Origin of the sequence: Aeromonas sp. 75A, assembly GCF_051919425.1 — a bacterium.
Taxonomy (GTDB): Bacteria; Pseudomonadota; Gammaproteobacteria; order Enterobacterales; family Aeromonadaceae; genus Aeromonas; species Aeromonas veronii.
Genome location: NZ_JBQBES010000002.1, coordinates 1,337,672 through 1,448,739 on the forward strand (window position 1 = coordinate 1,337,672; position 111,068 = coordinate 1,448,739).

Here is a 111,068-nt window from a genome sequence, read left to right on the forward strand (position 1 = left end):
GCGGGTCGCCAGCTTGTCACCGTAGCAGCCGTTGTCCTTGCCGCTCTCCAGCAGTTCCCTGAGCATGCGGGCGGAGTAGGTGAGCTCGGGGTTGAGCAGCTTCTCGCGATGCATCGCCAGCGTCTCGCGATAGCGGTTGCGGCCGCAGCAGCGATCCAGCAGATCGGCCACCTGAGCCAGCTCGTCGAACAGATTGAGGCCGTACTCTTTGAGGCCAATGGCATTGCCCTGCTCATCTTCCAGCGTCAGGCCGGGACGACGTCCTTCCAGCACCACCTTGTTCTGGTTGCGGCGGTTGCGGGCAATCTCCTCGTCACTCAGCACCGGAGAGGGACGCAGCAGGCACCAGACCAGGAACAGGTCGAAGAAGCGGATCTGGTCGGCATCGATGCCGAGCGGGGTGAAAGGGTTGACGTCCACGGTGCGCAGCTCGATGTATTCGATGCCGCGCTGATCCAGCGCATCCGAGGGCTTCTCGCCGCTGCGCGGGGTGCGCTTGGGGCGGATCGGGGCGTAGAGCTCATTCTCCAGCTGCAACACGTTGTCGTTGAGCTGACGATACTCCCCATCCACCTTGACCCCGATCTTGGCAAAGTCGGGATTGTGGGTGTTGATGGCGCGGCGCAGGCTGCTGACATAGGCAGGCAGATTGTCGTGGCTGATCTTGAGCCCAGCTTGGGCGCTGTTGGTATAGCCAAGATCGGAGAGACGCAGCGCGGTGGCGTAAGGCAGATAGAGGGTGCCCTTGCCGGTCTTCTCGAACGGCAGGTTGCTCTTGCGCCCTTTGAGGAAGGATTCGCAGATGGCCGGGGAGGCGCCAAACAGATAGGGCACCAGCCAGCCGAAGCGGTAGACGTTGCGAATAAGCCCCATGTACTTGTCGGAGATAAAGCGCTGGCTGCAGCACCCTTCGCACACCAGATCCTGCCACTCGCTCCAGAAGCTGTCGGGCATGGAGAAGTTGAAGTGCACCCCGGCGATCACCTGCATCAGGCTGCCGTAGCGGTTCTTCAAGCCCTGACGGTAGAGGGTCTTCATCTTGCCGATGTTGGAGCTGCCGTACTGAGCCAGTCGGATGCTCTCTTCCCCGCCGACGAAGCAGGGCATGGAGAGCGGCCAAATCCGCTCGTCACCCAGATGCTGAATCACATGGTGATGGATGTCGCCGAGCTGCTCCATCAGGCTGTCGATGGAGTCGGTGGCCGGGGTGATGAACTCCAGCAGACTCTCCGAGTAGTCGGTGGTGATATTGGGATGGGTCAGGGCCGAGCCCAGCGCCCGGGGATGGTCACTCTGGGCGAGTCGGCCATCCGGCGTGATGCGCAGGCATTCACGTTCGATCCCGCGCCGGATCCCCTTGAGCGCGGTGAGGCGCTCCGGTGATCCCAACGCATTCAGCAACTCGGTGAGCGACAAGCTTGTTGTAGTCATATTCACAGCTCATGTGAGGCCGCCCCATCCGGGGCGGCTCTTGATTTTTATAAAGCGTCAGTTACGGCAACTGCAGCGGATAGATGGGAAGATGAAGCTCCTTCAGGGGTTTTTCAAGCTTTTGCTTGTCTCCCACCACCACGATCACCATGTCGGCCGGATTGAGCCAACGGGCAGCACTGGCCTTCAGCGCCTCGGGCGACACCGTTTTGATCAGGTTGTTCTGGGCCTGCACATAGTCCGGTTTCAGGTCATACATCACCATCTGCAGCAGGAAGCCCGCCTTCTGGCCCAAGGTCTCGTAAGAGAGGGCATCCTGCTGGGAGACAGCGCTGCGCATATAGGCCAGCTCGACCGGGGTCGGGCCGCTCTTGCGGTAGTTGTCCATCTCCTTGAGGAACTGGCGGATGGCATCGACGGTTGCATCGGCCCGCACATTGGCGCCGGTGGCGAAGGTGCCTACCTCGCGGTTGGCAGAGAAACCCGAGCTGGCGCCATAGGTGTAACCCTTGTCTTCCCGCAGGTTGAGGTTGATGCGGCTGTTGAAGTTGCCACCCAGATTGAAGTTCATCAGCCCGGCGGTGAAGTAATCCCCCGTGGTATCGAACGGCATGGCGCGACGACCGATGCGGATCACCGACTGGGGCGCCCCCGGTTTGTCGACCAGATAGATGCCCGGCTTGGCCTGCTCCCCCTTGAGCTTGAGATCCCCCAGAGTCGGCGTGGCCCCCTTCCACTCGGTCAGGAAGCCAAGTTGCTCCTCGATCTGCTTCTGGCCCACATCACCGACCACCACCACTTTGGCGTTGGTGGGGTTGTAGTAGGCCTGATAGAAGTGCTTCACGTCCGCCAGCGTCAGCTTGGCCACATCGGCCGCGACCCCGTCGGTAGGTTGACCGAGGCGGTTTTGCTTGCCGTAAACCAGCTCGCGGAACGCCTGCCCGGCCAGCCACTCGGGCTGTTGCTGGGCCTGTTGCATCCCTTGCAGCAGCTGCGCCTTGACCCGCTCGAAGTCCGCCTCCCGCATGCCCGGGCGCTCCAGCACCTCGCGCACCAGCGCCAGCGTCTGGGGCAACTTGTCCGCCAGCGAGCTGACGGTGATGAGGTTGTTGTACTGGGCGCTGGAGACATCGATGGAAGATCCCAGCTTTTGCAGCTCGTCGCTCAGCTGAGCCTCGGTCAGGCGCACCGTGCCCTGCCCCATCATGGCGGCAGTCAGATTGGCCAACCCAAGTTGCCCCTTATCTTCGGCACGAATGCCGCCCGGCAGGGCAATCATGATGGAGACGGCGGGGATCTCGTCACTCCTGGTGCCGATGATCTCGATGTTCTTGTCGAGCTTGCCGTGCCAGATGGCGGGCACCTTGACGCTCACCGCCTCGCTCGCCTTGGGCTGCACGCTGCGATCGAAATTGTCTTTTACCGGTCGTTCGGCCAGCGCCTCATCATGCTTGCTGTAATCCGGCAGCTCGCGCTTGGCGGGGGTAAAGTTCGGGGTGGCAACCTGCCACTCTGTCTTGCCCTTGGGCACCACGCTCAGCACCACCGCAGGCTTGCCCGCGATGAACTTGTCGTAGGCGGCCTTCACCTGCTCCGGTGTCACCTTGCCGATGGCATCCAGCGTCTTGAACACATAGTTGGGATCCTGGGCAAACACCTGACCCATGGCGAGCTGGCTCACCTTGCCGGAGACGCTATCCAGCCCCCAGATGGCAGAGGCGCGGTACTTGGCGATCGCCTTCTCCAGATCTTCCGGCTTGAGGCCGCGCTGGGCGAACTCGCCGATCACCTTGTCCACCTCCCCCTTGAGGGTCTTGAGGCTGCCATCCTGCGACGGATTGGGATAGGCGTAGACCGTCAGGGTACAGGCCAACTCTTCGCAGTAGTGAGACGCCCCCACATCGATCGCCTTGCCGGTTTTCACCAGCGACTGGTAGAGCATGGAGCTGGCGGAACCGCCCAGCACGTCGGCAAACATGTCGAGCGCAGGCTCCTGCGGGTCACCAAGGGATACGGTGGGGTAGCTGATATAGAGCAGCGGCAGGTGCACCTTGTCCTGCAGCGTCACGTAACGGGTCTCGGGCAGGGTCACCGGCTTTGGCGTCGGCTCGGCCACGTCCGGGCCGCGCGGGATGGAGCCGAAGTACTTCTCGATCCATTCGAGGGCCTGCTTGCTGTCAAAGTCGCCGCCCAGAGTCAGGGTGGCGTTGTTGGGGCCATACCAGCGCAGGAAGAACTGCTTGAGGTCGTTCACATCGACCCGGTCGAGATCTTCCACGTAACCGATAGGCTGCCAGGAGTAGGGGTGAGTACGCGGATAGAGCGCCTCCCCCACCTTCTCGCTCACCAGCCCGTACGGCTGGTTATCGACCCGCTGGGCCCGCTCGTTCTTGACGGTGGCGCGCTGGATCTCGAACTTCTTCTGGCTCACCGCATCGAGCAGGAAGCCCATCCGATCTGCCTCCAGCCAGAGCACTTTTTCCAGCTGGTTGGCAGGCACGGTCTCGTAGTAGTTGGTGCGATCCTTGTTGGTGGTGCCGTTCATGTCGCCACCGGCCTCGTTGATGATCCGCATATGCTCCTGATCACCGACGTGTTTCGAGCCCTGGAACATCATGTGCTCGAAGAAATGGGCGAAACCGGACTTGCCGACCGTCTCGCGGGATGAGCCGACGTGATAGGTCACATCGAGGTGCACCAGCGGATCAGAGCGATCGGGGGCCAGGATCACGGTCAGGCCGTTGTCCAGCTTGTACATCTGGTAGGGGATGGCGAGCTTGCCCTCCTCCTTGCCCTGTTCGGCGATCAGGGTCGGTGCCGCCAGCACCGGCAGGGTGAAGCCCAGCAGAATCGTTAATGGTATGACTTTGTTCACGGTAACCTCGTGAGTGACAAAAACAGGCTAGAAAATGTGACTGGCCAGCAGAAAAACCAGGGCATAACGGAACAATTTGCCGAGCCCGATCAAAATGAGAGAGCGCCAGAAGGAGAGGCGCAGCCAACCGGCCAACAGACAGAGACCATCACCGACCACCGGCGTCCAGGCAAGCAGCAGACACCAGTGACCATGTTGTTTGAGCCAGCCTAAGGCTTTTTGTTCCCCACGGCCTTGAAAATCTTCCGGTTTTTTCTTGAAGGTGGCGAGCCAGCCGAGCCACCAGGTAGTCATGGAGCCGAGGGTATTGCCCAGCGTCGCCCACAGCAGCAGGCTCGCCATGCTCCACTCCCCCTTGGCCGCCATGGCCCCCAGCAGCACTTCGGAGCTGCCGGGCAGCAGGGTGGCGGAGGTAAACGCGCTTAAAAAGAGCCACCCCAGCCCCATCTCGGTAATGCCATTCATCCGAGCAGGCCATCGGCCGCAGGCATCCGCAGCAGCAGCTTGCCGCGCACATGGCCCCCTTCGATAGCCTGATGGGCCAGCGCCCCCTCGGCCAAGGGGAATTCACCGGCGAGGGTGACCTTCACCTCCCCCTGACGCAGCAGCATCAACATCTGACCCAGCTGCTTCTGGTCGGGGTGCACCAGCATTCCAACCACCTCGATACCCGCCGCAGCCCCTGCATCCTTGATCAACTGGGCAGTGATGGTGGGCACAGTCACCAGGCGGCCACCCGGCTTGACGCAGGCGAGCGCCGCCTTGCCGCTCTCACCGCCTACCAGATCCAGCACCAGATCGACCTGGCCGACCTCTGCCACCACCCGTGCTGGCCAGTTCGCGTCGTGGTAATCCACCATCCAGCGCGCCCCCAGAGCATGGAGGAAGCCATGGTTGTCGGGGCTGGCGGTAGCCACCACCTCGGCGCCATATGCGCTGGCAAACTGCACCGCCAGATGGCCGACACCACCGGCACCGGCGAGGATCAATACCCGCTGACCGCTCTGGAGGCCGCCGTGCTCAAGCAGCCCCTGCCAGGCGGTGAGACCGGCCAGTGGCAGCGCCGCCCCCTGCTGCAGGCTCACTCCGTCGAGCTTGACCAGCGCGCTCTCGCTTGCCACCACAGACTCCCCGTAGCCACCGGCAGTGAGGGGAAAACCGACCATGCCGCACACCCAATCCCCCTCGACCAGCGAGGTCACACCGGGGCCCAGCTTCTCCACCACGCCGGAGATGTCATAACCCGGCGTCCAAGGCAGCTTGTCCTTGTTCTGGGCCGCCGCCCAGCCAAGACCGGCGCGGGTTTTGGCATCGATGGGGTTCACCCCCGCAAAGCAGATGCGCACCCGCACTTCGCCATCGGCTGGCACCTTATCGAGGGAAGGGTTGAGCTTGAGTACCGAGGGGTCACCGAATGCGGTAATCTGTAGTTGCGTCATTGCACAATCCATCCTGTTGATTGATCAAGGGTCAACAGAATAACAGCGAGGACACCATGGCTCGAATGTTTCTTATTCCTCTGTTGCTGGCACTGGGGTGGTGGGCGTTTCTGCTCTACTTCCGCATCCCGCTCAAACAGGGGGCCAAGGGGTTTTACTGGATCATCGGCATCGGTGGCGGACTGGCCGCCTTCCTCAGCCTGATGATAGTGCTGACTCACTGAGAGCCACAGCCACTCGATAACGAAAAAGGCCACCGAGTTTCGGTGGCCTTCTCACTATCCGGGTTGCTGCTCCAGCGCCGGATTGAGGTAGTAGTGGCGATTGCTCCCCTGCCCCAGCACCCCTTGCGACAGCAGATGGTGGAACACCCGATCCACCTCCTCCAGCGAGAGTGACAAAGCCTGCGCCACCGAGCGCTTGCTGCACTTGAGCTCACCACTCATCAGCGCACCGCGCACCTGCGCCAGCACTTCGGGGGCGGGCTCGGGGGGCATGATGGGCTCGGGCTGGGCAGCCATCGCCAACGCTGCCTGCGCCTCTCTGCGAGCTTGCTCCTGCTGCCAGCGCCACATCCGGCGAAAGCGGTTCTCCTCGCCGATCAGACTGACGAAAAAGGCACCGAACACGTCGAGCAACACCGAGAGGAAGCAGACCAGCAGGAACTGCACCTGACTGATGCTCATCCCCACCCCGTCCGCCAGACTGCTCATCAGCCCCAACATGGAGGATTGTTCGTTGACCGGCTTGGCATCGCGCTGCTGACGCAGCTCATCCTGCTGCAAACGCAGCTTGGTGTTGGCGTGCTGCAACGAGGAGACGCCGCTAGAGATACGCTCCAGCTCGATGTATTTGCGGGCCGCCTCCTCGTTGAGCTGGATCTGCCGCTCGATGCTGGCGATCTGCTCGTCGAAACGGGCCAGTTCCCGTTCGTGGCGTGCCTGTTGGCTCAGTACCGTGTTGGTGGCGCTGTTGATGCCACCAATACTGCCGCCGATGGAGATGGCCGCCAGCACGCTGTAAAACAACAGCGACCAGAAAGCGCCACTTAAATCCCGCCGCGCCTTGCGCTCGCCGTACTCGTACCAGACGTAAAACTTGCCCAGCTCGAAGATGATGGCCAAGCCGCCGAACAGCCACTTCATCAGCGGATTGTCATCGATGGAGAGGAACAGCAGCAGGGAGAAGATAATGGAGGCCAGAATAGCCAACCCGGTGAAACTGTATACCGTCGTCAGAGCAAACCACCCCTTGGGGTAGCGCAATGTAGAGGAGTCCTGTGTGGTCATGATGAAGGGGGGGCTGTGCAGGAAAAGTTGGCTGCCGATTATAGTCGCCAGACTCGCCCAGAGAAGGGCAAATGACTGAATTTCTTCAGATTGGCAACCAGCTGCCCAGAGTGCGACCAAAACGGACAAATCGGCAGCAGAAAAGCGATACAATCCCTCCCTGACTTGATCATGTGGTGAGATGGGGAACAGTTCCGCCCGGGTTCAGCTCCGGTCTGTACACTCATCCACCGTTGCAATTATCCGAGGCCATCATGAACAGTAAGACCACTTTGCTACTCTCCCTTCTTCTGGTTACCGGCAGCGCCGCAGCGACACAGCAATATCAAGAGAGCAGTGGCTCCGAATTCTCCGTCGATGAGCTTAAATTCAACCTGGACTGGGATGACAAGCAGTTCGGCTGGACCCAGAACGACTGTCTCGACTTGGGGGTCGGCGAAACCGCCCCGGCCGACTGCAGGGCGGTCAAATTCAATCTGGAAGATGAAGAGAACCGCAACCAGCCACCGCAAACCAACCAGCTCCCTGCCAACTCGCAGAGTGGCCAATAACGACAGGAGTACCCTTGCGATGACCCAAGCCAAACACAACCCCGTTATCCAGCGTGGCGCCCTGATGCTCTCCCTGCTGATGGTACATGGCATCGCGGTTGCGGCGCCGCCAAGCAAAAATGGCGATGGCATCAAGATCTCCGGTGATGACATCAAGATCAATCTCGACTGGGATGACAAAGAGTACGACTGGTGGCAGAACAACTGCCTGGATCTTGGCATTGGCGACAGCCGGATCAAACTCAACTGCGACAAGATGGATGGCAAGTACCGGGATCACTACAACCGCAGCATCCACAGCGGCAATAACCCCGGGCAAGGTCACGACAAACAGAAGGATAAAAACAAGGGCAACGGCAAGAAGAACTGAACGCCCTCTCCTGATGCAGCAGGGGCCTGGCGCCCCTGTGCTGATTGTTTACCAATAATTCTCCGCACTGATATTGCCCGGCGCCCGCCGCAGATTCTTGGCCAACCCCAGCGCCAGCAAGGTCTGCTGGGTCTCTTTCACCATCTCCGGATTGCCGCAGATCAGCACCTGACTCAGCTCGGGTGAGAACTCCAACCCCACTCGATCCTGCAACTGACCATTGGCAATCGCCGCCGGGATCCGCCCTGCCATTGCATCGGGCCAGGGCTCGCGGCTGACAAAGGGGACATAGCGAAAGCGCTCGCCATATTGCTCGGCAAAGCTGGCGATCAAATCCTGATAGCTCAGCTCCTCGCCTTTGCGCACCCCGTGCACCAGCACCAGATTCTCGAAACGGTTGAAGGCCTCACCCTCGGCCAACATGGAGAGGAAGGGGCCGATGGCAGTGCCGGTCGAGAGCAGCCAGAGATCGCGCCCGGCGGGCACCTCATCCAGCGTCAGAAAGCCGGTGGCCTGGGATTGTACCAGCAGGGTGTCACCTGCTTGCAGCGAGCCGAGCGAGGGGGTCAGCTCACCGCTCGGGATCTCGACCAAATAGAACTCGTGATATGGCGCAGAGGGAGGATTGACGAAGGAGTAGGCGCGCTGAATGCGGCGATCTCCCTGCTCGAGGGCCAGCTTGGTGAATTGGCCTGCCTTGTAGGGAGCCAGCTCGGCCGCTACCCGCAGGGAGAACAGAGTGGGTGTCCATTCGATGCGTTCGATGACGCGGCCTTCTACCCAAGCCATAGGGATCTCCTCCAGTGGAACAGACCTTCACTCTACCCTCGGGCCGGAAAATAAAAAACCCGCGCAAAAGCGCGGGTTTTTTCTGCAAAAGCGAATCGCTATTACAGGGCAACAACCTGGATCTGTACGGTTGCTTTAACGTCAGCGTGCAGCTGAACAGCAACTTCGTAGTCACCGGTGTTACGCAGAACGTTGCCCATGCGGACTTCGCTCTTGGCAACGGCTACGCCAGCAGCAGTGATGGCTTCAGCCACGTCACGGGTACCGATGGAACCGAACAGCTTGCCTTCGTCGCCAGACTTGGAAGCGATAACCACGGTAGCCAGTTCGGCCAGCTTGGCAGCACGCTCTTCAGCAGCAGCTTTGTTGGCAGCCAGTTTGGCTTCCAGCTCAGCGCGACGAGCACCGAAAGCTTCGATGTTGGCCTTGGTGGCCATAACAGCTTTGCCTTGCGGGATCAGGTAGTTACGGGCATAACCAGATTTCACGGAAACTTGGTCACCCAGACCGCCCAGTTTGGCGATTTTGTCGAGCAGGATAACTTGCATTACCTTTCCTCTATAAATTTCGTTGAGTTAGGCTTAAGTGCCGGGCCGATTCTTACTTGTTGTGCAGATCGGTGTACGGCAGCAGAGCCAGGTAACGAGCACGCTTGATGGCGCGTGCCAGCTGACGCTGATACTTGGCGCGGGTACCGGTGATACGGCTCGGTACGATCTTGCCAGATTCAGTGATGTAGTTTTTCAGAGTAACGATATCTTTGTAGTCGATCTCGGTAACGTTCTCGGCGGTGAAGCGGCAGAACTTACGACGACGGAAATAACGTGCCATGGCCTTTATCCTCTAGTCAGTGATCCAGAATTACTCTTCGGAAGCAGCTTCAGTAGCTTCTTCGCGGCGCTCGTCGTCACGACGGGTGAAGCGCTCTTCTTTGGCCTTGGCCATCGGAGAAACTTCAGTCACGGCGTGCTTGGTGCGCATGATCATGTTGCGGATAACGGCATCGTTGAAGCGGAAGTTGGTTTCCAGCTCATCGATAACGGCTTGCTCTGCTTCTACGTTCATCAGAACGTAGTGGGCTTTGTGCAGTTTGTCGATCGGGTAAGCCAGCTGACGACGGCCCCAATCTTCCAGGCGATGAATGGTACCACCGGAGGTGGTGATGGCGCCGGTATAACGCTCGATCATGCCGGGAACTTGCTCGCTCTGGTCCGGATGAACCATGAAGACGATTTCGTAATGACGCATTTTAGCTCCTTACGGATTAATTCAGCCTCCGCCCAGGTGCAGCCAGACCTCGGAGGCAAGGAACATAAAGGTGTTTAGTCGCTGCTTTTCTAGGGCGGCGTATTGTACGAAATCACATCCCTCACTGCAACTGACTGCCTTAAATGTTTTTCCCGATGGAAATCATCAGAAACAACAATTGATAACAATTATCATTTAGATCTATTCTCTCTCCATATCCTTATGGAGGGTGATGCCATGCAACCCGCACTGACGACTACGATTCCAGCCCGCAAATTCAAACTGACCCTGCTCGGGCCTGCCTTTATCGCCGCCATCGGCTATATCGACCCGGGCAACTTCGCCACCAATATTCAGGCGGGCTCTACCTTTGGCTACCAACTGCTCTGGGTAGTGGTATGGGCAAACTTGATGGCCATGCTGGTGCAAACACTCTCGGCCAAACTCGGTATCGTCACCGGCAAGAATCTGGCGGAACACATCCGCGACCGACTGCCAAAACCGGCGGTCTGGGCCTACTGGGTGCAGGCAGAGATCATCGCCATGGCCACCGATCTCGCCGAATTTATCGGCGCCGCAGTCGGCTTCAAGCTGCTGCTTGGCGTGACCTTGCTTGAAGGAGCCTGTATCACCGCCGTAGTGACCTGGGGGATCCTGATGTTGCAATCCCGTGGCCAGAAACCGCTGGAGTTCGTGGTCGGTGGCCTGTTGCTGTTTGTCGCGGCGGCCTACATCGTCGAGCTGATCTTCTCCCGCCCTCATCTGCCCAGCCTGCTGGAGGGCGCCCTCTTCCCCGGTCTGCCCAACAGCGATGCCGTCTATCTGGCCGCCGGTGTGCTCGGTGCCACCGTGATGCCCCACGTTATCTATCTGCACTCGGCACTGACCCAGCACACGCAAGATCAGGGCTCGGTCAGCCAGCGGCTGCACACCACCCGAGTCGATGTGGCGATTGCCATGACCATCGCCGGTTTCGTCAATCTGGCGATGATGGCGATGGCGGCCGCCGCGTTCCACAGCTCGGGCCACCAGCAGGTAGCGGAGCTGGAATCCGCCTACCAGACCCTCACTCCGCTGCTGGGTCAGGCTGCCGCCACCCTGTTTGGCCTCTCGCTGGTCGCCTCCGGCATCAGCTCTACCGTGGTGGGCACCCTGGCCGGGCAAGTGGTGATGCAGGGCTTTGTCCGCTTTACCATCCCGCTCTGGCTGCGACGCGCCATCACCATGGCTCCCGCCTTCGTGGTAATCGCCATCGGGCTCAACACCACCGAAATTCTGGTGTTGAGTCAGGTGATCCTGAGCTTTGGCATCGCGCTGGCCCTGATCCCGCTGTTGATGCTGACCGGCGATCGGGCGCTGATGGGGCAGCATCGCAACCATCCGGTCACACAAGCCATCGGCCGCCTTATCGTTGCGCTGGTGATCGGGCTCAACGCCTATCTGCTGGTCGCCATGATCTAGCGAACCGTCAAACCGAGAAGAGGGGCTCATTAACTCTGGTTAATGAGCCTCTTCGCACTTTGGCGTATGCTGCCGCTTTCTCTTCTCATTTATCGTTGCGGGAGCCTTGCCATGGAACACACCCGAGCCAGCTTCGTACTGGGCCATCATCAGGAGCAGGCCAGCGTGGTCTGCTGCCAGCGTGGCGACACCACGCTGCTGGTCACCGACCTCACCCCCTTTCATCCCCAGAGCCACCTCTGGCCCGATCAGCCGGGGGATGTGGGCCATGTTCGCTGGGAAGGGGGCGAAGCCGCCATTGGCCCTTGCCGAATGGGGGCCATCAGCCCGGATGGCGAGCTGTTCGTCGATACTGCCATTCCGGTCAAACGGGGGGCTGAGGGGTGGCGTTTCGTGGTGGTCCATCCGCTGACCGGTGACCATGCGCTGACCGTTGGCAGCCAGGTCGAATTGCAAGTGGATAGCGCTGCCCGCCACGCGTTGAGTCAGGGCCATAGTGGCTGCCATCTGGCGGCACTAGCCCTCAACAGGGTACTCATCCCCTACTGGCGCAAGGAGGTAAGCGAGCGCGATGCACTGGGCCAGCCCGACTTCGATCGTCTTGCTATTCAAAGCTCGCGGGTCGAGCCTTGCGGTTCGCGGGAGCAGTACCGCATCGGCAAGAGCCTACGCAAGAAAGGGGTCAACAGCGAGGCGCTGCTGGCAGATCTGGCGCTGATTGAAGAGAAGGCCAACCAGCAGCTGGCCGATTGGATCGCAGCCGGGAGCGAAATCCGCCGCAGCCGCGCTGGCGAGGCGATCATCGATTCCCGTTACTGGCACTGCATGCTGGAAGGCCAGGAGGTGACCATTCCCTGTGGTGGCACCCATGTCGCCTCGCTCGCCGAGTTGGGGGAGCTCAAAGTACAGCTCACTCAAGTGGAAGAGGGCTTTGCCATGCTGACACGGGTCACGCCAACCGGCGCCTGAGTCGCTGACTTGACCACTCAGGGCTCACGCCCAAATTGGCAATAGAGAAGTATCGCAAAGAGGGCGCATCATCATGCCCCTCAACGCCAGTCATGACGGACCGATGCTTCTCTTTTAACCACACCCTGATTAGAATGCGCCTCCCACAGGAGGCACATCCCCATGAGTAATACTCAACTTCGCACCACCCCTGATCGACTTCGTTATCTGGTTCTCTACGAAGGCATAGGGCTGGCACTGGTCGCACCGCTGATCAGTCAGCTGTTCGGTCAGGGCGTCGCCGAAGTCGGTTCGCTGGCCATCTTCTTCTCCATCGTCGCCACTGCCTGGACCTACGGTTGGAATCTGTTGTTCGACAAGGGGTTGCTCAAACTGTGCAGGCGCACCAACAAACGACCACTGGACCGCTTCCTGCACGCGTTTGGCTATGAGGCGAGCTTTATGATGCTCTCCCTCCCCTGCGTCATGTTCTGGCTCGATTTGGGAGTCTGGGACGCCCTGATGCTGGATCTCGGCTTCGTTGCCTTCTATCTCGTCTACATCATGGTCTTTACCTGGGCCTATGAGCGGATCTGGCCGCTGCCATCCAACCCGCAGACGGCATAAGGCCTCAGCCGCAACGAGGCCGACAGAAGAAACCAAAAAGGCAGGAAAAGCCAGGGAGCACTAAAACCGGAAGGATGGGAAAGCCCCATAAAAACAATGCCAGTCAGCTCGCTGACTGGCATTGGACAAAACAGACTTTCGGACTTACTTGACGGCGTCTTTCAGAGCCTTGCCAGCCACGAATGAAGGCACGTTGGCAGCAGCAATCTGGATCTCTTTACCAGTTTGCGGGTTACGACCGGTGCGGCCTGCGCGGTGGGTGACCTTGAAGGTGCCAAAACCGACCAGTTGCACAGCATCGCCTTCTTTCAAGCTCTGGGTAATACCATTGATGATCTCTTCCAGAGCCACTTTGGCCTGAGCTTTGCTCAGATCTGCTTTGGCGGCAATCGCATCGACAAGTTGAGCTTTGTTCATAACATTTCCTTTATGATCGGGCATTTAGCGCTGGGTCACTCTATGCAAAAAAAAACGCACAGGCAAAGCCTTTATCGAGCCGAACGCGTCAAACGCTGGGGTTTTCATCAAGATCTGCGGAAATAGTCACATTCCACACGCGAAAAACCGTGGGCAGGCCTGAAACCTGCTAGCACGCAGACACGATCCGCTGACTATTTCTTCACCACTTAACATTATCCCCCCATGGCTATTGACGCTTGCCCAGATTTTCCCTAGTTATAGGTTGTGTCACTGCTCAAACGGCTCGGAATACCGAACAATCGGCCAGCCTTTGCCCCACGGAGGGATAGGGATTATGTTGACGAAACTGGAACAGACCAAGCAGGCGCTGGCAGGCAAGCATAAGGCTATCGACGACTGGCTGGATGCAAGGCAAGCGTTGCTGGTTGGATACATGCAGCTGGCAGGCCTCACTCCGGCGCGGACCAAACAACGCAGCCTGCCCAAAACAGAAGAGCTGCATCAGTTTTGCGACCGCCTGGTCGACTATGTCAGTGCAGGCCATTTCGAGATCTACCACCACGTCGTCACCGCCTTCGAGCAAGCCAGCGGCGAAACACTGGAGCTGGCCAAGCGCATCTATCCCCATATTCGTAACAGCACTGAATTCGCCCTCGAGTTCAACGACAAATACAGTGATGCCGACGAGGCCCAATTGCTGCTACTGGATGATGATCTCAACGAGTTGGGGCCGGTTCTGGAAGAGCGGTTCAAACAGGAGGACCGCCTGGTCAAGGCGCTTCATGTGGTGGAATCCTTGAGTACCCAGCAAGCGTGAATGCCATTTTCGGAGCAAGTTCAAGATACTGGCAACCAAGGTGGATTACACTCAGAGCAATGACCCTAGCGTCCACACTTATTGCATACAGGAGATGAGCATGTCTGAGCGCCGCCGTTTTGCACGGATCCTCTACTTGACCATGGCAGAACTCACCCAGGGGGAACAGAAGTGGCAGACCCAGCTTGTCGACGTCTCCTTGCAGGGAGCCCTGCTGATCCGCCCCGACGACTGGGAGAGCCGTGACAACAAGGAGTACCAGCTCAGCTTTATCCTGAGCGGTAGCGATATCGAGATCAAAATGCAGGTCGAGCTGACCCACGAAGCCAGCAAAAAACTGGGGTTCTACTGCCACCACATCGATATCGACAGCGCCACCCACCTCAAGCGGATGATCGAGCTCAACGTCGGCGACGAAGAGCTGCTCCACCGCGAGCTGGAACAACTGCTGAGCGAACATCTGGAACATAGCCAGCCCTGATGGCAGGTTCCAGCCCATAAAAAAGAGCGCCGAGGCGCTCTTTTTCCGTTGTGCTGTTGTCTCGATTGCAATGCTGAGAGATTACAGCGCCTCGAGTGCCTCAGACAGCTTCTTGACCGGCACCACTTCCATCCCTTCGATGGGATGCTTGGGGGCATTGGCGTGCGGCACGATGGCACGGCGGAAACCGTGCTTGGCCGCCTCCTGCAACCGCTCCTGGCCAGACGGCACCGGGCGAATTTCACCGGAAAGACCCACTTCGCCGAACACCACCAGATCCTTGGGCAGTGCCTGATCCCGGAAGCTGGAGACCATCGCCAGCAGCAGCGCCAGATCCGCACTGGTCTCCTCGACCTTGACCCCGCCAACCACGTTGATGAAGACATCCTGATCCGCCATCTGCAACCCGCCGTGACGGTGCAGCACCGCCAGCAACATGGCGAGCCGGTTGTGATCCATCCCCACCGCCACCCTGCGCGGGTTGGAGAGCTGGGAGTAGTCCACCAGCGCCTGCAGCTCCACCAGCAGCGGCCGGGTGCCCTCCCAGATAACCATGACGATGGAACCGGGCGCCTGCTCCTGCCCTCGGCTGAGGAAGATAGCGGAGGGGTTACTCACCTCGCGCATCCCCTGCTCGGTCATGGCAAAAACCCCCAGCTCGTTGACCGCGCCGAAGCGGTTCTTGTGGGAGCGCAGAGTCCGAAAACGGGAGTCATGGCCACCATCAAGCAGCACAGAGCAGTCGATGCAGTGTTCCAGCACCTTGGGGCCCGCCAGACTGCCATCCTTGGTCACATGGCCCACCATGAAGATGGCCACATGATTCTGCTTGGCATAGCGGGTCAGCAGCGCCGCCGCTTCGCGCACCTGCGAGACAGAACCGGGGGACGATTGCACATCCGCCACATGCATCACCTGAATGGAGTCAATCACCATGATTTGCGGCTGCTCCTGCTGGGCAATCAGGCAGATCTGCTCGACGCTGGTCTCGGAGAGCATCCGCAGCTTGTCGGTGGGCAGCCCAAGGCGGTTGGCCCGCATCGCCACCTGCTGGAGCGACTCCTCGCCGGTGACATAGAGGGTTTTCATCCGTTCAGCGAGACCACACATGGTCTGCAGCAGCAGGGTCGACTTGCCCGCCCCCGGGTTGCCGCCGATCAGAATGGCCGAGCCGGGCACCACACCGCCACCAAGCACCCGATCCAGCTCCTTGAAACCTGAGGTAAAACGGGGAATTTCGGTGGTGGCAATCTCTGCCAGTGTCTGTACCTGACTGCCGACCGCGCCGGCATAACCGGTGTAACGGGCACTCTTGCCAGCTGGGCTCACCGAGCCGAGGCGCACCTCGGTGATGGTATTCCACTCCTTGCACTCGCTGCATTGACCTTGCCAGCGTGTGAAGTCGGCACCACATTCGGAACAAACATAAGCAGTTTTATTTTTGGCCATTGATAACTCGGGGACAGGATGAATTCCTGCTTGATATACTTGTTTGCGACCGACAGATCAAACCCAGAATCGGAAAAGTGACTTTCCGTGGCAGGAACAAATGGATTCAGAACACCAGCAACATCTGATTGAACAACTCGTCCCCTTGCTGCGGGAGAAAGATTTCGAGGAGATCTTCAACCGCATGACTCAGGAGGAAAACAGCAACAGCCGTTTTCTGATCAAGATGGAGCTCAAGCGCAAGTGCTCCCCCTGCCGCAGGGTCATCGACATGCGCGATGAGCTGGAGGATGAGTGCCTGGTACATGAGTTCGACGGCATCACTCACTTCATGCCCGCCGATGCGATTGCCCTGTTCCAGTCCCAGTGCTATCTCTACCGCGATATCTATACCCTCGGTGTCTACGAGGCGCTGCAACAGTGGCAAAAACAGCACCACAACGCCCGCGTGGATGGTCAGCTGTCTCCGCCGGCCAGCCCCTTCCGGCAATATGATGTCAACACCATCGCCTTTGCCAGCTACTACGGCCGCCGCCAGGAGCGGATGCACTTCAGCTCACCGGTGCTGATCAAGTTTCAGGACGGAGAGAAGCTGTTCGCCAAGAGTTCAGATCTCTCGCTGGGTGGCATGCGGGTCTCGGTTCCCTATCTGCCGAACTATCACACCGGCGCCCAGGTGGAGGTCTTCTTTACCGGACTGGAGCGGGACACCCCTAATCCGGTGCTGCACCAGCCGGTCGGCTATCAGATCCTTGGCGAAGAGAGCAAAGAGGGGAAATACTGGCTGCGACTGGTGCGCTCCGGCGAACAGCCAGCCTTTGATGCCTTCCTCAGCGACTTTATCGACGCCAACAAAATCCGCTATCGGGTCAGCGTCGACTATCTGCTCTCCGCCGCCATCATCAAGGGGTATGAGCAGTTCTATCTGCCGCGAATGACCGGCATGCCGCTCTTCTTCGGCACCGGCGACAGCCCCAATCTCGAGATAGCCCTGCGTACGGAAAACAACCAGCACCTGCTGGAGTATTGGCGCGATGAGAAAAACCGCGATGCCCTCGCGGGCCTTTTCAGCGTGGAGCGGATGAAACGGCTCTGCCCGGCCCCCGGCACCACCACCGAGACCATCATCTACTGCTTTACCCACACGGTGCGCAGCCACATCTACTTCTTCTCCGCCACCGCCGAGGAACTGCGCCAGAGTGGCCTCACCGCCCTCTTCTTCCAGGTGGGCTCACGCCGGCCCAGCTGGCGTGTCTACAAGTTCACGCTGGAGGCATGCGATCTGGTCGAGGCGGATGTGGGGCAACTGCAGGGGCAGGACAACCCGCAGTTGCAAGATATCTTGCTGCTCGAGCGGCTCAAACAGATCGGCTACTGCGGTCTGCTGCAGGAGATCGGCCTGGAGTCCCAGCGGGAAGAGTTCCATCAGGAAGGCGTCAGCAACAACGCCAACGAGCTGCAACGCTTTGGTCACGAGCAGGGGGTTGCCCCGTTCGAGATCGAGACCCTGCACTATGTTCAACTGCGCAAGGAGTCGCGCTACATCCACAAAACCGCGGTCGCCATCCATCACAACGGCAAATCCTGGATCGGCTGGACCCGCGACATCTCGACTCACGGCCTGCAAATCGAGCTGGAAGATGCCTTTATCGGCGAGAAGAACGATGTGGTAACCATCGCCCTGCCCCGCTTGCAGGAGCTCTCCAAGAGCATGGATCTGCAGCGCCTCTCCTACCGGCTTGTCAGCCTCAACATGACCCGCACCGTGCTGCACCTCTGCATCGAAGGGGATTCGGATCGCCATACCGGCCGCCAGTTCTTCAGCCTGCTGATCGAGAGCAACCAGAACAAGCTCAAGGCGGCGCAGGAGCAGCGCCGCTATCGCGGGCTGGCGCGGGCACTGCGCAACATCTATACCCACCACTTGTTCAACTCGCCGGTCTATGTCAACAAGCTGAAAGGCGCCCCCAAACCGGCCTCCATCGGCAAATCCCTGCAACCGCGCAGTCTGCAGCGGTTGCTGCAAGCCTGTGCCGAGCTGCCGGAGCAGGAGAACCTCTATCCGCTGTTTCAGGGGGAGCTGCTCAAGGAGCTGCTGATGAACCCGCTGCGCGCCATCGAGCGGGAGGACAAACCGAGAGAAGACGAGGTCTATATCGCCAGCATCCAGACCAAGGCCGGCCTGCCCATCTTCAGCAGCCGACTGGCCAGCAGCTTTGCCAACCTCAAAGAGAAGCGTCAGTTCATCGAGCTGGCGCAGCAACAGGGGGAGTTCTACTCGGTGCTGGTCGGCATCTCCCGTACCGGACGGCCCGACACCAACTTCATCGCCAACGAGTTGGACTACATCGCCAAGTTCGCCATCCACAAGGCGCGCAAGCTGGAAGAGGAGCTCTGGAGCGTGGTGGGGGTAGGAGAACTGACCGATACCACCCAGGCCACCCTGTTCCGCTTTGGCATCACGCCGCCGCTGAACTGAAGATCCCGGAACATACAGAAATGAAACAGGGCGCTCGATGCGCCCTGTTTTTTTGTCATGCCGCCTGCGGGTTGAGCAGCCAGTCAAGGATCTGGGGGAAGTGATCCTCCTGCGCCTGCGGGGCGGTCAGCATATTGATGTGGTCATAATCGAGGTGGTTGCCGTTATCCCGCCCCAATCGGGTGTGACGCGTGGCCGATCCCATCTCGTCGCTGAAACGGCGCACATCGGTCGGGTGACCCAGCACCTTGTCCGCTTTGGCCGAAATCATCCAGAGCGGTGGCCAGTTGACCCGTGCCGCCGCCTCGTCATAGGCAAAACCGTCGTGAGGATCCAGCCAGGGGCCGCACTTGACCCAGGGGATGGTCTCCTGCAGATAGCGCAGCGGCTCGTCGTCAGCACCGATCTTCAGAGTGCGAGCCGCCAGAAAACCACGGCGGCGAGCCAGCCAGGGAGCCAGCCGATTCCAGATCAGATCCACCTTCAGCCAACGCTCGGGATTGTGCACCGACACGCCGCGCTTGGTGCCAAAAAACAGTAGACTGGCCACCTGCTCCGCCAGCTCGGGGAAGCGCACCAGGGTCGAGGCCATGATGACACCGCCCCAGGAGTGGGCCACCCAGTGCACCTTGAAGCCATGATGGCGCTCGGCAATCCAGCGCTGCAGGGCGGGCAGATCCTCGGTGATCAGCTCATGCTGCCCGTGCTCCGCCTGCTCGGCGATGGCAGGAGTGCTGAGCCCCCGCCCCCGCAAATCAGCCACATAGACCTGATAGCCGTGACGGGCCAGAAAGCAGGCCAGCCCCTTGCCAGATTCGGTATAGAAGATCCGCCCGTTCTCGATGGCGCCATGCACCATCAGGATCGGCTCTCCATGCACGGCGACCCGGGGTTTGATGTGGCGCACATGCAATTGATGGCCACCACAGGGGATAAACAGAGACTGCTGCGACAATTCCATTTTTATTGGTTTCCTCCTTGAAACACTGTCAGCGCTGGTCCCAACGTTGCTCGCTGCAGGCCCGCGCCGCCAGCAGGCAGATCACCCCCTCCAGATCGTGATGATTGAGGGTGGCCGCCGCCTGCGCCCGCACCAGTGGTTTGGCGTGAATGGCAATGCCAAGGCCCGCGACCCCCATCATTTTGAGATCGTTGGCACCATCGCCGATGGCCACGGTCTGGTCGGCAGCAATGCCGTACTCCTGAGCAAGCTGCTGCAACACCTCGGCCTTGACGCTGGCATCAACGATGCGCCCGCTCACCTTGCCGCTCAGCTGGCCCCCCTCCACCGCCAGCTCGTTGGCGAAGATGGCATCGAGCCCCAGATCGCGCTGCAACTGGCCAGCAAAACGGGTAAAACCACCGGAGGCGATGGCCACCTTCCAACCCGCCCCTTTGAGGGTATCGACCATCAGCTGCAAGCCCGGCATCCAGGGCATCCATGCCGCCACCTCGTCGAGGATGGCGACCGGCGCCCCAGCCAGCAGGGCCACCCGATTGCGCAGGCTGTCGGAAAACTCCAGCTTGCCCTGCATGGCTGCGGCCGTTACTGCCGCCACCTGCTCGCCAACCCCGGCAAGGCGGGCAATCTCGTCTATACACTCGATGCGGATCGCGGTGGAGTCCATGTCCATCACCAGCAGGCCGGGCTCGTTCAGGGTCGGTAGCGCGGGCAGATGGCAGAGATCGATCTCCCACTCACCGCTCTTGAGCTCGGCCACCAACTCGGAAGAGAAGCGATCGCAGCCAAGCAGCAGCAACGGCACGCCCGCCACCTCGGTGGGAGGATAGAGGGTGGCCGCCAACCCCTGTGCAGCCAACAAAGGTGACAGACACGCCAGATGGGAGGCGCCCAGCCCCTTGCCAAATAGCACCAACCAGCCGCCAGCCTGCGGAGTCTCTGTCGGTTGCAACGCATCTGCGCTGAGCTGCCAACAGGGTGAGCCGGACAACAACGCGGGCCAATCGGATAACAGAGGGGGGAGCCGGGACAACAACATAAGGGATACGCCTTCCTTGGTGATCAGGGGGTTAACAATGCTGGCCCAGAGTAGCGTATTGCTTTTTGTACAGGCAAGCGCCAAGATCCCGCCACTCCTTGTTACCATGAGGTCTCACGCTTGCAGCGTCATCTTCCCATCAAACGTGTTCTCAGCCTGGGTGCCGGTATCCTGCTCGGATGCTGGGTGCTCGGTGTGCTTATTCATATGCAGGGTGAAAGCCAGGCCTCGCTGCACAGCGAAGCGCGCAACCGGGCGCAGGCGCTGGTCGCCTATGCCGCCCGAGACATGAAACGCTGGATCAAGGAGGAGAAGAGCAGCGAGCTGGAGCGGCTGGCGCGGGATCTGGCAGCCGAGCCGGAGATCCTCGATGCCACCCTCTACGACGGACGCGGCATTCCCCTCGCCCAGTCTGAGCAGGCGGTGCCGCTGGAAAGCCTGCTGCCCATCGGCAGCGATAACAAGTCGCTGCCGGAGCAGGGCAAAGGACGGATCCAGTTCGTGCAGGAGATCCGGGATGGCGAGCAGACCATCGGCTTCCTGCGCATAACCCTGGAAGAGCAGCAGATGCTGGCAGACAAGGATACCCGGCTCAAGGTGGTGCAGGAGAAACAACGCCTGATGCTGCTGGTCGCCCTGCTGGCCGGGGTGCTCATCTCCTACGGCGTGCGCCGTAACTACATGCGGGTACGCAAGCACAAGAAAAAGAGTACGCCCCCCTCGCCACCTCCGGAAAACTGATGGCGCAACCAGAGAGCAGATACAAAAACGGCGGCCAGAAGGCCGCCGTTTCTTATTCGCGAAGGAATTACTTGTCGCCCAGCAGGACGGAATCCAGTGCGATTTCGATCATGTCGTTGAAGGTCAGCTGACGCTCTTCAGAGGTGGTCTGCTCACCGGTACGGATATGGTCGGAGACGGTGCAGATGGTCAGCGCCTTGGCACCGTACTCTGCGGCCACGCCGTAGATACCGGCGGCTTCCATCTCGACACCCAGGATGCCGTATTTTTCCATGACGTCGAACATGGAGGGGTCCGGAGTGTAGAACAGGTCGGCGGAGAAGATGTTACCGACGCGCACGGCAACGCCCTTGTTCTTGGCGGCCTGCACGGCATTGGCAACCAGGTCGAAGTCGGCGATGGCAGCGAAGTCGTGATCCTTGAAGCGCAGACGGTTTACTTTGGAGTCGGTGCAAGCCCCCATACCGATCACCACGTCACGCAGTTTCACGTCTTCACGCACAGCGCCACAGGAGCCCACGCGGATCAGGGTCTTCACACCGTAATCGGTGATCAGCTCTTTTGCGTAGATGGAGCAGGACGGGATACCCATGCCGTGACCCATGACGGAGATACGACGGCCCTTGTAGGTACCGGTAAAGCCGAACATGTTGCGCACGTCGCAGATCTGCTCGACGTTCTCCAGGAAAGTTTCAGCGATGTACTTGGCGCGCAGGGGGTCGCCCGGCATCAGCACGGTATCAGCAAAGGCGCCATCTTTCGCATTGATATGAGGAGTTGCCATTCTCTTGATTCCTTCACACAGGTTGAGTTTTATTGTTTTATAAATTGCCCGCCGCCGAAGTGGCGGGCGGGTAAATTACAGGAAGCTGGTACCGTATGCCAGTTTCGGCAGACCGTGGTAAGCCGCGATGCTCTGGCCGATATCGGCAAAGGTCTCGCGACGACCAACGGAGCCGGCCTTGACCGGCTTGCCGAAGAACAGCACCGGAATGTATTCGCGGGTGTGGTCGGTACCACCCCAGGTCGGGTCGCAGCCGTGGTCGGCAGTCAGCACCACCACGTCGCCATCTTGCAGCAGCTCAAACAGCTCCGGCAGGCGGGAATCGAAATACTCCAGCGCACCGGCATAACCGGCAACGTCACGGCGGTGGCCGTAGGAGGAGTCGAAGTCGACGAAGTTGGTGAAGACGATGGTGTTGTCACCGGCCGCTTTCACCTCTTCCAGCGTGCGATCCCACAGCTCGGTCAGACCGGTCCCTTTCACCTGCTTGGTGATGCCCTGCTGGGCATAGATGTCGGCGATCTTGCCGATGGAGACCACCTGACCACCCGCATCTTTCATGTAATCCAGCACAGTCGGCGCCGGCGGCAGCACTGAGTAGTCGTGACGGTTGCCGGTACGCTTGAAGTTGCCCTTGCCAGTACCCACGAACGGACGCGCAATCACGCGGCCGATGTTGTAGGGCTCCAGCAGCTCTCGCACGATGTGGCACAGCTCATAGAGCTTCTCGAGGCCATAGGTCTCTTCGTGGCAGGCAATCTGGAATACGGAGTCGGCAGAGGTGTAGAGGATCGGCTTGCCGGTGCGCATATGCTCTTCGCCCAGATCGTCCAGCACTTGGGTACCGGAGGCGTGGCAGTTGCCCAGATAGCCAGGCAGACCAGCCTTCTCGACGATGGCGTCCAGCAGCTCCTGCGGGAAGCTGTTGTGGTGATCCTTGAAGTAGCCCCACTCGAACAGCACGGGCACACCGGCGATCTCCCAGTGACCGGACGGGGTGTCCTTGCCGGAGGAGAGCTCCTGCGCAAAGCCGTAGGCACCGACCACCTCGATATCTTTCTTCAGCCCTTCCGGGAAGTAGCCGGAGGCCTGCTCGCAAGCGTGGCCCAGACCCAGCTTGTTGAGGTTGGGCAGATTGAGGGCGCCACGGCCTTCAATTTCACCTGCCGCACACGCCTTGGCGATATGGCCAAGGGTGTTGGCGCCCACATCTCCGAACTTGTCGGCGTCGGCAGCTGCGCCAATACCGAAAGAGTCCATCATCAGAATAAAGGTACGTTTCATGGGTCTTCCCCTTGTTACAAATCGGCCAGGGTGATACGGCGGTACACTTCAGGCAGTGCCTCCGGCCGCTCGCCACCAATCCGGACAGCCGCCTGCACCATGCTGGCAGCCTGAGCATATTGCTCTTCAGTCTGAGCGTGGATCATCGCGATCGGCTTGTCAGCATCGACGCTTTGACCCAGGCGGATAAAGTCGGTCAGACCGACCGCATAATCAAGTTTGTCACCGGCAGCGCGGCGACCACCGCCCATCGCCACCACGGCCAGACCCAGCTCGCGGGTATCCATAGCGGTCACGAAGCCGCTGTTGGCCGCAAAGACCGGGCGCACGATGGCGGCTTTGGGCAGGTAAGCGTCGTAACGCTCCATGAAATCGGCCGGGCCACCGAGACCAGTCACCATGCGACCGAAGATCTCGGCCGCCTTGCCGTTATCCAGCACCGTCTGCAGCTTGGTGCGGGCATCGCGCTCGTCGCTGGCCAGACCGGCGGAGATCAGCATCTCAGCGCACAGCGCCATGGTCACTTCGTGGATGCGCGGGTTGCGGTATTCACCGGTCAGGTAGCGCACCGCTTCACGTACTTCCACCGCGTTACCGGCGCTGGAGGCCAGCACCTGGTTCATATCGGTCAAGAGCGCAGAGGTGCGGCAACCGGCACCGTTGGCCACGGCCACAATGCTCTTGGCCAGCTCTTCAGACGCTTCGAAGGTCGGCATAAAGGCGCCGGAGCCCACTTTCACATCCATCACCAGCGCTTCGAGCCCGGAGGCGAGCTTCTTGGAGAGGATGGAGCCGGTGATCATCGCGATGGATTCAACGGTGGCGGTGATGTCACGTACTGCATAGATACGCTTGTCAGCGGGGGCAAGATCGCCGGTCTGACCGATGATGGCGACACCCGCCTCTTTCACCACTTTCAGGAAACGGTCGTTGTCGACCGAGGTCTGGTAGCCGGGAATGGCGTCCAGCTTGTCGAGGGTACCGCCGGTGTGGCCCAGGCCACGGCCGGAGATCATCGGCACGAAACCGCCGCAGGCAGCGACCATCGGGCCAAGCATCAGGGAGACAACATCACCCACACCGCCGGTGGAGTGTTTGTCAACAATCGGGCCACCCAGATTGAGGTGATCCCAGGTCAATACCATGCCGGAGTCGCGCATAGCGCAGGTCAGGGCAACCCGCTCATCCATGGTCATGTCTTTGAAGTAGACCGCCATCGCCAGCGCGGCAATCTGCCCCTCGCCGATGGTGTTATTGGTAATGCCCTGAACGAAGAATTGAATTTCTTGGGTACTGAGCGCTTCACCGTTGCGCTTCTTGCGAATAATTTCTTGAGGCAAAAACATCTTTCATTCCCTCCGCCATTGCTGGCGTTACACAAGCCTGAATCCTTGCCCGCACACCGCATGGTGGGGGCTAACAGGGCGGACAGCAGTCCGCCCTCTCATCAACCTATTAGTAACCGCTGGTGTTGGCTGGCTTGTCGCCATGCCCCAGAGTGGCCAGCAGACTGGCCAGCAGGCTGGATGCACCAAAGCGGAAGGTACGGGCGGACACCCAGTCGTTGCCGAGGATCTCTTCGGCCATAGCCAGGTACTGACCGGCAACGGCTGCGTCTTTAACGCCACCAGCTGGCTTGAAGCCGACTTTCGGATTCTTGGCCTTGATCACTTCCATCATGATGCGTGCCGCTTCTGGGGTCGCATTGACCGGCACCTTGCCGGTGGAGGTCTTGATGAAGTCGGCACCGGCATCGATACAGATTTCGGAAGCGCGACGGATCAGCGCCTCTTCTTTCAGCTCGCCGGTTTCGATGATCACTTTCAGCAGCACGTTGGCACCGCAGGCCTCTTTACAGGCTTTGACCAGATCAAAACCGATCTGTTCATTACCAGCCATGAAGGCGCGGTACGGGAACACCACGTCCACTTCGTCAGCACCGTAGGCGACAGCTGCACGGGTTTCGGCCACGGCGATCTCGATGTCGTCGTTGCCGTGCGGGAAGTTGGTCACGGTCGCAATGCGCACATCGGCAGCGCCGATCTCACGCAGTGTCTTGCGAGCGATAGGGATAAAACGGGGGTAGATGCAGACAGCGGCGGTCAGGCCAGCCGGTGACTTGGCCTTATGGCACAGGTCGATCACCTTCTGATCGGTATCGTCGTCGTTCAGGGTGGTCAGGTCCATCAGGTTCAGGGCGCGCTGAGCGGCCACTTTCAGATCAGTCATTCTGTTCTCCAAAGTCTCGATTTAATCCAGATAACCGGGCACCACCATACCATCCAGCGATGGATGCACAGGCAGTAATCCCCAGCTATACGGGAATGGAATTACAGTGCGAAGGCACCGGCACTATCGGGATGCTATTCAAAACACCCTGCAGGCACTGCGACTGTAAATAAGGCAAGAGCCCTGTCACTTTCTTACAAAAGTGCGGACTTGGTTCCATGAAGACTTGAGAAAGGCCGACAACATCTGACCCGACTTCCCAATCAATTCCATTTGACCGCCAACACCCGATTTCATCGAGTATTAGTCATTGCCAGCACCCTGCTGGCAACGCCTATTTCAGCCGAGATACCCCCTGTTTGCAAGCCGGATTTGCCAATTTCAGAGGTACCTCACATCTGGCAAATCCAGGTCTAAAAAAGCCTTACGAAAAGAAACGAGTCAGGATCCAGGAGTAGGCCAATCCCCCCAGATAGACCCCGACGATCCCCATTACCCCGGACAAAACGGGAGGCGCCGGGATCGGCAATTTGAGGAAAGAAAACAACAAACCAACTATAAAGCCGGCCACCATCGCCAGTAGCACTTCATTCATATAACCTCCGATTTGACTCATTTTATTATTAGTTTAGATAGGAAAACGGTTGTCACCGCTCCATACGCGAACGCCACGGCAGATGCCGTGGCGTTCGTGTTTATACCCTGTCAGTCAGGCGGCGATTACATGCCGGACAGTGCCAGGAAGAAGCCTGCGATAGTGGCAGACATCAGGTTGGACAGAGAGCCAGCCAGTACGGCTTTCAGACCAAAGCGTGCAATGGTGCCGCGGCGGTTCGGCGCCATGGACCCCAGACCACCCAGCAGGATGGCAACAGAGGAGAGGTTGGCAAAACCACACAGCGCGAAGGAGATGATCGCCTTGGTGTGATCGGACATGGCCACACCGTTGATCAGCACTTCGTCTTTCAGGTACGGAGCAAAGTTCAGGTAAGCCACGAACTCGTTCACTACCAGCTTCTGACCGATGAAGGAACCGGCAACCACTGCTTCATTCCAGGGCACACCGATCAGGAAGGCCAGCGGGGAGAAGATCCAGCCCAGCAGCAGTTCCAGAGAGAGTTGCGGATAACCGAACCAGCCACCCACACCGGAGAAGATACCGTTGATCATGGCGATCAGACCGATGAAGGCCAGCAGCATGGCGCCGACGTTCAGGGCCAGTTGCATACCGGCAGAGGCGCCAGCAGCAGCAGCGTCAATGACGTTGGCAGGCTTGTCATCCAGCTCGGCATCGGCAGAGCTTTCGTCGTAGTTCGGGGTCTCGGTCTCGGGAACCAGCAGCTTGGCGAACAGCAAACCACCCGGTGCAGCCATGAAGGAGGCAGCAATCAGGTACTCCATCTTCACGCCCATGGAGGCGTAACCAGCCAGTACGGAACCGGCAACGGAAGCCAGACCACCACACATGACGGCGAACAGCTCGGAGTCAGTCATCTTGGCGATGTAGGGACGAACCACCAGCGGCGCTTCGGTCTGACCGACGAAGATGTTGGCAGTTGCAGACAGGGATTCGGTGCGGGAAGTACCCAGTACTTTCTGCAGACCGCCGCCCAGCAACTTGATGACCATCTGCATGATGCCCAGGTAGTAGAGCACTGCAATCAGGGAAGAGAAGAAGATGATGACCGGCAGAACACGGAAGGCAAAGACAAAGCCGCCGCCACCGAACACTTCAAACATCTTGTTGCTGACCAGACCGCCAAACAGGAAGTCGATCCCGTTCTGGCCGTAGCTGATCACGCTGGATACCGCGTCGGACACGCCGACCAGGATATCGCGACCAACCGGAACATAGAGAACAAACGCCCCCAGACCGGCTTGAATTGCGAACGCACCGACAACGGTACGGACGTTGATTGCCTTGCGATTGCTGGAGAACAGCACCGCGATAAGGACGAGCGTCGCCATCCCTACCAGACCCATGAACAAATTCATTATTATCTTCCTCTAGTAGCACCTGGCTTGTTAGCGAGTTGTTATCAAACCCAACTAATCAAGGGGAGCGCATTATACTAATTAAAGTCCGATAAAATAGAATGCTGGTCACATTTTATCGTTATCAAAATGTCCAAGTGTCACAAAATTAGACAGCAAACGATTTTTACGCTCATTTTTTTTCCTGACAACTAAATCAGGTGTTGCGAAATTGTTTCATGGCTATTGGTCGTGATGGAAAATATGTCGGGCAGTTTCAAATAACACCTTGGCAACATCTGCTGATGATTCCTCCCGCAATGTCATCAATATTTCCGCTATTTTCGGCAGCGCTTCCGGGGTATTCCGGGTGCCTTGCTCACCTTGTAAGGGCATATCGGGCGAATCGGTTTCCAGCACCAGAGCCTCGAGCGGCATAGCCCGAAATACCTCTCGCGTCTTGTTCGCCCGTTCAAAACTGATCACCCCGCCCACCCCGAGTCGAAAGCCCAGTTGCCAGAAGGCCTCCGCCTGCTGCAACGAACCGCTGAAAGCATGGATCACCCCGCCACGTGGCGGCTTGAAGCGGCGCAACAGCTTGGCCACAGTGTCATTGGCGCGCACCGAGTGGATCATAAGGGGAAGCCCGACATCGGCAGCCAGCCGGATCTGAGCCTCAAACAGCGCAAGCTGCCCCTCCTGCGGCACGTGAGAACGGAGGTCCAGCCCACACTCGCCTATGGCCACCAGCCCTGCAGGCTGGCTCATTACCAGCGTTCGCAGCCGCTCCATCACCCCCTCCCGCTGTTCATCGGCATACCAGGGATGAATGCCCAGACCGTAAAAGAGGCCGTCATGCTGATCTGCCAGTGCCATCACACGAGTCCAGTTATCCTCTGCGATGGCAGGAATGATATACTCCGTCACCCCTAATGCCCGACAACGGGCCAGCAGTGCCTCCCTGTCCTGGTCGAACACCGGAAAGTCGAGATGGCAATGGGTATCTATCAGCTGCATATCACTCACACCTGTTTGCGGTATTTAATGGGTCATTGAACATGATAAACAACAAAAACAACGGCTTTACCCTGATTGAACTGGTGTTGGTGATCATAGTGCTGGGGATCCTGGCCGTCACCGCCCTGCCCCGCTTTATCAATATCAAGGATGATGCCCTGAAAAGCACTGTCTCGGCGACCGCAGGCAGCTTTGCCAGTGCAGTTCAGCTGGCTCATGCTGGCTGGGCGGTGAAAGTGCAGGGACAAGACCTCGCACTGTATAACTTCAGTGGGATGGGCAATAAAGATTTGGATATCAACCACTACGGCTGGCCTGTGGGGACAAAAGAGGATCAGGGTAATCAAGGTGTTGATATTGTTTTCCCCGGAGGCACAAGTGACCAGATATCGGTCAGTAGCCCGGATGACTGCAAACTACTTTTCACTGGATTACTTGATACCAATCAAACCGTTCCTGACCTAGCAGACAAAAATACGGACACAGACTACACCTCTGAGATCATTGCTGCAGATGACCAAATTGACGGGGGGCTACGTCACGATAACTGCCGTTATATTCTTCGCGATTCTATCGGCCGCTTCCCGGATCACCCCAACGGCCTCGGCTTCGAGTACAACAGTGTTACCGGTGCCGTGACCCGCAATTTTGATTGAGCTCAGCCTCTTCTGCGCAATCTCGCTTTTTGCTTGAATCATCATCATAACGAACCGGCGTGCAGCAGCGCCGGTTTTCCTGAGTGAGCCCCCACTCCTCGCACCACGCGTCATAACGGGCCAGCCAACGCAGCAATATCCCCTTCATCGTCACACCTCCGCCAACGGATTCGGTTCAAAAACCATCCTAATCAGAGTCGGCAAGGTGAGCAAGCCATCCCCACTATGGCGGTCGGGCGAGATAAAAAAGAGCCGGTCAGCATGGCTGACCGGCTCTTTTAACATATCCTGAAGAGGTTATCCGATGAGCGACAGCTCATCAGCCTCACAGACTCTTCAGCTTCTCTTCCGGCAGGGCCAGCTCGTCGTTGTGGTTAACGCCGATCCCGCGCTCCAGCACATGACGGGCGATGGCGTGCGCCTCTTCCAGCGAGTGCATGCTGTAGGTGCCGCACTGATACTCGTTCAGCTCGGGGATCTTGGCCTGATCCTGCACGGTCAACACGTCGCTCATGGCCGCCTGCCAGGCTGCGCCAACACGGGCTTCGTCCGGCGCGCCGATCAGGCTCATGTAGAAACCAGTACGGCAACCCATGGGAGAGATATCGATGATCTCCACGCCGTTGCCGTTCAGGTGATCACGCATAAAACCGGCGAACAGATGCTCCAGAGTATGGATACCGCGCTCGGAGAGGATCTCCTGGTTCGGTACACAGAAACGCAGGTCGAACACGGTAATGGTGTCCTTGTTCGGGGTCTGCATGGTCTTGGCCACACGCACCGCTGGCGCTTCCATACGGGTGTGGTCAACGGTAAAACTGTCCAATAACGGCATTTCTGACTCCTGATTTGGTTACCAGAACCAGCCCCCGCGGGAGAGCTGACCCTTGCATTGACGGTACTGGGCGCCGTAGCGCTGGGCGCGAGCCTCTACCTTGCGAGAGGTCTTCATCAACCACCCCTTGCTGCGATAGCTGCCACGCCGGTAGCCACCCCACCCTTCGTGATAGTTGAGGTACTGGCCATAGGCATCCCACTTGGAGATGCCATTGAGCCGCTGGGCTTTGTTAGTGTACCAACCCATAAAATCGATGGCGTCGGCAAAATCATCGCGGTCACTCCAGCTGTTGCCGGTTTCCCGCTGGTAATCCGCCCAGGTTTCATCTTTGACCTGAGCATAACCATAAGCCGAACTGGCCCGCCCGGTCGGGATGAAGAGGAAATACTGCATCGGCGGCTGGGCATCATGTACGTACGAGGACTCCTGATACATCATGGCCATCACCACATGGATCGGCGTCCCCCACTTCTCGTTCATCTTGAGCGCGGCTTTATGCCACTCCGGCTTCTCGCGAAAGATCTGGCACAGATTCTCCGGCTGAGCAGGTGGACGGGTACTGCAAGCACTCAGGCCCGCCAACAGGCTGGCGACCACCACGAAGCGCAGCCACCTCATCAAATGAGGCAGCACTTCGCACCTCTGGTCAGGTAAAGAGATAGCCAAGGTCAGATCGCGTCTTCGTTCTCTTCGCCGGTACGGATACGAATGACACGCTCCACCTCGCAGACGAAGATCTTGCCATCACCAATCTTGCCGGTGCGGGCGGTGTTCTGGATCGCTTCCAGACAGGCATCGAGATCCTCGTCCTGCACCACCAGCTCCACCTTCACTTTCGGCAGGAAGTCGACCATATATTCGGCTCCGCGATAGAGCTCGGTATGGCCCTTCTGGCGGCCGAAGCCTTTGACTTCGGATACGGTCATGCCGTTGATGCCGATCTCGGCCAGGGCCTCGCGCACATCGTCCAGCTTGAACGGTTTGATGATGGCTTCAATCTTCTTCATGGTGACTCCTTACCAGTTCTGTTTGCCGAACCCGGATGTAATGGGGTAACGGCGATCCTTACCAAAGTTGCGAGCCGTAATGCGGGGCCCGACCGCCGCCTGACGGCGCTTGTATTCGTTGAGATCCACCAGGCGGATCACCTTGCGCACCACCGCTTCCTCAAAGCCTTCGGCCACCATGTCGGCCACGGACGCATCCTCTTCCACGTAACGCTTGAGGATGGCATCAAGGATGTCGTACGGGGGCAGGCTGTCCTGATCCACCTGATCCGGCGCCAGCTCCGCTGAAGGAGGACGGTCGATAACCCGCTGCGGGATCACATAGTCAACCGAGTTGCGATATTCGCACAACTTGAATACCAGCGTCTTGGGCACATCTTTCAGCACGTCGAAGCCACCGGCCATGTCACCGTACAGCGTGGCATAACCGACCGCCATCTCGCTCTTGTTACCGGTGGTCAGCACGATACGACGACGCTTGTTAGAGAGCGCCATCAGCAGCACGCCGCGGCAGCGGGCCTGCAGGTTCTCTTCGGTAGTATCACGGGCAGTGCCTTCAAACAGCGGCGCCAGCTGGGCCATAAACCCTTCGAACATCGGCTCGATGGAGATGATGTTGAACTCAACCCCCATCCGCTCGGCCTGCTCCTTGGCATCCTCCACGCTCATCTGGGCGGTGTAGCGGAACGGCATCATCACTGCCTGCACCTTGTCGGCACCGATGGCATCGGCCGCAATGGCCAGCGTCAGCGCCGAGTCGATGCCGCCGGATAGACCCAGCACAGCACCGTGGAAACCGTTCTTGGTAACGTAGTCGCGCACTGCCAGCACCAGCGCCTGATAGGTCTCGGCCAACGGCTCCAGCGGCGCAGCGGGTTCCCGCTCCTTCAGCGGCTGGCCATCGGCAAAACGTACCAGCGCCAGCTCTTCGGCAAACGGGGCCAGCTTGTGCGTCAGCTCGCCCTGGCTGCTGAACACCTTGGAGCAGCCGTCGAAAATCAGCTCATCCTGACCGCAGACCTGATTGAGGTAGACCAGCGGCAGACCGGTCTGATCGCAGCGCTCGGCCATCAGCTCGCGGCGGATCCAGGGTTTCTCCTGATCGTATGGCGACGCATTGATGGTGAGCAGCAGCTCGGCCCCCGCCGCCTTGGCGGCCTGCGCCGGACCTGGCTGCCACAAATCTTCGCAGATGAGCAGGCCCAGCTGGTGACCACGGAACGGCACCACGCAGGTCTCGGTTGCAGCGGTGAAGTAGCGCTTCTCATCGAACACGCCGTAGTTGGGCAAATCCTGCTTGAAGTAACGGGCAATCAGCTGGCCCTGCTCATAGAGGGAAGCCGCGTTGTAGAGCGCCTCTCCTTCGCACCAAGGGTGACCCACCAAAATAGCACAGTTGCCCTGCCATTCGGCAACACGAGCCAACGCGGCTTCGACCCGGATCATCAGATCGGCGCGCAGCAGCAGATCTTCCGGTGGATAGCCGGTCAGGGCCAGCTCGGAGCAGACCAGCAGATCGGCACCTTGCTGCTCGGCCTGAGCTGCCGCAGCGAGCACTTTGTCAGTGTTATCTTCGATGGCGCCTACCGTCAGATTCAACTGGGCAAGCATCAGAGAGAGGGCTTTTGCCATGGCGATGCATCTTGAATTCGAAAATGATGGGGAATGATAAAGAAAAGGGGGGCAATCTGCCAGTTCAAGACAGGCGTAACCGTGTGACAGCAACCAGCGGGAAGGATAAGCTGTACATAGTCACGGAACGACAGGCCTTCGCAGATATGAAAAACGCCGGATTTACCCTGATGGAGTTGATGATAGCCATTGCGCTGGGCGTCATTCTGTTGGGGATTGGTATTCCTTCTTTGGGCTCTCTGCTTAAAGACAGCACGGCTAACTATGAAAGCGAGCGGTTGATTAAGCTCCTGCGCTTTGCCCGCACCCAAGCTATCAGTGACCAGCAAACCGTCACCGCATGCCTAATAAACAACAATAACGAGTGTGTTGAACAGGATCCGGTTCAATTATTGGTTTTCATCGATGATGACGGTAATGCCGAGCTGGACGAAGGGGAAGTAGAACTCGCACGCACACCAGCTTTTACTCCAGATACCACCATCAGTTCAACCAGACCCCGAGTCTTGTTTGCCGCTGATGGAACCAGCCTAGGTACCAATATGACCGTAAGGGTCTGCATCAGCGAAGAACCCAGAGTTGATGTTGTAATCGCAGCATCAGGTCGCAGCAGTAAATCCGAAACCACCAGCATTTGCCCTTGACCACTATCTTGGCTGCAGTTTCTCTTGCCGTTGCGCAGCCTCAAGATTGAATGGCTGTTCGGTTGGCTGACACTCGATAACTCTCTTCACCATCAGGAGTTGCCCATTCAGTTCAAACCCTTTCTTTTGAAAGACGATTTCAGCACTCTGGCTATCCTTTATCGTTCCCTGAATAACGACATAGGTATCATTTGCCAACTCGACATAGCATTTTCTATCCACGACAGCATAGACATTGGCCGCATTTGACAACGCCATCAGCCAGAGGATCATTTTCATTGTGGCTCATCCTCATACAGGTATATTTTCTTGGGCGTCATATCCATTTCAGCCTCCTCCGCACCTTCCGAACACTCCCCCTCGCCGGTACAGCGCTCAGGAACCCCTTCTCCTTCGTCTTTGAGAATCACCTCTTCACCTGGGGCTCCGCCAATAATCCGGATCTTTGAATCATCACCAGCATGGATCACCAGATCATCGGCCACCTTGTTATTGACTTCCACATAGCGTTCCGGGATTTCATTACCATCCTGATCCACCACATATTTGAAAGAGGTACCGTAATGCATGTCGACCATATACTGCCGCATCGCGCCTATCGACTGGATCGTACACTCCTCGAATGACTGAACCTGCGGTAAAAAAGAGGTAAAATAGAGCTTGCCTTGCAGCACAACCCCAGACCCCATCGACTTCTCTCCTGACTCGGCTAGCCAATATTTCCAACCCAATTTACTGGTAATGGCAGCTCTCAAACTAAGCAGGTCATTGGTGTCCGTGACACCAGCCAGAGGATCAACCGATACGTCATACAAGTCCGTCATCGTGATAGGGGCTGGAGCAGCAGTGTTATAACTCTTGGTAACTACCCCGTAGTCACGCAACATAAAATAGGCGTTTTGCACGGTAGACTCGGACGATGGGCGGTTTCGATCACCAGAACCAATCAGCACTGCATCGAATGGCCTATCTTTGAACGAGAAATAATCTTCGCCACTAATTACCGTCTTGGTCACTTGCTTGTTGATAGTACGTACCAATACAGGCTGAGTGAAAAAGCGGCGGTCATTAGCCTGTACATCATCAGACCCAAGACTGGCAAACTTGAAAACACTCCAGGAGCTAGTACTGGTTGAAGGCATATCCAGGCGCCAGATATTGCCGCCTGTATCACCAGCATAAATTCGGTCAGTTTTCCCATCACCATCACTGTCTAGAGTGGAAACTGACCCAGGCATGCTATCAACCATCGCAGTCACCTGCTTGTTGGTACTGGAGCCAGCTCCAGGTGTTGCGCTGAACACAAGAGCACCACTATCGGCATCGACCATGTAGACGCCCATACCCTTGCTGTCAGAGCTACCTATCCCGACTTTACTCTTATTGGCATCGTAACCACCGGAAAAAACCATCACCAATCGCTTGTTGCTCGGAGGAGCATCCCAAGGAATATAAGCCACCTCCGGTACTGACCAGGTTTCCCCCAGTAATGAGAAGCCCGCAGTCTGACTATTGATCGTCCATTTCAAGCTGGGGGCATCTGGGTTGGTAATATCAAGTGCATAGTAGCTACTACCACCCCCTCGCAAACCGAAAAGCAGCCAGACAAAGTCTCCCTCTGATGCCTTGATAACACCATTCCTATTGGCATCCTTAATCAACGCAACCGGTGAAGCATCAACACCGTAGATATGATCGCCAGACTCGGCATTGAGACGTAGAGCTTCTTGCCTGGGCAACAGCTCATAGGGGATCATGGCCCAGCTTTCATCAACCGTACTACCGAGATCTTTGAACATATGCAGGAAACCAGCATTGGTTCCCATCAGGATCCGCAAGTCAGGGGTACAGGTGCTCTGGCCTGAAGCAATGGAGCAACCATAATTGACCACCAATGGACGAGAGTGCAGGGGGTCTCCCACTATGTATGGCCGAATGGTGGTACTGGCATCATAATCTTCATCGTCCACATCGACACCTTTTGTCCAGTCGATCTGTCCGTCAAGTTCGGTGGCACTGGCCAACCGCATGTAACTAGCCAAGTTGTCGGCAGAGCCTGCGATCGACACCAAATTGGCTTTGTTAAAAGCATCCAATCGCTTGGGCGATGCAACCGTATTGATCACATAAAGATTGCGATTGGTCTTCTCTGCCAGCATGGCCTGCACGCCGCCCTTGGCAACCAGATTGCCATCCCGTTCCGATGACCAATAGGTCTGAGCCTGATCCAGAATGGAACCATCTACCTTGATGGCGGGCAAACCGTTAACATCTGCCACATACCCATCACCAGACAAAACTAGCTTCTTCAGGTTACCCTTCCAGCGCGGCCCTGTATCAGGCTCGAACATGGCGTAATAGATATTATTGAGGCTGCGAGTCCGGTCAAAGTTGTTAGTGGTAATAGCTGGCGACACCAGAGAGGTGTTTATCCGCAAAATGGCTAACAGGGAAGATCGCAACGCCTGAGTGAGCGCTTCAGCACTGACCGCAGGGTAATATTGACCGCCTCCACGTCTCGCCGTTTCTGCCAGCAGATTGCCCGCCCCAGAGATCGCGTCATCACCAAACCCCACGGTAAACGTGGTAACAGTCTGCTTGCCGGGCGATGAAGTATTTACATCCTTGTTCTTCATGTAGCCAGCCATCGCTGCCAGATAGCTCTTGGAAGTGCCGGAACCATATCCCACTGTTGAGCCGTAGGCAGCCCGTTCATCTGGGCTTAGCGAATCCGTCAACGCTTTTACTGCACTATCAGCAGCCGTATCGCTGGTCGGAGCACCATCAGTGACATAGATGACATAGCCATTATTTGAACATTTGTCATAAGGCGAGGTGTAAGTACCTTCCGGATCTTCAGCAAGCTTGTCCCGCGTACCACCTTGCTTGCCATAGAGCACGGATTGCCCTCCGTAGAAACGGTAGGCTTCATAGAGGGTTTCACATAATGGCGTATTGGTCGTAGCCGACAGGTCTTCCACAGTATTGAGCAAGTCCTGTTCGGCAGTAATGGTGCCGACAATATCGTCGTTACTGAGGATGCGACGCACCACTCTGCCACCATTGGTGCTGGTACTATTGTTGGTATTGAAGATGGCCAAGCCGAAATCAACCCCAGGAGTGGAGGAGATCACCGACTTGACTGCATCCTTGGCGATACGTAAGCGCGATTCAACGGCATAACCCGTCGGCCCGTAATACCAGCGGATATAGTTGGCAGTGTAGAGAGTTACACTGGTATTGCTACCCGATGTGGCATTATTCGCATTAGCTGTGTAATACCACTCGCCGCGAGTGTTGCTGGTTTTGTCGACCGGATAACCATCGCCGACCGCCCCCACCACCAGCGTTCCGTTGAAAGGATTGGCAGGATTGCGGTTCTGAATATCCTGCTTGCAGTCGACAATGGTGATGTCATCTTCGTACTTGCCAGAGATGGTCTCCCAATCCCCCTGACGAGGTAATCCATTGCGATAACTTGAATAGACATACATCCAGACTTGGGACTGAAAATAACCGACCGTGCTTAGGGGGGTCTTTGATGAGGCGCAAGCATTGATGCTGTCGCGAAAACGCCGAGAACTATTGATGGCGGGCACAGAACCATCGGTCGAATAATAGATATAATTAAGCGAGTTACTGGTATCAGGATCTCGGTTCAGCGCTGGGTAGACAGTGGCAGGATTATACTTTTCCCGCTCCAGCTCCATGGTTTCGGCCATACTGCCAGAGTTGTCGAAGATAATCAGCACCTTGGGCCGATAATCTCCCGCTTTCGAGAAGTCATAGATGAACAGTTCGGTATCATCCGAGTAAGCATCGCTGGCGACAGCTGGCACACTAAGTGCACACAGGGCCATCAGCCACAGTTTTCCATGATGTAACATCGCTGTCGCTCCTATTCAGCCGTCTTTAACAATGGCTGTTCGACTCCAACCGTCCACGTCATAGGACGCCCCTGTTTTCCGTACGTTTGGCTTGCCTCTAGCTCTACATAACGGCAGGCTGGTATGACGTTCTTGCTGGTCGCGTCAAATCGGCGCTTGCACACTGTTTCACTTCTATATTGCATGGTGGCGTTACCCATAGAGCCACTCACTGTTGACGTTGCCGTCGAAACAGAAGGCATCTGAGCAATCTGGGTAGCAAGCCCTGCTTGCTGCATGGCGCCACCTATGATGCCCTCTACTCTGTGTTCGACTTGCTGTAACGCTGCCGCCGCTCCACTAGCACGTAAATCCATGCCCCCAGATTGCATCAACACCACGGCAATCAAAGTCAAAGGGGCCAGAATCACCAGCGCCACGATCAATGCCACGCCACGTGAATGCTTCACTACCCACCTCCCGCCATCACCATGGGATTACGCAGTACCACAGTACTTTCCAGCAACAAGCGTCGAAACCCATCCCCATTGCCAGCCACGCTGATATCTCCCAGTTGATAGACATTGTTGTTGGTATAGCGACTGGATGCCTGCAGCGAGCGCACAAGCAAAAAAACACGGACTGCGATGACCCGCCCCTCGCCCCACTCTTGCGAGGTGACTGCATCTATGGAGGAGAACTTGTCTACACGCCCATCTGGCACATTGCTTGTATCGACCCCAAACAACAGCACCATGCGTTCAATACCATCAACCAAAGCCCCAGATATCAACCTAGAACCGCCATCAGCAGTGAGGATACGCTTGCGCAGTTCAAAACCCCCACGACCATTAGGCGAGAGGTAATAGACATGATGCTGGTACTCCCAAATCTGACGCATCGGCATGGCAGCCTCGGAAGGCGCAGCCTCATTACCTCTGAATAAATGAGCCTGTTGAGTATTGGTGGCCATATAGAAACGATTGGCATCCAGTCCTCCTGTCACCGGATTGCCAATCAGGCGCTTGATACTGATAACATCCGAGCCGGCAACGCGAGTAGAGGATGAGATACAGGCAAAACCACTCATGGTGCCTGCAGCACTGATATGAGTAACCCACAGCGGGCGTACTGGAAAAAGGTTGGAGGGTAGACTCCCTTCATTTCTCTCATCCAGACAGTCATTTGTCACGGCAGCATCAGCAGACAAAGTGAGCTCATCACCCGCAATCAGAGCCCCCCCCGTGAAATCCCCCCAAAACCCGGCCCAGCGTAAATCCTGAGTGATGAGACGCATGGCAATTCGACCATTTTCGAGCAGCTCACTCTGATCGAAGGACTCATTGGTGGTAGCGCGTGAGGCCACAAAAATACTCATCACCCCACCGAGCAGAAAAACACCAATCACCATTGCGATGAGCCATTCAACCAGCGTAAACCCATGATGTTTCATAGCGTCGTCATCAGAACAAACTGACGCCTCGTTAAATCAACACCTGCAATTCCACATGCCGTCGTAATCGTTGACGCAACGCCATTTGCCCCATCATGAGATGATTCACGTCCAGCCCAAAAAATTGAGACCGTCAATGCATTACTGGCTCCCTTGATAATACAGCCGGTGGGATTTTGTAATGTTGCGCCGGCCCCCGAAGCAGCACTTCCCATTAATGACTGTCGCCAATAATAAAGATCGAGATCCCGTAACTGAGCATCGCTACAGCTGCTCATAGTGCCATTTTCATTAGCACAGGATGGCAATGATGAAGTTCCGGCGCTGACAATCCAGGTATTGTTAGCTTGCGACTCCCAGGCTCCACGGTTGACTCTGAGCCTCTCGACCATATCGTTAGCCAACCAGCTGGCAATTGTTCGTTGTCGGGCTTCATATCCGGAAAACTTCGACTGAGCCTGCATAGCAACCAGTCCCAGCAAGCCAAATGACAACACAACTGCAGCTATCATCACCTCCAACAGGCTAAATCCCTTCTCATGTGATGAGACATGAATGGCCATGGCTATTCCCAACAACTATTGCTAGCTGCACCAGAAGCACTTTTGACGCCCAACTGATTAATGGAAAACACCGTGCAATCGGTATCTTTGGCTTGGGCTGTCGTCGCGCCAGCACTGGCTGACAAGGTGTAGGTGTTGCCTGATACGGCAATGGATAATTGATACAGACCATTCTCAGATGCACTACTGATACCAAGAGCAGCAGCAGAGGATGCATACTGATTGAAATCCATAAAATAGGTTTCTTGCCGATTGGCTGCATTGAGCAGCATGGCCTTGGCTTCGACACGATGACTGGTCAGCACATATTGCTGATAGGCGGGATAAGCGATGGTGCCAAGAATCGCCACGATGGCGATGACAATCATCAACTCAATAAGAGAAAAGCCACGAAAGTATCCAATCATATCCCATCCTTGGTGACAGACTGCTTCATAAGTTTAACGCCGAGCCTGTCTTATGAACAAACCCGGCGTCATTATCAACACACTTTATTCTTAAGCCTTCCTGGCTGCACTCAAATTATTCTAAGTTCGGGAGGAACCTCAAAGACTACGTTCTCTTCACGGCCAGGATGCTCGGCGACCACCTTGCCACCCAGCTCCCGCAGGCGGGCAATCACGTTTTGCACCAGCACCTCGGGTGCAGAAGCACCAGCGGTGACGCCGATCGCCTTCACGCCTTCCAGCCAGCTCGCCTCAATCATCGACGCATCGTCGATAAGATAGGCTCTGGCGCCCACCTTCTCGGCCAGCTCGCGCAGACGGTTGGAGTTGGAGGAGTTGCGAGACCCCACCACCAGCATAGCGTCCACCAGCCCAGCCATCTCCCGCACCGCATCCTGACGGTTCTGGGTGGCGTAGCAGATATCGTCCTTGCGCGGCCCCTGGATCTTGGGAAAGTGCTTGCGCAGCGCATCGATCACGTCAGAGGTCTCATCCACGCTCAGGGTGGTCTGGGTAACGAAGCAGAGATCATCCGGATTCTTCACCTGGAGCTTGGCCACATCTTCCGGTGTCTCCACCAGATACATGCCGCCTTCGCGATTCTCGTATTGCCCCATGGTCCCGATCACCTCGGGGTGGCCAGCATGACCGATAAGCACAGCTTCGGAGCCCTTGCGACTGGCGCGATGGACTTCCATGTGAACCTTGGTCACCAGCGGACAGGTGGCATCAAATACCTTGAGGGCGCGGGACTTGGCCATCTCACGCACTGTTTTGGCCACGCCGTGAGCAGAGAAGATGACGATGCTGTCATCCGGCACCTCGTCCAGCTCCTCGACGAAGACAGCGCCCGCATCTTTCAACTTGTTCACCACATACCGGTTATGCACCACTTCGTGGCGGACATAGATGGGGGCACCGAACTTCTCCAGCGCGCTCTCGACAATACTGATGGCGCGATCGACACCGGCGCAAAAACCGCGAGGGTTAGCGAGCAGAATATCCATTAATGCACCTTCTCCTCATCATCAACGCCCAGGATCTCCACCTCGAAGGTGACGGTATGACCGGCCAGCGGGTGGTTGAAATCGACCGTGACCGACATCCCGGCTACCGCCCGGATAATGCCCGGCAGCTCGCTGCCATTGGGCTGATCGAACAGGATGATGGTGCCGACTTTTGGCTCCACATCGGCGCCAAATTTGGCACGGTCGAGATGGTAGATGTTGTCGGGGTTGGAGAGGCCAAAGGCCTCTTCCGGCGCCAGAGTAAAACTCTTGCTCTCCCCTTCGCTCAGCCCCAACAGGCATTGCTCGAAGGTGGGGGTCAGGCTGCCATCGCCCATCCGCAGGCGGGCCGGTTTGCCGTGCAGCGCCGTGCTGTCGGCAACCGAGCCATCTTCCAGCTTGATGGAGAAGTGGAACAGCACGCTGCTGTTAGCGGTGATCTGCTGGCTCATGCCTGCTCCTTTTTCTCACCACGGAAACCGTCCAGCACAATCATGGCGGCCCCGATAAAGATAAAGCTGTCGGCCAGATTGAATGCCGGCCAATGCGCACGCTGCCAGTAGAAGTCGAGAAAATCGACCACATGGCCCAGCACCAGTCGATCAAAGACGTTGCCGAGGGCGCCGCCGATGATGAGTGAATAGGCGATACCGCTCCAACGCTGGGCCACCGACTGCTTGCGTAGCCAGTGGATCAGCAATCCACAAATGGCAAAAGCCAGCACCGCGAAGAACCAGCGCTGCCAGCCCCCCTGATCAGCCAGAAAGCTGAATGCGGCGCCCTTGTTGTAGACGTGAACCAGATTGAAGAAGGGGGTGATCTCCACCCCCGGGTAACCAAATGGCAGCAACTTGACCACGGCGAGCTTGCTCGCTTGGTCCAGTACAAAGGCCAGCACTGCCAGCCACAGCCAACGCAGGCCGCTTTTATGTTGAGTCATGTTCATCAGGCAAATTGACGAGTTTCGCCGTCACCCTCAACGTTGGTCACACAGCGACCACAGATCTCTTCGTGACCCGCGATGGTGCCCACATCTTCCACATGGTGCCAGCAGCGGTCGCACTTGGCGGCGGCAGACTGGGCCACGCTCAGCCACAGGTCATCACGCTCGGTCGCCACAGAGCCTTCCGGCGCAGAGTCAGCCACGACCACCTTGGCCTTGGAGGTGAGCAGCACGAAGCGCAGCTCATCAGCCAGGGCGTTCAGGCGTGCAGCCAGCTCCGGCTTGGCGAACAGGGTCAGTTCGGCCTGTAGGGAACCGCCGATACGCTTCTCGCCACGGGCCACTTCCAGCGCCTTGTTCACTTCACCACGCACGGTGAGGATCTCGGCCCAGAAATCGTCGTTGAGAGATTCACCCGCTTCCAGACCGAACAGGCCGTCGTACCACTCCTCGGTGAAGACGAACTCGCCGCGCTCGCCCGGCAGCAGAGCCCAGATCTCGTCGGCGGTGAAGCTCATGATCGGCGCCATCCAGCGCACCATGGCTTCGGCAATGTGATACAGGGCGGTCTGGCAGGAGCGACGGGCCAGGCTGTCAGCCTTGGCGGTGTACTGACGATCCTTGATCACATCCAGATAGAAGGAGCCCATCTCGATGGAGCAGAACTGCATCAGCTTCTGGGTTACACCGTGGAAGTTGTACTCGTCGAATGCCGCCATGATCTCGGCCTGTACCGCTTTGGCACGACCCACAGCCCAACGATCCACCACTACCATGTCGGCAGGTGCCACCATGTCGGTCGCCGGATTGAAGCCGTTCAGGTTGGCCAGCAGGAAGCGGGCAGTGTTGCGAATACGACGATAAGCATCGGCAGAGCGCTTGAGGATCTCGTCGGAGACAGTCATCTCGCCGGTGTAGTCAGTGCTCGCTACCCACAGACGCAGGATGTCGGCACCCAGCTTGTTCATCACGTCCTGCGGGCTCACCACGTTGCCGATGGACTTGGACATCTTGCGACCCTGACCATCCACGGTGAAGCCGTGAGTCAGCACCTGGTTGTACGGAGCCTTGTCTTTCATGGCCACGCCGATCATCAGGGAGGACATGAACCAGCCGCGGTGCTGGTCAGAACCTTCCAGATACATGTCGGCCGGCTTGCCATTGAACTCGGGACGGGCATCAACCACGGAAGCGTGGGTAGAACCGGAGTCGAACCAGACGTCCAGAGTGTCAGGCACCTTGTCATACATGTCGGCATCGGCACCCAGCAGCTCGGCCTTGTCCAGATCCCACCATGCCTGAATGCCGGACTGCTCGACACGCTTGGCTACTTCATGCATCAGGCGCACAGATTCCGGGTGCAGTTCCTGGGTCTCTTTGTGGACGAACAGGGAGATAGGCACACCCCAGGTGCGCTGACGGGAGATACACCAGTCAGGACGGTTCTCGACCATCGCCTGAATGCGGTTTTTACCCCAAGCCGGTACCCAGCCGCTCTGGCCTTGCTGGGCAATACCGTCCTTCTCGATGCGCTCGATCTCCTCCAGTGCGCGCTTGCGCAGACCCTTCTGCTCCATGCTGATGAACCACTGCGGGGTGGCACGGAAGATGATCGGGGTCTTGTGACGCCAGCAGTGCGGATAGGAGTGGTTGAACACCTTGTGGTGCAGCAGGGCGCCGCGCTCGGTCAGCACTTCGATCACGGAGGCATTGGCCTTGAACACATGCTGGCCGGCAAACAGTTCGGTATCCGGCAGGTAAACACCGTTGCTGCCAACCGGGTTGGCCACTTCCAAACCGTACTTCTGGCCGACCACGAAGTCTTCCTGACCGTGGCCAGGGGCGGTGTGAACGGCACCGGTACCGGCATCCAGGGTGACGTGGTCACCCAGTACCACAGGCACGTCGAAGCTGTAGAAGGGGTGGTTGAAGCGCAGCAACTCGAGCGCGGCCCCCTTGGCATAGCCCAGATTGTGGAATTTCTCGATACCGGCGCGATCCATGACGTCCTTGACCAGCTCTGCGGCCAGGATCAGACGCTCGGGGTGCTCACCTTCAACCTGCACCAGTGCGTAATCCAGATCAGCGTGCATGGCGATGGCGCGGTTGGCTGGCAGGGTCCACGGAGTGGTGGTCCAGATCACCGCAGAGATCGGGCCCTTGCCAGTGTGGCCTTCGGCGCAGTCAAACTTGGCGGCAACGGATGCCTCATCGACAGCTTTGAAGCGCACATCGATGGAGGGGGAGTTCTTGTCGTAGTACTCCACCTCGGCTTCAGCCAGCGCGGAGCCGCAATCGGTACACCAGTGCACCGGCTTGGAGCCTTTGTGCAAGTGGCCGTTTTCAACGATCTTGGCCATGGAGCGGATGATGTTGGCTTCGGTGCCAAAATCCATGGTCAGGTAGGGGTGTTCCCAGTCACCCAGCACACCCAGACGGATGAAGTCGGTCTTCTGCGCTTCGATCTGGGTCTTGGCGTATTTGCGGCACTCGGCGCGGAATTCGGCAGCGGAAACCTTCTCGCCCGGCTTGCCGACCATGCCTTCCACTTTCAGTTCGATAGGCAGACCGTGGCAATCCCAACCCGGCACATAGGGTGAATCGAAACCGGAGAGGCCCTTGGACTTGATGATGATGTCTTTGAGGATCTTGTTGACCGAGTGACCGATGTGAATGTTGCCGTTCGCATAGGGGGGGCCATCATGCAGAATGAAAGAAGGCTTGCCCGCTTTGGCGCGGCGAATAGCGCCGTAGAGATCCTGATCGTACCAACGTTTCAGCATGTTGGGTTCGCGCTTGGCCAGATCGCCACGCATCGGAAACTCGGTTTCCGGAAGATTCAGGGTGTGTTTATAGTCGCTCATCAGTCCTGGGTTCCCTTCTTTTCTAAAAGAGTGCTGGGTAAATTGAATTGTGGCAGCCCGAACCAGGCTCGGGCCGCCAGGGCATCTCGTTCGATCTGCTCTTTCAAGGCAGTGAAAGAGGCAAACTTCTGCTCTTCGCGCAGCTTGTGGCGAAGCAGCACCTTGACCTGTTGACCATATAGATCACCAGAAAAATCAAATAGATGTACTTCCAATCTGGCTTGTGTACCGCTCAAGGTCGGCCGTACACCCACATTGGCTACACCGGGGAAGGTCTTGCCGGAACATATCACTTCCACCGCAAACACGCCACCGACCGGGATCACCTGGCGCTTGAGGGCCAGATTAGCGGTGGGAAAACCTATGGTGCGCCCCAACTTGTCGCCGTGGGCCACCCGGCCGCTGATGGTATAGGGACGGCCAAGCATCAGCTCCACCTCCGCCATCCGGCCCGCCTTGAGTGCTTCGCGCACCAGGGTGCTGCTGACCCGCTGCCGTTCGAGCTGGAAGCTCTGGGTACTGATCACCTCGAAGCCGAAGCGATGGCCCGCCTCCTCCAGCAGGTGGAAATCCCCTTCCCGCCCCTTGCCGAAGCGAAAATCATCGCCGACCACCAGATAGCGCACTCCGAGCTTCTCCACCAGCAACTGCTCGATGAATGTCGAGGCCGCCTGCTCGGCAAAGCGGTAGCTGAAGCGCACACAGAGCATGCGGTCGATATGCAGCCCCTGCAGCGCTTCGTACTTTTCCCGCAACCGGCTCAGCCGGGCGGGCGCAGCTGTGCCGGCAAACAGCTCCAGCGGCTGCGGCTCAAACAGCATGACGCAGGCGGGCAATCCCAGCTGGGCCGCTTTCTCCTTGAGACGTGCCAATACCGCATGGTGACCCTGATGAACCCCATCAAAGTTGCCAATGGTTAATACACATCCCCGGTGACGGGGCTTGAGATTGTGAATGCCGCGAATAAGCTCCATCAGTGCCTTGTGCGTTGCTGCCATGGAAATCGGCGGATTATATATCAGGCAGCAGGCAGGGTCAGCCCTCATAGCCTGATTTCAACTATCCGTGCCCAATCACGCCCCCTGCGGCGCCATGAGGCACTATCCCCATGGCGCCGCAGGATCACGGCTACTGCTGCCCAGATTTAAGGTGACGCGGCCGAATGCCCAGCAGCAGCAACACCACGGCATAGACCGCAGCCCCCAGCGACAGCAGCATGGTCAGCTGCAAACTGGCCTTACCCATGCTCCATGCGCCCCACTGGGCCAGATCCGGCGACAGATAGGCGAGCACGCCGCCCATCAGCACGCTGGCGACCAGCAGCTTGAGGCAGAATACGCCAGTATGGCGGGAGGGACGATAGACGCTCTGCTGGTACAACCCCTTGAACAGCAAGGCCGCATTCAGAGTGCCCGAGCAGGCGGTCGAGAGCGCCAGCCCCACGTAACCGAGCGGGTAGATGAAGATGAGGTTGCAGACCATGTTGGCAATCATCGACATCACCCCGATCCGCACAGGCGTCTTGGTGTCCTGACGGGCGTAATAACCGGGTGCCAGCACCTTGATCAACATCAGGGAGAGCAGACCGGTAGTGGAAGCCAGCAGGCTGGCGCTCGACATGGCCACTTCATGCAGGCCAAATTCGCCGCGCATGAACAGCACTCGCAAAATGGGCTCGCGCATGACCGCAATGCCTATCATGGCGGGCAGACCGAGCAGCATCACCATCCGCACCCCCCAATCCATGGTGCGGGAGAAGTCGGCCGGATCGGCATCCACATGCTTCTTCGCCAGCGCAGGCAGGATCACGGTACTGATGGCTACCGCAAACAGCCCGAGGGGGAACTCCAGCAGGCGATCCGAGTAGTAGAGGTAGCTGATGGCACCGGTCGCCAGGAAGGAGGCGAGCATGGTGTTGACCAGCAGGTTGATCTGACTGACCGATACCCCGAACAGGGCCGGGATCATCAGGGTGCGGATCTTCACCACCCCCGGGTGATTCCATCCCCACTTGGGCCATACCAGCATGTTGATTTGGCGCAAAAAGGGGTACTGGAACAGAAACTGCACCAAACCGCCCAAAAAGACACCAATCGCCAGCGAGATCTCAGGTTTGTCCATCAGCGGCGCAATCCACCAGGCCGCCGCAATCATGGTGATGTTGAGAAACACCGGCGTGAACGACGAGACTGCAAAGCGGCCGAAGGTGTTGAGGATAGCCCCCGCCATGGCGGTAAAGGTGATGAACCAGAGGTAAGGGAAGGTGATTTTGAGCATCAGACTGGCGAGCTCGAACTTCTCGGCCGCAGGGCCGCCATGCAGCCAGTCCCAGAACCAGCCCCAGCCAAACAGCGCGGTCAGCACACCCGACCCCAGCACCCCGAGCAGGGTGACCACAGTCACTATCCCCCCCAGTGTGCCCGCTACCGCCGCCAGCAATTCACGCACTTCCCCCTCGTCGCCATTTTTCTTGTACTCCGTCATCACGGGAACAAAGGCCTGGTTGAAGGCACCTTCGGCGAACAGGCGACGCAGAAAGTTGGGAATGCGATTGGCAAAAAAGAAGACGTCGGCGGCCACCCCGGCACCGAGCAGATTTGCGATAACCACATCGCGAACCAAGCCCATTACTCGGGATGCCAGCGTCATTCCGGACACTATCATGCCGGATTTGATCAATTTCTTACTCAAGACGAGGCCTCTGGAACTGTCAGAATGAAAAGAATGCTGCTAGAATCGGCCGACAGTTTAACCGTCTCCCTACTGACACACCACCGGGAGGCGGTGTTTATTTGCACAAATCATTTGACAATATGTGGTTGGAAGGGCATATTTCCGGGCCTTTTCAATACACTCGCTAAGACAGTTTTAGGAGTTTTACCTTGGCTAACATCAAATCTGCTAAGAAGCGCGCTCTTCAGTCAGAAAAACGCCGTCAGCACAACGCCAGCCGTCGTTCCATGACCCGTACCTACCTGAAGAAAGTCATCGCTGCTATCGCCTCTGGCGACAAAGCTGCTGCGACTGCCGCTTTCGCTGTTGCTCAGCCGATCATGGATCGTATGGCGACCAAAGGCCTGATCCACAAGAACAAAGCTGCTCGTCACAAGAGCCGCCTGTCTGCCCAGATCAAAGCTATGGCTTAATCAGCGTCTGCTGATCAAAGCTGAAAAAACCGGCCTTAGTGCCGGTTTTTTATTTATCTGCGCTGCAATAAAGTCGATGCAGCAAACTGATCATTTCACGCACCTCATGGCTGCGCAGCGAATAGTAGACCGTCTGAGCCTCTTTGCGTGTCGTCACCAGCTCATCCCGCCGCAACAGCGCAAGATGCTGTGACAAGGCCGACTGACTCAATCCCAATCGCTCGTTGAGCTCCCCCACCGACAGTTCACGCTCCAGCAACTGGCACAGAATAAACAGCCGCCGTTCGTTGGCCAGCGCCTTGAGCAAGGCCACCGCTTTACTCGCATTGGCTTCCATCTCTTCAAGTTGCATCACATCTCTCCTCTACCACTCATCGCCGATGATACGTGGTGACGGGCCGTTTTAAAACGACAGGGTGGCCGGCTGGATGGCGGAGAAGTTCTCCTGGCCGGAAAAGAGAAAGGTAAAATCGCTCTCGCAGACCCGCTTCACCGCCGGATGCTGGATCATCCGCTCGGCGAAGATGACGTAATACTCCTCCATCAGATCCTGGGTTTCCCCGATCAGCATCACCCCCTCCCCCTCGAGGATCTCCTCCCGATAGATAGTCGGGGCCATGAAAATCCCCTGATTGAAGAAGCCAAACGCCTTCATCAAGGCGGCATCATCAAACTCGCCAAGAATGCTGGGGGAAACACCTTGCTGTTCGAACCACTGGGTCAGCTGACGCCCCATGGCGGTACGACGACCGGGGATCAGCAGCTTGCGCTCCTCCAGACAGGCTGGAAAGGGCTTTTCGGGCAATGGAGCCTTGCAGAAGAAGCTGACGCCACAGCCGCCCAACCGTTTGGAGAGCAGGCCCGCATGCTGGCTGGAGTCCACCGGACAGTCGGAGAGGATCATATCGAGCTTGTGCTCGCTCAGCTGCTCCAGCAGCAGTTCGTGGGTCGATTCGAAACAACGCAGATGGATGGAACCATCATTGGGGATGACGGAGAGCAGCACGCGGCTGGCAAGGCGCTTGGAGAGGGCATCGGCGATGCCGACGTCGAACAGGATCTGGCTCTCCTTGCGGTAGTTGACGATATCGAGCATCTCGTAGGAGAGGCTGAACATCTTGTCGGCATAGCGAAACACCAGCTGGCCCAGCTCGGTCGCCTCAAGAGAGCGCCCCTTGCGTTTGAGCAGCTTGCCCCCGAGGCGCTGCTCCAGCAGCTTGATCTGACCGGTGACGGTTTGCGGGGTCAAAAAAAGGGCTTCCGCTGCCTGGGTAACGGAGCCCTTCTTCTGAGTCATCCAGAAATAGTAGAGATGGTTGTAGTTAAGGTGTGACATCCGATGGGGTTCCCGCTTGACGCGGACTCCGGTAGCAGCTGAGTTCAACCGCCAGAATGTCATACATGTCGCTGACCGAGTCAACCTTGTTCGCGCCAAACTGCTCCATCAGACTGGCCTTGAGGCGTGCCTTGTCCGGCATCCGGTCAGCGCAATAACGCTTGTTGGAACGCTTGACCATCTCGCCAGCCCGGCTGCTCAGCGCCCGCTCGGAGAAGGTCTCGCCGAAACGAGCCTTAGCCTGCTTGTCCCCCAACATCAGAGCACTCTCCACCACCCCGTTGAGATAGGCCGAACAGCTGGCCGAACCAGCCTCCTGTCGACACTCTTCAAACCCGCCAGCTAATCCCATAGGACTGACCAAGAAGAGCAGTAACCATGCCTGTTTTCTCATAAACCCTCCGCATTCTGGTCCCCATCACTCTTGGGGAGTGACAATCGCAAGGCCAGATAGCCAACCAGCGCTGCAATGCTGGATCCAACGAGGATCCCGAGGCGCGAGTAGCTGCCGTAATCCAGCCCACCATGCTCAAAGGCCAGTGACGCGATAAACATCGACATGGTGAATCCGATACCACAGAGGATGCTGACCGCAAAAATCTGCTTGAAGTTGACCCCGGGCGGCAACTGGGCGATACCCAGTTTGACCGACAGCCAGCTGATGGTAAACACCCCGAGCGGCTTGCCGATAAACAGTCCCAGCATGATGCCCATGGGCACCGGATTCAACAGGGAGGAGAGACCTATCCCCTCAAGGGATACCCCTGCGTTGGCAAAGGCAAACAGCGGCAGGATCAGATAGGCGCTCCAGGGATGTAACGAGTGCTCAAGATGCTTGAGTGGCGACTCATAACGCTTCCCCTTGAGCGGGATCATAAATCCGACCACCACACCGGCCAACGTCGCGTGAACGCCCGACTTGAGTACAGCAACCCAGAGCACCAGACCAACCAGCATGTAGAGGCTGATCCTGTCCTCGCCACGACGGTTCATCCAGAACAGGGTAAAGGTAGCCAGAAGGCCGATCGCCAGCGCCTCAAGCGACAACTGCTGGGTATAGAAGAGTGCGATGATGATGATGACGCCGAGGTCATCCATGATGGCCAGCGCCAGCAGGAATACCTTGAGGCTCACCGGCACCCGCTTGCCGAGCAGCGCCATCACCCCGAGGGCAAAGGCGATGTCGGTCGCAGCCGGGATCGCCCAGCCAGCACGCGCCACTTCGTCCGAATAGTTGAAAAAGGCGTAGATCAAGGCTGGAGCCAGCATGCCGCCCACCGCCGCAATAGCCGGAAAAGTCGCTTGCACCCGAGAGGAGAGCGCCCCCTCCAACATTTCACGCTTCACTTCCAGACCAACCAGCAGGAAGAAAATCGCCATAAAGCCATCGTTGATCCAGAGCAGCAGTGGCTTGTTGATGTCGAGAGCCGCGATGCGCACCTGCACCGGCGTGTCGAGAAACGCCTGATACCCGCCAGCCAGCGCGGTATTGGCTAAAATCATTGCCAGCATGGCAGCCATGATCAGAATAATTCCGGAGGCGGCCTCCAGCTTCAGGAACTTTTTGATTACGTCACTCATGGTTAAATTTTCCACCGTATTGCTTTGGTTTGAGTCTATCCCTTGCAACAACCAATGGAAAATCGTTTCTTGCTGCTCAATACAACGAAAAAACCGAAAGCAAAATAGAACATACCTGCTATAAGCAGGTTTTTCCTCGTCTCTGGCTACCGTCTTATTAATCAATAAAATGAATTTTCAATTATTTAACTGCATAAAAAAGGCGCCCTGAGGCGCCTTGCTATCAGATGGCGACGGGCGCCTTGATGCCGGGATGGGGGTCATAACCCTCGATCTCGAAATCCTCGAACTTGTAATCGAAGATGGAGTCAGGTTTGCGCTTGATCAGCAGGGTCGGCAGCGGGCGCGGCTCGCGGGAGAGCTGCAGAGCTGTCTGCTCCATGTGGTTGGAGTAGAGATGCACATCACCGCCAGTCCAGACAAAGTCACCCACTTCCAGATTGCACTGCTGGGCCATCATGTGGGTCAGCAGGGCGTAGCTGGCGATGTTGAACGGCAGGCCGAGGAACACATCACAACTGCGCTGGTAGAGCTGGCAGGAGAGCTTGCCGTCCGCCACATAGAACTGGAAGAAGGCGTGGCAGGGAGCCAGCGCCATCTTGTCCAGCTCGCCCACGTTCCAGGCGGAGACGATGATGCGGCGCGAATCCGGGTTGTGCTTGATGTCATCCACCGCCTTCTGGATCTGGTCGATGACAGACCCGTCAGCGGCAGGCCAGGAGCGCCACTGCGCGCCGTAAACCGGCCCCAGATCGCCATTCTCGTCGGCCCACTCATCCCAGATGCTGACGCCATTTTCCTTCAGATAAGCGGTATTGGTATCGCCATTGAGGAACCAGAGCAGCTCGTGAATGATCGAGCGCAGGTGGCACTTCTTGGTGGTCACCAGCGGGAAACCCTCCGCCAGATTGAAGCGCATCTGATGGCCGAACAGGGAGATGGTACCGGTGCCGGTACGGTCAGACTTGACGGTCCCCTCATCGAGGATTTTCTGCATCAGGTCGAGATAAGCTCGCATTATTTCGCCTCCTTCACGGCATTACCGAACAACTGCGGACGCTTGTAGGCGGCCCAGATCATCAGGGCACCGGCGATAATCATCGGGGTGGAGAGGATCTGGCCCATGCTGATCTCCTGGAAATAGAGACCAAGCTGGCTGTCCGGCTGGCGCACAAACTCCACCAGGAAGCGGAACAGGCCGTAGAACAGCAGGAACATGCCGGAGATGGCACCGCGCGGCGGATTCTTGCGCCAGAAGAGATTGAGGATGATGAACAGCACCACCCCTTCCAGTGCGAACTGGTAAAGCTGGGAGGGATGACGCGGCTCGGGGCCGGCCTCCGGGAAGATGATGGCCCAGGGTACATCGGTGACCCGGCCCCACAGCTCGCCGTTGAGGAAGTTGCCGATCCGGCCGACGCCGAGACCGAACGGAATGAGCGGTGCCACAAAGTCAGCCACGGTGAAGAAGTGGCGCTTGGTCTTGTGGGCAAACCAGATCATCGCGGTGATCACCCCGATCAGACCACCGTGGAACGACATACCGCCGGTCCAGATCTTGAACAGGTAGGTGGGATCCGCGAGGAAGAGATCGAAGTTGTAGAACAGCACGTAACCGACACGGCCACCGAGGATCACCCCGAGGAAGCCGTAAAACAGCAGATCCGACACCTCGTTGCGGGTCCAGCCGCTGTTCGGCGCATCGGCGCGACGGCCGGCAAGCCACATGGCAAACGCGAAACCGAACAGGTACATGAGACCATACCAGCGTACCGATAGTGGTCCCAAACTGAATGCTACGGGATCAATCTGCGAGAAAACCCAATATCCATCGTGCTGCATATGCGGCCCCAGTCAAAATAAAAGCCGCATTTTCCGATCATTCGTCAGCAGGGACAAGGCATGATTATCAATCACTCTGTTTCGATTTATGACCGGCTCGCAGCAAACCGCCCAAACCATGCTCCTCCAGATAGCGGGCAAACAGGCCGCGCAGTACGTGGGGGTTGTCATGTTTGAGGCCATCGGCCATCAGTTCGGTCAACTCGCTCAGGGTGGATTGACGCAGCACGTACTTGATCCGGGCGATGTTGTGGGTGTTCATACTGAAGCGGCGATAGCCCATGGCAAGCAGCAACAGTACACCGACCGGATCACCGGCCAGCTCGCCACAGACCGACACCGGCTTCTGGTAGCGGTGGGAAGCATCAACCAGCTGTTGCAGGGCGCGGATCACCGCAGGATGGAAGGCATCATAGATGTTGGCAACCCGGGAATTGTTGCGATCCACCGCCAGCAGGTACTGGGTAAGGTCATTGCTGCCCACAGACCAGAAGTCGATGAGCGGCGCCATCTCCGGCAAGATAAAGAGGGCTGAGGGCACCTCGATCATCACCCCGAGGCTGGGGTAGCGGATCACTGCATCGCGGCTCGCCGCCTCTTCCGACACTTCCCGCCATGCCTGATCCAGCAGACGACGGGAGGCTTTGATTTCGCTGACGCTGCTGATCATCGGCAGCATGATGGCCAGATTGTCCAGCCCTTCACTGGCCCGCAGCATCGCCTTGAGCTGCACCAGAAACAGTTCGGGGTGATCCAGGGTGATCCGGATCCCACGCCAGCCAAGGAAGGGGTTTTCCTCGACGATGGGGAAATAGGGCAACGGCTTGTCGCCGCCCACATCCAGCGTCCGCATACAGACCGGCCGGTTGCGGTAGGTCTCCAGAATGCCGCGATAACGGGCTGTCTGCTCCCACTCTGAGGGGAAACTCTCCTGCAGCATAAAGGGGATCTCGGTGCGATAGAGACCGACCCCGTCCGCCAGCTGATTGAGGGAGATCTCGGTATCGGCACTGAGACCGGCGTTGAGCAGCAGGGAGACCTTGGTGCCGTCGGCCGTCTCGGATGGCAAGTTGTCGACACTGCGCACCAAGGTATCGAGCGCCCGCTCTTCGCTCAGCAGCTGACGATACTCGGTCAGAATCACCTGATTGGGTTCGATGAAGAGATCGCCGCTGTAACCATCGACAACCAGCATGCGACCGCCGATGTCGCCGAGGGGCAGATCGACCCCCATGATGGCGGCGACCCCCATGGCGCGGGCCAGAATGGCGGCGTGGGAGTTGGTCCCCCCCTTGAGCGAGACCACCCCGGTCAGATACTCGCGGGGCACTTCCGCCAGAATGGTGGCGGTCACTTCATCGGCAACCAGCACCACCGGCTCGCCGATGGAGATATGTTCCGGTTCATTCTGCACCAGTCGGCTGATCAGCCGCTGGGCAATATCCTTCACGTCGGTGGAGCGCTCCTGCAGGTAGGGATCCTTCATCCCTTTGAACTGCTCGATCAAGCGATCACTGATCAGCTTGACCGCAGATACCGCAGTCCAGTGCTCCTTGCTCACCTTGTTGCGAATGGGCTTGATATAGCCGGGATCGTTCAGCAGATGGAGGTAGATATCGAAAATCGCCACCGAATCCTGGCTGTAGCTCTCGCGAAAACGCAGCGCCAGACTCTCCAGATCGTGGCGCACCTCCTCAACCGCCAGCTCCAGCCGCGCCAGCTGGCTGGCATGGTCTTCATCCTTGCGCGGGGTAATGGACGAGAGCGCCTTGCGGGGCCGCCACACCCAGGCCTTGGCCATGGCGATGCCGCTGGCACCGGCAATACCGCGCAGCGGCTTGCTCCAGTCGGTCTTCTGCAACCACCCCTTGGCCTGCGCCTGGGCAATCCGCGCCGCCAGCTGGGCCGCCAGGGTGACCATGAAGGACTCTTCCCCCTCATCGAAGCGGCGACTCTCTTTCTGCTGCACCACCAGAATGCCGACCACCTGACGCTGATGCATGATGGGAGCGCCGAGGAAGGAGCGGAACGCCTCTTCGGCCACATCGGGCAGGAATTTGAAACTGGGGTGCGCGGGGGCATCAGCCAGGTTGATCAGCTCTTCCCGCTGACCCACCAGACCAACGATACCCTGCTCGTAGGGCAGGGTCACCTTGCCGACCGCGGACGGTGCCAAGCCGTCGGTAGCCGCCAGGCGATAGCGGCGCACCTCGGGTTCCGAGACATACACGGAGCAGCAGTCCACTGCCATGGCGTGCCGGGTCTGGCTCACCAATGCCTGCAAGGCCTGCTCGAGGGTATTGGCCTCGGCCATGCTCTCGACGATACGTCTCAGTTCCGTTAACAACTAATCTGTGCTCCTTAACGGGCGCGGTTGCGCCGCCCATCCTTCTTGTTGACCTGCACTGCCGGCACTGGCATCGCCAGCGGGGCAAACTCTTTCATGACCCGGCGGTAAACCTCCCGCTTGAACGAGACGACCTGACGCACCGGATACCAGAAGCTGACCCAACGCCAGTCGTCAAATTCGGGATGGCCATGACAGCCGAACTGGATCCTCGACTCCTTGCCCGAATTCAGCTGTAACAGGAACCATTTTTGTTTTTGGCCAATACAGACCGGTGAACTGTCCCAGCGGACAAGACGTTTGGGTAAACGGTACTTTAGCCAGTTACGACTGGTGGCCATGATGGTCACATCTTCGGGCTTGAGGCCAATCTCCTCATACAGCTCTCGATACATGGCCTGCTCTGGCGTTTCACCATCATCAACCCCCCCCTGCGGAAACTGCCAGGAGTGCTGCCCATAGCGTTTAGCCCACAACACTTGTCCTTCACGGTTACAGATCACGATACCGACATTGGGACGAAATCCGTCGCCATCAATCACGTGATCACCTTATAAAGGCTGAATCTATAAGGAGATTGTTCCACATTCACTCCGTGGCAGCAAACAAGGAGTGAATCCCCTGTTTCATGAATAACTTTCAATTTCAAACATACTTATAAACAAATCCAAGGATCCGCTCCCCCAAGTTGCCCACCCAGGCTGTGCATAAAGCTGTTAGCAAACGGGTATATACAGTACTTTTTAACTGTACGCGAAAAGTGCCTCTCCGTATCACCACGCGACATAAAACATAAAAAATCATTATTTTTTATCAGCTTGAGATAAGACAACTGGATCTAGATCCATGTTCCCCCAAGAGCCAGATCCATGATCCGGATTGTGAACAAGTTCAACTGCTCAAAGATCCACCGCGGCGAAATTATCCACAGGAGTGGCACAATATCTACCCCGTTTACCCTGTAAAAATGGGGTGGCATTCACAATTTTTTGTAACATATCAGCGACTCCACCCACTTTCATCCACTTATCCAAGATTTCTGTGGATAACTGTGTGTAACATCATGCACAAACCCTTGGACAACTATTTAGAGGTCAAACCAGACCTGGCTTACTGCTCGATAAAACAGACAAAATCCTTTAAAATCATCATGATGAACTAATAGCCCCCAAATTCTCTGCATTTGATCTTATCCACTCAGGATCGGTTATAAAAACAGCGATCCTTCTCGGGATCCTCCCCTGTTAGAATATGGCGAGCAAGATGGAGCCAACTATGCCAAGCAATCCCCAATCCGAGCAGGAGTTATTGAGCCGCGCCTATGCCATGGCCGGCTTCACGCTGGCGCAGCTGGCCGCCGAGGCTGGTGTTGCGGTGCCCAAAGACCTGCGCCGTGACAAGGGGTGGGTCGGTCAGTTGATCGAGCTGCAACTGGGAGCCAGCGCAGGGAGCAAGCCGGAGCAGGACTTCCCGGAGCTGGGGATCGAACTCAAGACGATCCCCGTAGATCCTCAAGGCAAACCGCTGGAGACCACCTTCGTCTGCGTCGCCCCGCTGATCGGCGTCAGCGGCCAGCGCTGGGAGGAGTCCAACGTACGCAACAAGCTCTCCCGGGTGCTCTGGATCCCGGTGGAAGGCAGTCGGGAGATCCCGGTTGGCGAGCGGCGAGTCGGCATGCCGCTGATGTGGAGCCCGAATGAAGAGGAAGATCGGCTACTGCGTCAGGACTGGGAGGAGCTAATGGACATGATAGTGCTGGGAGAAGTGGAGCAGATCAGCGCACGCCACGGCCAGGTGATGCAACTGCGGCCCAAGGCGGCCAACAACAAGGCGCTGACTCGCGCCATCGGCCGCGATGGTCAACCCATCATGACCCTGCCCCGCGGCTTCTATCTCAAGATCGACTTTACCCACAGTTTGCTGCAACGCTATTTTGCCTTGCCGACTTGATCTGCCTTATCAACATCTTTGTCATATGGTGGTATAAAAATAGACAGGAGCCATTTTTAACTCACAGACAAGGAGGCGTCATGCCACTGATCAAACAGTTTTTAAAGTCCAAGCCCGAGGTCAAGGTGACCTTTGCCGTAGAGAAAGAGGCAGCAGCAGGGGCGGAACAGGTGATGCTGATCGGCGAGTTCACCCAGTGGCAACCGGTCGAGCTGAAGCGCATGAAGAGCGGCGAGTTCAAAGCCACCCTCAATCTGCCGACCGACGGCCCGGGTTACTTCGAATATTGCTACCAGCTCATCACCCCGGCAGGGGAAACCCTCTACGAGAATGACTGGGCAGCGGATGACTATGTGCCAGGCCCCTTCGGGCGAGACAACTCGGTAGTTCGGGTCATCCAGTAACGGCTCCCAGATAGCCAATAGACGGATACAAAAAAGGCTCGCCATTGGCGAGCCTTTTCACTACCTGTCGAGCTATTTGCCGACATACCGACACCAATTCGAATCGAATTAGTTGAGCTTCTCTTTGATACGAGCAGCTTTGCCGGACAGGTTGCGCAGGTAGTACAGTTTGGCGCGGCGAACATCACCACGACGCTTCAGTTCTACACTGTGGATCAGCGGAGAGTGAGTCTGGAATACACGCTCAACACCTTCGCCGTTGGAGATCTTGCGAACGGTGAAAGCAGAGTGCAGACCGCGGTTACGCTTGGCAATAACGATGCCTTCGAAAGCCTGCAGACGCTCTTTACCACCTTCTTTAACACGAACTTGAACACGTACAGTGTCGCCCTGGGCAAAAGCCGGGATGTCGGTACGCAGTTGCTCTTGTTCAAGCTGCTGAATAATCTTGCTCATTGTCTTTCCTTACCTAGGATAAACTGAAAACTCTACTTAACGCTGTCACGCACTTCGCGGACATACTCGGCAAGAAGTGATTCTTGCTCGTCAGTCAGAGCTAGGTTGTTAATAAGTTCCGGCCTTCTTTGCCAGGTTCGTCCGAGCGACTGCTTAAGACGCCAGCGTCGAATCACTTCGTGATTGCCGCTTGTCAGCGCCTCGGGCACCGCCAATCCATCCAACACCTCCGGCCGAGTATAGTGGGGATGATCCAGCAAGCCATCCGTAAAGGAGTCTTGCTCGGCACTGGCCTGATCGCCCAAAACCCCGGGGACCAGACGCGAAACCGCATCGATCAGGGTCATGGCAGGCAACTCGCCACCACTTAACACGTAATCCCCGATAGACCACTCTTCGTCGACTTCGGTTTGTATCACGCGTTCATCGATACCTTCGTATCGACCGGCTACCAGAATCAGTTTCTGATTCGTCGCCAACTCGGTTACGCCCGCTTGAGTCAGCTTGCGTCCCTGAGGAGAGAGATAGATGACTTTCGCCCCGTCTCCCGCCGCTTGCTTGGCTGCATGAATCGCGTCACGCAGCGGCTGAACCATCATTAACATGCCGGGCCCCCCACCATAAGGACGATCATCGACCGTACGGTGTTTATCGTGGGTAAAGTCCCGGGGGTTCCAGCACTCAATCTGCAGCAGGCCACTCTTGACGGCCCGACCCGTTACCCCGTGCTCGGTAATGGCTCGGAACATTTCAGGGAAGAGGCTAATGACCCCAATCCACATAAGAAACCTCCGGCACCCGTGTTAGCGCGGGAAACTAGAAACCAGGATCCCAATCAACTTCGATTGTTCGAGCAGTCAGATCAATATTCTTGATCACCTGCTCTTCCAAGAACGGAATCAACCGCTCCTTTGCACCAAAGGCATCTTTTACATTGGCCTCAACCACCAACACATCGTTGGAGCCGGTTTCCATCAATTCGGTCACCTTGCCCAGGTCGTATCCCTTGGTGGTCACCACGGAGCAACCAATCAGGTCACGCCAATAGAACTCACCTTCAGGCAACGCAGGCAACAGATCGGCGGGTACGCCAATCTCGACATTGGTCAATGCCAGGGCATCTTCGCGCACATCGATACCATCGAGTTTGCAGATCAGACCCTTGTTGTGACGTTTCCAGGATGAAACCCGAATTTCACGCCACGCCCCGTTCTGATTAATCAGCCAGGGGTTGTAATCGAAAATCGCTTCGGCAACATCGGTGAAGGAGTTCACTTTAAGCCAGCCCTTGATGCCATAAACGGTACCCAGGGTGCCCAGAACTACAGGTTTTTCCACCTTAACTCCTTACCGTTGGGCTGATTAAGCAGCTTTTTTAGCGTCTTTGATCAGCTTGGCAACGCGGTCAGAAACAGCGGCACCAGTAGCAACCCAATGCTCGATACGAGCCAGGTCCAGGTTCAGCTTTTCAGCTTGACCAGCAGCAACCGGGTTGAAGAAACCAACGCGCTCAATGAAGCGACCGTCACGGGCGCAACGGCTGTCAGAAACTACTACCTGGTAGAACGGACGCTTTTTCGCGCCACCACGTTGTAAACGAATGGTTACCATATCGTCCTCATTAACATCTAATGAACAAGGCCCGCAAACACGCGGACCCTAGCTTAAAATAAGCCGCGTAATTCTACTTGGATTCGTAATAATTGCAACCAAGCCAGCCATTTTTTGCGCAGAGCGGCAATTAAAAGGGGCCTGCAACTGCAGACCCCCATCAACACGCAGGCCGGATCAGAACGGGCCGCGACCGCCACCGAAACCGGGGGGCATCATGTTCTTCATCTGGCTCATCATCTTGCGCATGCCGCCTTTCCCGGACATTTTCTTCATCATGCGCTGCATCTCGGTGAACTGTTTGAGCAGCTTGTTCACATCCTGCACCTGCATGCCGGAACCTGCGGCGATACGGCGTTTGCGGGAACCCTTGATTAGATCGGGGTGGGCGCGCTCCTTCGGCGTCATGGAGCTGATGATGGCCTCCATCCGCACGGTGAGCTTGTCATCCATCTGATCTTTCACGTTATCCGGCAGACCGGACATGCCGGGCAGCTTGTCGAGCATCCCCATCATGCCGCCCATGTTGCGCATCTGGGCCAACTGCTCGCGGAAATCTTCCAGATCGAAACCCTTGCCGCTCTTGACCTTGCTGGCCAGCTTGGCCGCTTTCTCTTTATCGACGTTGCGCTCGACCTCTTCGATAAGAGAGAGCACATCGCCCATACCGAGGATGCGGGAGGCAAGACGATCCGGGTGGAACGGCTCCAGCGCATCGGTCTTTTCACCCATACCGATAAACTTGACCGGCTTGCCGGTGATGTGACGTACCGACAGCGCGGCACCACCACGGGCGTCGCCATCCGCCTTGGTGAGGATCACACCGGTAAGCGGCAGCGCTTCGTTGAACGCCTTGGCGGTGTTGGCGGCATCCTGACCGGTCATGGCATCCACCACGAACAGGGTCTCGACCGGCTTGATGGTGGCATGCAGATCCTGGATCTCGGCCATCATCTCGCTATCAACGTGCAGACGACCGGCAGTATCGACGATCACCACGTCATAGAATTTCTTGCGCGCCTGATCGATGGCGGCGGTGGCGATATCGACCGGCTTCTGGCTGGCATCGCTCGGGAAGAAGTCGACGCCGATGTCGCTGGCCAGGGTCTCCAGCTGCTTGATCGCCGCAGGGCGATAAACGTCAGCACTGACCACCAGCACTTTCTTCTTGCTGCGCTCTTTGAGCAGCTTGGCCAGTTTGCCGACCGTGGTGGTCTTACCGGCACCCTGCAGACCGGCCATCAGGATGATGGCGGGCGGCTGGGCAGCCAGGTTGAGCTGTTCGTTGGCCTCCCCCATTACGGTGACCAGTTCACCGTGCACAATCTTGATGAATGCCTGGCCCGGGCTCAGGGATTTGGCCACTTCCTGCCCGACTGCGCGCTCTTTGACACGCGCCACGAAATCACGCACGACCGGCAGGGCGACATCCGCCTCGAGCAGCGCCATGCGAACTTCGCGCAGGGTTTCCTTGATATTGTCTTCGGTCAGGCGACCACGGCCACTGACATTGCGCAAGGTGCGCGAGAGTCGTTCAGTCAAATTCTCAAACATGACGGATTCCGGTTCTTGGCGTAATAAATTGGGGGCATTATAACCCAGAGCGGGCGCGAGGACGATTATTCACCGCACCGCAGCAGCAGGGACCTTCTCCCTATATATGGGCAGATCGGCCGTTGCACAACTGGCGAGCACTTCTCGTGCAAGGTATACTGCCCCTCTTACCCTCAAAAGCTTGTGCAACAACGACCTGGTTATGATCGTAATCTCTGTTCTGGCCCTGGCGTTTTATCTGCTGGCCATCATCGCCTCCCTGCATCTGTTACTGAGCGCCAAGCCGGTGGGACAGCGCTCCCTGTTTGCCTGTATCGGATTGGCCCTGATCGCCCACGCCAGCGCCCTCGGTTCAGAGGTATTGCAGAGTTACGGCCAGAACCTGAGCATGCTCAACGTTGCCTCGCTGGTCAGCCTCATCATCAGTTGCTTCATGACCTGCGTGACCCGCCGCTTCAACGGCTGGATCCTGCTGCCGGTGGTCTACAGCTTCTCGGCCCTGTTGCTGGCTGCCAGCGCCTTGATCCCGGGTCGCTACATAACCCATCTGGAGGCCCATCCCCAGCTGTTGCTGCACATCGGCCTCGCCCTGATGGCCTACTCGGTATTGATGATCGCCTGTCTGTTTGCGCTGCAGCTCGCCTGTCTGGACAAGCAGCTTAAATCTCGAAAAATCAGCAACCTGCCAGCCATGCCGCCACTGATGACAGTGGAAAAACGGCTGTTTCAGTTGATCTCTGCAGGGGTGCTGCTACTGACACTCTCCATCGCCTCCGGCCTCTTCTTCCTCGAAGATATGTTCGCCCAGGGCAAGTCTCACAAGGCAGTGCTCTCCATCCTGGCATGGTGTGTTTACGTGTTGCTGCTGTGGGGTCATCACACCTATGGCTGGCGCGGCCGCAAAGTCATCACGCTCAGTCTGATTGGCAGCTTCATCCTGACTCTTGCCTACTTTGGCAGCCGCTTCGTCAAAGAAGTGCTGTTGAGCTGACACCTATACTCTTTTAGCCATACCATCCAACAGGAGCCCTTTTTGGACAGCATCTCAACGAGTACATTACTGATTGTTCTCGTTATCTTGATCCTTCTTTCCGCCTTTTTCTCCAGTGCCGAAACCGGCCTGATGTCCATCAACCGCTACAAACTGCGGCATCTGGCACAGACCAAACACAAAGCCGCACGTCGCGTCGAGCAACTGCTCGCCCGCCCCGATCGCCTGCTGGGGCTGATCCTGATCGGCAACAATCTGGTCAATATCCTCGCCTCCGCCATCGCCACCATCGTCTGTATCCGGCTGTTTGGTGATCTCGGGGTCGCCATCGCCACCTTCGGTCTGACCCTGGTGGTACTGGTATTCGGTGAAGTGACCCCCAAGACCCTGGCCGCCATGTTTCCGGAGAAGATCGCCTATCCCGCCTCCTGGATCCTCAAGGGGCTGATGGTGCCGCTCTCGCCGCTGGTCTGGCTGATCAACGGCATCACCAGCGGCCTGCTCAAGATGCTGAAGATCAATCCCAACAAGGATGACTCCCTGAACACCGAGGAGCTGCGCACCATCGTCAATGAGGCGGGTAACCTGATTCCCCAGCGTCATCAGGAGATGCTGCTGAGCATTCTGGATCTCGACAAGATGCTGGTCGAGGACATCATGGTGCCGCGCAGCGATATCTACGCCATCGACATCAACGATGACTGGAAGAGCATCCAGCGTCAGCTGGCCCACTGCGCTCACACCAAGATCCTGCTCTATCGCGACAATATCGACGACGTTGTCGGATTTTTACACGCTCGCGATGCCCTGCGGCTGGTAGCCAGGGACCAGTTCAACAAATCGAGTCTGTTGCGGGAAGTGGACGAGATCTACTTCATTCCGGAAGGAACGCCGCTCAACGTGCAGCTGGCCAAATTCCAGCGCAACAAGGAGCGAATTGGCCTGATCGTCGACGAATACGGCGATATTCAGGGGCTAATCACTCTGGACGATATTCTGGAAGAGATCGTCGGCGACTTCACCACCTCCATGACGCCAGCGCCGAGCGACGAGATCCATCCCCAGTCAGATGGTTCTTATCTGGTCGAAGGCTCAGCCAATATTCGTGAGCTGAACAAGGAGATGAACTGGCATCTGCCCATCGATGGCCCGCGTACCCTCAACGGCCTGATCCTCGAATATCTGGAGGAGATCCCCCAGCCCAACATCGGGATCCGGCTGGCCGGTTATCCTATCGAGATCCTCGATGTGGAGAACAACATGGTCAAGATGGCGCGGATTATGCCGGCATCGTACCGGGCGGAATCGGATTCGCAAGATTGAAAAAGGGCTGCCAGTGGCAGCCCTTTTCTATTGCTCATAGTCATTGCTCATCTTCATCATCCGGCTCCAGCACCAGCGTCGGGATCAACTCGCCGAAGACCCGTTGCAGCTCGTCACGGTTGGCCAGCAGGTCTTGCAGCGTATAGCTGTCCATCACCGCCAGAAACGCATCCATCGCCTCTTTCAGCGCGCTCTTGAGCAAACAGACAGAGACGATGTGGCAAGCGGGCGAGCCGCAGTCAATGCCGTCCAAATTGCCTTCCAGCGCCCTGATCACCTGCCCGATATTGATGCTAGCGGGATCGCAAGCCATGCGAATACCGCCATTCTTGCCCCGCTGGGATTGCAGATAGCCCAGCTTCACCAGCTGATTGACCACCTTCACCATGTGATTGCGGGAAACACCATACAGGGCCGATACCTTGGCAACGCTCGACAGCTCCCCTTCCGGCAGGGTGGCAAGATAGAGCAGGGCTCTCAATCCGAAATCTGTATAACTGGTTAGTCTCATAAAACCTGATTAGCGCGATGCGAAAAGTGGAGTATTGATTCAAATCAAATAAACATCTAGGATGCCACTTATTAAATGACATTTTATATGTTCAATTAGAACGAGGCCCCTATGCTAGATCAAACCACCGTTGCCGTCATCAAAAGCACCATTCCGCTGCTCGAATCGGCAGGCCCTGCCCTCACCCAGCACTTCTACCAGCGGATGTTCAGCCATAACCCGGAGCTGAAAGATATCTTCAACCTGGCCCACCAACGCAGTGGCGGCCAGCCGCTGGCCCTGTTCAATGCGGTCGCCGCGTATGCAAAGAATATCGACAATCTGGGGGCTCTCGCCGGTGCGGTCGAGCGGATTGCGCACAAACATACCGGATTCCTGATCCAGCCGGAACAATATCACATTGTAGGTAGTCATCTCTTGGCCACGCTCAAAGAATTGGGCGGAAGTGCGGTCACCGACGAGGTGCTGGAGGCATGGGGCAAGGCGTATGGCGTGCTGGCAGACATCTTCATCGGCCGCGAGCGGGAGATCTATCAGGAGAAGGCTAATCAGGATGGCGGCTGGCAAGGTACCCGCACCTTCATCATCAAGGAGAAGCGGGCCGAGAGCGCCCTCATCACCTCCTTCCTGCTGACGCCGGAAGATGGCAAGCCAGTGTTGGCCTTCAAACCGGGCCAATACCTCAGCATCAAGCTGGTTCACCCCGAGCTGGAATATCAGGAGATCCGCCAGTACTCCCTCTCCGATGCCCCCAACGGGCAGGATTACCGCATCAGCGTCAAGCGTGAGCCACAGGGTCAGGTCTCCAACCTGCTGCACGATCACCTGCAGGCGGGTGACAAGATCGAGGTGATGCCCCCTACCGGCGATTTCTACCTGAAAGCCGACAGCCAGACCCCGGTCGTACTGCTCTCCGCCGGTGTCGGCGTGACGCCGATGATGAGCATGCTCAACCAGCTGCTGGCGAACGGCCATCAGGCTGATGTCACCTGGCTGCACGCCTGCGAACAGGGCGCTGTACACGCCTTCCGGGAGGATATTCAGCAAAAATCCCGCCAGCATCCCAACTTGCTGAGCCGGGTCTGGTATCGGAAGCCGGAGGCCTGCGATGTACAGGGTGAAGATTACGACCTGGCCGGCACCATGGATCTGACTGCCGTGAAGGAGCGCATAACGCCGCAGGCCCACTACTACTTCTGTGGCCCTGTCGGCTTCATGCAAGAGATCAAGCGGCAGCTGCTGGCGGCTGGGGTACCATCGGAGCAGCTCCATTACGAAGTTTTTGGCCCCCACCAAGATCTCTAAGGCGCGGGCAGCCATATAACAGAGGGAGGTTCCGGCCTGTCATGGCACGGCGGCTGGAACCGGACCCACAGGTGCAGATCTGTGGGTCATTTTTTTTGGATCAGTGCATCGCCTTGGCGCGGGCCACCACGTTGGCCGGCATCCTGTTGCCAAGACGGTTGAGCAGAGTCGCCGCCTTCTGGTGCAGCACCTTGTCACCGATGACGGAGCCATGGAGCCAGCGATAGGCGTCCTCATAATCGAGCGGACTGCCCATCCCCTGCAACAGCATCTCGACCCACTCGATGCGGGCCCGCAGAAAACCGAGGCTGGCCGCCTCGCGCATCAGGGTCTCGGCTCGCACCAAATCCTTCTGCACCAAAGTTCCTTTCCAGTAGTAGCGACCCAACTGCTCCAGCGCCGGCGCCAACCCCTGATTGGCCGCCTCCCACATATATTGCACCCCGATCTCGGCATTGGGTTTGGTACAGACACCCCACGCCAGCATATCCCCCCAGAGGAATTGATAAGCCGGGATCTTCATCACCGAGGCGCGCGCTTCGATATCCTGAGTCAGCTGACAACGATCCTGCTTCACCTGAGTGAGGTGGCGCCCCTGCTCAATCCAGTTGAGCAGCTCGTCCTGACGATAGAGCGGCACCGCCTGCAACTCGCCAGCGGCCAGAGGTGCGGGAGGCGCCACCACAGCGGCAGGCTCAGCCGGTTTTGGCAACGGCGCGGCCCCCTCGCCACTGCTGGCAACGGGTGTGACCGGCTCGGCCGGAAGCAAGACGGGGACTGCCTCAGAGGGCGCTGGCGTAGCAGCAGAGACAGGCGCCGTTGCCACCGCAGCACTGCTTGCTGTCGGTGCCGATGCACTTGCTGCAGGCGCATCGCTTGATACGGCAGCCGATACCGCCTCGGCACCATAGAGGGGCGCGGTGAATGCACCGACAAGAATGAGTAGGGTAAGGGGTTTCATCATAAGGATCTCCTGCTGCACTCTGTTATCGGCACCAAGCCCCATCCCCTTAGCCTGACGGGCGGATCTCATCAATACAAAAGGGAGCCGAAGCTCCCTTGTTGGCACGGTTGACCCGCTTACTTGACGAAATCGACACCCAACTGAATATCGGCTTTCAGGGTAGCCAGCATGCCTTCCATCGCTTCCTGCTCGAAGGCGCTCAGCTTGCCGTAATCCAGGACGGTTTCGACGCCGTTCTTGCCCAGCAGTACCGGCTGCGCGAAGAAGGTGGCGTGCTCGCCGTTGCCTTCCACGTAGGCGCACTCGACAACGTTGGCTTCGCCCTGCAGACCCTTGATGAGGGAGAGACCAAAACGGCAAGCCGCCTGACCCATGGAAAGGGTAGCGGAACCGCCACCGGCCTTGGCTTCTACCACTTCGGTACCAGCATTCTGGATGCGCTTGGTCATGGCGGCCACTTCTTCAGCGGTGAAGGAGGCGCCTTCAATCTGGGAGAGCAGCGGCAGAATAGTCACGCCACTGTGGCCACCGATCACGTTGACGCGAACCTTGTCCACGTTCAACCCTTTGGCGGCGGCCACGAAGGTCTCGGCGCGGATCACGTCCAGAGTGGTGACACCGAACAGGCGACGCTTGTCATAGACACCGGCTTTCTTCAGCACTTCGGCGGCGATAGCCACAGTGGTGTTGACCGGGTTGGTGATGATGCCGATCAGTGCTTTCGGGCAAGTGGCCGCGCACTTCTCGACCAGATTCTTGACGATACCGGCGTTGATATTGAACAGGTCGGAGCGATCCATCCCCGGCTTGCGTGCCACACCGGCGGAGATCAGCACCACATCGGCCCCAACCAGCGCAGGAGTCGGATCTTCACCGCAGAAGCCCTTGATGGCGACGTCGGTAGGAATATGACTGAGGTCAACGGCCACACCCGGGGTGACCGGGGCGATGTCATACAGGCTCAGCTCGGAGCCGGCCGGCAGACGGTTTTTCAACAGCAGAGCGAGGGCTTGACCGATGCCACCAGCGGCACCCAGAACGGCAACTTTCATGATCAACTCCATGTTTAAGCGTAGGTTTAAGGTTGTTTGTTGTTGTGCGCCCAACCTTAATGGATCCCCCCATAAAAAACAATCTGATAACAGTTGCAGTCACGGGTTCTGTGAGCCACGAAACATGCGGGAGCAAAAATTGGAGGGAAATACAAAAAGTTGGAGGAGAAGCACAGTTTTTCTGCACTTCTCCTTACCATAAAGAGGTAGTTCTGAAGGTTTCAGGATTGGAATGCCAACGCCCGTTTTTCACACCAGCGAAAACCAATTGTTAACAATCCGTTCATCGCCAGATAAAGCCCGCCAGCCACCCCGAACACCGCCAGGGTATCGTAGGTCTGGGCGTTCAACCCCTGCGCCAGCCCCATGATGTCCATGATGGTGATGGTACTGGCGAGGGAGCTCCCCTTGAGCACCAGGATCACCTCGTTGGAGTAGGCGGGCACCAGATGACGGGCGGCGTGGCGCACCTTCATCCAGAGGGTCTGGCGACCGTTAAAACCAAGCGCACGACACGCCTCCACCTCACCAGCCGGGATGGCATCGAGCGCCCCCTTGAACAACCGGGTGGAGTAGGCCGCCGTGTTGAGACCCAGCGCCAGCACGGCGCAGAACCAGGGCTGCTTGAGCAGCGGCCAGAGCGGGCTGGCTTTAAGCCACTCGAACTGGCCCGGCCCGTAGTAAATCAGGAAGATCTGGATAAGCAGCGGCGTGCCGGTAAAGAGCAGCACCCACAGCTGCACCAGCTGGGTCGCCACCGGCAGGCGCAGCTCCAGCACCCAGGTCATCAGGGCCGCCAGCACAATCCCCAGCAGCAGACTGAACAGGGTCAGCTCCAGCGTGGTGACAAGACCGCCCAGCAACGTAACGAGATACTCTTGCATCAGTTAGCCTCCGTAGCGGCGGGTGTAGCGGGCAGCCAGCCCGAGGCCGTACTCGCTCACCAGACTGATAGCCAGATAGATGAGGGCCGCAGCGGCATACCAGGTGAAAGGCTCATAGGTACTGGCCGAGGCCATCTGGGCCTGACGCATCATCTCGTTCACCCCGATAAGCGACACCAGCGCGGTATCTTTCAGCAATACCAGCCACTGGTTGCCAAGGCCCGGCAGGGCATGACGCCACGCCTGCGGCAACACGATGCGAAAGAAGATGTGGCTCTTGCCAAGACCCAGCGCCAGCGCAGCCAACCGTTGACCTGAAGGCACCGCATTGAGCGCTGCCCGCAGGGTCTGGGTCGCATAGCTGGCGAACAGCAGGGAGAGCGCCAGCACGCCACAGGCGAACGGACTGAACTCCACATACTCGCCAGTGATGAGGAACAGCACCTGGGTCGAACCGAAGTAGATGAACAGCACCACCAGCAACTCGGGCAGGCCACGGATCAGCGTGGTCAGAGTGGCCACCGGCCAGACCAATGCACGCTGCTTGCTGAGCTCGGCGGCACTGAACGCCAGTGCCAATACCATGCCCCCGACCAGTGATGCCAAGGCCAGCCCGAGGGTCATCCAGGCTGCATCCAACAACAGGCTCAACATGGCTTACTGCGCGAAGTATTTGTCGAAGATTTTCTGATAGGTGCCGTTGGCCTTGATCTCGGCCAGCCCCTTGTTCAGCTGGGTCAGCAGCTCCTGATTGCCCTTGGCAACCGCGATGCCAAAGCCGGTACCGAAGTACTTGGCATCGGTCACTGGCGCACCCACCACCGCATACTCCTTGTGCTGCTTCAGCCAATCGGCAGCAACGGCGGTATCAGCAAACACACAGTCGGTACGGCCATTCATCATGTCGAGGAAGGCGCTCTGGTAGCTGGCGTACGGCACGGTCAGCAGGCCCTTGCTCACCCAGTTATCCACCAGATAGGACTGGTGAGAGGTACCGTTCTGCACGCCGACCGTCTTGTCGACCATCTCTTCCGGCCCCTTGAAGGCCCCTTTCTTGGCGACGAATACTGCCGAGTTCTCGTAATAGATGTCGGAGAAATCGACCTGAGCGGCCCGCTCAGGGGTTACGTCCATGGCGGCGATGGCGGCATCATAGCGACGGAATTTCAGGCTGGGGATCAGGCTGTCAAAGGCCTGGTTGTGGAAGCTGCACTCCAGCTTGGCCTGCTCGCAGATGGCGCGCGCCAGATCGATGTCAAAACCCTGAAACTCGTTCTTGTCATCCAGGTATTCGAACGGTGCGTAGGTGGCCTCGGTGGCGAACTTGATCTCTTTGGCCATGACGGAGGTACTCAACAGGCCCATGGCAGCAACCAACAACAGACTCTTTTTCATGACAGCTTCCTTATCGATTCAATATCAATGCATCAAGAATTCGGCAAACCGGCTGGTTTGCGGGGATTGGAAAATGGCAGCGGTGCCGGATTCGATGATCCGCCCCTTCTCCAGATAAATCACCTGACTGGCCACCTTGCGGGCAAAGTCAACCTCGTGGGTCACCACCACCTGGGTAATGCCGGTCTGGCTCAGGTTGCGGATGATCTCGGCCACCTCCTTGGTGATCTCGGGATCGAGGGCAGCAGTCGGCTCGTCAAACAGCAACACTTCCGGGTCCATCATCAGGGTACGAGCAATGGCCACCCGCTGCTGCTGACCGCCGGAGAGACGTGCCGGCCAGGCATCGCGCTTGTCGGCCAGTTGCAGCTGAGCCAGCAGGTAGGCCCCCTTCTCGATGGCGGCCTCCTTGCTCACGCCGAGCACCTTGACCGGCGCTTCAATCAGATTCTCCATCACAGTAAGATGTGGCCAGAGATTGTACTGCTGGAACACCATCCCCACCTTGCGACGCAGCAGTTGGGACTGGCGGTTGAATTCGGCAGCAGAGAGGGAGTTCGGGAAAGAAAATTCACTTTCACCAATCCGCAGAACCCCCGCATCCGGGGTATCCAGCAGGTTCATCATCCGTAGCAGGGAACTCTTGCCAGCACCGCTCGGGCCCAGCAACACCAAGGTTTCACCGGGAGATGTCCGAAAGCTGACCTGTTGCAGAACCGGCACCTTGTGCCAGGACTTCTCGATACCTATTAATTCAATACCCATACAGCCCAATTGAATAAGTTTTCAAAATTTCATCCCGATTCTATCCCTAATAAAGGTTGATGCAAGCCATTTTTGAATCAATATGCAGAACAAGCGCCGCTTCCTTGCAAAAAACGGCATATGAATGCAAAATGGCCCCGCTGTTCGTATCTGCCGCCTGTATCGCACAGGCCGCCACACCTCCTCATTCGTGAGACCAAGATGAAACACAACGACAAGCAAGAAAAACTGGCCAAGGCCTTTAAAGCCTTGCTGAAAGAAGAGCGCTTTGGCTCCCAGGCAGAAATCGTCACCGCCCTGCAAGAGCTGGGCTTCGAGAACATCAACCAGTCCAAGGTATCGCGCATGCTGAGCCGCTTCGGCGCCGTTCGCACTCGCAATGCCAAGATGGAGATGGTCTACTGCCTGCCGGTGGAACTGGGCGTGCCCACCACCTCCAGCCCGCTCAAGAATCTGGTGCTGGACGTCGATCACAACGGCGCACTGGTGGTGATCCACACCAGCCCGGGCGCAGCCCAGCTGATCGCCCGCCTGCTCGACTCCCTCGGCAAGGCAGAGGGGATCCTCGGCACCATCGCCGGTGACGACACCATCTTCATCACCCCGACCAGCGACACCGATATCGAAGAGCTCTACCTCTCCGCCCTCGAGCTGTTCGAACAGACTCCGTAATGGTTGCCGCCGCGTCATCGCGGTCACGCCAGAACGAAAAATCCCGGCCAAGGCCGGGATTTTTGTTTTCTGCATCTTCGTCAGGCGGGCTTATTTGCCTTGCGCCATCAGAAAACCTTCCGATGGGGCGAAGAAAGCCGCGCCGGTCACCGCCTTGGTGAAGCGCAGCAGGTGGTCGAAGTGGCTGCCCTCCCCCTTGTACATGCTGGCCAGCATGGCGTTGAAGTGCTGCGGAGTGCGGCAGCAGGAGATGAAGTAGAGCCCCTGCTCGGTCATGGTGCCCCAGGGCATGCTCTGGCGCAGGATCTCCATGGACTCCCCTTTCGGCGTCTTGAGGTTGACCCGCTTGATGTGGGCGGTCAGCGGCTTGGCGGCAGATTCATACTCGATATTGTCGGGCTTGGTACGACCGATAATGTCTTCCTGCTCTTTCTGCGCCAGCTTCTCCCAGTCGCTCATGGCGTGGACCCAGCGCTGGACGTGGATGTAGGAGCCACCGGCAAACTCGCCTTCCGCCAGCAGCGCCACTTCGGCACGGTGCTCATCCTGCGGGTTCTCGGTGCCGTCAACGAAACCGGTCAGGTCACGGAAATCCAGATTGCGGAAACCGCGCACCTCTTCGGCCAGCTCGACCAGTCCGGCCAGCAGCGCCATCACACGGTGACCGGCGTGGTGCAGCACATCCACCCGATCGGCGCGCAGCTGAATAAAGAGATCAAACGGGGTGTTGGGGGCTTCCTGACCGTTGGCGGATTGCGCCATAAAACTGCGGAACTGGGGCGGACGGGCGGCAGGGTAGAGACCATCCCAGGCATCGGCGCCAACGGCAACCAGACCGCTGAACCCGGCATCAGGGAAATCGGCAGCGACCGCCTGCCACAGGGCGGGCAGTTTGGCCAGACGGCCGACCAGTTCGGCGGCGTCGCCGGTGCGATTGAACATCAGATAGAGGGCGTGCAGATTCGGCTCTGCGCAGATCCCGGCTTGGGCTTTCATATATCTCTCCCCTGAGTAGGCGTTAGCGTTACGGGCTATTTGCGTTGCGCGATTATAAACCAGAGTGGATCCAGTTCTTTGATTTCACGACGATATCACGCGTTCAGGGCAAAGGGTCAAACAACACCAGCCCATGGGGGGCAACCTTGATCCGTGCCCGCATCCCATCAAGGGGCTCGCCAATGCTCGCCTCCAGCTGCAGATCGCCACACTCGAACAGCACCCGGCAGTGGTGGCCGAGGAACTGCTGCTCCACCACCTTGAGCTCGCCATCTGCGGCGCTCTCCAGCAGCAGTTGCTGGGGGCGGAGCATCAGCTGCAACTGCTCGCCCACCGCGCGGCCATGAGGCTCGCTGCCACAAATGACCCCGAGCGCCGTATGCACGCAGTGGCTGTCCACCACCTCGGCAGCCAGGTAGTTGACCCCGCCGAGAAACTCCGCCACGAAGCGGTTTTGCGGGCGGCGATAGAGCTGCTCCGGCTGACCCACCTGCTCGATGTGACCGGCGCGAAACAGCGCCAGTCGATCGGCGAAGGCAAACGCCTCCTCCTTGCTGTGGCTGACGAAGATGGCGCCGATCCCCTGCTGCTTGAGCAGGGCGCGGATCTCGAGGATCAGCTTCATACGCACCTGGGTATCAATGTTGGAGAAGGGCTCATCCAGCAGCATCAGCCGCGGCTTGCACACCAGCGCCCGGGCGATGGCCACCCGCTGCTGCTGACCACCGGAGAGCTGGTGCGGATAACGATCCCCCAGCCCCTGCAGATTGACCAGCGCCAGCGCCTCGTCCACCTGCTGCTGGCGGGCACTGCGGTCGAGTTTGGTCAGCCCGAAACCGACGTTGTCGGCCACCGTCAGGTGGGGAAAGAGGGCGTAATCCTGAAAGATCATGCCGATGTTGCGCGCCTCGGGCGGCACGCTGGCCCCCGGCCCGTCGAGCAGGGTATCGCCGAGGCGAATAGAGCCCTCTGCCAACGGCAGCAGCCCGGCGATGGCCTTGAGCAACGTGGTTTTGCCGCAGCCACTGGCTCCCAGCAGGCAGACGATCTCGTTGTCTGCCACCGTCAGGGAGAGCTGCTCCAGCACATTGCGGCCGTTGTAACGGCAGCTGACATTTTCAACCTGCAAACAGGACAAGGCTGACTTCCTCTCGTTTCTGGCGGCGCACTGCCTTTCGGTTCAGCACACCGCATGCTATTTCATTGACCGACGCGGCGACTCAGTGGCCCGGACTGTCCAGAGTGCGGTTGACCCAGATCAGCGGCAACAGCCCCACCAGCACGATGACGATGGCCCCGAGCGCGCCGCGCTCCAGCATCTCGTCCGAGACGAATTGGTAGACGTGGGTCGCCAGGGTATCGAAGTTGAAGGGCCGCAGCAGCAGAGCGGCAGGCAGCTCCTTCATGGATTCGATGAATACCAGCATGGCACCGGCAAACAGACCCCGGCGCACCAGTGGCAGATGAACCCGCCGCAGCATGCCGCCATCCCCTTGCCCCAGAGAGCGGGCCGCCATGTCGAGGCTGGGGGAGATCTTGCCCATGCTGCTCTCCACCGAGCCGATGGCGATGGCCACGAAGCGCACCAGATAGCCGAACACGATGGCGGTGATGGTGCCGGTCAGCAGCAAGCCCGGCCCCTGACGCCCAAGCCACTCGGCCAGATCGTTGATGGCAAAGTCGAGGGCGGTGAGCGGCACCAGCACCCCGATAGCGAGCACGGTGCCCGGCATGGCGTAGCCCATGGCGGCGATGCGCAGGGGCAGCAAACTCTTGAACCCGCCATCGAGACGGCGGAAGAAGCCGAGCAGCAGGGCGATGCCCATCGCCAGCAGAGCGGTCAGCGCCGAGATAGCCAAACTGTTGCCGGCGAAGCGGACAAACTCCGGCGTCCACGACAACTCGAAGTAACGCACGCCGTAATCGAGTAGGATGACGAATGGCAGGCCGAAACCGGCCAGCACCAGCCCCCAGCACCAGAGACCGGCCAACCAACGGCCAATCCCCTTGAGCGGATAGCGCAGCGGCTGCTCATGGCCCATGGACTTCTGGAACACCTGCTGCCGACTGCGCGAGCGGCGCTCCAGCGCGATCAGCAGCACCACAGCCAGCAGCATCAGGCAGGAGAGTTTGGCCGCGGTGGCCAGACTACCGTAGCCGAGCCAGGTGTCGTAGACCGCCGTGGTCAGGGTGTTGATGGCAAAGAAGTGGACGGTGGCGAAATCGGCCAGCGTCTCCATGGCCACCAGCGATACCGCCACCATGATGGCGGGGCGCGCCAGCGGCAGACTGAGGCGGCGAAAACTCTGCCACGGGGTACAGCCGAGCAGGCGGCTGGAGTGGATCAGGCTGACTGACTGCTCGAGAAAAGAGGCGCGGGTCAGCAGATAGACATAAGGGAACAGCACCAGCGCCAGCACCCAGGCGGCGCCGCCAAGGGAGCGAATGGCCGGAAACCAGTAATCGGCAGGACTGTTCCAGCCAAATAGTGCTCGCAACCCGGCCTGTAGCGGGCCCGAGTAATCGAGCAAGTCGGTATAGACGTAGGCGACGATATAGGAGGGCATGGCCATTGGCAGCATCAAGGCCCACTGCAAAGCGCGCCGCCCCGGCACCTGACACATGGCCACCAGCCAGGCGGTGGGCACGCCAAATAGCAGGCTTAGCAATACTACGCCGACCACCAGCCCCAGGGTATTGCCCAGATAATCGAGCAGCACGGTATCGGCGAGGTGGCGAAAGAGATCTCCCTCAGCCGAGAAGGCAGAGAAAAGCAGGGCTATAACCGGTAAACCCAGCAGCAGGGCGATGGCCCAGCTGCCGGTCATCCATCCAAAATTTTTCATGAGACCACAGATGTTGATGGGGCCGTTGGCCCCATCTGATTACAAATCGAACTTCACTTCATCCAGCAACTGCAAGGCGTCCTTGCGGTGCTTGGCGTAATCGCTGACCGGTAGTACGTCAGACTTGAAACTGCCCCAAGACTTGACCATGGCGGAAGGCTCGACTCCGGCCTTGACCGGATATTCGGCATTCACGTCCGCATACATGTGCTGGGCGGTGTCGCCAGCCAGAAACTCCATCAGCTTCTGGGCCTCGGCCTTGTTCTTGGCATACTTGGTCATGGCCACGCCGCTCACGTTGACGTGGGCACCGCGGTCAGCCTGGTTCGGGAAGTTGATATAGACCGCATCCGCCCAGGACTTCTGCGCAGGATCTTTCAACATGGCGCCCAGATAGTAGCTGTTGCCGAGCGACACGTCACAGATACCATCCTTGATCGCCTTGACCTGATCCCGGTCGTTGCCCTGCGGCTTGCGCGCCAGGTTGGCCTTGACCCCTTCCAGCCAGGTTTTGGTCTCGGCCATGCCGTGATGGGCAATCATGGAGGAGACCAGCGCCACATTGTACTCATGCTTGCCGCTGCGGGTGCAGATTTTCCCTTTGAATTCCGGTTTGGCCAGATCTTCATAGCTGATGGTATCGAGCTTGCCGAGGCGCTCCTTGCTGGAGTAGATGGCGCGAACCCGGGTGGTCAGCGCGAACCAGCGATTCTCCGGATCACGATAGATAGCGGGGATGTTCTCCTGCAGGATCTTGCTATCCACCGGCTGTACCAGCCCCTTGTCCACCAGATCGGTCAGACGGCTGATATCGACGGTCAGCATCAGGTCGGCCGGAGAGAGCTTGCCTTCCCGCTCCAGACGCTCGTTCAATCCCTCTTTGGCGAACACCACGTTCACCTTGATGCCAGATTCCTTCTCGAACTGCTGGATGATGGGCTTGATCAGCTCATCCTGCCGGTTGGAGTAGACATTCACTTCCCCGGCCGCCAATGCAGACTGAGCTGCCAACGCAGAGAAAGCCAGTGCCAACATCTTCATTTTCATCATCCATTCCTTGATTAGCTATACAGAGTGATAACGATTTCCGTTTGCATTCTGCATACATCTTATAAGCGGATCAAGAAAGCTCGCCGTCGCCACATCACATATTTAATCGCCCACGAATGAAAAGGGCCGGATGGAATCCCATTCGGCCTCTTCAGAGCAAAACGTTATGTTGATCAGGCTTCAATAAGCGCTCACTCCATCGGGATTCCCCGAGATCGGGAGGTCAACAGATCTGTACGTCACGGATGCGGTTCATCACAGCGCCTCGTCGTCACTTTCGCCGGTGCGGATGCGCACCGCTTGCAGCAAGTCGTAGACAAAAATCTTGCCGTCGCCGATCTTGCCGGTATAGGCCGCCTTGCAGATCGCCTCGATCACCCCTTCCACGTTATCATCGGCGGTAGCAATCTCCAGCTTCACCTTGGGCAGGAAGTCGACCTGATACTCGGCTCCCCGGTATAATTCGGTGTGTCCCTTCTGGCGGCCAAATCCCTTGACCTCGGACACGGTCAGCCCTTCCACCCCCAGGTTGGCAATAGCCTCGCGGACATCGTCCAACTTGAACGGTTTGATAATCGCACTAATCAGCTTCATCTGGTTGCTCCCAATCCATGGTGTGTCATGAATCGGGTTTCAATTCTTATGCCAAGTATTTTTATTGTTTTATTTCATATAGATAGAGTTTAATGCCCGCGCCATTCGCCAGGCACATCCCCATAACCGGCCAGCACGCCCCATAATGAGGCACCATGCTGCAGCGGTCAGCGGGTATGCACCAAACAAGAGCAAAACAGCATGTTAGTTATCTCCAACAGCGTCACGATTCCCTGGCATGAGCTGCAATTTCAGACCATGCGGGCACAGGGCAACGGTGGACAGCACGTCAACAAGACCGACTCCGCCGTCTGGCTGCGCTTCGATTACCGCAACTCTCCCAGCCTGACGCCCCTCTACAAGGAGGGTCTCGACAAGCTGAGCGACAGCCGGGTACACGATGGCTTTGTCCTGATCCGGGTCGAGAGCCATCGCAGCCAGGACATGAACCGCAAGGAGGCGATGAGCCGTCTGGTGGAGTTGCTGAAAAAAGCAGCCTGGCGCCCCAAGGCTCGCCATGCCACCAAGCCGACCCGCAGCTCCCAGCGCAAACGGGTCGATGCCAAAAAGCGCAAGGGGGATATCAAGTCCGCCCGCGGCAAGCCAGTTCTGGACTGAGCCTCCCCGCCCCCAAAGGATGTCAGCCGATGAGATACAGTTTTTGCGACAGCGCCCGCGGCCCGCTGCTGGTCGCCATCGATCAGGATGGCCTGCGCCACGTGGAGTTCATGCACGGGGAGCGTCCCGTCATGCCGCAAACTGACTGGCAACGGGATGACAAGGCACTGGCCCTCTATCTTGCCCAGTTCAACGCCTATTTTGCCGGAAAATTACAGCAGTTCGATCTGCCCATGGCAGCGAAGGGCACCCCGTTCCAGCAAACGGTGTGGAACGCTTTGTGTGATATCCCCTATGGCGAGACCGTGAGCTATCTCGAGATTGCCCAGGCTATCGGCAATCCCAAGGCGGTGCGGGCGGTAGGCGCTGCCAATGGCCGCAATCCGCTCAGCATCATAGTACCCTGCCATCGGGTGATCGGACGCAGCGGCGAGCTGACCGGCTATGCTGGCGGCATTCCCATCAAGCGCTGGTTGCTGGCTCTGGAACAGACTGGCACAACATTCGAGCTGGCCCCATGAGACGATGAGCGCCTTGGAGAGGGCGGGACAATATGGTGGCCAAAATGAAAAGGTATTCAGCCAGTAGCCACGCTTTGCTGACAAGATGAACAGAAAATGAAGAATCGCCTCAGAACTACTTCAGATTGAGCTTGGCATGATGGCTCCATACTTGAATGGCACGGCTCATTCGCTGATTCAAGTAGCACCCATGTGACGCTTCCAATCTGTCTTTTTCCCCGCGCCTCCTCTGAGGCGCTTTTTTTGTGCCAACACAACAGGCCACCACCCGGGTTGAGTGGCCTGAGCGCCACAAAATCTGCACCTGCCCAAAAACCAAGAGGCGAAGGATCATCCTTCACCTCTGACGTAACAGCTGGCTACTCGCTCTGGGGCAGGAACTGCAGTTCCGGCGCCGAGGAGGTCAGCACATCGGCGCAATAATCCCAGGTCGAGATGCGATAGTGCTGCAGATCTTCATCCAGATGCAGACCGTCCGACTCCTGATGGAACCAGCTGGCAAAACGGGATGGGGTGATGAGCTGGATCTGCTCTTCGATAGCGTGACTATCCTTCCCCTCGGCCAGATCGCAATCCTCGATGACCCGCAGGGCATAGATATGGCGAAAATAGACCCGGCAGAGGATTTGCGGGGGCAGATCGATGCTGCGTGCCCGCCCCAGCATGATGGTCAGAGAGTCGCTCCAGAGATCCTGATGCAGCTCGGCCACAACCAGACCGGGCGGTAGCTGGCGGGACGGAGCCCAAGGGACGGCAACCTGCCGAATGGCATTTTTCTGTTCCATATTCACCTCGCAACGACTCGCTCCCTGTCTTGAGTCTATCTGAACCACATAGTCCCGGCGAAGGCAATCGATGGACAATAAAAACGGCAATAAAAAAGCCGACGTATCAAACGTCGGCGAATAAAAAGTGCTTACAACAGAGGATTCACATATTCAGACCCGCGGGTCGAAAGATTGGTTCCCTCTTTTTGTAATTAATTTTCGGCGCGTTTAAACATCAGGGTATTGGCGTCCGACTCTTCCGGCACAAAGTAGTAGCCCTCGGCGTTGAAACCGGTCAGCTGCTCCACCTCGGTCAGACGGTGCTTGATGATGTGGCGAGCCATCATGCCGCGCGCCTTCTTGGCGTAGAAGCTGATGATCTTGAACTGGCCGTTCTTCTCATCCTTGAACACCGGTGTGACAATCCGCCCTTTCAGGCTCTTGGGTCGTACCGACTTGAAATACTCGTCGGAGGCCAGATTGATCAACACTTCATCCCCCTGCGCAGCCAGCGCGTCGTTGAGGTGGTGAGTGATCACCTCCCCCCAGAACTGGTAAAGATCCTTGCCGCGACTATTGTCGAGCCTGGTCCCCATCTCCAGCCGATAGGGCATCATCAGGTCGAGGGGGCGAAGCACGCCGTAGAGGCCGGAGAGCATCCGCAGGTGTGCCTGAGCGAAGTCAAAATCGGCCTCGCTGAAATCCTCCACCGCCAATCCGGTGTAGACATCCCCCTTGAAGGCCAGCAGCGCCTGACGGGCGTTGGTAGGGGTGAAATCTGGCTGCCACTCGGCAAAACGGGCGGCATTGAGACCGGCCAGCTTGTCGCTGATCTTCATCAGAGTGGCGATCTGGTCAGGGCTCAGTTGGCGGGCCCGGCTAATCAGTTCGGCGGAGTGATCCAGCAGCTCGGGTTGGGTGAAACGGGGTGTCACCAGCGGTGACTCGTAATCCAGCGTCTTGGCCGGGGAAACCACAATCAGCATAACGTTCCTTTATGGAGAGGGGCCGAACGCGGCAGAGCGGCCCCATGATTCATTCATCCAGCGTCACATTGTCCAGCGTACCGGTGCCGAGCCGCTCGCGACCGGAGAGCTTGATCAGCAGTCGCAGGTCGTTGGCCGAGTCGGCGTGGGCGAGTGCCTCACTGTAGCCAATCTGGCCGGCGCAGAACAGGCTGAAGAGCGCCTGATCGAAGGTCTGCATACCCAGCTCGGTCGATTTGGTCATCACCTCCTTGAGGCGATGCATCTCTCCCTTGCGAATAATATCGGTGATGAGCGGGGTATTGAGCAGGATCTCGAACGCAGCGCAGCGCCGCTTGCCATCCATACTTGGCACCAGCTGCTGGGCGACGATGGCCTTGAGGTTGAAAGAGAGATCGAACAGGAACTGGCGGTGTTTGTCTTGCGGCACCAGATGGAGGATGCGATCAAGCGCCTGGTTGGCATTGTTGGCATGCAAAGTGGCGAGACAAAGGTGGCCTGTCTCGGCGAACTGCAGGGCAAACTCCATGGTCTCCTGACTTCGTATCTCGCCGATCAGGATCACGTCCGGCGCCTGACGCAGCGAGCTTTTTAGCGCCACATCGAATGACTCGGTGTCGATCCCCACCTCTCGCTGGGTCACCAGACTGCGACCATGCTGATGGACGAACTCCACCGGGTCTTCCACCGTCAGAATGTGACCATCGGCATGCTGGTTGCGATAGCCGATCATCGCCGCCTGGGTAGTCGATTTGCCCGCCCCGGTGGCGCCGACAAACAGCACCAGCCCCCGCTTGGCCATCGCCACCTCTTGCAGGATCTTGGGTAGCTGCAGATCTTCAAAGGTGGGAATGCGGGTCTCGATACGCCGCACCACCATGCCGGGCAGCTCCTGCTGCCAGAAGGCACTGACCCGAAAACGGCCAAGCGCTTCGCGATAGATCGCGTAGTTGGCCTCCTTGGTGCGGATATAGCGCTCGAAGTGATCGCTGCTGAGGGTATCCCTGACCAGCGTCAGCGCCCCCTTCTTGTCGAGCGCCTCCCCCCCCAGCGACACCAGATGGCCATTCACCTTGAGGGTGGGCGGCGAGCCCACCGTCACAAACAGATCCGATCCCTTTCGCTCGACCAGCTCGCTCAGCAGATCATCCAGATTCATCATCTATCCCTCCCTGAGTACGAGTCGCTTAAATGCTGTTGGGATCGACGGCCTTGGCCTTGGCATCGAGGGATGCCACCACGCCACGACTCACCAGCTGCTTGAGACTCTGATCCATGGTCTGCATGCCGTGGGTCATCCCGGTCTGGATCACCGAGTAGAGCTGGGCAATCTTGTCCTCCCGGATCAAGTTACGCACCGCCGGAATGCCCATCATGATCTCGTGAGCCGCCACCCGGCCACCGCCAATACGCTTGAGCAGGGTCTGGGAGATGACCGCCCGCAGGGATTCGGAGAGCATGGAGCGCACCATGTCCTTCTCCGCGCCGGGGAAGACGTCGATGATACGGTCGATGGTCTTGGCCGCCGACGAGGTGTGCAGGGTGCCAAACACCAGATGGCCAGTTTCGGCGGCCGTCATGGCCAAACGAATGGTCTCAAGGTCGCGCATCTCGCCCACCAGAATGATGTCCGGGTCTTCCCGCAGTGCCGAGCGCAGGGCGTTGCTGAAGCTCTTGGTATCGCGGTGCACTTCCCGCTGGTTCACCAGACAGCGCTTGTTCTCGTGGACGAATTCGATGGGGTCTTCGATGGTGAGGATATGGTGATGGAAGTTCTCGTTGATGTAGTTGACCATGGCCGCCAGGGTGGTCGACTTACCGGAACCGGTCGGGCCGGTCACCAGCACCAGGCCCCGCGGGAACTCGGCGATCTTGCGGAAGATCTCCGGCGCATCGAGATCCTCGAGACTCAGCACCGTGCTGGGGATGGTACGAAATACCGCGCCCGAACCGCGCGCCTGCTGGAAGGCGTTGACCCGGAAACGGGCCAGATTGGGCACCTCGAACGAGAAGTCGACCTCGAAGTTCTCCTCCAGCTCCTTGCGCTGATGGTCGTTCATGATGTCGTAAATGAGGCCATGCACTTCCCGGTGTTCCAGGGCGGGCAAATTGATCTTGCGAACCTCACCATCAACCCTGATCATCGGGGGAACCCCGGCCGAGAGGTGTAGATCCGAGGCTTTATGCTTTACACTGAAAGCCAATAACTCTGTGATATCCATAGACTTGTCATTCTCCCATCACAAGATCACTAACGAAATATGAACCAGATTGCCCAGCACCTGTTTCAGGTAAAGGAACGTATTGCCCAGGCCGCCGAACGGGCGAGCCGCAACCTGCAGCAGATCCGCCTGCTGGCCGTGAGCAAGACCAAACCTGTCGAGGCCATCATGGCCGCCCATGCCGCAGGTCAGCGCTGCTTTGGCGAATCCTACGCTCAGGAAGCAGCGGCCAAGATCGATACCTTGCGCCAGCAGCCGGAATATAGCGACATAGAGTGGCACTTTATCGGCCCTTTGCAATCGAACAAATCCAAACTGGTCGCCGAACGGTTTGACTGGGTGCAGAGCGTGGATCGGGACAAGCTGATCGACCGCCTCAACAACCAGCGCCCAACTACAATGGCACCGCTAAATGTTTGTCTGCAAATCAATATTAGCGGAGAGAGCAGCAAATCCGGAACGTCGGAACAAGAGATTTTCCGCCTTGCCGAGCTGGTCTCTCAAAGTGAGCGACTGGTGCTGCGGGGGCTGATGGCCATTCCCGAACACACCAGCGACGAGGGCGTACTGGCCGCCCAAATGACCCGTATGCAGACTCTGTTCACCGAGCTTGCGCGACAATACCCCACGGTGGATACCCTCTCGATGGGGATGACCGAGGATCTTGAACTGGCGATAGCCCACGGCAGCACCATGGTGCGGGTCGGCACCGCCATCTTCGGCGCCCGTGACTACTCATAGGCAAGGCCAGCGGATAACCAATATGTCCGCCTCTTGCCGCGACTTCATCAACAGGAGCGTTTGATGGAACACCGAATTCTGGCGTCCGGTGGTGCAGGCAGCACCCACCCCGCCGCGACCCCATGTGCTACAGGAGCATCTGATGCAGCATAGAACGCTGGCCTTTATCGGCGCGGGCAACATGAGCCGCAGCATCATCGCCGGACTGGTCAAGGCGGGTTATCCCGCCGGGCAGATCACTGCTGCCAACCCCAGTCTGCCCAAGCTGGAGGCGCTGGCGAGGGAACATGGCATTCGCATCACCCAGAGTAATGCCGAGGCGGCCCGCGATGCCGAAGTGATCGTGCTGGCGGTCAAACCGCAGCTGATGGCCGGCATGCTGTCAGCACTGGTTGAAGAGTTGGTCTCCCTTGAAGGCAAGCTGCTCATCTCCATCGCGGCTGGCATCAAGGTGGCGCGCCTTGGCGAGATGGCCGGTGGCCATGACCGCATCATCCGCACCATGCCCAATACCCCGGCCCTGCTGGGTCTGGGTATGACCGGCCTATACGCGCCCGAGCATATTGCCGCCGCGGATCGCGAGTTTGCCGAGCAGATGATGCAGGCGGTCGGCAAGACCCTCTGGGTGGAGCAGGAGTCCGGCATCAACGGCGTCATCGCCGCGGCGGGCAGTGCCCCGGCCTACTTCTTCCTCTTTATGCAGGCCATTGCCGAAGAGGCGGAGGCAATGGGCTTCTCGCCCGATCAGGCACGCCTGCTGGTGCAGCAGACCGCGCTGGGCGCAGCCGCCATGGTGGAGCAGAACCCTGAACTGGCGCTGCAAACCCTGCGTGAGCAGGTCACCAGCAAGGGCGGCACCACAGCCGAAGCCATCAAGACATTCCAGCAGCAGGGGCTGATGCCGCTGACTGCGCAAGCCATGCAGGCGGCTGTTGCTCGCGCCACCGAAATGGAAACCCTCTTCTAACAGGAGCCCAGATGAACACTGCTTACTTTCTGATTAACACCGTTTTCGATCTCTACCTGATGGTGATCCTGCTGCGCGTCTGGCTGCAGTGGGCCCGTGCCGACTTCTACAACCCGATGAGCCAGATGGTGGTCAAGCTGACCAATCCGCTGGTGATCCCGCTGCGCCGCGTTATCCCAGGCTTTGGCGGCATCGATCTCGCCTCCGTGGTGCTGGCGCTGGCCATCGCCTTCGCCAAGCTGGCCCTGCTCAAGAGCATGAACGTGCTGCTGGCGGACTGGCTCAGCATCAGCCTTTTCGCGGCACTGACTGTGTTGAAGAAAGCGGGCTCGATGATCTTCTGGGTACTGCTGATCCGCGCCATCCTGAGCTGGGTCAGCCAGGGCCGCAATCCCATCGAATACGTGATGCATCAGTTGACAGAACCGTTCCTCGCCCCTATCCGCCGCGTACTGCCGGCACTGGGCGGGCTGGATCTCTCGGTGCTGGTCGCCTTTATCGGCCTGCAAGCCATCAACTACCTGCTGGGTGACCTGTTCGGCCAGCTGTGGTGGATGATTTGATGCCAGCCGTCCTGCAACAAGGGGATGAACTGGTACTGCATCTGGTGATCCAGCCCAAGGCGAGTCGGGATCAGATCATCGGATTGCATGGCGAAGAGCTGAAAGTGGCCATCACGGCGCCGCCCGTCGATGGCCAGGCCAACAGCCATCTGATCAAGTTTCTGGCCAAGCAGTTCAAGGTGGCCAAGGGCCAGGTAACCATAGTGCGGGGCGAACTGGGGCGGCACAAAACCGTCGCCATCGACAGCCCCAAACAGTGGCCACAAGAAGTGAGTGCGCTGCTGAATGACACGCAAGGCTGAATGAATCGGCCTGCGCCAACCGTAGATATGAGAGGGATGACAGATGAAAACAGCCTGGATGAGTGGCCTGCTGGCACTGCTGATGACACTGCCGCTCAAGGCAGAACAGATGAAGGAACTGGGCCCCTGGCTGGTGCACTACAACGCCTTCAACTCCAGCTTCCTCACCCCCGAGGTCGCCAAGGCGTATGGACTGGAGCGCAGCCGCTACAACGCCATCATCAATATCGCGGTACAGGACAAGCAGAAAGTGGCGCAAGCCGTGGGGATCACCGGTGAGGCCAAGAACCTGACCGGTACCATCCGCACCCTGAACTTTCAGGAGGTAAAAGAGGGCGATGCCATCTACTATCTGGCAACCCTCCCCTACCGCAACGAAGACACCTATCAGTTCACCCTGAAGATCATGGGCGGCGGGCAGCAACAGAACCTCAGCTTCCAGCAGACCTTCTACGTCGACTGAGCAGCAACAAGAAGCCCCGACCAAGGTCAGGGCTTCATTTTATCCATATGACAAGGGCGCCATCAGGGCGCCCTTGTTGCATCTATTCCGTACCGCAGCGGTTACAGGGCGAGGAACAGACCGGCCAGACAGGCGCTCATCAGGTTCGCCAGCACGCCGGAGAGAATGGCGCGCATGCCGTAACGGGCGATGAAGGATTTGCGCTCCGGCACCATGGAGCCCAGACCGCCGATCAGGATCGCCATGGAGGAGATGTTGGCAAAGCCGCACAGGGCGAAGGTCACGATGGCCTTGCTCGACTCGCTCAGGGTCTGATCCTGCACCAGACCGATAAAGGCGACGAACTCGTTGACCACGATCTTGGTACCGATCAGGGCGCCAGCGGCTTGTGCCTGATCCCAGGGTACACCGATCAGCCAGGAGACGGGGGCAAACAGCCAGCCCAGAATGATCTGGAAGCTCAGATCCAGCCCTACCAGACCGCCAGCCCAGCCGAGCAGACCATTGAGCATGGCGATCACGCCAACGAAGGCCAGCAGGGTGGCACCGACCGCCACCGCAATATTGAGGCCAGACATGGCGCCATCGGCCGCCGCTTCAATCACGTTGGTGGCGCGGGGGATCTCCACATCCTGATGGTGATCGACCTCTTCAGCTCCCGGCGGCACCAGGATCTTGGCCATCGCCAGACCGGCAGGGGCCGACATGAAGGCCGCTGCGATCAGGTATTTCAGCTCAACCCCGAGGCTGGCATAGCCCACCAGGGTGCCACCGGCGACGGAGGCGAGACCACAGCTCATCACAGCGAAGAACTGGGAATCGGACATCTTGGAGAGGTAGGGTTTGACCACCAGCGGCGCTTCCACCATGCCGACGAAGATGTTGGCGGTCGCGGAGAGGCTCTCGGCACGGCCGGTGCCCAGCAGCTTCTGCAAGCCACCACCCAGCAAGGCGATCACCCGCGGCATGATACCGATGTGGTAGAGGATGGCGATCACCGCAGAGAAGAAGATGATGACCGGCAACACGTTGAAGGCAAAGATGAAGCCCAGCTTGAACTTGGCCAGATCGCCGAACAGGAAGGCGATCCCTTCCTGACCATAACCGATCACGCTGCTTACGCTCTCGCTGACCCCGTTCAGCACATGCTGACCGGCAGGCAGCCAGAGCACCAGACCGGCAAACATGACTTGCAGACAGAGGGCAAGACCAACTGTTCGCAACGGGATACGACGACGATTATCAGAGCAGATGACGGCAAGCGCCAGGATACTCAGGATGCCGAGCAGGGCAATCATAGGGACTCCATCAGGTGGGGCAAAAGATGGGCGCGGATTCTGCGCCTCTCACCCCATCACTGCAAGTCCGCTTGGTTACAGCCCTGTTAGAAAAAACGTTTGCACGATATCGGTTGCGCCAACTGGCTGATTTGGTTCGATTTTAGTATCAGGAGAAATCGAGAGTTCTTATATGGAAACAATCATTCCTCACCGCCGGACAATTTACCCCCGAGCCAGGGGGCCAGTCGCAGCTCCCAATAGGGTTCGGGGCCAAAGCGGGCCTTGAGGAAATCGATGAAGAGACGGATCTTGGGATCCAGATGTTCGCGCCGGGCATAAACGGCGTGTACCGCCATCTGCTGGTTCGGTCGCCACCCTGGCAGCACAGGGATCAGCTTGCCGCTCTGTAACTCCTTGTCCAGCAAATAGTTGGCGATATAGGCGATGCCGAGCCCGGCCAGTGCAGCATCGCGCACCGCCTCCGCCATATCCACCCGATAGTTGCCCGCCACCTGCACCGTCTGGCGCTCCTTGCCCTGGCGAAACGACCACTGGTGATAGCGCCGCTCCCGGCTCTGGTAAGTGATGCAGTTGTGCTGGGCCAGATCCTTGGGATGAAGCGGCGTGCCGTGGCTCAGCAGATAATCCGGCGAAGCCGCCACCACGAAGCCGATGTCGGCCAGCCGCTGTCCCACCAGCCCTTCCGGCTTGTCCTCATAGGTGGTAAGCCAGAGATCCAGCCCCTCATCCACCAGATTGGTTCTGTGGTCGAACAGCGAGACTTCCAGCTCCAGCTCGGGATAGCGATCCTGAAACGCCTTGAGATGAGGAATGACGTGCAAGCGGCCGAAGGATTGGCCCACACCGAGATGGAGCACGCCGCTCACCTTGCCGCGCCGCTCGGCGATCATGGAGTCCGCCTCCTGCGCCACCGCCACCAGCGCATGGCAGTGACGGGCATACTCCTGACCCAGCTCGGTCAGGACGAAACGGCGGGTGGTGCGCTGCACCAGCTGGGCACCGAGGGTGGTCTCCAGCAGCGCCAGCTGCTTGCTGATATGAGATTTGGAGACCCCGAGACGACGGGCGGCGGCAGAGATCCCCTGCTCGCGCACCAGCGCATCGAAGATCACCATTTGAGGAAGACGTTGCAGCACAGGATAACCGGATTGAGTGGCGGGAGCCCATTATTCCAGAGCCGCCCGCCAAGGGGTAGGGTCAGAGCCCCAGCGCCCGGGTGATCTGCAGTTTGAGGGGGTCGTCAGCCGGATTCTGGTTGGCACCGTAGCTGGCGATCAACTTGCCATCGCGCCCCACCAGATACTTGTGGAAGTTCCAGTTCGGCTCATCCCCATCAGCGGCCGCCGCCAGCCCCTTGAACAGTGGCACTGCATCGGAGCCCCGCACCGCTACCCGATTGAACATCGGGAAGGTGACGCCATAGTCGCGGCGGCATACCTCGGCGGTCTTGGTCTCGTTGCCCGCCTCCTGCCAGAAATCGTTGGAGGGGAAACCCAGAATAATCAGCCCCTTATCCTTGTAGCTTTGGTAGAGCTGCTCCAGATCGCGGAACTGGCCGCTGTAGCCGCAGTAGGAGGCGGTATTGACCACCAGCACCACCTTGCCCTCGGTCAGCTGACAGAGGTTGTGGCGCTGGGCATTGTTGAGTTCCCGCATCTCCACATTGAAATAATCTGGGCACGCCGCAGAGGCCGCGCCGGCTCCCAATAACAGCAACAGAGTGAACCATTTCATCGCCAAGACTCCTTTTTTGTTTTGTCCATCATACGCGGTTACCAGAGCCGCAGTTCACTCTCAATGCAATGGAATGCCGGTCAGCCAGCCGTGGCCCCAGAACACCAGCAGCGCAGTGGCAGCCAGGCCCGCCCCGACGCTGATGCCGGTGCCCGTCCAGTTAGCCGCCGGGCGGGGATATCGCTGCCAGTCCCGCACCGAAATCCAGACCATGCTCACCAGCGCCCACAGCCCGATGCCACCAAACAGCACCAGAGATCGCGCCTCGCTGTTGACCAGCAGATGGGCCACCGCCCAGAGCAGGGTACCGAGCAGTTGGGGATGCACCAGCCAACGGCGCAGATGGTTGGGCCCCTGGCCGGAGAAAAAGAGGATCAGCGCAAAGGGCATCATCACCGTCATGGTCATCGGCCCCCACTCCGGCAGGAAGTAGAGCGGCAGCGAGCTGGCCGAGCGCCAACCGGCGATGATGCAGGCGATGGCGACAAACACCAGCAGGGAGAAGAGCCCCTTGTAGCGGTTCTCACCCAGCCGCTCGCGCAGTCGCGCCCGATGGGCCACCGCAAAACAGGGGTAGAGATGGATCAGGGTAAACAGCGCAACCCCCAGGGTCAGCAGGAACATGAGTCTCTCCTTGTACTTGGTACGACCACTATGCCGTAAAGGGAGATGTGCGCCTATCAAAACCGCGCTGACCCATGGAGTCAAAAGTGTGGCAAGACAAAGGAGCAGAAAGAAAAGAGCCGATCACGATGGATCGGCAAATCAGTGCCAGGGCAGTCAGACATCTCGCGGGATGGGAGATGCCCCAAACGGGGATATTGAGTGGCCGATGGGGAGCATCGGCCGAACAGGATCAGCCCTTGAGCTGATAGAGCGCCGCAACGTTGCGCGCGGTGAGTTGAATGTTGGTGCTGGCGCTCTCCAGCGCCTCCGGCAGAGACATGGCGCGGTTGACCACGGCGAATACCGCGTCCAGACCGTGATCATGTACCACACCGCAATCGTCGGTCAGGCAACCGGAGATACCGATCACCGGCTTGCCGAACTGCTTGGCACAGCGTGCGACACCGATTGGCGTCTTGCCATGGATGGTCTGGCTGTCGATGCGCCCTTCGCCGGTGATAACCAGATCCGCATCGGCCACTTCCTCGGCCAGTTTCAGCGCTTCGATGACGATCTGAATGCCGGGCTTGAGTTCGGCACCAAGCAGACCGACCAGCGCGGCCCCCATGCCACCGGCGGCACCCGCCCCCGGAATATCCTTCACCTGCTTGCCAAGGGCCTGCTCAATGCAGTCGGCATAACGGGAGAGGTTGACATCGAGTTGCGCCACCATCTCTGGGGTCGCCCCCTTTTGCGGGCCAAACACTGCAGAGGCGCCTTTCGGGCCGCACAGCGGGTTGTTCACATCGCACGCCACCTCGATAACCAGCTCGCTCAGACGCGGATCCAGACCGCTCAGATCGATGGTTGCGAGCTCACTGAGACCTGCGCCGCCCAGCTCGATGGCTGAGCCATCCGCTTTGAGCAACTTGCCGCCGAGCGCCTGGATCATACCGGCACCGCCGTCATTGGTAGCACTGCCGCCTATACCGAGAATGAGGTGCTTCACCCCCATCTCCAGCGCGGCCAGGATCAGCTCGCCGGTGCCGAAGCTGGAGGTGAGCAGCGGATTGCGCTGCTCGGGCGCCACCAGATGGATACCGGAGGCGGCGGCCATCTCGATGACGGCGCGCTCGCCATCACCCAGCAGGCCGACAAAACCCTGTACCTTGTTGCCGAGGGGCGCGGTCACTTCGACTGGCAGGATCTGGCCACCGGTGGCATCGACCAGCGACTGCACCGTGCCCTCGCCGCCATCGGCCATCGGCAATTTGACGTAGGTGGCGTTCGGCAGCACCTGTTTGAAACCAGCCTCGATGGCATCAGCCACCGCCATGGCGCTCAGGCTCTCCTTGAATGAATCGGGGGCAATAACAATTTTCATATCAATTCCTTAGGCGAGGCCAAACACGCCAAACATCAGGGTGGAGACAGTGGCAATGGTCAGACCGACTGCTGTTTCGTAAGGGATAAGTTTCAGGCGCTCCCCCACCCCCATGTGGACGCTGCCACCGGTGGCGTGGAAGAAGGAGCCGTGGGGCATGTGGTCAAACACGGTGGCACCGGCATGGATCATCGCCGCTCCGGCCAAACTGCTGATCCCCAGTTCAATCAGGGTGGAGCTGAATACGTTGGAGGCCACCACGGTACCGGCGGTAGTCGAGGCGGTCGCCAGCGACATCAAAGCACCGGAGATAGGCGCCAGAAGGTAAGAAGGCAGACCGGAGGCGGTCAGGCCGCTGATCAGCACATCTTTCAGGCCGGAGTTGGCAATGATGCCTGCCAGGGTACCGGTACCCAGCAGCATGATGGCAACCGGCGCCATGCGGGCGAGGCCGGAGACCGCAAACTGGTTCACCTTGCTGAATTTACCCATCATCAGGGCACCAACCAGACCACCGAGGGGCAGTGCAATCAGCGGATCCACCACGATACCGGCGACCGGCCGCAGGGCCAGCAGCAGGATGGCGACCAACGGCGCGCTGATGGCGGCGGCAAAGCCCGGCAACTTGACACCGGCAAAGCTCACCACTTCATCAGCAGCAACCTTGCTGCCCTTATTGTTCAGCCGCTTGGCCAGCCAGTAGGCCATCACCAGACCGAACAGACCCGGAATGATGCCCGCCGCCATCACAGAGGTGAGGGGCAGATGGAAGGCATCAGCCGCGGCAATAGCGTTAGGGTTGGGGGACATGACGTTACCCGCCTTGCCGCCGCCGATCATCGCCAGCAGGATGGCCGCCTTGGAGAGGTCGGCACGGCGGGCGATGGCCAGCGCGATGGGGGCGACCGTGATAACGGCCACATCCACGAATACGCCGACCGCAGTCAGGATCAGAGTCGCCAGCGCCAGTGCCAGCAGGGCGCGGGTTTCACCCAGCTTCTTGACGATAGTCTCGGCGATAGTGGTGGCCGCACCCGATTCGATCAGCACGCCCGCCAGTACACCGGCCGCAAGGATCCGCATCACAGCTGTGGTGATCCCCTGGGCGCCGCCGATCATCAGGGCGACGGTCTGGGTCAGATCGGCACCGCCAATCAGGCCACCGGCCAGGGCACCCACGATCATGCCGTAAGCGGGCGGCACCTTCTTCAAAATGAGGATGATGGCGATGGAGAGCGCCGCGATGGCGCCAAGGGCAGTAACCGGGATCATGACGGACACCTTCAATGGGAGTGAATGGCCGCCATTATGGAGATCTGCAATCAGAATGCTTTGGCTTAATAGCCAAAAATCGCGTCATATAAAAGCAGTTTTTTGTCCTGCTTCACAATCACAAGTCGAGATTAAGGCCGAGATAGAGCAAGAATTTGTCGTCTAACTTGTTGAAATTCAACCCGGTTATCTGCTCTATTCGCCCCAGCCGATAGCGCAGGGTATTGGGGTGAATGAACAGCGCTTCGGCACAGCGATGCAGATCACAATCCTGCAAGAAATAGTGGCGCAGGGTCTTCTGCAGCGCCCCTTTGCCATCTTCCCGGGCCAGTTTCTGCAGCGGTGTGCGCAGCTGATCCGCCTGCCAGGAGTCCGCCAGACTGCCGAGCAGCACCGGCAAACGGTAGTCCTCAAAGAAGTAGACCTGTTTGCGCGGCGCCTGCCGCATGCCACGGCGCAGGGTATCTCGCGCCGTCTGGTAAGAGCGCGCCAGCCCGTCGATCCCGGCGAAGTAATCGCCCACCGCGATATGCACCTTGAAGTGGGGAATGCGGGCCAGCAACTGCTTGATCCGGCTGCGCTCCTGCGCCGATTGCCAGACGCCATCACTCAATTGTGCCGGTTTGAGCACCACTATCTCGTCGAGCCCGTTGATGGCGACCAGATTGTCCCGCTCCGGGTTCTCCAGCTGATGAACCAGCTCTCGCAGACGCGCCGGATCCGCCTCCTCCAGCGCCAGCACGGCCACCACCCGAGGCTGGGCCAACTCCAGTCCGAGAAAGCGGGCCGCCTGCTGCAATTGATCGACTCGCCCCTCGCCCCGAATGAGCTGCAACACCAGCTCCTCTTTGTGGCGCTTGTCCCACTGCAACTGCTCGGTGAGCGCCGCCTGCTCCAGGATCAGTTCGGCGGTCATTCGCACCAGCTCGGCGTAAGCACGCACTTCCTCCGGATCGCCGGAGATGCCGATCACCCCGATCAGCTCCCCCTGATAGGCGATGGGCAGGTTGATGCCGGGACGCACCCCCTTGAGCTCGCGGGCGGTCGCTTCGCTGATCTCCACCACCCGGTTCTCGGTCAGTGCCAGCACAGCCCCTTCGTGACGCTGATGGAGCCGTTCCGGATTGCCGGACGCAATGATGAGGCCATGTTCGTCCATCACGTTGACCGAGAACGACAGGATCTTCATCGCCCGTGCGACGATCTGGCGGGCAAGGTTATCGTTTAGCTGCATAACATCTCCGGACAAGGAACTGATCTGAGAGCGCCACTACGGGCCGATTCAGGGCACATGGGCGCAAAGATGCCACATCATCAAGACAAGCGAGAGGGGGATCGCTAGAATAGGCCACTTTACCCGATGTGTGCCCCGCCATGGAGCAGGAATTGCGTGCTTGCACCCGCCTGCCCGTGATGGCCCATCCCTCCGATCTGGACTGTGCTATGGATTATGAATTTCGCCGCGACCCGTTTGGTGGCTATCGCGCCCGGTTCTCCATGGGCCATGAAGCCATCGGTCAGTGGCTGATCGACGAAGTTGGCAAAGATGAAGATAAGCTCGACGAGCTCTTCTCCATCATTGATCAGCTCTCCAACCGCACCCGAGTCGAATACCGGCTCAACGGCGGTGACTACTCCCTGCTGCTGACCCATGAAGAGGCTGAGGTGAAAGCCAACGCCCTCAATATCGAGCTGGGTGAGGATCTTGACGATCTCGCCTACTACGATGATGAACAGCTGGCCATGTGCGGGCTGGAAGATTTTGCCCAGGTGCTCGGCTCCTGGCGCGCCTTTATCCGTAACGAGGATATGGGCTGATTGACCCAATGTCGGGCAAACGTGCCCTTTTGCCTAACTCAACAGGATTGACTATGTCTATTTACGATTTTGATGACGAACTGCCGGAAGACGAAGAACAGGAATCCACCAAGAAAGCGGCTGCACCTGCCAAGAAGAAAGGCAAGCAGGTGATGAACACCCAGGTCAACCTGAGCCCGCGCGATGCCAGCCGTCTGAACGGCATGCACGTTGAAGCGATCGCCACGCTGGACGATGTCAGCCTGCCGAAGAACGTCATCTTCAAGGCTGGCCTGATCGCCCTGGGCGAACTGGAAGCCAGCAAGCGCGCCGATATCATCGCCCGCGTGATCGCAGAATCAGGCCGCTAATCGCCCCTGAAGGCATAAAAGAAAGCCGGAGCCACTGCTCCGGCTTTTTGTTTTCCGGCCGTGCACTCTCAACGGCAATCGATCCCCTTTCCGGCTCGGGAGATCAGTTGGTCATAGCGGCCATCGGCACGGGCGGCAGCCAGGGCATGATTGAAGCGCTCAAGCAGGCTGGCGGCCTCCGGGTACTGCCGTGAAATGATCAGATAAAAAGTATCGCTCTGGCGAAAGTGGGGCAATGCCTGCAGATGGCAGGGGTCGCCAAACAGCTGACGGCTGGCATCCCGGGTCACCGTCTCGTTCATCGGCAGCAGATCGATCCGTTTGCGAGCCAGCAGTTGCAGACATTGTGCCAGTGTCTTGGGGCGCTGCAGATCCAGCCCGAAACGCTTGATCACCCCGTCGGCATGGCTGGTGCTCCACCCCAGCGGAATGCAGACTCGCAGCCCTTGCCAGCGGCCAGCCTGAATGGCCTCGCTCCCCCGATAGGTGAACCAGGAGAGGCGATCTATATGAATGGGAGCGCTGTAGTGGAAGAGCTTGGCCCGCTCGGCAGTCCAGGCGTAGGGGAAGGTGGCCGCAACCAACCCATTGCGGGTCAACTGATAGCCGCGAGGCCAGGGCAGGTAGTCGACCTGGATCTCCCGATACCCGGCCTCTTGCAGCAGGGTCGTCACCAGCCGGGTGCTCTCGCCGCCTTCAGGCAGTGCCTTGCCGGTATAAGGGGTGAACTCACCGGTCACCAGCAGCAAGGGTGCCGCCTGCAGCCAGACACACCAACAACACAACAACCACAGACAGTGCTTCATCAGCTGCTCTCCCTTTACCCTGTTGATGAGTATAGAGAAGGGATCCGACCACCTCCTGCGCGGTTGTCCTGCTGACGCCCTCTTGTTAAGGTTGCCGCCTGCCTCGATCAAGGAGATCCAATGTTACCCCTTCCCGACTCATTTATCTGGGGCGCGCTGGCGCTGGCCGTGCTGCTTGCCCTCTTCCGCCAACGTCTTCCCGCCTTTGCCCTGCTGGGACTCTCCCTGCTGCTGGCACTGTGGCTTGACCGAATGACGCTACCCGCCCTGCTGGGCTCGGTTGCAGGATTACTGCTGGCGTGGCGTACGCCAACCCTCCCCGCCCGCCGGGCGATGGTGACCAGAGTGGTGCTGATCCTCTGGGCGATTGCGCTGGCCCTGCACCTCATCCCCGGCTTCAACAATCTCAAGGTGCTGGATCAGGCGCTGGCAGGCCCCGCCAGCGTGCCGTTCAACATGTATCTGAACCTAGACAAGCCGCTGCTGCTCTTTGGCTTGCTGCTGGCCTGCCCGATGCTGCTGGGCAAGGGGGGCGCCATCCGCTGGCGCCCTTTGGCCCTGTTGCTGCTGCCGCTGGGTGCCCTGCTGGTCATCGCCTGGCAGTTGGGGGCACTGAAACCGGAAGTGGGTCTGCCCCACTGGTGGTGGCTGTTTGCACTCAACAATCTGCTGTTCACCTGCGTGGCAGAAGAGGCGCTGTTTCGCGGCGCGATCCAGCAGGAGCTGACCGAGCGTTACCGCCCCTGGATTGGCATCGTCGTGGCCGCGCTACTGTTCGGAGCCATCCACCTGCCCGGTGGCCCACTGCTGGCGCTGTTTGCGACCCTGGCAGGCTGCTGCTACGGCTTGGCATTCCAGCTCAGCGGGCGACTCTCCGTGGCCATCCTGATCCACTTCGCCTTCAACTTCGCCCATCTGGCGCTCTTCACCTACCCGCTGGCCCACCGCTAACTCCTGAAGGCGCCTGACACGGGCGCCTTCCCTCGCTCTTCCCTCTCTCTTTAAGCGTGCTGCCTCGCTCGCTTTACACCTCCACAAAGCTCCAAACAAAACCAATTCATTTACTTGTAACCAAAATGTAAACAAACTGACCTCTGCATTCGCCATAACAGTCACTTTCCATTGCCCTGCAACCAAAAGGATCCTGTGATGCAGAAAACCCTCAGTTATGCCGCCCTGCTGCTGGTCAGCCAGTTCCCGCAACTGGCACTGGCCGATACCGATGTCTATCTCACCAACAACAGTCCTGAACCGCTTCAGATCGACATCCGCCAAAGCGGCAGCGGCCAGCTGCAACCCGGCAGTCAGTGGAGCCAGCACCGCACCGAGCTGGGCCCGTGGGAGAGCGCCATGGTACTCAGCTTCAATCGCTATGAGGGGGTCAAGGCGGGCAAGAGCTATCTGTTCGAAACCCGCGTGACCACAGCGGGTGGCGACGTCTATCGGCTCAACCAGCTGATGGAGGGAACCTGGTGGAACACCACCTTGCAGCACGGTGGCGAAACGCCAACCGGCGCATCCGGCTGGCAAAAAGATCGGGAGATCCACCGCGTTGCGGGGCCACAAGAGCTGGCCTTTGCCGCCAAGTTCACCGGCCGCTATGACGATCTGCACTATATGATCACGCCTCCCCAAAAACGGGAGCAACCGGAACCGGCAGAAAACAGGCTCAAGGTGGCCAGCTACAACGTCTGGGCGCTGCCGGTGATCGCCTCCAGCATCGGCGAGCGATTGACCCTGCTGCCTGATTACCTCAAGGGTTATGACGCCCTGCTGCTGCAAGAGGTGTTCGATGGCCGCCGCGAAGGCTTTTTGCAGGCACTGGCGAAAGAGTACCCCTATCAGACCAAGGTACTCGACAAGCCCGGGGTCAACATTCATGACGGCGGCGTGGTGATCGTCAGCCGCTATCCCATCGTGCGAGAGGCCCAGCTGGTCTATCCCCAATGCACCGGCACCGACTGCTTCGCCGACAAGGGAGTGATGTACGCCGAGGTGATCAAGGGGGGCAAGGCGTGGCACCTGTTCGCCACCCACACCGCCAGCTTTGACACCGACGAGGCCCGCAAGCTGCGGCAGATCCAGTTCGGTCAGATCCGCTCTCTGGCTGCCAGCCTCAAGATCCCCGCCAGCGACACCGTCATCTACGGCGGTGACTTCAACGTCAACAAACGCAAGTTTGCCGATGACTACGCCAACATGCTGGCCAATCTGAACGCCCATGAACCCGCCTATGGCGGCTATACCGAAGCCACCTTCGATCCCAGGATCAACCCCTATGCCGGTGGCCCACTCTCCGGTGGCGCCAACGTCGAGTATCTGGACTATCTGGTAGTGAGTCGGGAGTACGGCAGCGCCAGCCACAACCTCAACACGGTCTGGATCCCGCGCAGCAGCGATGGCAGCCTCTGGCCCGCCAGCAACCTCTCAGACCACTTCCCGGTCAAGGGAGAGATCAGCCGATGACTCGCCGTTACGGGATACTGGCGCTGGCTATCCTGACCCTTTTGCTGGTGAATCTGGGCTGGCAGGAAGAGCAGTCCCCGCTATCGCCAGAACGGTCGGCAACGCCCTCTCTGGCCGATATGCAGTTGCCAGCAGAACCGGGGAGCCCGCCTCCCCGCATACCAAACGCTGAGGGAATGGATGGCAAAAGCAAAGAAGTGCCCAGCAGCTGGCAGGCGATGCCGGATGAACTGATCAACCAGCTTGCCAGCGAGATCAGCGACAGCGAGTTGCCGCTGGCGCAGCGTGTGAGCAATCTGGAAGCAACAGAGGCCGGGTGGCTGAGCGAGGGGGAGAGTCTGATCCGGTTACAGGGGCGCTATGCCCTGGCGCTGGATCAGTTGGCGCAGGAGTGCGAGCAGTTCCCGCTGGCAGAGCGGCTGGACGCCCTCAGCCGCTTGCAGGATCGGTGGGCAGCGGATCATCCGGATTTGGCGGTGGAGCTATTCAACCCGGATGCTCGCCTGCAGCAAGCTCGTCAGCTGTGGGGAGATGAGGAGCTGGCCACCCAGGCCCATCACTTCCTGCCCGCAGAGAAGGCCGAAGCCACGCTGGCATTTGCCGAGGCGCGCCAGCAACAGCTCGATCAACGCAGCCGCTACCAGCGAGAGCTGGCCGAGCTGGAGCAGCAACTGGCGATCAGCCAACAGCAGATGGAGCCTGCGCTGTGGCAACAGCACAAGGAGGAGGTATTGAGCCAGTGGCGTCGTGACTTCTTCGCGCGGGAGCAAGGCAAACCCTGAGGTCAGCGCTTGCCCTTGAACTGCTTGACGCTGCGCTTGGCCTGAGTTCGGCGATTGGCCTGCTTGTCACGCGGGGGGCGCTTGCCCTCCCCGCTGGCAGGCTGGTCGGTGACCGGGAAGTCGGCCAGCTCACTCACCGGCAACTCACGTCCGGTAAGGGTGCGGATCGCAGTCAGCATATCGGCTTCACCATGACAGGTGAGCGAGATGGCGAGCCCGCTGCGCCCGGCCCGGGCGGTACGGCCGATGCGGTGCACATAGATGGGGGCGCTGGCGGGCAGATCCAGATTGACCACCACCGGCAGAGCCTCCACATGGATGCCGCGCGCCATCAGGTCGGTGGCCACCAGCACCCGAATTTTGCCCTCTTTGAAATCGCCGAGCGCCTGCTCGCGCACCGCCTGCTCTTTTTCGCCATGGAGGGCAGCCACAGCGATACCTGCCTTGGACAGCTTTCTGGCAACCCCGTCGGCATCATCCCGCGCACTGATAAAGACCAGCACCTGCGGCCACGCCTGCTCCTTGAGCAGGCTGATGAGCGCCGGGACCTTGCTGCTCTTGTTGACCAGATAGAGCCGCTCTTCGATCTCGTTCACCACACTATTGAGGGGGTTGGCCTCGATACGGGTAGGCTCGCGCAGCAGGCCGTTGGCTAGCGCCTCCAGCTCGGCAGGCAAGGTGGCGGAGAAGAGCAGGGTCTGGCGATCCGCCGGAATAAAGCCGAGCAGCGCCTTGATGTCGGGAGCAAAGCCCATCTCCAGAAGGCGATCCGCTTCATCCAGCACCAGCAATTGCAAACCATCCAGCCCCAACAGTTGCTGGGTCAGCAGATCCCGCAGCCGCCCCGGCGTGGCGACCAGCAGCTGTGGCCCCTGCGCCAGTTCGGCCTGTTGCCGCTCCTGCGCAACGCCCCCACACAACGTCACGATACGCAGCCCCAGCGCCTCGGCACCCTCTTTTAGCGCGGCAGAGACCTGAATCGCCAGCTCGCGGGTCGGCACCAGCACCAGACCCTGCACCTGGCTGGAGGCAGGATCCAGCCGTTGCAGCAGCGGCAAGCCAAACGCCAGGGTTTTGCCGCTACCGGTCTGGGCCAGCGCCAGCAGATCCTGCCCCGCCAGCGCCGCCGGAATGGCAAGCTGCTGGATGCGGGTCGGCGTCTGCAAGGTGACGGGCAAAGAGGCAAGCAAGTCGGGATGAAGGGCAAGTTCGCTAAAGGTCATGGCGCTACGTCAACAAAGAAGTGGGAGGCGAAGTCTAGTGAGCGGGGGCCGAGAAGTAAAACCCTATCCATGATGGCCTGGCCGAGGGGGGCTGGCGACCGGCTGACTACACTTTAGCTGACCCATCACCAAGAGAGACCCGCCATGACCAGACACATCCCCCTTCTGCTGCTCGTGGTCACCCTGCTCGGCAGCGCGACTCTCGGCCTGTCGCAGACTCCGGAGAACGACGCCGCCCCCGAGCAGCCTAAACCGGTGCGCATCCTCAATGCCCACCTTGGCGAGCTGCCGGGGCTGATCAATGCCGACAAGACAGGCCCCTTTGTCGACCTGGTGCACGCCATCGATGATCTCTACCCCGATGTGACCATCAAGATCACCATCTACCCCATCGCCCGTGCCATGGCTGGGGTGATCTCCGGCAAGGCTGATCTGGGGCTACCCGCCATCCGCAACCTCAGGGATATCGATATGCTGGCTTATCGCTTCAGTACCCGCAGTTTTGGCAAGGTTGCCCATGTCATCTACAGCAATACCAGTTATCCAGTCACCACGGATATGGCCTATGGCATAGTGCCCACCAAACGGGACCTGCTGATTGAAGCCGTTCCCGACTATATGCCCTTCCCGGTGCAGCGCTCGATGAGTATCGAGCAGTCACTGCGCAAGCTCTCACGCGGCCGTATCGACGCCTTTGTCTGGGCGCAAGAGGAGGCTGACCTGATGCTCAAGCAGCTGGGGCTGACCAATATCAGGCGAGAATTTTTCGGAGATTTCGAGGATGTCTTCATCATCCAGAAAGGGACAGCTGGTGATGAGATGGACGAATTTCTCCGCCAAGCCATTGATCAGCTGGCCGCCACCGGCAAACTGGCCGAGATCTACGAGAAGATCCACCGCCCCTATGTGGAGTGGCAACCCTCCCCACCCGCCAAGGCTGAACCGGCAACCACCCCGCCCGCTACGCCCTGAACGGACAATTCCCGCATAAAAAATCCCGCCGAAGCGGGATTTTTTATGGCTTGCAGCCTTACAGCACGGCCAGCGCAGCAGCGTAGTTCGGCTCGTCTGCCACTTCGGCGACCAGCTCGCTGTGCAGCACCTTGTTGTCACCATCCAGCACCACGATGGCGCGAGCGGTCAGACCGACCAGCGGACCGGAAGAGAAGGCAACGCCGTAATCTTCCATGAAGGCCGCACCGCGCAGGGTGGAGAGGGTCACTACCTTGTCCAGACCTTCGGCGCCGCAGAAGCGGGACTGGGCGAACGGCAGATCGGCGGAGATGCACAGTACAACTGTGTTATCCAGCGCGCTGGCCTGCTCGTTGAACTTGCGCACAGAGGTCGCGCAGGTCGGGGTATCGACGCTCGGGAAGATGTTCAGGATTTTGCGCTGACCGGCAAAGCTTGCAAGGGTCACGTCGGAGAGATCCTTGGCCACCAGAGAGAAGGGCTTGGCTTGCTCACCGGCGACAGGGAAGTGACCAGCGACGGAAACCGGGTTGCCTTGCAGAGTGACTGAGTTGCTCATGTGTTATGTCCTTTATTGGTGTAGTAAAAATCCGGGTGATCAGTATAGGGGCGGCGGGACCAGACAAACACCCGCGAAGACAAGGGATATAAAGGGGTTGACCTTGGACTTAACACCAAGGTTTAGACTCCTTCTCGGTAATCAGGGATCTCGCAGGGGCGGGATCCATCAAGAGGGACTCATCATGAGCAAATCCTGCTGCAATCATCAGCACGCCGCCCCCATCAAAGCCGTCAGCAAGGCGGCCTCCGGCCAGAGTGAACATCACCACGATAGCCACTGCTGCGACAACACCACGCCCGTCAGTTGCTGTTCAACCCCGACGCCTCATGAGCACGCATCCCGTGACGGCAATGAATCCCCCGGGGATGAAGAGCCTCCCCGAGGAAGCTGTCACGATCAAGCGTGCTGCAGCGCCCCCTTATCGCCAGCTCATGATCATAAGCATGAGCACGATATCCCCCCTGCCGACCCGCTGGTTGCGCCGGAGCAAGGTAACAGTCGCCATAGCTGGCAGGTATTGGGGATGGATTGCCCCAGCTGCGCCCGCAAGATCGAGACCGCAGTCAGCCGGGTGAGCGGCGTGCAACAGGCACGCGTGCTGTTTGCCACCGAGAAGCTGGTAGTGGATCTGGCACCCGGCCTCTCTCCCGATCCCGTCACCGCCGCCGTGCTGGCCGCCGGTTTCCAGCTCAAGGGGGAAAGCGCTGACAAGCAGGCAGCTGGCCGCGAGCAAGCTTCACAACAGCCCCTGCAGGGCAATCTATTCTGTAACTTTTGGGGCAAATATTGGCAGCCCCTGTCACTGGCCGGCCTGATGCTGGTCGCCGCCCTGCTGCCGAAAGAGTTCGGTCAGCCGCTCTTTACCCTGGCGACCCTCTGGGGGCTGTGGCCTATCTCCCGCAAGGCGTGGGCGCTGACCAAAAGCGGCTCCCCCTTCGCCATCGAGACCCTGATGACGGTGGCCGCCGTGGGGGCCCTGTTCCTCGGCGAAACCGCCGAAGCGGCCATGGTGCTGCTGCTCTTTATGCTGGGTGAGCATCTGGAGGCCTACGCCGCCGGACGCGCCCGTGCCGGGGTGACCGCCCTGATGGCGCTGGTGCCTGACAAGGCGCTGCGGATCCGTACCACTGCCGAGAGCGAGGTGCGCGAAGAGGTAGCTGCCGATGAGCTGCGTCCCGGCGATATCATCGAAATCGCCCCGGGTGCCCGCCTACCTGCCGACGCCCGCCTGCTCGACGCCCTCGGCGCGTTTGACGAGAGCGCCCTGACCGGTGAATCCATTCCGGTGGAACGTCGCCAGGGGGACAAGGTGCCTGCCGGCAGTCTGGCTGCCGATCGGGTGCTGCGCCTTGAGGTGGTGTCCGAACCCGGCAACAACGCCATCGACCGCATCCTGCACCTCATCGAGGAGGCCGAAAGCCAGCGCGCGCCCATCGAGCGCTTTATCGACCGCTTCAGCCGCTGGTATACCCCGGCCATGATGCTGGTCGCCCTGCTGGTGGTGCTGGTGCCGCCCCTTGCCTTCGGCCAGAGCTGGGACGAGTGGATCTATCGCGGGCTGGCACTGCTGCTCATCGGCTGCCCCTGCGCGCTGGTCATCTCCACCCCGGCAGCGGTTACCTCGGCACTGGCCGCCGCAACCCGTCAGGGGGCGCTAATCAAGGGCGGGGCCGCGCTGGAGCGATTGGCCCATATCGATACCGTCGCCTTTGACAAGACCGGCACTCTGACCCTGGGCAAGCCGCAACTGACCGAGCTGGTCAGCCTCAATGGCCAACCGGAGGCCGAGTTGCTGGCACTGGCGGCTGCCATCGAGCAGGGCTCCCACCACCCGCTGGCCCGCGCCGTGGTCGCCAACGCGACCGAACAGGGGCTGACGCTGGCGGAGGCTCGCGACCTGCGTGCCCTGCCGGGCATGGGGGTTGAGGGACGCATCAACGGTCAACAGTGGCAACTGCTGGCACCGAGCCGGGTGGCGACCCTGAATGTGGAACAGCAAACCCGGATTGCTTCGCTGGAGCGGCAGGGCAAGACCGTTGTGGTGCTCTGCCAGAGCATCGGCGACAAGGCTCTGCCGGTCGCCCTGCTGGCGCTGCGGGATCAGATCCGGCCGGAGGCGGCAGCCGCTCTGCAAGAGCTCAACCGGCTCGGGCTCAACAGCATCATGCTGACCGGGGATAACCCCCGCGCTGCCGAGGCCATCGCCACCGAGCTGGGCATGGGCTGGCGCGCCGGTCTGCTGCCGGAGGGCAAGGTCAATGAAATTGCCAAGCTCGCCAGCTCGCAGAAAGTCGCGATGATCGGCGATGGCATCAACGATGCCCCCGCCATGAAGCGGGCCAGTATCGGCATCGCCATGGGGGGCGGCACCGATGTGGCGCTGGAGACCGCAGATGCGGCGCTGACCCACAACCAGCTCGGCGGTATTGCCGCGATGATCCGGCTGTCGCGGGCGGCACTGGCCAATATTCACCAGAATATCGCGCTGGCGCTGGGGCTGAAGGCCATCTTCCTGGTCACCAGCCTGCTCGGCATTACCGGCCTGTGGATTGCGGTGCTGGCTGATACCGGCGCCACCGCGCTGGTGACCGCCAACGCCCTGCGCCTGCTGCGCAAGCGCTAATCCAGCACAATCAGAAACCGTGAAATAACAACCGCCGCCCCAACCGGGGCGGCTTTTCTTTTTCCTCTCATTTCTCTCACGGCACCCCGTAAAAGAAAAAGCGCGCCTGCCGGTCGGCAGTCGCGCTTTGCTTACTCTCTCGGAGTTATCCCACCCTTGGCGAGGTGGAATTCAACCCGGGGACGCCGAGCCATTCCCCGGACTCAATGGCTTGCTTACTTGACGCTGCACTCCTGAATGACGGCAGTACCCGCCTTGACGCCAGCCGGGTCAACCTTCACCAGCACACTCCACAGCCCCTGCGGCAAGGTGATGCTGTTATTGGCACTGCCACCCTTGGAGAAGGCGAACGAATAGCCGGTTTCAGCGTTCACCGCGCCGCCACCGTTGAGCAGGTACTCCTTGCTCCAATCCTCGTTGGCCACCTTGAACTCGGTGCTGCCGGTGTAGTTGAACGCCGCCTGATAGATGGCAAGATCACCGTCCATCCCCTTGTAGCTCAGCTGGTACTGAGGTTGGGCTCCCCAGCTGGAGAGCTCACCCTTGACGAACAGGTTGTAGCCGAGCGGATTGCCCGCCACCGTATCCAGCACCTTGCAGCTCTGCACCGGCTCGGTGAAGCTGACGCTCAGGGTCGGTTTGTCCTTGTTCATGGCGGTGAAGACAAACTTGTAGCTGCCTGCCTTGGCCAGATCGACACCGATATTGCCGGTTTCTCCCCCCTTGCAAAGAGTCAGCGGAGTGCCAACCACCAGCTTGTCACCGGCGTTGCAACTGCCGTAGTTGACCGGCCCCCAGCTGGCGTCAGCGATCTTGACGTTGGTGGTACCCAGCTTGTCGGTGCTCACCTCGGTAGTGAACTCGTACATAAAGTTGCCGCTGAAGGTCATCTGGTTGGTGTTGCCCCACTCATCGAGGAACCCCTTCAGATAAACATCGGTGTTGCCAAACGGTGGCAGGGTGCTCAGGTCGGTCTTCTTGCTGACTGGCAGGCCCGCGCCCTGTGCACCAGACTGCGGCTTGACGAACACGGCGGCAGACCAGGCCCCCAGCGTCAGCTGGCCATTATCATAGGCGGCGCCGCTGGCGATGCTGTCGACTGCGCGATGCTTGCTGCTAAGCACCATACCGCTCAGATCGATGGGCTGATCGTTGCCGTCACGGAAGTCGCCGATGCTCTGGCTCTGGTTGCTAGCGTTGATCATCACCACCAGACCGTCGATGGCCGGATCCAGATCCGTCCCGGCACTGACGCCATCATCCACCGTCATGACGATAAGGCCGGGCACCTGATCCGGGCCGGTATTGCGAAAATCAACCCGCTTGATCACCTCGGCGCCGCTGCCCAGACGCAGCAGGCGGGAGGAGTTGCGCAGCTCCGCCAGCTCCTGATAGAAGCTCACCATCTGCGCCATCTCGGCCGAGCCCGGCTTGGCATGCTTGCCGAGCACCTGCTCGATCAGCGGATAGTTGTCGCCATCCTTGTCCTTGCGCGGCAACCCCTTGTCGAAGTTGTTGTCGCCCAGGGTGTAGTCGACCTTGTTGTACCAGTCGCCCGAGTCATAGCTGTCCCGCTCCATGGATTTGGAACGCAGCAGCTCGACACCGGCGTGGGTGAAGGGAATGCCCTGACCCAGCATGGCTGTCGCCAGCGAGACCCCCTGCATCCGCACCAGATCGGCTCCGGCAGGCGCCTTGTAGATCAGGTTGTCGAACAGGGTCTGGTTGTCGTGCTTGTCGACGTAGTTCTGCACTTCCACCGGATCCTGGGCATAACCGGCAGGCTGACCGTTGTAGTCGATCTCGGCGCCTTTCTTCGGCATGCCATCCTTGTCGGTCAGCACGAACTCCTTGAGGTTGCCCGCCATGCCGAGCCGCACCAGATCGGACTGGTGCAAGGCCATAGCCAGATCCACCTTGCTCATTTCGTTAGGATCGACGAAAGCACCGTTGCCAAAGCCCTGGGTCTTGCGAATGGTATCGCCGCCGTCGAACGGACTGCCGCCGCGCACCGCATCGCGCAAGCGGTCCGAGAAAGAGCCGATACCGGTACCGCCCAGATGCTTCTGGGTAGCCTGCACGAAGCGCTTGTCATCCTGCACTTCGCCGAAGTTCCACCCCTCGCCGTAGAAGTACATCTCGGGATTGACCTTCTTCACCGCGGCCAGCGCCTGCACCATCTGATCTTTCGGATGGTGGCCCATCAGGTCGAAGCGGAAGGCGTCGATCTTGTAGTCGCGCGCCCAGGTGACCAGAGAGTCATCCATCAGCTTGGCGAACATGGCGTGTTCCGGCGCCGTGTTGGAGCAGCAAGTGGAGTTCTCCACCGAGCCGGTCTCCGGATTGAGGCGCTGATAGTACCAGGGCACTATCTTGTCGAGCACCGACTTGGGACCGAGCCCGGATTCGTTGGTATGGTTGTAGACCACGTCCATCACCACGTTCATGCCGATGTTCTGCTTGATGGCCTTGACCATCTCGCGGAACTCCAGAATACGTTTGGTGCCCTCGGCGTTGGTGGCGTAGGAGCCTTCCGGCGTGGTGTAGTGGTAGGGATCATAACCCCAGTTGAAGGAGTCGACGCCGCGCAGGTAACCGGAAAGCTCCTGCACCTGCGGATTATCCTTGCTGTCGCCCCCTTGCAGGTCGGCCAGCACATCTCCCACGGTCTGACCGCCACCGCAATAGCCACCAAATTTGGATGTTTTCACATCCGGATTGACCTGACAGAGCTTGCTGAAGTCATCGCCGAGATTGGCCACCTTGGCCGGATCCTCGTTGACGGTAGCGATATCGAACACCGGCAGCAGGTGCAGGTGGCTGACGCCGCTTTTGGCCAGCGCTTTCAGATGGTTGACCGGTACAGAGTCGGGCTGGGTCAGACCGACAAACTTGCCGCGCTTCTCTTCATCGGTGGAGGCGTCGTTGCCGGTCAGGTCACGAATATGGGCCTCATAGATGGTGATGTCGGCGGGGTTCTGCTGGCTGTGTGGCGCCTTCAGGCTATCCCACCCCTCCGGTTTCAACGCTGGATCGTCGAGATCCACCACCTGACTGAACTCGGAGTTCATCGCGAGGCTCAAGGAGTAGGGATCGGTCACCTCATAGCGCTCAACCTTGCGGCTCAGCGGGTGGTAGACCTCCATGTCGTAACGGTAGAACTGGCCGATCAGCTCGCTGCCCCCCTCGTAACTCCAGCTGCCGCTGGCGCTGTCGAAAGTCATGGCCACCTCGCCACTCTTCTGGTGGCTGGCGTTGTAGAGGGCCAACTTGACCGACTTGGCGGTCGGCGCCCAGAGGCGGAAAGTCACCCGGTTACCCTCTACCACGGCGCCATAGCTCAGCTTGGTCGCCTCTGTCGCATAGAGTGCATCGAGAGCACCGGCACTCTGCACCAGGGTCGCCCCCTGCAGGATACCATCGGCATCGGTGCCGATAGCCACCAGTTCCCCCTTGAGCAGGGGCTTGAGATCTTTACCGGCAGGCAGGGCAAAGGCGGCGGCATCCTTGAGATGCGGATATTTGGCCTGCTGCTCGGCAGTCAGACTGGTCGCGGTCAGGCTGATATAGGGGAAATCGAACACCCCATCGGCATTGGCCTTGATGGTGCCCGAGTCGGTGTAATAGAGGCGAACGTGGGGCTTGTCCTTGCCCCCTTGCCAGATCAGGGTATTGCCATCGATAAGATGGGCGCTGGCCCCCGCTACGCCAAAGGCGGCGGTAAAGGCTTCGGCACGGCTGCCAAACAGCTCTTTTTTGCCAGCCACGATAGCCACGGTGCGATCCGGGTGCTCACTGAAGCTCACCTTCATATCGCTGCCGGTCAGGTTGGCCAGATCGCCATTGCGAGCGATAAAGTTGATGCACCCTTCCACATTTTTGAGCGGAACGACCCAGGCCGGACCAAAGCTGTCGGCAGTGGCAGGTGTCTTGCTCTTGTCATCCCACCCGCTGTTCAGGCCACTATCAGCCGTTGCCAGGCAGGCGTCCTTGTTCCACAGATGCAGGCTGTAGCTGTCAAACGGTGCCTTGGCTCCCTTGGCTGCCGACTGGGTATCCACCAGCGCAATGACCACCTGATTTTCGCCGGCAACCAGCAACTCTTTCGGGGGATCCATCTTGGGCAGACGAGCGACAGGCCCATCGGTGACTTCAGGTGTAGGCGGTGTAGGGGGGACGGGGTTCACACCGGAGGCATCAGAGCTGTTGTCATTACAGCCAGACAAAAGCGCGAGCAGTGAGGCTGTTACCAGCGCCACTTTGGTCTTTTTCATATCCATATTTTTATAATTCCCGCTGTAGTTAGTCTCGATAGTCGAGCACCCGGTCATTGCCAGGCGGTGCCATATTAATCAGCGGCAATCGATTCAAATGTGAGCAGAATGGCAAAAAAACCATCCATTTTCAACAAGATAACGTTTTCAGGCTGAAACTTCGATCCGGCTCACAGACCTCGCGGCCATTTGGCCTCATATCTGGAAAACGGCAGTCACGGGGTCAGAAAAGCAATGTCTGATCAAGTGGATAGACAAGGAGTAAGCAATGAAACGGATTGAAGAGCAGGCAAGACGACTCGATCAGGAGTATCAGGCGATCGGGCAGCTGTTCGACCAGTTTTGCCAGCAGGCTGGCACCCTGGCCGAGCAGTATCACTTCTTCAACTGGCCCGATTATGAAGACTCGCCCCCGCTGAGCCGCGCCTTCACCCTGTTGGGGGAACCCCGCGAACTGCGGCTGCGCTGTCAGCCCGGTGAGCGCTCCGCCCTCAATGGCCTGATCCAGGTGGTCTCGGAGGATGGCACCATAGATGCCAGCCTCGGATTTCGCGCCGATGGCCAGTTGCTGCTGGAGTCCGGCAATCTGCTGGACAACCCGCCCGGACTGCTGCTCAAGTTGCTGCTCGGCGCTGTGTGGCAACACAAGCCCCAGGAGGAGATCACCGGGCAACCGCACTGACATCAGGTGCCAACGGCACTGAAACCAAGGGGGGCAACGGCCCCCGCTATTTATCCTGTTCGCTGGCGATTTCGATGGTCACATGTACCAGCTCTTCATGGATCGCCAACCGTTCGCGGATCTGCTGCGCCGGTAGCGGATTGGCCATCAGCAAAGAGAGCACGCAGGCATACTGCTGCTGCCCTACCCGCCAGACGTGCAGATCGCGGATATCAGTGCCCGGCAGTTCGGCGATGACCTCACGGATCTCCGCCACCAGCGGGGTATCCATCTCGGCATCCAGCAGCACCCGACCGGAGTCGCGCAACAGGCCCCAGGCCCATACCGCGACCAGTCCGGCACCCACTATGCCCATCAGCGGATCCAGCCAGTCGGCCCCCCACAACATACCCCCAGTCAGCGCCAGAATCGCCAGCACGGAAGTGGCCGCATCCGCCAGCACGTGGATATAGGCGGCGCGCAGGTTGAGATCCTGATGGCCGTGGTGATCGTCATGGTCATGATGATGATCGTGGTCGTGATGCTCATGATGGTGGTCATGCCCATGGCCGTGGTGATGGTGGCCGTGATCATCCTTGAGCAGCCAGGCACAGGCGAGGTTTACCAGCAGCCCCACCAGCGCGATGGCGATCGCCTGTTGATAGTGGATCGGGCTGGGATCGAGCAGCCGGAACACCGACTCGAACAGCATCAACCCGGCCACTCCCACCAGTAACAGGGCGCTGGTGAAGCCACCCAGCACCTCGATCTTCCAGGTGCCGAAGCTGAATCTGTGGTCGCGGGCGAAGTGGCGGGCGGCGCGGTAGGCCAGCACCGAGAGGCCGAGAGCCAGCGCGTGGGAGCTCATGTGCCAGCCATCGGCCAGCAGCGCCATGGAGTTGTAGAACCAGCCGCCGCCAATCTCCGCCACCATCATGATGACGGTCAACAATACGGCCCAGCGGGTCTTCTGTTCGGCCAGCGGATTGCCCTCATGGATGACGGGTTGATGGCAGTGGGATTGAGCGAGGGATGACATGGATTTCTCCTGAGAGCGATGATGCAATATACTATACCCCAGTATAGTTTTATTGATCGAGAGGATCCGTCATGTCCCACACCATTCACGACAAAAAGAAGCTGCTGGCACGGGTGCGCCGCATCAAGGGACAGGCCGGTGCGCTGGAGAGCGCGCTGGAGCAGGAGAGCGACTGCACCGCCATTTTGCAGCAGATTGCCGCCATCCGCGGCGCCGTCAACGGCCTGATGCTGGAGGTGCTGGAAGGGCATATGCGCGAGCATCTCGGCGCCCCCGATGCCACCCCTGCCGAGCGGCTGGAGGATCTGGATCAGGTGGTCAGCGTCCTGCGATCCTATTTGAAGTAAGCAGGATGGCGGCGCCATCCCTTCAGGCTCGACCAGCGTCGGGCTTGAGCCACCGCCAGCTTTGCGCCATGATGTCCAGCCCGGCTGACCGCCGGTTTTACTGGACAGTCAATTTCAAGGAACCCCCATGTTTGAACACGTCGATGCCTATGCTGGCGACCCCATCCTGACGCTAGTCGAGACCTTCCACAAAGACACCCGCGAGCAGAAGGTGAACCTGGGGATCGGCCTCTATTACGACGAGCAGGGGCGTATTCCGCTGTTGCCGTCGGTACAGCAGGCTGAAGCCCAGCGCGCCGCCGCCCCGGCGCCGCGCCCCTACCAGCCGATGGAAGGCGCCGCCAACTACCGCACCGCAGTGCAACACCTGCTGTTTGGTGCCAACCATGAAGCGGTCAAGGCGGGACGTATCGCCACCATCCAGACCATCGGCGGCTCAGGCGCGCTGAAGATCGGCGCCGATCTGCTCAAGCGCTACTTCCCGACCTCCGAGGTGTGGGTTAGCAATCCCACTTGGGACAACCACAAGGCGATGTTCGAGGGGGCTGGCATCAAGGTGCATGACTACCCCTACTACGATGCGGCCACTGGCGGCGTGCAGTTTGATGCGATGATCGACTGCCTGAGCAGCCTGCCGGCCAAGAGCATCGTGCTGCTGCACCCCTGCTGCCATAACCCGACCGGGGTGGATCTCTCCCGTGCCCAGTGGGATCGGGTGATCGCACTGGTGGTCGAGAAGAACCTGATCCCCTTTATGGATATCGCCTATCAGGGCTTCGGTGACGGGCTGGAAGAGGATGCCTACGCCATCCGTGCCATGGTGGCCGCCGGTGTCAGCTTCTTCGTCAGCAACTCGTTTTCCAAGAACCTCTCCTTCTACGGTGAGCGCTGCGGTGGCTTGTCGGTCATCTGCAAGGATGCCGAAGAGGCGAGCCGGGTGCTGGGCCAGATGAAGGCCACCGTACGCCGCAACTACTCCAGCCCTCCCACCCACGGTGGCCAAATCACCGCGGCGGTGATGAACCAGCCCGAGCTGCACGCCCTGTGGGTCGGCGAGGTGACCGAGATGCGCACCCGCATCAAGGCGATGCGCCAGAAGCTGTTCGAGGTGCTGAGCGCCAAGGTGCCGGGCCGCGATTTCAGCTACTTCATCAACCAGCGCGGCATGTTCAGCTACACCGGCTTCTCCCCGGAGCAGGTTGACAGACTGCGCGAAGAGTTCGCCGTCTATCTGGTGCGCTCAGGCCGCATGTGCGTGGCGGGCCTCAACAGCCGCAACGTCGACTATGTGGCCGACGCCATGGCGGCGGTGCTCAAAGGCTAATCGCATCAGCCCCGCTTTGGCGGGGCTTTTTGTCTGTTGCGTTCGCAGTCACCTCTTGATGGGTCTGCTCACCCTCCCCCTGCTGTGAGAGAATGCCAGCAGGTCACGCTGAATCTCCCTGATTCCAAGCCTGTTTATCTTCATCAATTTCAGGAGCCACTATGGATCTGATCGCTCTCTCTAGGTTGGGAGGTCGCCATCTGGTCACCCTGCACCTGCTGCTCGACAACCAGAGCGTCACCCGCACCGCCGAGCGGCTCTGCACCACGCCTTCCACCGTCAGCAAGACCCTCAACCAGCTGCGGGATCTGCTGGGGGATCAACTGCTCTACCGCCAGGGCAACCAGCTGTTGCTCACCCCCATGGCCGAGCGACTGGCTCCCACCCTGCACCGGTTGTTGGGGGAGCTGAACGGCCTCACTCGCCAGAACGCCTTCAACCCGCAGCAGTGGCAGGGCAGCTTGCGGCTGGGATTGCGCGAGAGCGTCATGACCTGGCCGGTGGGCCCCATTCTGGGTCAGCTGATGCAGGAGGTGCCGGGCATGGTGCCGGAGATCTGGAACAAGGATGAGCAGGGGCTGGAGGCGCTGGCAGCGGGCAAACTCGACTTCGTGATCCTGCCCCATGACCAGAGCCAGCCGTTGCCGCGCCAGCCCGGGCTGGTGTGGGAGACCCTGCGGGAAGAAAAACTGGTCTGCCTGCTGCGCAAAGACCACCCCGCGCTGGCCAAACCCTGGGATCTCGATGCCTACCTGAGCTGGCGCCATATCGCCATCCGGGATCAGGAGCTGGCCAACCCCTTCTTCGAGCAGAGCCTGGCCCAGCAGCAGGTGCGTCGCCAGATTGGCGCCACCCTGCCCGATTTTGCCAGCGCGGCGGCCCTGCTGCCCCAAACCGATCTGATCCTCACCGCCATCGGTGGCTGGGCGGCCTGCATGGCCAGTCAGCCGGATCTGGTGATGCGTCCGGCACCGTTCGATTACGGCAAGGTGAGTCACAGTCTGGTCTGGTATGGCCCGGCCGGTGATGGCTCGGCCCGTCACTGGTTCCGCCAGCGAATCCTGCAACTGGGTCGCGAATTGATTGAGCCCTGAGCCGGACGACGGAGAGCAGAGATTGATGTTTCACCGCGGCGAAACATCAAGGGCAATAAGGGATTAGGGACGTTTGGTATAGA

115 protein-coding genes (2 of these 115 running past the window's edge) are annotated in these 111,068 nt (G+C 58.9%); 37 read left to right on the top strand and 78 right to left on the bottom strand.

From position 1 onward, the window contains the following. From gshA to ACTG2T_RS06020, 4 genes are all read right to left on the bottom strand, one after another. A protein-coding gene (gshA, locus tag ACTG2T_RS06005; protein ID WP_330124884.1) for a glutamate--cysteine ligase crosses the window boundary here: on the bottom strand, window positions 1–1,431 show its 5' portion. Its footprint begins 168 nt before the window's first position; the window shows 1,431 of its 1,599 coding nt (coding positions 1–1,431); it begins with the start codon at window positions 1,429–1,431; the stop codon falls past the left edge of the window. Window positions 1,432–1,492: 61 nt separating this feature from the next. Further along, the gene (locus ACTG2T_RS06010) at window positions 1,493–4,306 is read right to left on the bottom strand and encodes a M16 family metallopeptidase (protein ID WP_330124885.1); all 2,814 of its coding nucleotides are present in this window, start codon (window positions 4,304–4,306) and stop codon (window positions 1,493–1,495) included. A gap of 27 nt (window positions 4,307–4,333) precedes the next feature. Then, window positions 4,334–4,771, bottom strand: a complete 438-nt coding sequence (locus ACTG2T_RS06015) for a YqaA family protein (RefSeq protein WP_005340498.1) — start codon at window positions 4,769–4,771, stop codon at window positions 4,334–4,336. Then, the gene (locus ACTG2T_RS06020) at window positions 4,768–5,745 is read right to left on the bottom strand and encodes an NADP-dependent oxidoreductase (protein WP_330124886.1); all 978 of its coding nucleotides are present in this window, start codon (window positions 5,743–5,745) and stop codon (window positions 4,768–4,770) included. Before ACTG2T_RS06020 ends, ACTG2T_RS06015 begins: the two co-directional genes overlap by 4 nt. 56 nt (window positions 5,746–5,801) lie before the next feature. Between ACTG2T_RS06020 and ACTG2T_RS06025 the strand changes: the two genes are divergently transcribed. After that, on the top strand, window positions 5,802–5,969 hold the full coding sequence (locus ACTG2T_RS06025) for a hypothetical protein (RefSeq protein WP_005358060.1): 168 nt from the start codon (window positions 5,802–5,804) through the stop codon (window positions 5,967–5,969). Between the two features lie 54 nt (window positions 5,970–6,023). On the opposite strand, the gene ACTG2T_RS06030 is transcribed toward ACTG2T_RS06025, so the two are convergent. Beyond that, window positions 6,024–7,034 carry a Preprotein translocase subunit SecY gene (locus tag ACTG2T_RS06030; RefSeq protein ID WP_100654550.1) on the bottom strand — a complete coding sequence of 337 codons (1,011 nt, stop codon included), beginning with the start codon at window positions 7,032–7,034 and terminating at the stop codon, window positions 6,024–6,026. A 254-nt stretch (window positions 7,035–7,288) separates the two neighbouring features. On the opposite strand from ACTG2T_RS06030, the gene ACTG2T_RS06035 reads away from it, so the two are divergent. Continuing rightward, window positions 7,289–7,585, top strand: coding sequence for a hypothetical protein (locus ACTG2T_RS06035; protein ID WP_005348982.1), 297 nt, complete (start codon window positions 7,289–7,291; stop codon window positions 7,583–7,585). Between the two features lie 19 nt (window positions 7,586–7,604). After that, on the top strand, window positions 7,605–7,955 hold the full coding sequence (locus ACTG2T_RS06040) for a hypothetical protein (RefSeq protein ID WP_162519582.1): 351 nt from the start codon (window positions 7,605–7,607) through the stop codon (window positions 7,953–7,955). A gap of 48 nt (window positions 7,956–8,003) precedes the next feature. Here the strand turns inward: ACTG2T_RS06040 and ACTG2T_RS06045 are convergent, their stop codons facing one another. From ACTG2T_RS06045 to rpsF, 4 genes are all read right to left on the bottom strand, one after another. Next, a complete protein-coding gene (locus ACTG2T_RS06045; protein ID WP_236288325.1) occupies window positions 8,004–8,744 on the bottom strand; it encodes a ferredoxin--NADP reductase in 741 nt (246 codons plus the stop codon). A gap of 101 nt (window positions 8,745–8,845) precedes the next feature. Beyond that, window positions 8,846–9,292, bottom strand: coding sequence for a 50S ribosomal protein L9 (gene rplI / locus ACTG2T_RS06050; protein WP_005340490.1), 447 nt, complete (start codon window positions 9,290–9,292; stop codon window positions 8,846–8,848). A gap of 52 nt (window positions 9,293–9,344) precedes the next feature. After that, window positions 9,345–9,575, bottom strand: coding sequence for a 30S ribosomal protein S18 (gene rpsR, locus ACTG2T_RS06055; RefSeq protein WP_005308890.1), 231 nt, complete (start codon window positions 9,573–9,575; stop codon window positions 9,345–9,347). 30 nt (window positions 9,576–9,605) lie between these two features. Next, the gene (rpsF, locus tag ACTG2T_RS06060) at window positions 9,606–9,992 is read right to left on the bottom strand and encodes a 30S ribosomal protein S6 (RefSeq protein ID WP_005308887.1); all 387 of its coding nucleotides are present in this window, start codon (window positions 9,990–9,992) and stop codon (window positions 9,606–9,608) included. A 237-nt stretch (window positions 9,993–10,229) separates the two neighbouring features. Between rpsF and ACTG2T_RS06065 the strand changes: the two genes are divergently transcribed. The 3 genes from ACTG2T_RS06065 to ACTG2T_RS06075 all read left to right on the top strand — a co-directional run bounded on the left by ACTG2T_RS06065 (window position 10,230) and on the right by ACTG2T_RS06075 (window position 13,028). Further along, window positions 10,230–11,453: an Nramp family divalent metal transporter gene (locus ACTG2T_RS06065; protein WP_330124887.1), complete on the top strand. Its 1,224-nt coding sequence runs from the start codon at window positions 10,230–10,232 to the stop codon at window positions 11,451–11,453. 111 nt (window positions 11,454–11,564) lie between these two features. Beyond that, the gene (locus ACTG2T_RS06070) at window positions 11,565–12,422 is read left to right on the top strand and encodes a hypothetical protein (protein ID WP_330124888.1); all 858 of its coding nucleotides are present in this window, start codon (window positions 11,565–11,567) and stop codon (window positions 12,420–12,422) included. Window positions 12,423–12,584: 162 nt separating this feature from the next. After that, window positions 12,585–13,028, top strand: coding sequence for a PACE efflux transporter (locus ACTG2T_RS06075; protein ID WP_330124889.1), 444 nt, complete (start codon window positions 12,585–12,587; stop codon window positions 13,026–13,028). Between the two features lie 144 nt (window positions 13,029–13,172). On the opposite strand, the gene hupA is transcribed toward ACTG2T_RS06075, so the two are convergent. After that, window positions 13,173–13,445 carry a nucleoid-associated protein HU-alpha gene (hupA, locus tag ACTG2T_RS06080; protein WP_005340484.1) on the bottom strand — a complete coding sequence of 91 codons (273 nt, stop codon included), beginning with the start codon at window positions 13,443–13,445 and terminating at the stop codon, window positions 13,173–13,175. A 337-nt stretch (window positions 13,446–13,782) separates the two neighbouring features. Between hupA and ACTG2T_RS06085 the strand changes: the two genes are divergently transcribed. Further along, window positions 13,783–14,265 carry an Rsd/AlgQ family anti-sigma factor gene (locus ACTG2T_RS06085; protein ID WP_005348975.1) on the top strand — a complete coding sequence of 161 codons (483 nt, stop codon included), beginning with the start codon at window positions 13,783–13,785 and terminating at the stop codon, window positions 14,263–14,265. Between the two features lie 100 nt (window positions 14,266–14,365). Beyond that, window positions 14,366–14,746 carry a PilZ domain-containing protein gene (locus tag ACTG2T_RS06090; protein ID WP_005340482.1) on the top strand — a complete coding sequence of 127 codons (381 nt, stop codon included), beginning with the start codon at window positions 14,366–14,368 and terminating at the stop codon, window positions 14,744–14,746. An 81-nt stretch (window positions 14,747–14,827) separates the two neighbouring features. Here the strand turns inward: ACTG2T_RS06090 and radA are convergent, their stop codons facing one another. Further along, window positions 14,828–16,195, bottom strand: a complete 1,368-nt coding sequence (gene radA / locus ACTG2T_RS06095) for a DNA repair protein RadA (protein ID WP_005340481.1) — start codon at window positions 16,193–16,195, stop codon at window positions 14,828–14,830. A 100-nt stretch (window positions 16,196–16,295) separates the two neighbouring features. On the opposite strand from radA, the gene ACTG2T_RS06100 reads away from it, so the two are divergent. Then, entirely contained in the window at window positions 16,296–18,674 is a 2,379-nt protein-coding gene (locus ACTG2T_RS06100; protein WP_330124890.1) for a PilZ domain-containing protein, read from the top strand. Window positions 18,675–18,729: 55 nt separating this feature from the next. Here ACTG2T_RS06100 and ACTG2T_RS06105 read toward each other — a convergent pair whose 3' ends face one another. Both ACTG2T_RS06105 and serB read right to left on the bottom strand, forming a co-directional pair. Continuing rightward, on the bottom strand, window positions 18,730–19,635 hold the full coding sequence (locus ACTG2T_RS06105; protein ID WP_330124891.1) for an alpha/beta hydrolase family protein: 906 nt from the start codon (window positions 19,633–19,635) through the stop codon (window positions 18,730–18,732). 28 nt (window positions 19,636–19,663) lie between these two features. Then, window positions 19,664–20,674, bottom strand: a complete 1,011-nt coding sequence (gene serB, locus ACTG2T_RS06110; protein WP_330124892.1) for a phosphoserine phosphatase SerB — start codon at window positions 20,672–20,674, stop codon at window positions 19,664–19,666. A 120-nt stretch (window positions 20,675–20,794) separates the two neighbouring features. Between serB and ACTG2T_RS06115 the strand changes: the two genes are divergently transcribed. Beyond that, window positions 20,795–21,415: an AhpA/YtjB family protein gene (locus tag ACTG2T_RS06115; RefSeq protein ID WP_005340472.1), complete on the top strand. Its 621-nt coding sequence runs from the start codon at window positions 20,795–20,797 to the stop codon at window positions 21,413–21,415. A gap of 67 nt (window positions 21,416–21,482) precedes the next feature. On the opposite strand, the gene deoD is transcribed toward ACTG2T_RS06115, so the two are convergent. From deoD to ACTG2T_RS06150, 7 genes are all read right to left on the bottom strand, one after another. Then, window positions 21,483–22,199, bottom strand: a complete 717-nt coding sequence (deoD, locus tag ACTG2T_RS06120; RefSeq protein WP_005340471.1) for a purine-nucleoside phosphorylase — start codon at window positions 22,197–22,199, stop codon at window positions 21,483–21,485. 75 nt (window positions 22,200–22,274) lie between these two features. Further along, entirely contained in the window at window positions 22,275–23,483 is a 1,209-nt protein-coding gene (locus tag ACTG2T_RS06125; RefSeq protein ID WP_139408470.1) for a phosphopentomutase, read from the bottom strand. 14 nt (window positions 23,484–23,497) lie between these two features. After that, window positions 23,498–24,829 carry a thymidine phosphorylase gene (deoA, locus tag ACTG2T_RS06130; protein ID WP_236341709.1) on the bottom strand — a complete coding sequence of 444 codons (1,332 nt, stop codon included), beginning with the start codon at window positions 24,827–24,829 and terminating at the stop codon, window positions 23,498–23,500. Window positions 24,830–24,938: 109 nt separating this feature from the next. Continuing rightward, on the bottom strand, window positions 24,939–25,712 hold the full coding sequence (gene deoC, locus ACTG2T_RS06135) for a deoxyribose-phosphate aldolase (protein WP_005340468.1): 774 nt from the start codon (window positions 25,710–25,712) through the stop codon (window positions 24,939–24,941). Between the two features lie 424 nt (window positions 25,713–26,136). Then, on the bottom strand, window positions 26,137–26,307 hold the full coding sequence (locus ACTG2T_RS06140) for a XapX domain-containing protein (protein WP_005340467.1): 171 nt from the start codon (window positions 26,305–26,307) through the stop codon (window positions 26,137–26,139). 125 nt (window positions 26,308–26,432) lie between these two features. Continuing rightward, the gene (locus tag ACTG2T_RS06145; RefSeq protein WP_005340466.1) at window positions 26,433–27,707 is read right to left on the bottom strand and encodes a NupC/NupG family nucleoside CNT transporter; all 1,275 of its coding nucleotides are present in this window, start codon (window positions 27,705–27,707) and stop codon (window positions 26,433–26,435) included. A gap of 222 nt (window positions 27,708–27,929) precedes the next feature. Next, window positions 27,930–28,703 carry a TatD family hydrolase gene (locus tag ACTG2T_RS06150; protein WP_330124893.1) on the bottom strand — a complete coding sequence of 258 codons (774 nt, stop codon included), beginning with the start codon at window positions 28,701–28,703 and terminating at the stop codon, window positions 27,930–27,932. 41 nt (window positions 28,704–28,744) lie between these two features. Here ACTG2T_RS06150 and tppF point away from each other — a divergent pair, with 41 nt between their 5' ends. Next, window positions 28,745–29,359 carry a type IVa pilus pseudopilin TppF gene (gene tppF / locus ACTG2T_RS06155; protein WP_201296147.1) on the top strand — a complete coding sequence of 205 codons (615 nt, stop codon included), beginning with the start codon at window positions 28,745–28,747 and terminating at the stop codon, window positions 29,357–29,359. 325 nt (window positions 29,360–29,684) lie between these two features. Here the strand turns inward: tppF and luxS are convergent, their stop codons facing one another. From luxS to ACTG2T_RS06175, 4 genes are read right to left on the bottom strand one after another with little or no spacing between them, the layout of a single operon-like run. Next, entirely contained in the window at window positions 29,685–30,194 is a 510-nt protein-coding gene (gene luxS, locus ACTG2T_RS06160) for an S-ribosylhomocysteine lyase (protein WP_005340462.1), read from the bottom strand. A gap of 18 nt (window positions 30,195–30,212) precedes the next feature. Then, entirely contained in the window at window positions 30,213–30,815 is a 603-nt protein-coding gene (locus tag ACTG2T_RS06165) for a transglycosylase SLT domain-containing protein (protein WP_330124933.1), read from the bottom strand. Window positions 30,816–30,865: 50 nt separating this feature from the next. Next, window positions 30,866–31,204 carry a nitrogen regulatory protein P-II gene (glnB, locus tag ACTG2T_RS06170; RefSeq protein ID WP_005308848.1) on the bottom strand — a complete coding sequence of 113 codons (339 nt, stop codon included), beginning with the start codon at window positions 31,202–31,204 and terminating at the stop codon, window positions 30,866–30,868. A gap of 9 nt (window positions 31,205–31,213) precedes the next feature. Continuing rightward, window positions 31,214–32,836, bottom strand: a complete 1,623-nt coding sequence (locus ACTG2T_RS06175; RefSeq protein ID WP_330124896.1) for an NAD+ synthase — start codon at window positions 32,834–32,836, stop codon at window positions 31,214–31,216. A gap of 11 nt (window positions 32,837–32,847) precedes the next feature. Here ACTG2T_RS06175 and ACTG2T_RS06180 point away from each other — a divergent pair, with 11 nt between their 5' ends. Then, window positions 32,848–33,480 (top strand): GspH/FimT family pseudopilin, encoded by a 633-nt coding sequence (locus tag ACTG2T_RS06180; RefSeq protein WP_330124897.1) that lies wholly within the window; start codon window positions 32,848–32,850, stop codon window positions 33,478–33,480. Between the two features lie 3 nt (window positions 33,481–33,483). Here ACTG2T_RS06180 and tapY2 read toward each other — a convergent pair whose 3' ends face one another. From tapY2 to murJ, 12 genes are all read right to left on the bottom strand, one after another. Next, window positions 33,484–33,759 carry a type IVa secretion system protein TapY2 gene (gene tapY2 / locus ACTG2T_RS06185; protein WP_127006936.1) on the bottom strand — a complete coding sequence of 92 codons (276 nt, stop codon included), beginning with the start codon at window positions 33,757–33,759 and terminating at the stop codon, window positions 33,484–33,486. Further along, window positions 33,756–37,367: a pilus assembly protein gene (locus ACTG2T_RS06190; protein ID WP_330124898.1), complete on the bottom strand. Its 3,612-nt coding sequence runs from the start codon at window positions 37,365–37,367 to the stop codon at window positions 33,756–33,758. Before ACTG2T_RS06190 ends, tapY2 begins: the two co-directional genes overlap by 4 nt. Before the next feature lie 11 nt (window positions 37,368–37,378). Next, complete coding sequence (gene tppD / locus ACTG2T_RS06195) at window positions 37,379–37,816, bottom strand: type IVa pilus pseudopilin TppD (RefSeq protein ID WP_041202403.1); 438 nt, start codon at window positions 37,814–37,816, stop codon at window positions 37,379–37,381. Further along, window positions 37,816–38,799 (bottom strand): type IVa pilus pseudopilin TppC, encoded by a 984-nt coding sequence (tppC, locus tag ACTG2T_RS06200; RefSeq protein ID WP_330124899.1) that lies wholly within the window; start codon window positions 38,797–38,799, stop codon window positions 37,816–37,818. The genes tppD and tppC overlap by 1 nt, the downstream gene beginning before the upstream one ends. Beyond that, window positions 38,796–39,362 carry a type IV pilus modification protein PilV gene (gene pilV, locus ACTG2T_RS06205; RefSeq protein ID WP_259584132.1) on the bottom strand — a complete coding sequence of 189 codons (567 nt, stop codon included), beginning with the start codon at window positions 39,360–39,362 and terminating at the stop codon, window positions 38,796–38,798. Before pilV ends, tppC begins: the two co-directional genes overlap by 4 nt. Before the next feature lie 2 nt (window positions 39,363–39,364). Further along, window positions 39,365–39,769: a type IV pilin protein gene (locus ACTG2T_RS06210; RefSeq protein WP_013724124.1), complete on the bottom strand. Its 405-nt coding sequence runs from the start codon at window positions 39,767–39,769 to the stop codon at window positions 39,365–39,367. 110 nt (window positions 39,770–39,879) lie between these two features. Continuing rightward, window positions 39,880–40,815: a 4-hydroxy-3-methylbut-2-enyl diphosphate reductase gene (ispH, locus tag ACTG2T_RS06215; RefSeq protein WP_019445576.1), complete on the bottom strand. Its 936-nt coding sequence runs from the start codon at window positions 40,813–40,815 to the stop codon at window positions 39,880–39,882. Continuing rightward, entirely contained in the window at window positions 40,815–41,267 is a 453-nt protein-coding gene (gene fkpB / locus ACTG2T_RS06220; RefSeq protein ID WP_005341354.1) for an FKBP-type peptidyl-prolyl cis-trans isomerase, read from the bottom strand. Before fkpB ends, ispH begins: the two co-directional genes overlap by 1 nt. Beyond that, window positions 41,264–41,761 carry a signal peptidase II gene (gene lspA / locus ACTG2T_RS06225; RefSeq protein WP_019445577.1) on the bottom strand — a complete coding sequence of 166 codons (498 nt, stop codon included), beginning with the start codon at window positions 41,759–41,761 and terminating at the stop codon, window positions 41,264–41,266. The genes fkpB and lspA overlap by 4 nt, the downstream gene beginning before the upstream one ends. Further along, the gene (ileS, locus tag ACTG2T_RS06230) at window positions 41,761–44,622 is read right to left on the bottom strand and encodes an isoleucine--tRNA ligase (protein WP_330124900.1); all 2,862 of its coding nucleotides are present in this window, start codon (window positions 44,620–44,622) and stop codon (window positions 41,761–41,763) included. Before ileS ends, lspA begins: the two co-directional genes overlap by 1 nt. Then, a complete protein-coding gene (ribF, locus tag ACTG2T_RS06235) occupies window positions 44,622–45,596 on the bottom strand; it encodes a bifunctional riboflavin kinase/FAD synthetase (protein ID WP_201992982.1) in 975 nt (324 codons plus the stop codon). The genes ileS and ribF overlap by 1 nt, the downstream gene beginning before the upstream one ends. A 154-nt stretch (window positions 45,597–45,750) precedes the next feature. Further along, window positions 45,751–47,313 carry a murein biosynthesis integral membrane protein MurJ gene (murJ, locus tag ACTG2T_RS06240; RefSeq protein ID WP_026034954.1) on the bottom strand — a complete coding sequence of 521 codons (1,563 nt, stop codon included), beginning with the start codon at window positions 47,311–47,313 and terminating at the stop codon, window positions 45,751–45,753. 191 nt (window positions 47,314–47,504) lie between these two features. On the opposite strand from murJ, the gene rpsT reads away from it, so the two are divergent. Further along, entirely contained in the window at window positions 47,505–47,768 is a 264-nt protein-coding gene (rpsT, locus tag ACTG2T_RS06245; RefSeq protein ID WP_005308808.1) for a 30S ribosomal protein S20, read from the top strand. Window positions 47,769–47,817: 49 nt separating this feature from the next. Here the strand turns inward: rpsT and ACTG2T_RS06250 are convergent, their stop codons facing one another. From ACTG2T_RS06250 to rppH, 8 genes are all read right to left on the bottom strand, one after another. Further along, the gene (locus ACTG2T_RS06250; protein ID WP_013724128.1) at window positions 47,818–48,120 is read right to left on the bottom strand and encodes an ArsR/SmtB family transcription factor; all 303 of its coding nucleotides are present in this window, start codon (window positions 48,118–48,120) and stop codon (window positions 47,818–47,820) included. 51 nt (window positions 48,121–48,171) lie between these two features. Then, window positions 48,172–49,104: a transcriptional activator NhaR gene (gene nhaR / locus ACTG2T_RS06255; RefSeq protein ID WP_005340434.1), complete on the bottom strand. Its 933-nt coding sequence runs from the start codon at window positions 49,102–49,104 to the stop codon at window positions 48,172–48,174. After that, entirely contained in the window at window positions 49,091–49,456 is a 366-nt protein-coding gene (locus tag ACTG2T_RS06260; RefSeq protein WP_216954529.1) for a hypothetical protein, read from the bottom strand. Before ACTG2T_RS06260 ends, nhaR begins: the two co-directional genes overlap by 14 nt. A gap of 38 nt (window positions 49,457–49,494) precedes the next feature. Beyond that, on the bottom strand, window positions 49,495–50,685 hold the full coding sequence (gene nhaA, locus ACTG2T_RS06265; protein ID WP_005341370.1) for a Na+/H+ antiporter NhaA: 1,191 nt from the start codon (window positions 50,683–50,685) through the stop codon (window positions 49,495–49,497). A gap of 223 nt (window positions 50,686–50,908) precedes the next feature. Continuing rightward, window positions 50,909–51,703 carry a thymidylate synthase gene (gene thyA / locus ACTG2T_RS06270; protein ID WP_330124901.1) on the bottom strand — a complete coding sequence of 265 codons (795 nt, stop codon included), beginning with the start codon at window positions 51,701–51,703 and terminating at the stop codon, window positions 50,909–50,911. After that, the gene (gene lgt, locus ACTG2T_RS06275; protein ID WP_031227775.1) at window positions 51,703–52,527 is read right to left on the bottom strand and encodes a prolipoprotein diacylglyceryl transferase; all 825 of its coding nucleotides are present in this window, start codon (window positions 52,525–52,527) and stop codon (window positions 51,703–51,705) included. The genes thyA and lgt overlap by 1 nt, the downstream gene beginning before the upstream one ends. A 67-nt stretch (window positions 52,528–52,594) precedes the next feature. After that, on the bottom strand, window positions 52,595–54,874 hold the full coding sequence (gene ptsP / locus ACTG2T_RS06280) for a phosphoenolpyruvate--protein phosphotransferase (RefSeq protein WP_005340422.1): 2,280 nt from the start codon (window positions 54,872–54,874) through the stop codon (window positions 52,595–52,597). Window positions 54,875–54,888: 14 nt separating this feature from the next. Beyond that, complete coding sequence (gene rppH / locus ACTG2T_RS06285; RefSeq protein ID WP_005340421.1) at window positions 54,889–55,416, bottom strand: RNA pyrophosphohydrolase; 528 nt, start codon at window positions 55,414–55,416, stop codon at window positions 54,889–54,891. A gap of 733 nt (window positions 55,417–56,149) precedes the next feature. Here rppH and mutH point away from each other — a divergent pair. Next, window positions 56,150–56,824 (top strand): DNA mismatch repair endonuclease MutH, encoded by a 675-nt coding sequence (gene mutH / locus ACTG2T_RS06290; RefSeq protein WP_042084339.1) that lies wholly within the window; start codon window positions 56,150–56,152, stop codon window positions 56,822–56,824. 80 nt (window positions 56,825–56,904) lie between these two features. Then, window positions 56,905–57,228 carry an isoamylase early set domain-containing protein gene (locus ACTG2T_RS06295; RefSeq protein WP_005348910.1) on the top strand — a complete coding sequence of 108 codons (324 nt, stop codon included), beginning with the start codon at window positions 56,905–56,907 and terminating at the stop codon, window positions 57,226–57,228. Between the two features lie 108 nt (window positions 57,229–57,336). Here ACTG2T_RS06295 and rplS read toward each other — a convergent pair whose 3' ends face one another. The 5 genes from rplS to ffh form a co-directional block, all read right to left on the bottom strand. Next, window positions 57,337–57,684 carry a 50S ribosomal protein L19 gene (gene rplS, locus ACTG2T_RS06300; RefSeq protein WP_005313505.1) on the bottom strand — a complete coding sequence of 116 codons (348 nt, stop codon included), beginning with the start codon at window positions 57,682–57,684 and terminating at the stop codon, window positions 57,337–57,339. A gap of 32 nt (window positions 57,685–57,716) precedes the next feature. Then, entirely contained in the window at window positions 57,717–58,466 is a 750-nt protein-coding gene (gene trmD / locus ACTG2T_RS06305; protein WP_005308699.1) for a tRNA (guanosine(37)-N1)-methyltransferase TrmD, read from the bottom strand. Between the two features lie 34 nt (window positions 58,467–58,500). Then, window positions 58,501–59,022: a ribosome maturation factor RimM gene (gene rimM, locus ACTG2T_RS06310; RefSeq protein WP_005340394.1), complete on the bottom strand. Its 522-nt coding sequence runs from the start codon at window positions 59,020–59,022 to the stop codon at window positions 58,501–58,503. A gap of 24 nt (window positions 59,023–59,046) precedes the next feature. Further along, window positions 59,047–59,295, bottom strand: coding sequence for a 30S ribosomal protein S16 (gene rpsP, locus ACTG2T_RS06315; protein WP_005340392.1), 249 nt, complete (start codon window positions 59,293–59,295; stop codon window positions 59,047–59,049). A gap of 177 nt (window positions 59,296–59,472) precedes the next feature. After that, the gene (gene ffh, locus ACTG2T_RS06320; protein ID WP_005340391.1) at window positions 59,473–60,849 is read right to left on the bottom strand and encodes a signal recognition particle protein; all 1,377 of its coding nucleotides are present in this window, start codon (window positions 60,847–60,849) and stop codon (window positions 59,473–59,475) included. A gap of 202 nt (window positions 60,850–61,051) precedes the next feature. On the opposite strand from ffh, the gene ACTG2T_RS06325 reads away from it, so the two are divergent. Beyond that, window positions 61,052–61,840: a cytochrome C assembly family protein gene (locus tag ACTG2T_RS06325; protein ID WP_005340390.1), complete on the top strand. Its 789-nt coding sequence runs from the start codon at window positions 61,052–61,054 to the stop codon at window positions 61,838–61,840. 42 nt (window positions 61,841–61,882) lie between these two features. After that, window positions 61,883–63,163 (top strand): HlyC/CorC family transporter, encoded by a 1,281-nt coding sequence (locus tag ACTG2T_RS06330; protein WP_005348906.1) that lies wholly within the window; start codon window positions 61,883–61,885, stop codon window positions 63,161–63,163. A 40-nt stretch (window positions 63,164–63,203) separates the two neighbouring features. Here ACTG2T_RS06330 and ACTG2T_RS06335 read toward each other — a convergent pair whose 3' ends face one another. Next, window positions 63,204–63,674 carry an Rrf2 family transcriptional regulator gene (locus ACTG2T_RS06335; protein ID WP_164537731.1) on the bottom strand — a complete coding sequence of 157 codons (471 nt, stop codon included), beginning with the start codon at window positions 63,672–63,674 and terminating at the stop codon, window positions 63,204–63,206. A gap of 111 nt (window positions 63,675–63,785) precedes the next feature. On the opposite strand from ACTG2T_RS06335, the gene hmpA reads away from it, so the two are divergent. Next, window positions 63,786–64,979: an NO-inducible flavohemoprotein gene (gene hmpA / locus ACTG2T_RS06340; protein WP_164537732.1), complete on the top strand. Its 1,194-nt coding sequence runs from the start codon at window positions 63,786–63,788 to the stop codon at window positions 64,977–64,979. Between the two features lie 100 nt (window positions 64,980–65,079). On the opposite strand, the gene ACTG2T_RS06345 is transcribed toward hmpA, so the two are convergent. From ACTG2T_RS06345 to ACTG2T_RS06370, 6 genes are all read right to left on the bottom strand, one after another. Beyond that, window positions 65,080–65,664, bottom strand: a complete 585-nt coding sequence (locus tag ACTG2T_RS06345) for a tetratricopeptide repeat protein (protein WP_164537993.1) — start codon at window positions 65,662–65,664, stop codon at window positions 65,080–65,082. Between the two features lie 395 nt (window positions 65,665–66,059). Next, window positions 66,060–66,995, bottom strand: a complete 936-nt coding sequence (gene mdh, locus ACTG2T_RS06350; protein WP_019445592.1) for a malate dehydrogenase — start codon at window positions 66,993–66,995, stop codon at window positions 66,060–66,062. 221 nt (window positions 66,996–67,216) lie between these two features. Further along, window positions 67,217–67,879 carry an arginine ABC transporter permease ArtM gene (artM, locus tag ACTG2T_RS06355; protein ID WP_005348902.1) on the bottom strand — a complete coding sequence of 221 codons (663 nt, stop codon included), beginning with the start codon at window positions 67,877–67,879 and terminating at the stop codon, window positions 67,217–67,219. Window positions 67,880–67,882: 3 nt separating this feature from the next. Then, complete coding sequence (gene artQ / locus ACTG2T_RS06360; RefSeq protein WP_033114055.1) at window positions 67,883–68,533, bottom strand: arginine ABC transporter permease ArtQ; 651 nt, start codon at window positions 68,531–68,533, stop codon at window positions 67,883–67,885. A 3-nt stretch (window positions 68,534–68,536) separates the two neighbouring features. Next, window positions 68,537–69,274 carry a transporter substrate-binding domain-containing protein gene (locus ACTG2T_RS06365; protein ID WP_164537734.1) on the bottom strand — a complete coding sequence of 246 codons (738 nt, stop codon included), beginning with the start codon at window positions 69,272–69,274 and terminating at the stop codon, window positions 68,537–68,539. A 24-nt stretch (window positions 69,275–69,298) separates the two neighbouring features. Continuing rightward, window positions 69,299–70,039: an ATP-binding cassette domain-containing protein gene (locus tag ACTG2T_RS06370; RefSeq protein ID WP_330124902.1), complete on the bottom strand. Its 741-nt coding sequence runs from the start codon at window positions 70,037–70,039 to the stop codon at window positions 69,299–69,301. Window positions 70,040–70,240: 201 nt separating this feature from the next. Between ACTG2T_RS06370 and argR the strand changes: the two genes are divergently transcribed. Beyond that, window positions 70,241–70,711 (top strand): transcriptional regulator ArgR, encoded by a 471-nt coding sequence (gene argR / locus ACTG2T_RS06375; RefSeq protein ID WP_005340378.1) that lies wholly within the window; start codon window positions 70,241–70,243, stop codon window positions 70,709–70,711. Window positions 70,712–70,801: 90 nt separating this feature from the next. Here the strand turns inward: argR and ACTG2T_RS06380 are convergent, their stop codons facing one another. The 5 genes from ACTG2T_RS06380 to glnK all read right to left on the bottom strand — a co-directional run bounded on the left by ACTG2T_RS06380 (window position 70,802) and on the right by glnK (window position 76,197). After that, the gene (locus ACTG2T_RS06380) at window positions 70,802–71,707 is read right to left on the bottom strand and encodes a Dyp-type peroxidase (RefSeq protein WP_064338814.1); all 906 of its coding nucleotides are present in this window, start codon (window positions 71,705–71,707) and stop codon (window positions 70,802–70,804) included. 103 nt (window positions 71,708–71,810) lie between these two features. Next, window positions 71,811–72,845 carry an ABC transporter ATP-binding protein gene (locus tag ACTG2T_RS06385; RefSeq protein ID WP_330124903.1) on the bottom strand — a complete coding sequence of 345 codons (1,035 nt, stop codon included), beginning with the start codon at window positions 72,843–72,845 and terminating at the stop codon, window positions 71,811–71,813. A gap of 82 nt (window positions 72,846–72,927) precedes the next feature. After that, on the bottom strand, window positions 72,928–74,553 hold the full coding sequence (locus ACTG2T_RS06390) for an ABC transporter permease (protein ID WP_330124904.1): 1,626 nt from the start codon (window positions 74,551–74,553) through the stop codon (window positions 72,928–72,930). 39 nt (window positions 74,554–74,592) lie between these two features. Then, window positions 74,593–75,600: a Fe(3+) ABC transporter substrate-binding protein gene (locus ACTG2T_RS06395; RefSeq protein ID WP_330124934.1), complete on the bottom strand. Its 1,008-nt coding sequence runs from the start codon at window positions 75,598–75,600 to the stop codon at window positions 74,593–74,595. Between the two features lie 258 nt (window positions 75,601–75,858). Further along, entirely contained in the window at window positions 75,859–76,197 is a 339-nt protein-coding gene (glnK, locus tag ACTG2T_RS06400; RefSeq protein WP_005341406.1) for a P-II family nitrogen regulator, read from the bottom strand. Window positions 76,198–76,398: 201 nt separating this feature from the next. Here glnK and arfB point away from each other — a divergent pair, with 201 nt between their 5' ends. Beyond that, window positions 76,399–76,815: an alternative ribosome rescue aminoacyl-tRNA hydrolase ArfB gene (arfB, locus tag ACTG2T_RS06405; RefSeq protein WP_019445599.1), complete on the top strand. Its 417-nt coding sequence runs from the start codon at window positions 76,399–76,401 to the stop codon at window positions 76,813–76,815. A gap of 29 nt (window positions 76,816–76,844) precedes the next feature. Next, complete coding sequence (locus tag ACTG2T_RS06410) at window positions 76,845–77,336, top strand: methylated-DNA--[protein]-cysteine S-methyltransferase (RefSeq protein WP_330124905.1); 492 nt, start codon at window positions 76,845–76,847, stop codon at window positions 77,334–77,336. A gap of 359 nt (window positions 77,337–77,695) precedes the next feature. Here the strand turns inward: ACTG2T_RS06410 and ACTG2T_RS06415 are convergent, their stop codons facing one another. From ACTG2T_RS06415 to tapT, 4 genes are all read right to left on the bottom strand, one after another. Continuing rightward, entirely contained in the window at window positions 77,696–78,121 is a 426-nt protein-coding gene (locus ACTG2T_RS06415; protein ID WP_005340360.1) for a hypothetical protein, read from the bottom strand. 194 nt (window positions 78,122–78,315) lie between these two features. Then, a complete protein-coding gene (yaaA, locus tag ACTG2T_RS06420; protein WP_330124906.1) occupies window positions 78,316–79,089 on the bottom strand; it encodes a peroxide stress protein YaaA in 774 nt (257 codons plus the stop codon). Between the two features lie 49 nt (window positions 79,090–79,138). Continuing rightward, a complete protein-coding gene (gene tapU / locus ACTG2T_RS06425; protein ID WP_005340356.1) occupies window positions 79,139–80,248 on the bottom strand; it encodes a type IVa pilus ATPase TapU in 1,110 nt (369 codons plus the stop codon). Window positions 80,249–80,276: 28 nt separating this feature from the next. Continuing rightward, window positions 80,277–81,311, bottom strand: a complete 1,035-nt coding sequence (gene tapT, locus ACTG2T_RS06430; RefSeq protein WP_123173807.1) for a type IVa pilus ATPase TapT — start codon at window positions 81,309–81,311, stop codon at window positions 80,277–80,279. A gap of 39 nt (window positions 81,312–81,350) precedes the next feature. Here tapT and ACTG2T_RS06435 point away from each other — a divergent pair, with 39 nt between their 5' ends. The 5 genes from ACTG2T_RS06435 to ACTG2T_RS06455 all read left to right on the top strand — a co-directional run bounded on the left by ACTG2T_RS06435 (window position 81,351) and on the right by ACTG2T_RS06455 (window position 84,347). Continuing rightward, window positions 81,351–82,052 carry a YggS family pyridoxal phosphate-dependent enzyme gene (locus ACTG2T_RS06435; protein ID WP_058057968.1) on the top strand — a complete coding sequence of 234 codons (702 nt, stop codon included), beginning with the start codon at window positions 81,351–81,353 and terminating at the stop codon, window positions 82,050–82,052. A gap of 142 nt (window positions 82,053–82,194) precedes the next feature. Further along, window positions 82,195–83,019, top strand: a complete 825-nt coding sequence (proC, locus tag ACTG2T_RS06440) for a pyrroline-5-carboxylate reductase (protein WP_330124907.1) — start codon at window positions 82,195–82,197, stop codon at window positions 83,017–83,019. Between the two features lie 11 nt (window positions 83,020–83,030). Continuing rightward, window positions 83,031–83,582 carry a YggT family protein gene (locus tag ACTG2T_RS06445; protein WP_005341416.1) on the top strand — a complete coding sequence of 184 codons (552 nt, stop codon included), beginning with the start codon at window positions 83,031–83,033 and terminating at the stop codon, window positions 83,580–83,582. After that, window positions 83,582–83,884 carry a DUF167 family protein YggU gene (gene yggU / locus ACTG2T_RS06450; RefSeq protein WP_267512360.1) on the top strand — a complete coding sequence of 101 codons (303 nt, stop codon included), beginning with the start codon at window positions 83,582–83,584 and terminating at the stop codon, window positions 83,882–83,884. The genes ACTG2T_RS06445 and yggU overlap by 1 nt, the downstream gene beginning before the upstream one ends. A 43-nt stretch (window positions 83,885–83,927) precedes the next feature. Continuing rightward, window positions 83,928–84,347 (top strand): DUF4426 domain-containing protein, encoded by a 420-nt coding sequence (locus ACTG2T_RS06455; protein WP_005340339.1) that lies wholly within the window; start codon window positions 83,928–83,930, stop codon window positions 84,345–84,347. Window positions 84,348–84,448: 101 nt separating this feature from the next. Here the strand turns inward: ACTG2T_RS06455 and ACTG2T_RS06460 are convergent, their stop codons facing one another. The 7 genes from ACTG2T_RS06460 to ACTG2T_RS06490 all read right to left on the bottom strand — a co-directional run bounded on the left by ACTG2T_RS06460 (window position 84,449) and on the right by ACTG2T_RS06490 (window position 91,878). Next, on the bottom strand, window positions 84,449–85,645 hold the full coding sequence (locus ACTG2T_RS06460) for a NupC/NupG family nucleoside CNT transporter (RefSeq protein WP_005357935.1): 1,197 nt from the start codon (window positions 85,643–85,645) through the stop codon (window positions 84,449–84,451). Window positions 85,646–85,827: 182 nt separating this feature from the next. Continuing rightward, window positions 85,828–86,763: a LysR family transcriptional regulator gene (locus ACTG2T_RS06465; RefSeq protein ID WP_164980021.1), complete on the bottom strand. Its 936-nt coding sequence runs from the start codon at window positions 86,761–86,763 to the stop codon at window positions 85,828–85,830. Between the two features lie 82 nt (window positions 86,764–86,845). Beyond that, entirely contained in the window at window positions 86,846–87,382 is a 537-nt protein-coding gene (locus ACTG2T_RS06470) for a glutathione peroxidase (protein ID WP_124930252.1), read from the bottom strand. A gap of 60 nt (window positions 87,383–87,442) precedes the next feature. Further along, window positions 87,443–88,006, bottom strand: coding sequence for an NnrU family protein (locus ACTG2T_RS06475; RefSeq protein WP_042084306.1), 564 nt, complete (start codon window positions 88,004–88,006; stop codon window positions 87,443–87,445). Window positions 88,007–88,238: 232 nt separating this feature from the next. Then, the gene (locus ACTG2T_RS06480) at window positions 88,239–89,372 is read right to left on the bottom strand and encodes a glycerate kinase (RefSeq protein ID WP_330124908.1); all 1,134 of its coding nucleotides are present in this window, start codon (window positions 89,370–89,372) and stop codon (window positions 88,239–88,241) included. A gap of 9 nt (window positions 89,373–89,381) precedes the next feature. Continuing rightward, a complete protein-coding gene (locus ACTG2T_RS06485) occupies window positions 89,382–90,644 on the bottom strand; it encodes a GntP family permease (RefSeq protein WP_330124909.1) in 1,263 nt (420 codons plus the stop codon). A 118-nt stretch (window positions 90,645–90,762) separates the two neighbouring features. Then, window positions 90,763–91,878 carry a sugar diacid recognition domain-containing protein gene (locus ACTG2T_RS06490; protein ID WP_330124910.1) on the bottom strand — a complete coding sequence of 372 codons (1,116 nt, stop codon included), beginning with the start codon at window positions 91,876–91,878 and terminating at the stop codon, window positions 90,763–90,765. 209 nt (window positions 91,879–92,087) lie between these two features. On the opposite strand from ACTG2T_RS06490, the gene ACTG2T_RS06495 reads away from it, so the two are divergent. Both ACTG2T_RS06495 and ACTG2T_RS06500 read left to right on the top strand, forming a co-directional pair. After that, window positions 92,088–92,462, top strand: a complete 375-nt coding sequence (locus ACTG2T_RS06495; RefSeq protein ID WP_167573636.1) for a YacL family protein — start codon at window positions 92,088–92,090, stop codon at window positions 92,460–92,462. Between the two features lie 53 nt (window positions 92,463–92,515). Beyond that, on the top strand, window positions 92,516–92,812 hold the full coding sequence (locus tag ACTG2T_RS06500) for a hypothetical protein (protein ID WP_005340323.1): 297 nt from the start codon (window positions 92,516–92,518) through the stop codon (window positions 92,810–92,812). Window positions 92,813–92,880: 68 nt separating this feature from the next. Here ACTG2T_RS06500 and ACTG2T_RS06505 read toward each other — a convergent pair whose 3' ends face one another. Beyond that, window positions 92,881–93,618: a substrate-binding periplasmic protein gene (locus tag ACTG2T_RS06505; RefSeq protein ID WP_236368300.1), complete on the bottom strand. Its 738-nt coding sequence runs from the start codon at window positions 93,616–93,618 to the stop codon at window positions 92,881–92,883. Window positions 93,619–93,738: 120 nt separating this feature from the next. Between ACTG2T_RS06505 and ACTG2T_RS06510 the strand changes: the two genes are divergently transcribed. The 3 genes from ACTG2T_RS06510 to ACTG2T_RS06520 all read left to right on the top strand — a co-directional run bounded on the left by ACTG2T_RS06510 (window position 93,739) and on the right by ACTG2T_RS06520 (window position 96,866). Continuing rightward, complete coding sequence (locus ACTG2T_RS06510) at window positions 93,739–94,569, top strand: CPBP family intramembrane glutamic endopeptidase (RefSeq protein ID WP_330124911.1); 831 nt, start codon at window positions 93,739–93,741, stop codon at window positions 94,567–94,569. A 198-nt stretch (window positions 94,570–94,767) separates the two neighbouring features. Further along, window positions 94,768–96,084: a sphingomyelin phosphodiesterase gene (locus ACTG2T_RS06515; RefSeq protein ID WP_330124912.1), complete on the top strand. Its 1,317-nt coding sequence runs from the start codon at window positions 94,768–94,770 to the stop codon at window positions 96,082–96,084. Further along, window positions 96,081–96,866, top strand: coding sequence for a hypothetical protein (locus ACTG2T_RS06520; protein ID WP_330124913.1), 786 nt, complete (start codon window positions 96,081–96,083; stop codon window positions 96,864–96,866). The genes ACTG2T_RS06515 and ACTG2T_RS06520 overlap by 4 nt, the downstream gene beginning before the upstream one ends. Window positions 96,867–96,868: 2 nt before the next feature. On the opposite strand, the gene ACTG2T_RS06525 is transcribed toward ACTG2T_RS06520, so the two are convergent. Then, the gene (locus tag ACTG2T_RS06525; RefSeq protein WP_330124914.1) at window positions 96,869–98,089 is read right to left on the bottom strand and encodes a DEAD/DEAH box helicase; all 1,221 of its coding nucleotides are present in this window, start codon (window positions 98,087–98,089) and stop codon (window positions 96,869–96,871) included. A gap of 144 nt (window positions 98,090–98,233) precedes the next feature. Between ACTG2T_RS06525 and ACTG2T_RS06530 the strand changes: the two genes are divergently transcribed. Then, window positions 98,234–99,061: a transporter substrate-binding domain-containing protein gene (locus tag ACTG2T_RS06530; RefSeq protein WP_330124915.1), complete on the top strand. Its 828-nt coding sequence runs from the start codon at window positions 98,234–98,236 to the stop codon at window positions 99,059–99,061. A gap of 58 nt (window positions 99,062–99,119) precedes the next feature. On the opposite strand, the gene tpx is transcribed toward ACTG2T_RS06530, so the two are convergent. Then, window positions 99,120–99,620, bottom strand: a complete 501-nt coding sequence (gene tpx, locus ACTG2T_RS06535; protein WP_021230929.1) for a thiol peroxidase — start codon at window positions 99,618–99,620, stop codon at window positions 99,120–99,122. A 184-nt stretch (window positions 99,621–99,804) separates the two neighbouring features. Between tpx and ACTG2T_RS06540 the strand changes: the two genes are divergently transcribed. Then, window positions 99,805–102,246 carry a zinc/cadmium/mercury/lead-transporting ATPase gene (locus ACTG2T_RS06540; protein ID WP_330124916.1) on the top strand — a complete coding sequence of 814 codons (2,442 nt, stop codon included), beginning with the start codon at window positions 99,805–99,807 and terminating at the stop codon, window positions 102,244–102,246. A gap of 215 nt (window positions 102,247–102,461) precedes the next feature. On the opposite strand, the gene pulA is transcribed toward ACTG2T_RS06540, so the two are convergent. After that, window positions 102,462–106,526 carry a pullulanase-type alpha-1,6-glucosidase gene (gene pulA / locus ACTG2T_RS06545; RefSeq protein ID WP_330124917.1) on the bottom strand — a complete coding sequence of 1,355 codons (4,065 nt, stop codon included), beginning with the start codon at window positions 106,524–106,526 and terminating at the stop codon, window positions 102,462–102,464. Window positions 106,527–106,788: 262 nt separating this feature from the next. Between pulA and ACTG2T_RS06550 the strand changes: the two genes are divergently transcribed. Next, window positions 106,789–107,202, top strand: a complete 414-nt coding sequence (locus tag ACTG2T_RS06550; RefSeq protein ID WP_021230925.1) for a hypothetical protein — start codon at window positions 106,789–106,791, stop codon at window positions 107,200–107,202. Between the two features lie 46 nt (window positions 107,203–107,248). Here ACTG2T_RS06550 and dmeF read toward each other — a convergent pair whose 3' ends face one another. Then, the gene (gene dmeF, locus ACTG2T_RS06555; protein ID WP_236323287.1) at window positions 107,249–108,220 is read right to left on the bottom strand and encodes a CDF family Co(II)/Ni(II) efflux transporter DmeF; all 972 of its coding nucleotides are present in this window, start codon (window positions 108,218–108,220) and stop codon (window positions 107,249–107,251) included. Between the two features lie 71 nt (window positions 108,221–108,291). On the opposite strand from dmeF, the gene ACTG2T_RS06560 reads away from it, so the two are divergent. The 3 genes from ACTG2T_RS06560 to ACTG2T_RS06570 all read left to right on the top strand — a co-directional run bounded on the left by ACTG2T_RS06560 (window position 108,292) and on the right by ACTG2T_RS06570 (window position 110,985). Further along, window positions 108,292–108,567: a metal/formaldehyde-sensitive transcriptional repressor gene (locus ACTG2T_RS06560; protein ID WP_005340299.1), complete on the top strand. Its 276-nt coding sequence runs from the start codon at window positions 108,292–108,294 to the stop codon at window positions 108,565–108,567. Window positions 108,568–108,694: 127 nt separating this feature from the next. Continuing rightward, the gene (locus ACTG2T_RS06565) at window positions 108,695–109,891 is read left to right on the top strand and encodes an amino acid aminotransferase (protein WP_330124918.1); all 1,197 of its coding nucleotides are present in this window, start codon (window positions 108,695–108,697) and stop codon (window positions 109,889–109,891) included. A gap of 161 nt (window positions 109,892–110,052) precedes the next feature. Continuing rightward, the gene (locus ACTG2T_RS06570; RefSeq protein ID WP_042053292.1) at window positions 110,053–110,985 is read left to right on the top strand and encodes a LysR family transcriptional regulator; all 933 of its coding nucleotides are present in this window, start codon (window positions 110,053–110,055) and stop codon (window positions 110,983–110,985) included. Between the two features lie 63 nt (window positions 110,986–111,048). Here the strand turns inward: ACTG2T_RS06570 and ACTG2T_RS06575 are convergent, their stop codons facing one another. Beyond that, on the bottom strand, window positions 111,049–111,068 hold the end of the coding sequence (locus ACTG2T_RS06575; RefSeq protein ID WP_005340296.1) for a DUF1820 family protein. It continues 304 nt past the right edge of the window; the window shows 20 of its 324 coding nt (coding positions 305–324); its start codon lies off the right edge, out of view; it ends in the stop codon at window positions 111,049–111,051.

What these genes read in the sequence shown, in the direction of transcription:
- pulA (WP_330124917.1), bottom strand. Translation starts at nt 106,526, where the DNA reads ATGGATATGAAAAAGACCAAAGTGGCGCTGGTAACAGCCTCACTGCTC.
- ffh (WP_005340391.1), bottom strand. Translation starts at nt 60,849, where the DNA reads ATGTTTGAGAATTTGACTGAACGACTCTCGCGCACCTTGCGCAATGTC.
- deoA (WP_236341709.1), bottom strand. Translation starts at nt 24,829, where the DNA reads ATGTTTTTGCCTCAAGAAATTATTCGCAAGAAGCGCAACGGTGAAGCG.
- ACTG2T_RS06410 (WP_330124905.1), top strand. Translation starts at nt 76,845, where the DNA reads ATGAGATACAGTTTTTGCGACAGCGCCCGCGGCCCGCTGCTGGTCGCC.
- rpsR (WP_005308890.1), bottom strand. Translation starts at nt 9,575, where the DNA reads ATGGCACGTTATTTCCGTCGTCGTAAGTTCTGCCGCTTCACCGCCGAG.
- ACTG2T_RS06175 (WP_330124896.1), bottom strand. Translation starts at nt 32,836, where the DNA reads ATGGCAAAAGCCCTCTCTCTGATGCTTGCCCAGTTGAATCTGACGGTA.
- ispH (WP_019445576.1), bottom strand. Translation starts at nt 40,815, where the DNA reads ATGGATATTCTGCTCGCTAACCCTCGCGGTTTTTGCGCCGGTGTCGAT.
- ACTG2T_RS06565 (WP_330124918.1), top strand. Translation starts at nt 108,695, where the DNA reads ATGTTTGAACACGTCGATGCCTATGCTGGCGACCCCATCCTGACGCTA.
- ACTG2T_RS06030 (WP_100654550.1), bottom strand. Translation starts at nt 7,034, where the DNA reads ATGACCACACAGGACTCCTCTACATTGCGCTACCCCAAGGGGTGGTTT.
- ACTG2T_RS06325 (WP_005340390.1), top strand. Translation starts at nt 61,052, where the DNA reads ATGATCGTAATCTCTGTTCTGGCCCTGGCGTTTTATCTGCTGGCCATC.
- ACTG2T_RS06470 (WP_124930252.1), bottom strand. Translation starts at nt 87,382, where the DNA reads ATGAAATGGTTCACTCTGTTGCTGTTATTGGGAGCCGGCGCGGCCTCT.
- ACTG2T_RS06390 (WP_330124904.1), bottom strand. Translation starts at nt 74,553, where the DNA reads ATGAAAAATTTTGGATGGATGACCGGCAGCTGGGCCATCGCCCTGCTG.
- ACTG2T_RS06365 (WP_164537734.1), bottom strand. Translation starts at nt 69,274, where the DNA reads ATGAAAAAGAGTCTGTTGTTGGTTGCTGCCATGGGCCTGTTGAGTACC.
- ACTG2T_RS06165 (WP_330124933.1), bottom strand. Translation starts at nt 30,815, where the DNA reads ATGAGGTGGCTGCGCTTCGTGGTGGTCGCCAGCCTGTTGGCGGGCCTG.
- ACTG2T_RS06530 (WP_330124915.1), top strand. Translation starts at nt 98,234, where the DNA reads ATGACCAGACACATCCCCCTTCTGCTGCTCGTGGTCACCCTGCTCGGC.
- ACTG2T_RS06520 (WP_330124913.1), top strand. Translation starts at nt 96,081, where the DNA reads ATGACTCGCCGTTACGGGATACTGGCGCTGGCTATCCTGACCCTTTTG.
- ACTG2T_RS06335 (WP_164537731.1), bottom strand. Translation starts at nt 63,674, where the DNA reads ATGAGACTAACCAGTTATACAGATTTCGGATTGAGAGCCCTGCTCTAT.
- ribF (WP_201992982.1), bottom strand. Translation starts at nt 45,596, where the DNA reads ATGGAGCTTATTCGCGGCATTCACAATCTCAAGCCCCGTCACCGGGGA.
- ACTG2T_RS06250 (WP_013724128.1), bottom strand. Translation starts at nt 48,120, where the DNA reads ATGCAACTTGAAGAGATGGAAGCCAATGCGAGTAAAGCGGTGGCCTTG.
- rpsF (WP_005308887.1), bottom strand. Translation starts at nt 9,992, where the DNA reads ATGCGTCATTACGAAATCGTCTTCATGGTTCATCCGGACCAGAGCGAG.
- ACTG2T_RS06505 (WP_236368300.1), bottom strand. Translation starts at nt 93,618, where the DNA reads ATGAAGCACTGTCTGTGGTTGTTGTGTTGTTGGTGTGTCTGGCTGCAG.
- lspA (WP_019445577.1), bottom strand. Translation starts at nt 41,761, where the DNA reads ATGAACATGACTCAACATAAAAGCGGCCTGCGTTGGCTGTGGCTGGCA.
- nhaA (WP_005341370.1), bottom strand. Translation starts at nt 50,685, where the DNA reads ATGAGTGACGTAATCAAAAAGTTCCTGAAGCTGGAGGCCGCCTCCGGA.
- radA (WP_005340481.1), bottom strand. Translation starts at nt 16,195, where the DNA reads ATGGCCAAAAATAAAACTGCTTATGTTTGTTCCGAATGTGGTGCCGAC.
- rplS (WP_005313505.1), bottom strand. Translation starts at nt 57,684, where the DNA reads ATGAGCAAGATTATTCAGCAGCTTGAACAAGAGCAACTGCGTACCGAC.
- proC (WP_330124907.1), top strand. Translation starts at nt 82,195, where the DNA reads ATGCAGCATAGAACGCTGGCCTTTATCGGCGCGGGCAACATGAGCCGC.
- mutH (WP_042084339.1), top strand. Translation starts at nt 56,150, where the DNA reads ATGCCAAGCAATCCCCAATCCGAGCAGGAGTTATTGAGCCGCGCCTAT.
- ACTG2T_RS06065 (WP_330124887.1), top strand. Translation starts at nt 10,230, where the DNA reads ATGCAACCCGCACTGACGACTACGATTCCAGCCCGCAAATTCAAACTG.
- luxS (WP_005340462.1), bottom strand. Translation starts at nt 30,194, where the DNA reads ATGCCGTTATTGGACAGTTTTACCGTTGACCACACCCGTATGGAAGCG.
- ACTG2T_RS06445 (WP_005341416.1), top strand. Translation starts at nt 83,031, where the DNA reads ATGAACACTGCTTACTTTCTGATTAACACCGTTTTCGATCTCTACCTG.
- ACTG2T_RS06490 (WP_330124910.1), bottom strand. Translation starts at nt 91,878, where the DNA reads ATGCAGCTAAACGATAACCTTGCCCGCCAGATCGTCGCACGGGCGATG.
- ACTG2T_RS06015 (WP_005340498.1), bottom strand. Translation starts at nt 4,771, where the DNA reads ATGAATGGCATTACCGAGATGGGGCTGGGGTGGCTCTTTTTAAGCGCG.
- artQ (WP_033114055.1), bottom strand. Translation starts at nt 68,533, where the DNA reads ATGTTGAGCCTGTTGTTGGATGCAGCCTGGATGACCCTCGGGCTGGCC.
- ACTG2T_RS06040 (WP_162519582.1), top strand. Translation starts at nt 7,605, where the DNA reads ATGACCCAAGCCAAACACAACCCCGTTATCCAGCGTGGCGCCCTGATG.
- arfB (WP_019445599.1), top strand. Translation starts at nt 76,399, where the DNA reads ATGTTAGTTATCTCCAACAGCGTCACGATTCCCTGGCATGAGCTGCAA.
- ACTG2T_RS06465 (WP_164980021.1), bottom strand. Translation starts at nt 86,763, where the DNA reads ATGGTGATCTTCGATGCGCTGGTGCGCGAGCAGGGGATCTCTGCCGCC.
- tapY2 (WP_127006936.1), bottom strand. Translation starts at nt 33,759, where the DNA reads ATGAAAATGATCCTCTGGCTGATGGCGTTGTCAAATGCGGCCAATGTC.
- ACTG2T_RS06025 (WP_005358060.1), top strand. Translation starts at nt 5,802, where the DNA reads ATGGCTCGAATGTTTCTTATTCCTCTGTTGCTGGCACTGGGGTGGTGG.
- ACTG2T_RS06570 (WP_042053292.1), top strand. Translation starts at nt 110,053, where the DNA reads ATGGATCTGATCGCTCTCTCTAGGTTGGGAGGTCGCCATCTGGTCACC.
- ACTG2T_RS06085 (WP_005348975.1), top strand. Translation starts at nt 13,783, where the DNA reads ATGTTGACGAAACTGGAACAGACCAAGCAGGCGCTGGCAGGCAAGCAT.
- ACTG2T_RS06560 (WP_005340299.1), top strand. Translation starts at nt 108,292, where the DNA reads ATGTCCCACACCATTCACGACAAAAAGAAGCTGCTGGCACGGGTGCGC.
- argR (WP_005340378.1), top strand. Translation starts at nt 70,241, where the DNA reads ATGAAACACAACGACAAGCAAGAAAAACTGGCCAAGGCCTTTAAAGCC.
- ileS (WP_330124900.1), bottom strand. Translation starts at nt 44,622, where the DNA reads ATGAGCGACTATAAACACACCCTGAATCTTCCGGAAACCGAGTTTCCG.
- ACTG2T_RS06380 (WP_064338814.1), bottom strand. Translation starts at nt 71,707, where the DNA reads ATGAAAGCCCAAGCCGGGATCTGCGCAGAGCCGAATCTGCACGCCCTC.
- ACTG2T_RS06480 (WP_330124908.1), bottom strand. Translation starts at nt 89,372, where the DNA reads ATGAAAATTGTTATTGCCCCCGATTCATTCAAGGAGAGCCTGAGCGCC.
- ACTG2T_RS06540 (WP_330124916.1), top strand. Translation starts at nt 99,805, where the DNA reads ATGAGCAAATCCTGCTGCAATCATCAGCACGCCGCCCCCATCAAAGCC.
- dmeF (WP_236323287.1), bottom strand. Translation starts at nt 108,220, where the DNA reads ATGTCATCCCTCGCTCAATCCCACTGCCATCAACCCGTCATCCATGAG.
- ACTG2T_RS06460 (WP_005357935.1), bottom strand. Translation starts at nt 85,645, where the DNA reads ATGATTGCCCTGCTCGGCATCCTGAGTATCCTGGCGCTTGCCGTCATC.
- hmpA (WP_164537732.1), top strand. Translation starts at nt 63,786, where the DNA reads ATGCTAGATCAAACCACCGTTGCCGTCATCAAAAGCACCATTCCGCTG.
- ACTG2T_RS06515 (WP_330124912.1), top strand. Translation starts at nt 94,768, where the DNA reads ATGCAGAAAACCCTCAGTTATGCCGCCCTGCTGCTGGTCAGCCAGTTC.
- yggU (WP_267512360.1), top strand. Translation starts at nt 83,582, where the DNA reads ATGCCAGCCGTCCTGCAACAAGGGGATGAACTGGTACTGCATCTGGTG.
- thyA (WP_330124901.1), bottom strand. Translation starts at nt 51,703, where the DNA reads ATGCGAGCTTATCTCGACCTGATGCAGAAAATCCTCGATGAGGGGACC.
- ACTG2T_RS06295 (WP_005348910.1), top strand. Translation starts at nt 56,905, where the DNA reads ATGCCACTGATCAAACAGTTTTTAAAGTCCAAGCCCGAGGTCAAGGTG.
- tppC (WP_330124899.1), bottom strand. Translation starts at nt 38,799, where the DNA reads ATGAAACATCATGGGTTTACGCTGGTTGAATGGCTCATCGCAATGGTG.
- serB (WP_330124892.1), bottom strand. Translation starts at nt 20,674, where the DNA reads ATGTTGTTGTCCCGGCTCCCCCCTCTGTTATCCGATTGGCCCGCGTTG.
- ACTG2T_RS06100 (WP_330124890.1), top strand. Translation starts at nt 16,296, where the DNA reads ATGGATTCAGAACACCAGCAACATCTGATTGAACAACTCGTCCCCTTG.
- ACTG2T_RS06475 (WP_042084306.1), bottom strand. Translation starts at nt 88,006, where the DNA reads ATGTTCCTGCTGACCCTGGGGGTTGCGCTGTTTACCCTGATCCATCTC.
- yaaA (WP_330124906.1), bottom strand. Translation starts at nt 79,089, where the DNA reads ATGCTGATTGTGGTTTCCCCGGCCAAGACGCTGGATTACGAGTCACCG.
- rplI (WP_005340490.1), bottom strand. Translation starts at nt 9,292, where the DNA reads ATGCAAGTTATCCTGCTCGACAAAATCGCCAAACTGGGCGGTCTGGGT.
- trmD (WP_005308699.1), bottom strand. Translation starts at nt 58,466, where the DNA reads ATGTGGATTGGGGTCATTAGCCTCTTCCCTGAAATGTTCCGAGCCATT.
- tpx (WP_021230929.1), bottom strand. Translation starts at nt 99,620, where the DNA reads ATGAGCAACTCAGTCACTCTGCAAGGCAACCCGGTTTCCGTCGCTGGT.
- tppF (WP_201296147.1), top strand. Translation starts at nt 28,745, where the DNA reads ATGATAAACAACAAAAACAACGGCTTTACCCTGATTGAACTGGTGTTG.
- ACTG2T_RS06070 (WP_330124888.1), top strand. Translation starts at nt 11,565, where the DNA reads ATGGAACACACCCGAGCCAGCTTCGTACTGGGCCATCATCAGGAGCAG.
- artM (WP_005348902.1), bottom strand. Translation starts at nt 67,879, where the DNA reads ATGCAAGAGTATCTCGTTACGTTGCTGGGCGGTCTTGTCACCACGCTG.
- ACTG2T_RS06500 (WP_005340323.1), top strand. Translation starts at nt 92,516, where the DNA reads ATGTCTATTTACGATTTTGATGACGAACTGCCGGAAGACGAAGAACAG.
- ACTG2T_RS06495 (WP_167573636.1), top strand. Translation starts at nt 92,088, where the DNA reads ATGGATTATGAATTTCGCCGCGACCCGTTTGGTGGCTATCGCGCCCGG.
- tapU (WP_005340356.1), bottom strand. Translation starts at nt 80,248, where the DNA reads ATGAATCTGGATGATCTGCTGAGCGAGCTGGTCGAGCGAAAGGGATCG.
- deoD (WP_005340471.1), bottom strand. Translation starts at nt 22,199, where the DNA reads ATGGCAACTCCTCATATCAATGCGAAAGATGGCGCCTTTGCTGATACC.
- glnB (WP_005308848.1), bottom strand. Translation starts at nt 31,204, where the DNA reads ATGAAGAAGATTGAAGCCATCATCAAACCGTTCAAGCTGGACGATGTG.
- ACTG2T_RS06395 (WP_330124934.1), bottom strand. Translation starts at nt 75,600, where the DNA reads ATGAAAATGAAGATGTTGGCACTGGCTTTCTCTGCGTTGGCAGCTCAG.
- ACTG2T_RS06020 (WP_330124886.1), bottom strand. Translation starts at nt 5,745, where the DNA reads ATGACGCAACTACAGATTACCGCATTCGGTGACCCCTCGGTACTCAAG.
- ACTG2T_RS06415 (WP_005340360.1), bottom strand. Translation starts at nt 78,121, where the DNA reads ATGGAACAGAAAAATGCCATTCGGCAGGTTGCCGTCCCTTGGGCTCCG.
- ACTG2T_RS06435 (WP_058057968.1), top strand. Translation starts at nt 81,351, where the DNA reads ATGAACCAGATTGCCCAGCACCTGTTTCAGGTAAAGGAACGTATTGCC.
- pilV (WP_259584132.1), bottom strand. Translation starts at nt 39,362, where the DNA reads ATGGCCATTCATGTCTCATCACATGAGAAGGGATTTAGCCTGTTGGAG.
- ACTG2T_RS06125 (WP_139408470.1), bottom strand. Translation starts at nt 23,483, where the DNA reads ATGAAACGTACCTTTATTCTGATGATGGACTCTTTCGGTATTGGCGCA.
- ACTG2T_RS06035 (WP_005348982.1), top strand. Translation starts at nt 7,289, where the DNA reads ATGAACAGTAAGACCACTTTGCTACTCTCCCTTCTTCTGGTTACCGGC.
- ACTG2T_RS06045 (WP_236288325.1), bottom strand. Translation starts at nt 8,744, where the DNA reads ATGGCTTGGGTAGAAGGCCGCGTCATCGAACGCATCGAATGGACACCC.
- fkpB (WP_005341354.1), bottom strand. Translation starts at nt 41,267, where the DNA reads ATGAGCCAGCAGATCACCGCTAACAGCAGCGTGCTGTTCCACTTCTCC.
- deoC (WP_005340468.1), bottom strand. Translation starts at nt 25,712, where the DNA reads ATGACTGATCTGAAAGTGGCCGCTCAGCGCGCCCTGAACCTGATGGAC.
- ACTG2T_RS06550 (WP_021230925.1), top strand. Translation starts at nt 106,789, where the DNA reads ATGAAACGGATTGAAGAGCAGGCAAGACGACTCGATCAGGAGTATCAG.
- lgt (WP_031227775.1), bottom strand. Translation starts at nt 52,527, where the DNA reads ATGCAGCACGATGGATATTGGGTTTTCTCGCAGATTGATCCCGTAGCA.
- ACTG2T_RS06090 (WP_005340482.1), top strand. Translation starts at nt 14,366, where the DNA reads ATGTCTGAGCGCCGCCGTTTTGCACGGATCCTCTACTTGACCATGGCA.
- ACTG2T_RS06210 (WP_013724124.1), bottom strand. Translation starts at nt 39,769, where the DNA reads ATGATTGGATACTTTCGTGGCTTTTCTCTTATTGAGTTGATGATTGTC.
- nhaR (WP_005340434.1), bottom strand. Translation starts at nt 49,104, where the DNA reads ATGTCACACCTTAACTACAACCATCTCTACTATTTCTGGATGACTCAG.
- ACTG2T_RS06150 (WP_330124893.1), bottom strand. Translation starts at nt 28,703, where the DNA reads ATGCAGCTGATAGATACCCATTGCCATCTCGACTTTCCGGTGTTCGAC.
- ACTG2T_RS06075 (WP_330124889.1), top strand. Translation starts at nt 12,585, where the DNA reads ATGAGTAATACTCAACTTCGCACCACCCCTGATCGACTTCGTTATCTG.
- ACTG2T_RS06525 (WP_330124914.1), bottom strand. Translation starts at nt 98,089, where the DNA reads ATGACCTTTAGCGAACTTGCCCTTCATCCCGACTTGCTTGCCTCTTTG.
- tapT (WP_123173807.1), bottom strand. Translation starts at nt 81,311, where the DNA reads ATGGATATCACAGAGTTATTGGCTTTCAGTGTAAAGCATAAAGCCTCG.
- hupA (WP_005340484.1), bottom strand. Translation starts at nt 13,445, where the DNA reads ATGAACAAAGCTCAACTTGTCGATGCGATTGCCGCCAAAGCAGATCTG.
- ACTG2T_RS06485 (WP_330124909.1), bottom strand. Translation starts at nt 90,644, where the DNA reads ATGATCCCGGTTACTGCCCTTGGCGCCATCGCGGCGCTCTCCATCGCC.
- ACTG2T_RS06105 (WP_330124891.1), bottom strand. Translation starts at nt 19,635, where the DNA reads ATGGAATTGTCGCAGCAGTCTCTGTTTATCCCCTGTGGTGGCCATCAA.
- ACTG2T_RS06260 (WP_216954529.1), bottom strand. Translation starts at nt 49,456, where the DNA reads ATGGGATTAGCTGGCGGGTTTGAAGAGTGTCGACAGGAGGCTGGTTCG.
- ACTG2T_RS06190 (WP_330124898.1), bottom strand. Translation starts at nt 37,367, where the DNA reads ATGTTACATCATGGAAAACTGTGGCTGATGGCCCTGTGTGCACTTAGT.
- ACTG2T_RS06140 (WP_005340467.1), bottom strand. Translation starts at nt 26,307, where the DNA reads ATGAATGAAGTGCTACTGGCGATGGTGGCCGGCTTTATAGTTGGTTTG.
- ACTG2T_RS06370 (WP_330124902.1), bottom strand. Translation starts at nt 70,039, where the DNA reads ATGGGTATTGAATTAATAGGTATCGAGAAGTCCTGGCACAAGGTGCCG.
- ACTG2T_RS06510 (WP_330124911.1), top strand. Translation starts at nt 93,739, where the DNA reads ATGTTACCCCTTCCCGACTCATTTATCTGGGGCGCGCTGGCGCTGGCC.
- ACTG2T_RS06455 (WP_005340339.1), top strand. Translation starts at nt 83,928, where the DNA reads ATGAAAACAGCCTGGATGAGTGGCCTGCTGGCACTGCTGATGACACTG.
- glnK (WP_005341406.1), bottom strand. Translation starts at nt 76,197, where the DNA reads ATGAAGCTGATTAGTGCGATTATCAAACCGTTCAAGTTGGACGATGTC.
- mdh (WP_019445592.1), bottom strand. Translation starts at nt 66,995, where the DNA reads ATGAAAGTTGCCGTTCTGGGTGCCGCTGGTGGCATCGGTCAAGCCCTC.
- ACTG2T_RS06145 (WP_005340466.1), bottom strand. Translation starts at nt 27,707, where the DNA reads ATGAATTTGTTCATGGGTCTGGTAGGGATGGCGACGCTCGTCCTTATC.
- rpsP (WP_005340392.1), bottom strand. Translation starts at nt 59,295, where the DNA reads ATGGTAACCATTCGTTTACAACGTGGTGGCGCGAAAAAGCGTCCGTTC.